A 113,134-nucleotide genomic window follows, 5' to 3' on the forward strand; every position below is an offset into this window, starting at 1 on the left:
CGCACCCTTGGTAAGGGTGAGGTCCCCAGTTCGACTCTGGGTATCAGCACCACTTTTTAGGTTAAAGTTCGGCACGTTGTAAAGAATTTGCCTGGCGACAATAGCGCGGCGGTCCCACCTGACCCCATGCCGAACTCAGAAGTGAAACGTCGTAGCGCCGATGGTAGTGTGGGGTCTCCCCATGTGAGAGTAGGGAATCGCCAGGCATCAAATAAAGCAGAAGGCCCAGTCGAAAGACTGGGCCTTCTGCTTTTGTGTTATCTGTTATCTGTTGATAAACAGTCCTGCCACCAGGGGGAAACCCGTCAAAGTCGATTTGCTCGTAATGCAGCAAGGGACAGAGAGTTTATTTGCCCGGTTGTCATGTGGATGATGCGCAGAAGAGCAGATACAGGTTCGACGCTAGCCCCAGTATCTGCTGGTCGGGGGTGAATTAGCGGGTCAGCGCGACGATCCCTAACGTGAGGCCGGCTACCGCGGCGGCTCCCCCGGCGATCGCGCCTGCCGTGTCCCAGTTGTCTTCTGTTGTGCCCTTCATACAGGTATTGGTGTGGACTAAGCGGCCTTGCGAGTCATAAACCGGCACGCAGGGAGAGTCATGGGCACAGCCTGCCAGCAGAGAGGCCAGCAGCGCCACGATTAAATACTTTTTCATGATATTACCTCTGGATAATCCGCAGGGTTGTACTGAGAGCCAGTGCAGAACGGAATGGCTTATTTTATCACCGCGGATTGTCCGGCCCGGATGCCGAAATCATCTCAATATATGAGCCACGTAAATATCGTGAAGATAAGCAGGGGAATATGCAGAAAAGATGGAGAGAAAGATCGTCTCCCCGCGCTGCCGCATGCGATAGAGGTTGTCAGATAGGGGGAAGCTGAGCGAGCTGCTAATATGCCAGGCGAAAAAAAAGCGCCCGCAGGGGGCGCCTTTAAAACCAGGCCGGGTTATTCAGCGTGCCGGGTAAAACGTCGTCTGACGACCACAAAGAAGACCGGAACAAAGAAGATCGCCAGCAGTGTCGCGGTTAGCATCCCGCCCATGACGCCGGTACCTACCGCATTCTGCGCCCCGCTGCCGGCACCATGGCTAATCACCAGCGGCATGACTCCGAGAATAAAAGCCAGAGAGGTCATCAGAATGGGTCGCAGGCGCATCCGCGATGCCTCCAGGGTTGCTTCAATGATCCCTTTCCCCTCTTTCTCCATCAGATCCTTGGCGAATTCGACGATCAGGATCGCGTTCTTCGCCGACAAACCGATCGTGGTCAGAAGGCCTACCTGGAAGTACACGTCATTATTCAGCCCACGCAGCGTGGCGGCTAACAGCGCGCCGATCACCCCCAGCGGAACCACTAACATGACTGAGAATGGAATCGACCAGCTCTCATACAGCGCCGCCAGGCACAGGAAGACGACAATCAGCGAGATGGCATAAAGCGCGGGAGCCTGGTTGCCGGAAAGGCGTTCCTGGTAAGACATCCCGGTCCAGTCGTAACCAATGCCGCCCGGCAGCTTACTGGCCAGCGCTTCCATCAGCGCCATGGCTTCCCCGGTACTTTTACCCGGCGAGGCTTCACCGAGGATTTCCATGGAGGGTAAACCGTTGTAGCGTTCCAGACGCGGCGAGCCATAAATCCAGCGCGAAGTGACGAAGGCGGAGAACGGGACCATTTCGCCATTGGCGCTACGAACATACATATTGTTAATGTCGCTCGGCAGCATACGGAAATGGGCATCAGCCTGGACGTACACTTTCTTGACGCGACCACGGTCAATAAAGTCATTGACGTAGTACCCGCCCAGCGCGGCTGATATCGTTTCATTGATATCGGAGAGCGATACGCCCAGCGCCTGCGCTTTTTCCTGGTCGACATCCAGTTTGAACTGCGGCGTATCTTCCAGCCCATTAGGCCGTACCCGCACCAGCTGATCCGGATGCTGTTTCACCATGCCCAGCAGTTGATTGCGCGCCTGCGTCAGGGCGGTATGACCTAGCCCGCCCTGGTCGATCAGCTCAAAGTCGAAGCCGGTGGCGGTACCCAGCTCAATAATGGCAGGCATGTTGAACGGGAAAACCATGGCGTCCTTGATCTGGCTGAAGGCCACGGTGGCTCGCTTGATGATGGACTCCACGCTGTTTTCATCACCGCTGCGCGCTTCCCAGGGTTTCAGGCTGACAAACGCCATGCCGGAGTTTTGTCCCTGACCGCTGAAGCTGAAGCCGTTAACGGTAAAGACGCTGTCGACGTTAGCCTTCTCGTTATGCAGATAGTAGTCGGTCACGGTATCCAGCACTTTCTGTGTCCGCTCCTGGGTGGCGCCGGAGGGCAGCTGGATCATGGTCAGGAAGACCCCCTGGTCTTCATCGGGTAGAAAGGATGTCGGGAGACGCATAAACAGCACGGCCATTCCCACGACGATCAGCAGATAGATCACCAGGTAACGGCCGGTTCCACGCAAAATACCGCTGACGCTGTTGGTGTAGTGGTTAACGCTCTGGTCAAAGCGGGCGTTAAACCAGCCGAAGAAGCCTTTTTTCTCATGGTGTTCGACCGAGGACGGCTTTAACAACGTGGCGCAGAGCGCTGGCGTCAGGACCAGGGCAACCAGCACGGAGAGCGCCATGGCGGAAACGATGGTGATCGAAAACTGGCGATAAATCGCGCCGGTGGAACCGCCGAAGAAGGCCATCGGCACGAATACCGCAGAGAGCACCATGGCGATACCCACCAGCGCCCCCTGGATCTGCGACATCGACTTTTCCGTCGCTTCTTTTGGCGAGAGTTTTTCCTCAACCATCACGCGCTCAACGTTTTCCACTACTACGATAGCGTCATCGACCAGCAGACCTATCGCCAGCACCATGCCAAACATCGTCAGGGTGTTGATGGAGTAGCCAAACATCGACAGTACGGCGAAGGTGCCCAACAGCACGACGGGCACGGCAATGGTCGGAATGAGCGTTGCGCGCATGTTCTGCAGGAACAGATACATGACAAGGAAGACGAGAATAATCGCTTCAAATAGCGTTTTGACCACTTCGTGAATAGAGATTTTAACGAAAGGGGTCGTATCGTACGGATAGACCACCTTCATTCCCTGGGGGAAGTAAGGCTGCAGTTCGGCTAGCTTCGCTTTAATCGCCGTGGCGGTATCCAGCGCGTTGGCGCCGGTCGCAAGCTTAATACCCAGACCAGAGGCGGGCTTACCGTTAATTCTGGCGACGACGTTGTAGTTCTCTCCGCCCAGCTCAATGCGGGCGACATCTTTCAGATGGACGACAGAGCCATCGGCATTGACCCGCAGCGTGACCTTGCCAAACTCCTGCGGATCTTTAAGCCGCGTCTGGGCAATGATCGACGCATTGAGCTGCTGGCCTTTTAGCGCTGGCGTACCGCCCAGCTGGCCGGCGGCGATCTGATCGTTCTGAACCTGCAGCGCATTAATGACATCCACTGGCGTCAGGTTGTATTTGTTCAGCAGGTTGCCATCCAGCCAGATGCGCATGGCGTACTGTGCGCCAAACAGCTGGACATCGCCCACACCGTTGAGGCGGCTGATGGGATCTTTAACATTAGAGGCGACATAGTCGGAAATATCGTCCTGGGTAGTGACCGGGTTATCAGAGATAAAGCCGGCCACCAGCAGGAAGCTGCTGCTGGACTTTTCTACGCTAATTCCCTGCTGCTGGACTTCCTGAGGCAGCAGCGGGGTGGCCAGCTGCAGTTTGTTTTGCACCTGCACCTGGGCGATATCCGGATCGGTGCCGGACTTAAAGGTAAGCGTGATGGTTACTGAGCCGGCGGAATCGCTGGTCGACGACATATACATCAGGTTGTCGATACCGTTCATGTTCTGCTCAATAACCTGAGTGACCGTGTCCTGCACGGTCTGGGCATCCGCACCAGGATAGGTAGCGGAGATCGCCACCGCAGGGGGCGCTATCGTCGGATACTGCGCTATCGGCAACTGCAGAATGGCCAGACCTCCGGCAATCATCATGATGATCGCCAGCACCCAGGCAAAGACTGGTCGATGGATAAAAAACTTAGACATGGCTGGGTATCCTTATTGTGCGACCGGTGCCGCACGCTCCGCTTCTGCTTTAACGGTGACGCCTGGACGGACTTTCTGTAAGCCGCTGATAATCACCTTATCGCCCGGCTTCAGCCCGCTGGTGATAAGCCACTTATCGCCCACGGCCTGGGAAGCTACCACCTGACGGGTTTCAACCTGGTTTTTGTCATTCACCAGCATGACGGAGGCATCGCCCCGCGGCGTACGGGTCACCCCCTGCTGCGGCACCAGGATGGCCTGCGGATCGGTGCCTTCATCGATGCGGGCGCGAACGAACATTCCCGGCAGCAGGACATGCTGTGGGTTAGGGAAGATAGCGCGCAGGGTAATTGAACCTGTACTTTCATCGACAGTCACGTCGGAGAACTGCAGCGAACCCTTAAGCGGATAGGCCTGACCGTTCTCCATCACCAGCTCAACGCTTTTGGTGTCGCCGCCGCGTTGCAGGCTTTCCTGCTTAAGGCGCATGAAGTCATTGCTGGATTCCGTCACGTCGACGTAGATCGGATCGAGCTGCTGGACGGTAGCCAGGGCATCCGACTGACCGTTGGTGACCAACGCTCCCTCGGTGACGCTCGATTTACCGATGCGTCCGCTAATGGGAGAGGTCACTTTGGTGTAGGCCAGGTTGATGCGGGCGCTTTCCACGGAGGCTTTGGTGGCGATGACGTCAGCGTCGGCCTGGCGGGCGGTGGCCACCGCCTGATCGTATTCCTGCTGACTGATATACTTGGTGCCCAGCAGCGGAACGTAGCGTTTCACCGTTAAATGGGCGATGGCGGCTGCGGCTTCGGCTTTAGCCTCATCGCCCTTGGCGCTGTTCCACGCCGCCTGGTAGGTTGCCGGATCAATCTGATAGAGCGACTGGCCTGCTTCGACATCGCTTCCTTCAACAAAGTTACGCTTCAGGATGATACCGCTTACCTGAGGGCGGACTTCCGCCACGCGAAAAGCTGAAGTTCGGCCTGGCAGTTCGGTGGTGACCGACAGCGGCGCGCTGTTCACGACATGGACCGTCACCTGCGGCGCCTGGGCATGGGGTTGCGGGTTGTCCGAATTATCGCAGCCGGTAAGCAATAAGGCCGAGATAATTAAACCGGATAAAAGTGTCACTCTGGCGTGAGTTGTCATGGCGGTTCCTTATAGATTACGTGCCAAATTCGGCGGCGAATCTGTGAAAGAAAGAGGGAATTAAAAAGCAGTTTGCCATCCTACAAATAAACGCCGCTGGATGTAAGGGATACTTATTTTTGAGCAATCAGCAAGGCACGCAAAAACAAAAAAGCGCGCAGGATTTTTTTGCTATTTACCTCAATTGTAAAACTTAATAAATAGACATCAATTCAGTGAATGGGTTATTTATTAATATTATTTTGGGTAATTTATTTGGCGGCAGCTTCAGAATTAACTTGTCTGCATTTTTGCTAAAAAATATTCCATGACAAATGTTAGGTTAAGCGATCTTCAGAAAATCCTGAATAACCTGTCTGACGGGAAGGGGCTTGTATGGCTAGAAAAACGAAAGAAGAGGCGCTACGCACGCGGCAGCTCCTGATTGAGTCCGCGATCCAGCAGTTCGCCCTGCGGGGGGTGACCAACACAACCCTGACGGATATTGCTGATGCGGCGGGAGTGACCCGCGGCGCCGTATACTGGCATTTTGCCAGTAAGACTGAGCTGTTTAATGAAATGTGGCAGCAGCAGCCACCGCTCAGGGATTTGATTCAGCATAGCCTCGTAACAGAGAATGAACAGGAGCCGTTAAATGCATTGCGCGAGCGGTTTATTACCGGGCTCCGCTATATTGCTGCGAATCCTCGCCAGCGCGCGCTGATGCAAATTCTTTATCAGCGCTGCGAGTTTGCCAATGATATGCTTTCGGAAAACGAAATTCGCCAGCGCATTGGTTTTAATTATTCGCTGATTGGCGGCATGCTTCAGCGCTGTGTGCGTAACAATATATTGCCAGCCGAAACAAATATTGAAGTGATATTAATTGTTTTACACAGCGCCTTTTCCGGGCTGATTAAAAACTGGCTGCTCGATCCGCAACGCTTCGATCTTTATCAGCAGGCGCCTGCGCTGGTGGATAATGTTATGGCGGTAGTCTGTGCTGCTCATGTATCGGAGGCGCCGGTACTGCGGGCGGTGAATCAGTGATGTGTCCCGCTGTCGCAGGTAATAAAAAAGGCGCTTCCCCATGCCGAAGAGCGCCTTTTATATCAAGCAAGCAACTGACTAGTATCAGTTCATGCCGTATTTTTTCAGTTTTTTACGCAGCGTACCGCGGTTGATGCCCATCATCAGGGCAGCGCGGGTCTGGTTACCACGGGTGTATTGCATCACCATGTCCAACAGGGGCTGTTCAACTTCAGCCAGTACCAGCTCATACAGGTCATTCACATCCTGACCGTTCAGTTGAGCAAAATAGTTCTTCAGTGCCTGTTTAACCGAGTCACGCAGGGGCTTTTGAGTTACCTGATCCTGAGAGTTAACGGTAGAAACGGTCAGTACGTCAGAATTTACGCGTTGTTCGAACATAGTTCTGTCAGCTCTTTATTTCTATTACGCAAAATTTTCGAAGTATGCCTCCAACGCCTCCAGCTGTTCGCTGGCATCCTCAATGGCGTTGAATGTGCGCCGAAACTGGTCATCTGGAGCATGTTCCTGAAGATACCAGGAGACGTGTTTACGCGCGATTCGGTACCCTTTTGCCTGACCATAAAAGTCATGCAATTCCCGAACGTGCGCACAAAGCAAGCGCTTGACCTCTGCCAGCGGCAGCGGGGGCAGCAGCTCTCCAGTGTCCAGATAATGCTGGATTTCCCGAAAGATCCAGGGTCTTCCCTGAGCTGCACGGCCTATCATCAGGGCATCAGCCCCTGTATAGTCGAGCACAGCTCTGGCTTTAAGCGGGTCAGTAATGTCGCCATTCGCGATAATCGGAATGGAAACTTTCTGCTTAACTGCCCGAATACTGTCGTACTCAGCGTCTCCGTTAAACAAGCAGGCGCGGGTGCGTCCGTGAATAGTCAGAGCCTGAATGCCACACTCTTCGGCCAGTTGGGCAATCTCTACGCAGTTACGGTGTTCCGGTTCCCAACCGGTGCGAATCTTGAGAGTCACAGGAACGTCCACCGCATTCACGACCGCCGTCAGGATCGACTTCACCTGGTCGGGGTACTGCAAGAGGGCTGAACCTGCAAGCTTGCGATTCACCTTTTTCGCCGGGCATCCCATATTGATATCAATAATCTGGGCGCCGCTTTCCACGTTAATCCGCGCGGCGGCAGCCATCTCTTCCGGCACGCTACCGGCGATTTGCACGGTACGAATACCGGGCTCATCAATATGCACCATCCGTAAACGGGACTTGTCGCTCTCCCACACCTGTGGGTTAGAGGACATCATCTCGGAAACGGTTAAACCCGCTCCCATCTCGTAGCACAGCGTCCGGAATGGTCTGTCAGTAATGCCAGCCATGGGCGCTGCGATCAGGCGATTTCTGAGCTGGTGGTGTCCGATGCGCATGAGTTAAGAAATGACCATACTGTGACTGCAAGGCGGCGTATATTACGCATTTTTTGCACGAGATGAAAGGCCAAACTTTGAGCAATCCTCTGTTGCAGATCAATGAATCCGGGACTAACGTAAAAGGGATGAATAAATACTTATATTAATCATTGATTTAATGGCTGATGGATAATTTGTGTCCATTTATAAAATCATAAAACTTCTCGATTTTTCTTAGACAAACTCGCTACCAGGCGATATAAAACGCTGTTTTTATAGTCAAAAAAGTGCTCTGTAGTGCGATCTGCCTCTCATTTCCTGGCATTATTTGGTGGCTACTGGAAACAAAAATGCGGCCCACAGGCCGCATTGCACTTAGTTTTTCCGGCCGGTGATCCGGCACCACTCCTCTTTCTCGACCACCGGGTCAAGGGTGAAGAGATCGGCGTAGGCTTCACAGACGCTCTCCGCCTGGCTGGCAAGGATGCCGGAAAGCCCCAGCAAACCGCCTGAAACGGGCAGGACGCTGATTAACGGCGCCAGCTCACGTAACGGGCCAGCCAGGATATTGGCGACCACGACGTCGGCTTTCATCGACTCGGGCTGGTCCTGAGGAAGATAGAGCTCCAGACGCTCAGAGACGCCGTTACGCTGTGCGTTATCGCGGCTGGCCTGAATAGCCTGCGGGTCGATATCAATGCCGATCGCTTTTGCGGCTCCCAGCTTCAGCGCGGCAATCGCCAGGATGCCGGAACCGCAGCCGAAATCAATGACCGTTTTTCCGTTGAGGTCGAGTCCATCGAGCCACTGCAGGCACAGGGATGTCGTCGGGTGCGTGCCGGTACCGAAGGCCAGACCCGGATCGAGCATCACGTTGACGGCATTTTCATCCGGAACGTCGCGCCAGCTCGGGCAGATCCACAGCCGCTCACCGAAGCGCATCGGATGGAAGTTATCCATCCATTCCCGCTCCCAGTCTTTATCTTCCAGCTGCTCGATCTTATGCGCGAATCCGGCGCCCAGCAGCGGGTGCTGCTCCAGTTGGGCAACGACCGCTTTCATATCGGTTTCGGCATCGAACAGGCCGATCACGTCGGTGTCGCCCCACAGCCGGGTTTCCCCGGGTAACGGCTCAAATACCGGCGTATCGTGCGTATCCTGGAAGGTGATCGAGACCGATCCGGCCTCCATCAGCGCATCGCTAAGATCTTCAGCGTTCGCGCCGGTGGTATTTAGTTTCAGTTGGATCCATGGCATAGCAAAACTCTTTATTTATCAGTAGTCAAAATAGGTGGCTGTGGTGCGGGACGGCCGAAACGATTCCCTGCCACAAACGCCAGTAAACTCAGCAGCAGCGCGGGAACGATCGGATGGAAGCCGAGAAACTGCACTTTCAGCGTGGCAAGTACGGCATACAGTACACCACCCACGATCATCGCGCTCAGCGCGCCAGCCGCGTTGGCACGTTCCCAATACAGGCCCAGCACCAGCGGCCACAGAAAGACGGCTTCCAGGCCGCCGAAGGCCAGCAGGTTCAGCCAGATAATCATCTCTGGCGGTCGCCAGGCCGCGAGCAGCAGCAGGACACCCAACAGGAGCGTAATGCCGGCGGACATGCGTTTTAGCCGCTTTTCGTTAGTCGCCTGATCCGGACGCCAATTCAGATACAGATCCTTGATGATCGTAGCGGAACTTTGCAGAAGTTGGGCATTGATCGTCGACATAATCGCCGCCATCGGCGCGGCCAGAAAGATCCCTGCCGCAAAGGGCGGGAGCACTTTGACCATCAGCGTCGGGATCACCAGATCCGGTACGGTGAGGTCAGGGATCACCGCCCGACCTAACGCGCCGGCCAGGTGCATGCCAAACATCAGGATCGCCACCACGATGGTGCCGATAATGATGCCGCGATGCACGGCTTTGCTGTCTTTGTAGGAGATACAGCGCACGGCGGTATGCGGGAGGCCTATCACGCCGAAGCAGACCAGCACCCAAAACGAGGCCATAAAGGTTGGTGAGAGGATATCTTCCGCCCCCTGAGGGGACACCAGCTTGACATCGATCGACTGCAGGGTCTCTACCGCATGGCCAATCCCGCCGGCGGCGTGGATCACCCCCACCAGCAGCACGATCGTGCCGATCAGCATCACCATGCCCTGCATGGTGTCGTTGAGCACGCTGGCGCGAAAGCCGCCATAAGCGGTATACAGCGCGATGCTGATGCCGAAGATCAGCAGACCGGTATCGTAGGGAATACCCGCAGCCGTCTCCAGCAGGCGGGCACCGCCGATAAACTGGACGGTCATGGCGCCAACGAAGGCTACCAGCAGACTCAGGCTGGCCAGCCAGACCAGCAGACGACTCTGGTAGCGCGCAAACAGCATGTCATTGAGGGTGACGGCGTTGTAACGGCGCGCAAGAATGGCGAATTTTTTTCCCAGTACGCCCAGCGACAGCCAGATGGCGGGAAGCTGGATCATTGCCAGCAGCACCCAGCCCAGGCCGTATTTATAGGCGGCGCCGGGTCCGCCGATAAATGAGCTGGCGCTGATATAGGTGGCGGTTAGCGTCATGGCCAGCACGAAGCCGCCCATCGAGCGGCTGCCGAGAAAGTACTCATTCAGAAAGCTTCCTGAGGCTCGTTTTCGCATGGCGTAAAGGGATAAGCCGAACACCACCACCAGATAGGCGATCAGGGGAATAATGACCTCAAACTGCATCATCGTCCTCCAGAGGAATGTCGCGAAAAACCAGTTTGACCATCGCCCAGCACAGCAGAATAAACAGCAGCGGAACCAGCAGGCAGGCCATTTCAAACCAGTGGGGCAGGCCGGTAAAACCGATAGCCACCCCCGGCAGATAGGCGGCGGCCAGCCAGGCGGCAAGATAGAGAAGGGTCAGCCACAGCGCCCAGCGCGCTTCTTTGTGGGCCTGAACAAAGCGTTTGTCCATTTTTTGTCCCTTGAGGATGAAGAAAGCGGGGATTGTACCGCATGGTATAGATGAGGAGAGAGAAAAAGAAAAAAGGCCGGAAAATCCGGCCTTTTGCTGAGAATGCAGAATTATTTTTCCTGCAAGCCGAGTTTTTTCTCCAGATAGTGGATGTTGGTGCCACCATGCTGGAAGTTCTCGTCGCTCATAATGCGCATCTGCAGATCGACGTTGGTCTTGATGCCATCGATGATCAGCTCCTGCAGCGCATTCTTCATGCGGGCAATCGCCACGTCACGGCTTTCGCCGTAGCAGATCAGTTTGCCGATCATGGAGTCATAGTACGGCGGTACGGTGTAACCGGCGTAAATATGGGACTCCCAGCGCACGCCAAAGCCGCCCGGCGCGTGGAAACGGGTAATTTTACCCGGGCTCGGCAGGAAGGTGTTCGGGTCTTCGGCGTTGATACGGCATTCCACCGCATGGCCGCGAACCACCACTTCATCCTGCTTGATGGACAGCGGCTGACCGGCTGCGATACGCAGCTGCTCTTTGATCAGGTCAACGCCGGTGATCATTTCAGTTACCGGATGCTCTACCTGGATACGGGTGTTCATTTCAATGAAGTAGAACTCGCCGTTTTCGAACAGGAACTCAAAGGTACCCGCCCCGCGGTAGCCGATATCGACACAGGCTTTCGCGCAACGCTCGCCGATGTAGCGACGCAGTTCCGGGGTGATGCCCGGCGCCGGCGCTTCTTCGACCACTTTCTGGTGACGGCGCTGCATGGAGCAATCACGTTCAGCCAGATAGATAGCGTTACCCTGACCGTCCGCCAGCACCTGAATTTCGATGTGACGCGGGTTTTCCAGGTATTTCTCCATGTAGACCATGTCGTTGTTGAAAGCCGCTTTGGCTTCCGCTTTGGTCATGGAGATGGACTGGGCCAGTTCAGCATCGCTGCGCACAACGCGCATACCGCGACCGCCGCCGCCGCCGGAGGCCTTGATGATCACCGGATAGCCGATGCGTTTGGCATGGGCGCGGTTAGCGTCCATGTCGTCGGTCAGCGGGCCGTCAGAACCGGGTACGGTCGGGACGCCGGCTTTTTTCATGGCGGTGATCGCGGACACTTTGTCGCCCATCAGGCGGATGGTGTCGGCTTTCGGGCCGATGAAGATAAAGCCGGAGCGCTCAACCTGCTCAGCAAAGTTGGCGTTCTCAGAGAGGAAGCCATACCCCGGGTGAATTGCTACCGCGCCGGTGATCTCAGCGGCGCTGATGATAGCCGGGATGTTCAGATAGCTTTTTACGGACGGAGCCGGACCGATGCAGACCGTCTCATCCGCTAACAATACGTGTTTTAGATCGCGATCCGCGGTGGAATGCACAGCAACGGTCTTGATGCCTAGTTCTTTACAGGCACGCAGGATGCGCAGTGCGATCTCGCCACGGTTAGCGATGACAATTTTATCCAGCATGTTCGCCTCGTTACTCGATAACTACCAGCGGCTCGTCGAATTCTACCGGTTGGCCGCTTTCGATCAGAATGGCTTTCACCACGCCGGCTTTGTCGGCTTCGATCTGGTTCATCATTTTCATCGCTTCGACGATGCACAGGGTGTCGCCCACGTTAACTTTCTGGCCAACTTCCACAAACGCTTTCGCGTCCGGGCTTGGCGTACGATAGAAAGTACCAACCATCGGGGAACGTACGATGTGACCACTGATTTCCGCTTTTGCCGGCGCTTCTGCTGCTGCAGCTGGCGCGGCAGCCGCGGCGGCAGGTGCCTGAGGCTGCATCATCGGCGCAGCATAAGCCTGCTGCATAACCGGATAGCTTGCGGCCGGTGCAGAGCGGCTGATGCGAACAGACTCTTCGCCTTCAGAAATTTCCAGTTCGGAGATACCTGATTCTTCAACCAGCTCGATCAGTTTTTTAATCTTACGAATATCCATGAGTGGGTTCCGTACTCTTTGTTTAGTGTGATTGTGACAGGCGTTTTACCGCCGTCTGTAAAGCGTATGAATAGCCGTCCGCCCCCAGTCCGCAGATAACGCCAGCGGCGATATCTGACAGATACGAATGCTGGCGGAAGGGTTCGCGTGCATGCACATTGCTCAGGTGAATCTCGATAAACGGGATGTTCACGGCAAGCAACGCGTCACGGATTGCTACGCTGGTATGCGTGAACGCGGCCGGATTAATCAGGATATAGTCCACGTTGTCTTTAGCCTGATGAATTCGGTCGATTAACGCATGCTCCGCGTTGGACTGCAGGTGATCCAGGCTCACATTCAGCGCCGCTGCTTCAGATGTTAAATGGTTAACAATCTCAGCCAGCGTGAGAGATCCATACTTCTCTGGCTCGCGGGTACCGAGCATGTTAATGTTTGGACCATTCAAAAGCAAAATGTGAAACTTGTCTGCCATCGTGTGGCGATCTCCTGCCATTTTCGGGTAAAAAACAACATATACCTTCAATGCGCCCTTGTCACCTTTTCAGGGTCAGAAAACCCTGTCAGGAAAGCCAAAGTCGCACATTATAACGATTTCGTAGCAATTGGCAGCTAAATACTGGTCTTATCAGGGAAGATTATCAACCGCTATCTTAAAAAGAGTCGCGGTTGATAAAGGATCTGCGGGAAACTGCACATTACCGGATTCAGCGCCACCACTGGCGAAACTTCTTGTAACGCCATGCCAGGAGCGCGACTGCCAGCAGGGCATAAATGATGGGCTGCGGTGAGAGGATCTTCACTGACCACAGGTAGTGAATCGGCGCGAGGATCGCCACCAGATAGACGAAGTTGTGTAAAAGTTGCCAACGGCGGCCCAGTTTTCGCTGCATCGCCTGCGTCGACGTCGCCGCCAGCGCCAGCAGGATCGCCCAACTGACCATGCCTAACGTCAGATAGGGGCGGTTGATAATCTCCGAGCCCAGTAGCGCCAGATTGTTAATGCCCAGCTCCAGCAGGGTATAGCTGGTCAGGTGCAGGGTCGCCCAGGCGAAACACCATAAACCTAACAGGCGGCGAACGCGAATCAATAATGGCTGTTTCGCGTAGCGCGCCAGCGGGGAGACCAGCAGCGTCGCCAGCAGAAACTTCAGCGCCATCCTGCCGGTAAAATGCTGGATATCCTTGGCCGGATCGGCGCTAAAGTAGCCCTGGTGCCCGGCCCAGAATAACCAGACCAGCGGCAAAAACCCCGCCAGATGAAGTAAAACCTTCAACCAGGCGATCTGTTTGACGGTGAAACGCACTAGAAGTTCTCCCGCAGATTCATGCCGCGATACAGCGACGCCACCTCGTCGGCATAGCCGTTAAACAGCAGCGTCGGTTGACGTTTCACATCGAGCACGCCGCCGGCACCGATAAACCGCTCGCTAGCCTGTGACCAGCGGGGGTGATCGACGTGCGGATTGACGTTGGCGAAGAAGCCGTATTCGTCCGGCGCCGCGAGGTTCCAGGTGGTCGGTGGCCGCTCGCGGGTCAGTTCAATGCTGACGATGGATTTAATGCCTTTGAAACCGTACTTCCACGGCACGGTAAGGCGGACCGGCGCGCCGTTTTGCGGCGGCAGCGCTTTGCCATACACCCCGACGGTGAGCAGCGTCAGCGGGTGCAGCGCTTCATCCAGCCGCAACCCCTCCACGTAAGGGTAAGCGAGCCCGCCGCCGATAAACCGATCTTTCTGCCCGGGCATTTGATCCGGGGCATAGAGGGTTTTGAAGGCCACATAGCGCGCGTTGCTGGTGGGCTCCACCAGCGCCAACAGCTTATGCAGCGGGAAGCCGACCCAGGGGACCACCATCGACCAGGCTTCCACGCAGCGCATACGGTAAATACGCTCTTCCAGCGGGAAGCGTTTGGTCAGATCGTCATGGTCAAGGGTCAGCGGCTTCGCCACCTCACCGCCGATGGTCAACGTCCAGGGATCGGTGCGCAGACTACCCGCGTTCGCCGCCGGATCGGCTTTATCGAGGCCGAATTCATAAAAGTTATTGTAGCCGGAGACTTTATCTTCCGGAGTAAGCGTCAGGTTAGCCTGCCATTCAGCGGGTTTAGCAAAGTCCAGGGCCTTGCCCGCCGGGGCTGGCGGACGGTCGTGGCCTTTAAACCAGTCCAGCAGGTCGGCCTGTGCGGCGGCGGGAAGCGAAAGGGCGGTCGCGCTGATGCCCAGCATTTTCAGCACCTGGCGCCGCTGGAGCATAAAAACGGATTCGGCCGTGACGTCGGCTTCCGTCAGTTTTTTTCTTTTCATGGTGTCCTCCGTCATGCGTTTCCCTAAGCATGACGGAGGCGGCGATGAATCGCGAATATGTCACGAAAAATTGCACATTAGGCGCATTCGCCACCGCCGAAGCTGGGGCGCGGTCGTCCAGGAATCATCGGAAAGTGGCGCAAGACGTTTCCTTTAACGCGCCTGACCCGGCATCTTTAGCAGGGGAAAAAAGCGGGCGGGAGGCTGGCAGGATGGAAAATTAGCAATAATGTGCGCCGCTGGCGCGGGTTTGCCATCCAGCGTCTAAAATTAAAGCGCTTCTGGCGCAGGCCGCAGGCGGGCAGCGATTGGCAAATTTTTTCTGCCGACTATACTCGCTATCGGCATACTTTCGCCGATAATACGCATTCCATTGCCAGACTCGCCATCTTTGATAGTATGCGTCGCGCTTTAAAAGGTTAATGCTAGCGTCAAGGCGCGCGCCGGCACGGGAGCCTGATGGTTCATCGGGCAGTCATTCACTCGCGGAGTTAACACAGGGATGCGATTAACGACGAAGTTCTCAGCCTTTATCACGCTGCTAACTAGCCTGACCATCTTTGTCACGCTGATTGGCGCTTCGCTGAGTTTTTACAACGGCATTGAGAACAAGGTCGAAAACCGGGTTCAGGCGGTGGCGACCATGCTGGATAACCGGCTCATCACCACCTCTTTTGATAAGCTTGAGCCGCAGCTGGATGAGCTGATGACGCCGATAGAGATCGTGCATATCGATTTCATGCTTAACGGTAAACCGCTCTACAGCCACTCCCGAACCGACAGCTACCGCCCGCTGGGCAGTCATGAGCAATTCCGTGAGATCACGGTCCCGTCGTTGAAACATCCCGGTATCACCCTGCATCTGGTCTACGTTGACCCGATGGTGAACTATTTCCGTTCGCTGTCAATCACCGCCCCGCTGTCGATCTCCATCGGCTTCATGGTGGTGATTATTTTCTTCGCCGTCCGCTGGATACGCCGCCAGCTGGCAGGTCAGGAACTGCTTGAGCTTCGTTCCACGCGCATCCTGAGCGGCGAGCGCGGGCCGCAGGTGCGCGGGTCAGTCTATGAATGGCCTGCCAGCACCAGTAGCGCGCTGGATATGCTGCTGTCGGAGCTGCAATTCGCCAGCGATCAGCGCAGCCGGATGGATACGCTGATTCGCTCCTATGCGGCACAGGATTCCAAAACCGGGCTGAACAATCGCCTGTTTTTTGACAATCAGTTGGCCACGCTGCTGGAAGATCAGGAGAAGGTGGGGGCGTACGGCATCGTGATGATGATCCGTCTGCCGGAGTTTGATCTGCTGCGGGACAACTGGGGACGAGCGGCGGCCGAAGAACATTACTTCACGCTAATCAACCTGCTCTCTACCTTTATTATGCGTTACCCTGGCGCGCTGCTGGCCCGCTATCACCGTAGCGACTTCGCCGTGCTGCTGCCGCACCGCACGTTAAAAGAGGCGGATAGCATCGCCGGACTGTTGCTGAAGGCCATGGACGCGCTGCCTCCGACGCGCATTCTCGATCGTGACGATATGATGCATATCGGCATCTGTTCTTTCCGCAGTGGACAATCGGCGGCGCAAGTGATGGAACATGCTGAAGCAGCAACGCGCAACGCGGTGCTGCAGGGCAGCAACAGCTGGTCGGTCTATGACGATACCCTTCCGGAGAAAGGCCGCGGCAACGTTCGCTGGCGGACGCTGATCGAACAGATGCTGAGCCGCGGCGGGCCGCGGTTGTATCAGAAACCCGCCGTCACTCGCGATGGCCGGGTGCATCACCGTGAACTGATGTCGCGGATGTACGACGGTAAGGAAGAGGTGATCGCCGCCGAGTATATGCCGATGGTGCTGCAGTTTGGCCTGGCGGAGGAGTATGACCGCCTGCAGGTGACGCGCCTGCTGCCATTTTTAGGCTTCTGGCCCGAGGAGAATCTGGCGCTCCAGCTGTCGGTGGAGTCGCTGATCCGTCCGCGATTCCAGCGCTGGCTGCGTGATGCTCTGATGCAGTGTGAAAAATCGCAGCGTCAGCGGATTATTTTTGAACTTGCTGAGGCAGATGTTTGTCAATATATCGGCCGTCTGCAGCCGGTTATGCGGTTGGTTAACGCGCTTGGCGTTCGGGTGGCGGTGGTTCAGGCAGGGTTAACCCTGGTGGGAACTAGCTGGATCAAGCAGCTGGATGCGGAGCTGATCAAACTGCATCCGGGGCTGGCGCGCAATATCGAAAAGCGCAGCGAGAACCAGCTGCTGGTGCAAAGCCTGGTGGAAGCCTGTAAAGGCATGCCTATGCAAGTTTTTGCGACGGGCGTACGCAGCCGCAGCGAGTGGCTGGTACTGTCCCAATGCGGTGTCACGGGCGGGCAGGGGGAATTTTTTGCCGCCTCACAGCCACTTGACACAAATGTGAAAAAATATTCGCAAAGATACTCGGTTTGATCTGCCGTTTAGCGTGATTTCACGTAGAATAACGCGCGCCATCGTGAAGGGGGTGTGCTTGTCTACCTGCCGGATCATCGCAATGTAAATGCCAGTGACCCTCCTTTGACAGGTTACAAATTCAGGCGTGGAGCGCTGCTGAAGATTTCAGCAATGAACGGAGTCGGAAAAATTTGTAACAAAGGAAATGAACTGCACTAATTTTCACCGCAGCAGGTGATTTTTGCGCCTTGTCGCTGCTGCGTGTGGTTGGTAAAGTAAGCGGATTTTGTTTTCCGCCCCAGCTTTCAGGATTATCCCTTAGTATGTTAAAAAAATTTCGTGGCATGTTTTCCAATGACCTGTCCATTGACCTGGGTACCGCGAATACCCTTATTTACGTAAAAGGACAAGGCATCGTATTGAATGAGCCTTCCGTGGTGGCCATTCGTCAGGATCGTGCCGGATCGCCGAAAAGCGTCGCCGCCGTGGGTCATGAAGCGAAGCAGATGCTCGGCCGTACCCCGGGTAATATCGCGGCGATTCGCCCGATGAAGGACGGCGTTATCGCTGACTTCTTCGTGACGGAAAAGATGCTGCAGCACTTTATCAAACAAGTGCACAGCAACAGCTTTATGCGCCCGAGCCCGCGCGTACTGGTCTGCGTGCCGGTTGGCGCCACCCAGGTTGAGCGTCGTGCTATCCGTGAATCCGCGCAGGGCGCAGGCGCTCGCGAAGTGTTCCTGATTGAAGAACCGATGGCGGCCGCGATCGGCGCTGGCCTGCCGGTTTCTGAAGCGACCGGTTCCATGGTGGTGGATATCGGCGGCGGTACCACCGAGGTGGCGGTTATCTCCCTGAACGGCGTGGTTTACTCTTCTTCCGTGCGTATCGGCGGCGACCGTTTCGACGAAGCCGTCATCAATTACGTGCGTCGTAACTACGGCTCCCTGATCGGTGAAGCGACCGCTGAGCGTATCAAACATGAAATCGGTTCGGCTTACCCGGGCGATGAAGTGCGTGAAATTGAAGTGCGCGGCCGTAACCTGGCGGAAGGCGTGCCACGCGGTTTCACCCTGAACTCAAACGAAATTCTTGAAGCGCTGCAGGAGCCGCTGACCGGCATCGTGAGCGCGGTCATGGTTGCCCTTGAGCAGTGCCCGCCGGAACTGGCGTCTGATATCTCCGAGCGCGGGATGGTTCTCACCGGCGGTGGTGCGCTGCTGCGCAACCTGGACCGTCTGTTAATGGAAGAAACCGGTATTCCAGTCGTGGTTGCTGAAGATCCGCTGACCTGCGTAGCGCGTGGCGGCGGCAAGGCGCTGGAAATGATCGACATGCACGGCGGCGACCTGTTTAGCGAAGAGTAGTCAGCCTGAAGGTCCGGGGTGGCTTACCCGCTGCCCCAGGTCTTTACTGACACGAGAATACGCATAGCCTATGAAGCCAATTTTTAGCCGTGGCCCCTCGCTACAGATTCGCCTTATTCTGGCGGTGCTGGTGGCGCTTGGCGTGATTATCGCCGACAGCCGCCTGGGTACGTTCAGTCAAATCAGAACGTACATGGATACAGCCGTCAGCCCTTTCTACTTTGTCTCTAATGGTCCCCGGGAACTGCTCGACAGCGTATCGCAGACGCTGGCTACCCGTGACCAGCTCGAACTGGAAAACCGCGCGCTGCGTCAGGAGCTGTTGTTGAAAAACAGCGATCTGCTGATGCTGGGCCAGTACAAGCAGGAGAACGCGCGCCTGCGTGAACTGCTTGGCTCGCCGCTGCGCCAGGACGAGCAAAAAATGGTGACCCAGGTCATCTCAACGGTCAACGACCCCTACAGCGATCAGGTGGTTATCGATAAGGGCAGCGTCAACGGCGTCTACGAAGGCCAGCCGGTTATCAGCGATAAAGGCGTGGTGGGGCAGGTCGTGGCGGTAGCGAAAATGACCAGCCGGGTACTGCTGATCTGTGATGCCACCCATGCGTTGCCGATCCAGGTCCTGCGTAACGACATTCGCGTCATTGCCGCCGGTAACGGCTGCACCGACGACCTCCAGCTTGAGCATCTGCCGGCCAATACCGATATTCGCGTCGGCGATGTGCTGGTGACCTCCGGTCTTGGCGGCCGTTTCCCGGAAGGGTACCCGGTTGGGGTTGTCTCTTCAGTGAAACTGGACACCCAGCGCGCCTACACGGTGATCCAGGCGCGTCCGACGGCCGGTCTGCAGCGTTTGCGCTATCTGCTGCTGCTGTGGGGCGCCGATCGCAATGGCGCTAACCCGATGACTCCGGAAGAGGTTCATCGCGTGGCTAACGAACGCCTGATGCAGATGATGCCGCAGGTGTTGCCTGCGCCGGATGCGATGGGGCCGCAGATGCCGGCGCCCGCCACCGGGCTGACGCCGTCTCAGCCGTCGCAGCCTGCAGGGGGGCAATAGTGGCAAGTTACCGTAGCCAGGGACGCTGGGTTATCTGGCTCTCGTTTCTTATCGCGCTATTGCTGCAAATTATGCCCTGGCCGGCGGACATCAGCGTTTTCCGGCCCAACTGGGTATTATTGATCCTGCTGTACTGGATCCTCGCGCTGCCGCACCGGGTGAACGTGGGGACGGGCTTCGTGATGGGGGCTATTCTTGATCTCATCAGCGGCTCGACGCTGGGCGTTCGCGCGCTGTCCTTAAGCATCGTCGCCTATCTGGTGGCGCTGAAGTATCAGCTGTTCCGTAACCTGGCGCTGTGGCAACAGGCGCTGGTGGTCATGCTGTTATCCCTCGCCGTGGATATCATTGTTTTCTGGGCAGAGTTTTTAGTGATCAACGTCTCTTTCCGTCCGGAAGTATTCTGGAGTAGTGTAGTAAACGGTATCCTCTGGCCATGGCTCTTCCTGCTGATGCGTAAAGTGCGTCAGCAATTTGCAGTGCAATAAGGTTGATATGACAACTCTGTATCTTGCTTCTGGTTCCCCGCGTCGGCAGGAACTGCTGACTCAGCTTGGTCTCGCGTTCGAGCGTCTGGTTCCTGGTATCGAGGAGCAGCGCCAGCCGCAGGAGAGCGCACAGCACTATGTCGTCCGTCTGGCGCGTGAAAAGGCGCAGGCCGGAGTGGCGCTGGCATCGCGGGATTTGCCGGTGTTGGGAGCGGATACGATTGTTATTTTGAACGGCGAAGTGCTGGAAAAACCGCGCGACGCCGAACACGCTGCAGCGATGCTGCGCCTGCTTTCCGGCCAAACCCATCAGGTCATGACCGCGGTGGCGCTGGCGGATAAGCAGCAGACGTTGGATTGTCTGGTGGTCACGGAAGTGACCTTCCGAACGCTCAGCGAGCAGGATATCGCCGATTATGTGGCCAGCGGCGAGCCTTTAGATAAAGCAGGTGCATACGGTATTCAAGGGTTGGGTGGCTGCTTCGTCAGGAAGATTAATGGCAGCTATCACGCCGTAGTCGGCTTACCGCTGGTGGAAACGTATGAGTTGCTCAGTAACTTTAACTCACTGCGTAAAGAAAAGGGATAAAGATGACGGCTGAATTATTAGTGAACGTAACGCCATCCGAAACGCGCGTTGCGTATATTGATGGCGGTATTCTGCAGGAAATCCATATTGAGCGTGAAGCGCGACGCGGAATAGTAGGCAATATCTACAAAGGTCGTGTTAGCCGAGTGCTGCCGGGAATGCAGGCGGCTTTTGTAGATATTGGTCTGGATAAGGCGGCGTTCCTCCACGCCTCCGATATCATGCCGCATACCGAATGCGTTGCCGGTGAGGAGCAAAAGCAGTTTACCGTGCGCGATATTTCGGAGCTGGTGCGTCAGGGCCAGGACCTGATGGTTCAGGTGGTTAAAGATCCGCTCGGTACCAAAGGCGCGCGTCTGACCACCGATATTACCCTGCCTTCCCGCTATCTGGTTTTTATGCCAGGCGCCTCCCACGTGGGGGTCTCTCAGCGGATTGAAAGCGAAGCCGAGCGCGAGCGGCTGAAAAAGGTCGTGGCAGAGTACTGCGACGAGCAGGGCGGGTTTATCATTCGCACCGCCGCGGAAGGGGTCCACGAGCAGGAGATGGCCGCCGATGCCGCCTATCTTAAGCGCGTATGGACCAAAGTGATGGAGCGCAAAAAGCGCAACCAGACCCGCTATCAGCTGTACGGCGAGCTGGCCCTTGCTCAGCGCGTGCTGCGGGATTTTGCCGATGCGCATCTCGATCGTATTCGCGTCGACTCGCGGCTGACCTATGAGGCGCTGCTGGAATTTACCGCCGAATATATTCCGGAAATGACCAGCAAGCTGGAACACTACAGCGGCCGTCAGCCGATATTCGATCTCTTTGACGTTGAGAACGAAATTCAGCGCGCGCTGGAGCGTAAAGTCGAGCTCAAGTCCGGGGGCTATCTGATCATCGACCAGACCGAGGCGATGACCACCATCGATATCAACACCGGAGCGTTTGTTGGGCACCGCAATCTTGACGATACTATCTTCAATACCAATATCGAAGCCACCCAGGCGATAGCCCGCCAGCTGCGTTTGCGTAACCTCGGCGGCATTATCATCATTGATTTCATCGACATGAACAATGAAGACCATCGCCGGCGGGTGTTGCACTCCCTGGAGCAGGCCCTCAGCAAAGACCGGGTGAAGACCAGCATCAACGGTTTCTCCCAGCTGGGTCTGGTGGAGATGACCCGGAAACGCACCCGCGAAAGCGTGGAGCATGTGCTGTGCAACGAATGCCCGACCTGCCACGGACGCGGAACGGTAAAGTCCGTGGAAACGGTATGCTATGAGATTATGCGTGAGATCGTTCGCGTGCATCATGCTTATGATTCCGATCGCTTCCTGGTCTATGCTTCCCCTGCGGTGGCGGAAACCCTGAAAGGGGAAGAGTCGCATGCGCTGGCGGAAGTGGAGATCTTTGTCGGCAAGCAGGTGAAGGTACAAATTGAGCCGCTCTATAATCAAGAGCAGTTCGATGTGGTTATGATGTAAGACACCGCGTCATTGTGCGGCTGACAAGGAGAGAGGCGTGAGGCGACTGCCCGGGATTTTATTGCTCACCGTGGCAACATTGATTGTTATCGTCGCGCTGCTGGTGAGTGGCTTGCGTCTCGTGTTGCCGCAGCTCGACGCCTGGCGTCCGCAGCTGCTGGAGAAAATCTCCGCCCTCACCGGCACGCCGGTGGATGCCTCGCAGATCGCCGCCAGCTGGCAAACTTTTGGCCCAACATTAGATGTCCGCGATATTCATGTTGGGCTGAAGGATGGCGGGACAATGGCGGTCAAGCGCGTGACCCTGGCGCTGGACGTCTGGCAAAGTCTGCTGCATATGCGCTGGCAGTTTCGCGATCTCACCTTCTGGCAGCTGCAGGTCCATACCAATACCCCGATTCAGACCAATGACGGCGGCGAAAGTCTGAAAACCGACCGCATCAGCGATCTCTTTTTACGTCAGTTCGACCACTTTACTCTGCGCGACAGCCATCTGAGCTTCCTGACCATTTCTGGTCAGCGGGCGGAGCTGGCGGTCCCGCAGCTGACCTGGCTTAACGGCAGGAACCGTCACCGCGCCGAGGGGCAGCTCAGCCTTTCCAGTCTCACCGGCCAGCATGGCGTCATGCAGGTGCGGATGGATCTCCGCGATGAGGATGGCCTGCTGAATAAAGGCCGGGTCTGGCTGCAGGCTGACGATATTGACGTCAAACCCTGGCTGGGCCGCTGGATGCAGGACAATATCGCGCTGAAAAGCGCCCGCTTCAGCCTCGAAGGCTGGATGACTATTGAAAAAGGCGATGTAGCCAGCGGCGACGTATGGCTGAAAAAAGGGGGCGCCAGCTGGCAAGGGGATAGCGAGGTTCATCATCTGTCAGTGGATAACCTGACGGCGCATCTCTCTCACGACAAGCAGAGCTGGGGCTTCTATATTCCCGATACGCGGATCGCGATCGACGATAAACCGTGGCCAAGCGGCGCGCTGGCGATGGCGTGGATCCCGGAGCAGGATGTCGGTGGCGACGGTCATCAGCGTAGCGATGAATTACGTATTCGCGCCAGCAATTTAGCGCTCAGTGGCCTGAGCGGATTGCAGCCGTTTGCCGATAAGCTGGCGCCTTCTTTGGGCGAACTCTGGCGCACCACGCAGCCCAGCGGCAAAATCAATCTGCTGGCTCTCGATATTCCCCTGCAGGCGACGGAGAAAACGCGCTTTCAGGCGCAGTGGAGCGATCTGGCGTGGAAGCAGTGGAAACTCCTGCCGGGAGCGGAACACTTTTCCGGCAGCCTGAATGGCAGCGTGGAGCACGGGGAACTGCGCGCCCGCATGACGAAGGCGCAGATGCCGTATGCCGGAGTTTTCCGGGCCCCGCTGGAGATCGCCGCTGGCGAAGCCACCCTCAGCTGGGTGAAAAATGACAAAGGCTTTATGCTTGATGGCCGCGATATTGACGTGCAGGCGACGGGGGTACGCGCCCGCGGCGGCTTCCGCTATCTGCAACCGCAGGGGGACGATCCGTGGCTGGGCATTCTGGCGGGGATCAGCACCAACGATGGCGGCCAGGCGTGGCGTTACTTCCCGGAAAACCTGATGGGCAAAGCGCTGGTGGACTATCTCAGCGGCGCGATTAAAGCCGGGCAGGCCCGCGATGCGACGCTGGTGTATGGTGGTAACCCACATCTGTTCCCGTATCCGCACAATGAAGGCCAGTTCCAGGTTTACGTCCCGCTGAAGAATGCCACTTTCGCTTTTCAACCGGACTGGCCGGCGCTGACCGGGCTGAATATCGACCTCAATTTTATCAACAGCGGCCTGTGGATGCGGGCGGATAAAGCGATGCTCGGCAATGTGACCGCCAGCAATCTCGATGCCGTGATCCCGGATTATGCGCAGGAAAAACTGCTGATTGATGCTGACATCAAAGGCCCGGGCAAAGAGGTGGGCCCTTATTTCAACACCACGCCATTGAAAGCCTCGCTCGGGGCAGCGCTGGATTCCCTGCAGCTGGATGGGGATGTGAGCGCTCGCTTACATCTGAATATCCCCCTCGATGGCGAGATGACCACCGCGAAAGGCGATGTACGGCTGCAGAATAATACCTTGTTTATCAAACCATTAGACACTACGTTGCAGAATCTAAGCGGTAATTTCAGCTTTGTGAATGGCGATCTCAATAGTCAAACGTTGAGCGCGACCTGGTTTAATCAGCCGCTGAACCTCAATTTTTCCACCCGCGAAGGCGAAAAAGCGTTTCTGGTGGATGTCGGGATGAATGCCACCTGGCAGCCGTCGCGTACCGGACTGCTGCCGAAAGCGGTTAATGAGACGCTGAGCGGTAGCGTTCCGTGGGAGGGCAAGGTCGCTATCGAACTGCCGTACCATGGCAATGCCAGCTATAAGGTTGATATCAATGGCGATCTGAAGAATGTGAGCAGTCACTTACCTTCACCGGTCAACAAGTCCGCTGGCGAACCCCTGCCGGTCAAAATTAACGTCGCCGGCGGTCTGAGCAGCTTCGACCTGACCGGATCCGTTGGCGCGAAGAATCATATCAACAGCCGCTGGTTGCTGAACCGTAAGCTGACGCTGGACAGAGCGATCCTCACGACGGATAGCAAAGGCCTCTCTCCGCTGCCCGACCAGCCCGGCGTTGAACTCAATCTGCCGCCGATGGATGGCGCGCAATGGCTGGCGCTGTTCCAGAAGGGCGCGGCGAATGAAGTCAGCAGCAGTGTCCTCTTTCCACCGCGCATTGTGCTGCGTACGCCGTCGCTGGCGCTGGCCGGCCAGCAATGGAACAACGTCAGCCTGATGTCGCAGCCGGTCGCCGGCGGCTCGCAGGTTGAGGCGCAGGGGCGTGAGATCAACGCCACCCTGACGATGCGCGACAATGCCCCGTGGCTGGCAAATGTGCGTTATCTCTATTTCAACCCGGCCAGCGCCAGCGGCAAGGGCGGAACGGAGAACGTGACTTCTCAGGCGGAGACGCGGCTGGATTTCCACGGCTGGCCCGATCTGCAACTGCGCTGCGCGGAATGCTGGCTGTGGGGGCAAAAATATGGCCGCATCGACGGCGATGTGACAATCAAGGGCGATACCTTAACGCTCTCCAACGGCCTGGTGGATACCGGGTTTGGCCGGCTGACGACCGACGGCGTGTGGGTTAACGCCCCTTCCGGGGTGCGCACCTCGCTGAAAGGCAGACTGCATGGCAATAAAACGGATGAATTTGCGGATTTCTTTGGCGTTTCCACACCGGTGAAGGATTCGCCGTTTGATATCGACTACGATCTCCACTGGCGCGCGCCGCCCTGGTCACCCGATGTCGCCTCGCTCAATGGAATCATTAAAAGCCACCTCGGCAAGGGGCAGTTTACCGACCTGAGTACCGGACATGCAGGCCAGCTGCTGCGTTTGCTGAGCGTCGATGCCCTACTGCGCAAACTGCGCTTCGACTTCAGCGATACCTTCAGCGAAGGTTTTTACTTTGACTCGATTAACAGTACGGCATGGATTAAGGATGGCGTACTGCATACCGATGATACGCTGGTGGATGGTCTGGAGGCGGACATTGCCATGAAAGGGTCGGTCGATCTGGTGCGTCGCCAGCTGGATCTGCAGGCGGTGGTCGCGCCGGAGATCTCCGCGACCGTCGGCGTGGCGGCGGCTTTTGCTGTCAACCCGATTGTCGGCGCGGCGGTGTTTGCCGCCAGCAAGGTGCTGGGGCCGCTGTGGAACAAAGTCTCGATACTGCGCTATCGCATCACCGGCCCGATTGACCAGCCGCAGATCAATGAAGTGCTGCGCCAGGCGCGCAGCAACAAAAAGCAATGATTTGACGATTGCCGGGAATTGCCGCAATCTCAATAGATAGCCTTCTGTATTTCCGCCTGTCAGGCGGCAACAAACGAGTAGCATAACGATGAGTCTGAACCTGGTAAGTGAACAATTACTGTCGGCAAATGGCCTGAATCATCAGGACCTGTTTGCCATTCTTGGTCAACTGACCGAGCGCCGCCTCGATTACGGCGATCTTTATTTTCAGTCGAGCTATCACGAATCCTGGGTTCTGGAAGACAGCATCATTAAAGATGGGTCGTACAATATCGACCAGGGCGTAGGCGTGCGCGCCGTCAGCGGCGAAAAAACGGGCTTTGCCTACGCTGACCAGATCAGCAAGCTGGCGCTGGAGCAGAGCGCCCAGGCGGCGCGGACCATTGTGCGCGAGACCGGCAATGGCAAAGTACAGACGCTCGGCGCCGTAGAGCACAGCGCCCTCTATACCAGCATCGACCCGCTGCAGAGTATGAGCCGGGAAGAGAAGCTGGATATTCTCCGCCGGGTCGACAAAGTCGCTCGCGCGGCGGATCAGCGTGTGCAGGAGGTTTCGGCCAGCCTGAGCGGCGTCTATGAACTGATTCTGGTGGCCGCCACCGACGGCACTCTGGCCGCGGACGTTCGTCCGCTGGTGCGCCTCTCGGTCAGCGTACTGGTGGAAGAGGACGGCAAACGCGAGCGCGGCAGCAGCGGCGGCGGCGGGCGTTTTGGCTATGACTATTTCCTCGCCTCTCAGGAGGGCGAAGTGCGGGCCGACGCCTGGGCGAAAGAAGCGGTGCGCATGGCGCTGGTTAACCTCTCGGCGGTCGCCGCCCCGGCGGGAATGCTGCCGGTGGTGCTCGGCGCCGGCTGGCCTGGCGTCCTGCTGCACGAAGCGGTCGGTCATGGCCTGGAAGGCGATTTCAACCGTCGCGGCACCTCGGTCTTCAGCGGCCATATGGGGGAATTAGTCGCGTCTGAACTGTGCACCGTCGTGGACGACGGCACCATCGTCGACCGTCGTGGCTCGGTGGCTATCGATGATGAAGGCACGCCGGGTCAATACAATGTGCTGATCGAAAATGGCATCCTGAAAGGCTACATGCAGGATAAACTCAATGCGCGTCTGATGGGCGTCGCGCCGACCGGCAACGGCCGCCGTGAATCCTATGCCCATCTGCCGATGCCGCGTATGACCAACACCTATATGCTGGCGGGCCAGTCCACGCCGCAGGAGATTATCGAGTCGGTGGACTATGGTATCTTCGCGCCTAACTTCGGCGGCGGGCAGGTGGATATCACCTCCGGTAAGTTTGTCTTCTCCACCTCCGAGGCCTATCTGATCGAAAAAGGCAAGGTCACGAAGGCGGTGAAAGGGGCTACCCTGATCGGCTCCGGGATTGAGACCATGCAGCAGATTTCGATGGTGGGTAACGATCTGCGTCTGGATAACGGCGTCGGCGTCTGTGGCAAAGAGGGCCAGAGCGTGCCGGTGGGCGTTGGCCAGCCGACCCTGAAGGTCGATAATCTTACCGTCGGCGGCACCGCCTGATCCTGACCGGGTTCCCGGCGTCGCCGGGAACCGCTTCAGCGGGCGATCCCTCTCCCGTGCATCCCCTGATAGATCTTCGCCACGTCGACAAAATATTCCGTCAGATAGTTGATACAGACCTGCACTTTCAGCGGCAGTTTATCCTTTTCGGTGTACAGGGCGTAAACCGGCCGCGGATCGGACTGGTAGCTCGGCAGCAGGATCTCAAGCTCACCACGATTGATCTCTTCGATCGCCCACATCAACGGCACATAGGCGATACCCACCCCGGCGGTCAGCCAGCGCACCAGCGTCATGGGGTCGTTGGTCACAAAGCGCCCCTGTGGGGTCAGGCGGGTTGAGATCCCTTCCGGCGCGATAATGACAAACTCATTGTCCGGCCGCACGCTATATTCCAGCCAGGCATGCCCGGTAAGATCGGCCGGTTTCTCCGGATTGCCAGCCTGCGCCAGATAGCTTTTCGCGGCGCATAATACCATCGGCATTGATCCCAGGCGGCGGGAAAAAAGGCTGGAATCCTGCAGGGCACCCACGCGGATCACCACGTCAAGACCGTCGGCGATCAGGTCCGGCGCAGGTATGCCGGTGACCAGATTGACGGAGAGCCCGGGGTATTCTTTCAGCATTTTCGCCGTTATGCGCGCCAGAACATTCTGTGCCATAGTTGAAGAGCAGCCGATACGCAGCGTCCCGATGGGGGTGTTGTTAAATGCGTATAATTGCTCATGGACATCCTGCGCTTCAAACAGCATCCTACGGCAGCCCTGATAGTAAATTTTACCCGCTTCCGTTAAGCCAAGGCTGCGGGTGCTGCGGTTGAGCAGCTTCACCTGCAGTTCATCTTCCAGTTTGGCGACGGTCTGACTGATTGAGGAAACGCTCATCTGAAGCTGGCGGGCCGCTGCGGTGAAGGAACCTAATTCGACCACTTTGGCGAAAACGGACATGCGCTTTAATCGTTCCATTATTCACTCTGGCTTAAAAGTGATTTAGATCACACATTGTAGATAATGCGGCAATCGTTACGTTAATATATTGTTAGCTACATAATAAACGCATCTGCTCACTACCTGTACGCTTCTTATTCAAGGTCATCATGAGTCTGTTTCCTGTCATCGTGATTTTCGGCTTATCGTTTCCGCCGATCTTCTTCGAGTTGCTGTTGTCGCTGGCCATCTTCTGGCTGGTGCACCGATTGCTGGTTCCGACCGGCATTTACGATTTTGTCTGGCACCCTGCACTGTTTAATACGGCGCTATATTGCTGCCTTTTTTATTTGATATCGCGCTTGTTCGTTTGAGGTTGATGTGAAAACACTAACAAGAAATATCCTCCGTACTGCTATTACCGTGATACTGGTCATTTTGGCCTTCGTAGCGATTTTCCGCGCCTGGGTTTACTACACCGCCTCGCCGTGGACGCGGGATGCGCGCTTTAGCGCCGACATTGTGGCCATTGCCCCCGACGTCTCCGGGCTGATCTCCCAGGTAAACGTCAAGGATAACCAACTGGTTAAGAAAGACCAGGTATTGTTCGTTATTGACCAGCCTCGTTACCAAAAAGCGCTGGCGCAGGCGGAAGCCGATGTCGCCTACTACCAGACGTTAGCCCAGGAAAAACGTGTCGAAGCCGGTCGGCGTAATAAGCTTGGCGTCCAGGCGATGTCGCGGGAAGAGATTGACCAGGCGAACAATGTGCTGCAGACGGTTGAGCATCAGCTGGCGAAAGCGGTGGCCAGCCGCGACCTGGCCAGACTGGACCTGGAGCGCACGGAGATTCGCGCCCCTGCGGATGGTTGGGTAACCAACCTTAACGTCTATACCGGGGAATTTATCACCCGCGGCTCCACGGCGGTGGCGCTGGTGAAAGAGAATACATTTTACGTCATGGCCTATCTGGAAGAGACCAAACTGGAAGGCGTCCGTCCTGGCTATCGGGCGGAAATTACCCCGCTTGGCAGCAGCAAAACCATTAAAGGCACGGTGGACAGTATCGCTGCGGGGGTAACCAACGCCAGCAGCAGCAGCGACTCGAAAGGGATGGCCTCGGTGGATTCCAACCTTGAATGGGTGCGTCTGGCGCAGCGTGTGCCGGTACGTATTCGCCTTGACCACCAGCAGGGGAATCTGTGGCCATCGGGCACGACGGCGACGGTGGTGATCACCGGTAAAGAAGACCGTGATACCAGCCAGGCCAACTTCTTCCAGAAACTGGCTATGCGCCTGCGCGAATTCGGTTAATCGCTATGGGGACATATACTATTGCTCCCCAGCATCTCCGCTTTGCCATTAAGCTTGCATGCGCGGTGGTGCTGGCGCTGTTCGTCGGCTTCCATTTTCAGCTCGAAACGCCGCGCTGGGCGGTGCTGACCGCGGCAATCGTCGCCGCTGGCCCGGCCTTTGCCGCCGGGGGAGAGCCGTACTCCGGCGCGATCCGCTATCGCGGCATGTTGCGTATTGCCGGGACCTTTATCGGCTGTATTGCGGCGCTGGTTATCATCATCCTGATGATCCGCGCCCCTCTGCTGATGATGCTGGTATGCTGCCTGTGGGCCGGGTTTTGTACCTGGGTTTCGTCGCTGGTCAAGGTCGAAAACTCCTATGCCTGGGGACTGGCCGGCTACACCGCGCTGATTATCATTATTACCATCCACACCGATCCGATGCTGGCGCCGCAGTTTGCCGTTGAGCGCTGCAGCGAAATTGTCATCGGGATTGTCAGCGCCATCGTCGCCGATCTGCTTTTCTCCCCGCGTTCGATTAAAAAAGAGATCGACCTTGAGCTGGATAACCTGCTGATTGCCCAGTATAAGCTGATGCAGTTATGCGTTGCGCACGGCGAAAAAGAGGAAGTGGATCAGGCCTGGGGAGCGCTGGTGCGTCGTACCACGGCGCTGGAAGGCATGCGCAGTAACCTGATTATGGAATCCTCTCGCTGGGCTAAGGCGAATCAACGCCTGAAGGCGATCAATACCCTCTCGCTAACGCTTATCACCCAGGCTTGCGAAACCTACCTGATTCAGAACTCGCGACCGGAAATGGTGACGGACGACTACCGCGAGCTGTTTGCTGAGCCGGTTGAGACAGTGCAGGATGTTCACCAGCAGCTGAAGCGTATGCGTCGCTTCCTGACCTGGAAAGGCGAGCATAATACGCCGGTCACCATCTACAGCTGGGTAGGCGCAGCCACCCGTTACCTGCTGCTTAAGCGTGGCGTGGTGGGCAATACCAAAATCAGCCGCATCGAAGACGGTGTATTGCGCGGTGAAACGGTGGTTAAAGTGGAGTCCGCCGAGCGTCACCACGCGATGGTGAACTTCTGGCGCACCTCCGTCTCCTGTATCCTCGGGACGCTGTTCTGGCTGTGGACGGGCTGGACCTCAGGCAGCGGGGCGATGGTAATGATTGCCGTGGTTACCGCGCTGGCGATGCGTCTACCTAACCCGAGAATGGTGGCGATAGACTTCCTCTACGGTACTCTGGCGGCGTTACCGCTGGGTACCCTGTACTTTCTGGTGATCATGCCGGCGACGCAGCAGAGTATGCTGCTGCTCTGTATCAGCCTGGCGGCGATGGCGTTTTTTATCGGTATCGAAGTGCAGAAAAGGCGCCTCGGATCGCTGGGAGCGCTGGCGAGCACCATCAACATTCTGGTGCTGGATAACCCGATGCAGTTCCAGTTCAGCCAGTTCCTCGATAGCGCGCTGGGGCAGATCGTCGGCTGTTTCCTCGCTCTGATGGTTATTCTCATTGTCAGGGATAACTCCCGGGCCAGAACCGGTCGGGTGCTGCTGAACCAGTTTGTCTCCGCGGCGGTCTCTTCGCTGACCACCAACTCGGCGCGTCGCAAAGAGAATCATCTGCCCGCGCTCTATCAGCAGCTGTTTTTGTTGCTCAACAAATTTCCCGGCGATGTCGCCCGTTTCCGTCTGGCGTTGACGTTAATCATTGCCCACCAGCGCCTGCGCGATGCGCCCGTGCCGGTGAACGAGGATTTGTCGGCGTTCCATCGCCAGCTGCGACGTACTGCGGATCATGTGATCTCCGCCGGGAGCGATGATAAGCGTCGGCGCTACTTTACCCGGCTGCTGGCGGAGCTTGATGTTTATCAGGAGAAGCTGCGGGTCTGGGAGGCTTCGCCGCAGGTGACCGAGCCGGTACGGCGACTGGTTGAGATGTTGCACAAGTACCAGCATGTGCTGACCAGCAGTTAACCCATAAACCGACGCCCAGGCGTCGGTTTTTTTATCGCTATACTTAACGGCGACAGGAAGAGAAGCGGGAGGGGCTGTCATGACCACCTATACGTTTGATTTTGACGAAATCGCCGAGCAACAGGATTTCTACCGGGAGTTCTCCCGGACCTTCGACCTGGCTCAGGATAAGGTCAACAACCTTGATTCGCTATGGGACGCGGTGACCGGTGGGCTGCTGCCGCTGCCGCTGGACATTGAGTTCATCCATTTAAATGACAAGCAGCGTCGGCGCTTTGGGGCATTAATTTTATTATTTGATGAAGCAGAGGAAGAGCTGGAGGGGGAGTTACGTTTTAACGCCCGGCAGGCATAAAAAAGCCCCCGGCAGGCGGGGGCAAGTCGTCGAAATAAGACGACGAGGGTTTATTTGTACAGCTCAGCGGTGGCGTGCCAGCTATCGCCGGTACGTGCTTCAATAATACGGTAGCTGCTGGCGCCTTCTTTCTCGGCTTTAGCGGCCAGTTCCTGACGCATGTCCATTGGCGCACTACCTACCTGGGAAACCGAGATGGTGCCCATGGATTGCAGATTCTGGGCTTGCTCAGCGTTCACTTGCTGAACAGCCGCGCTAGCGCCGAAAGAGAGCAGGGAAGCCAGGCCAAGGGATGCGATGATCATTGCGCGTTTCATAATCTTTACTCCAGTCTTTGTTTCGCCGCGGCGGGCGATGAATGGGGCCGGGCCGCGGTAGAGAATTTTTGTCGGTTAATCGTTGACGATCTAAAACTTATTTATACAGCTCAGCAGTGGCATGCCAGTGGTCGCCAGTGCGGGCTTCGATAATGCGGTAAGAAGAAGCTCCTTCTTCCTGCGCTTTTTTGTTCAGCATTTCATGCATATCCATCGGGGATGATGCTACCGCGCCGACGGATACTATGCCGATGGCCTCGCGGCCCTGGGCCTGCTCGCTGTTGATAACGTCAGCGGCGAAAGCGCCAAACGACATGACGGACAGGATGCTGAGAGCTGCTACAGTGGTTTTGATTTTCATGATGTTCACCTCGTCGAATCTTTTTGTTGAGGGTCTTTGTTTCGTGACCCTCATCACAAAAACAAGTATACACTAATCACCAAAAATATTAATACCATGCTAATTGTTTTGTGCGTTAATAGTTACAATGGATAGCGCTTTTTATAACCGATAAGAATTAAAAATGACAAGTCGTAGACGGAGATAAGTTTTATTTCTAATAAAATCATAAAGGTATACGATTTTGATCTTTTGTGCGTTTTAGGCGTTTGCCTTACGTAAAAGAACGTATAGACAGGCTAAATCACACAAAATGTTAAATTTTTGTTGAGTTGAAAGGGGGAAGAGAGAAGAGGAGGTAATCCACCCTCTGACGATTGCCAGAGGGGAATGCTCAGAGTTCCTGTTCGAACAGCACCAGGATAGCGTCGTGCAGATCTTTCACTGTGAAACCACGCGCTGGCGTGGTGAAGATGGTGTCATCCCCGGCGATGCTGCCAAGAATACCTTCCGCCTTGCCCAGCGAGTCGAGAAGACGGGCAATCAGCTGCGCTGCTCCGGGGCTGGTATGGATCACCACGACGGCATCGTTATAGTCGATATCCAGCACCAGATTTTTCAGTGGGCTGGAGGTGGTCGGCACGCCAAGCTCGGCAGGCAGGCAATAGACCATTTCCATTTTGGCGTTACGGGTACGAACCGCGCCAAATTTGGTGAGCATGCGGGAAACCTTCGATTGGTTGATATTCTCGAAGCCCTCTTCCTGCAGCGCCTGAACGATCTCTCCCTGCGAGCTGAATTTCTCTTCTTTAAGCAGCGCTTTAAACGCTTTAACCAGTTCTTCTTGTTTTGCCGAACTTCGCATAAGTCACCCAGATTATGGTGGTAAAATCAACATCATTATGCATAACCGTGAATTTTTATGCAAATAATCCGCGAAGGGATAGGTCAATAATGTTATGAAGGGGGCATATTTTAGCAAAAAAACCGTATAAGGAACATGTTCTCATCACAACGCTTAAAGCCATGTAAAAGTAAATGAAATGTTATTGAGTTGGTGTTGTTTTGCGCAACTGGCTGGGTGTATTGTAACCAATAGTCGATCCGGTACTTCGCTTTGCTGGATGGTCAGTCAGGAAGCATAACGTGCGCCGCTGTTCTATTGCTACGCACAATCATGCATTCTTCAGCCATAATCATTGTAATTGTTCATCTTGTGAATTAAGGTCCAGGCGACGGAATAACGAAAGACTAAATTAACCATAATAAGGAGTTTAGGATGAAAGTTGCAGTCCTTGGCGCTGCCGGTGGTATCGGCCAGGCGCTTGCCCTACTACTTAAGACCCAACTGCCTTCAGGTTCAGAGCTCTCGTTGTACGACATCGCTCCGGTTACGCCGGGCGTGGCGGTAGATCTAAGTCATATCCCCACAGATGTAAAAATTAAAGGATTTTCCGGTGAAGATGCTACCCCAGCGCTGGAAGGCGCTGATGTGGTGCTGATCTCCGCGGGCGTAGCGCGTAAGCCCGGCATGGATCGTTCAGACCTGTTTAATGTGAATGCGGGTATCGTTAAGAACCTCGTGCAGCAGATTGCCAAAACCTGCCCGCAGGCCTGCATCGGCATTATCACCAACCCGGTGAATACCACCGTGGCTATCGCCGCCGAAGTGCTGAAAAAAGCTGGCGTGTACGATAAAAACAAACTGTTCGGCGTGACTACGCTGGACATCATCCGCTCCAATACCTTTGTGGCGGAGCTGAAAGGTAAATCGGCAACCGAGGTGGAAGTCCCGGTTATTGGCGGTCACTCCGGGGTCACCATTCTGCCTTTACTGTCGCAGATCCCGGGCGTCAGCTTTAGCGATCAGGAAGTGGCCGATCTGACTAAACGCATTCAAAACGCCGGTACCGAGGTCGTGGAAGCGAAAGCGGGCGGCGGGTCGGCGACTTTGTCGATGGGTCAGGCGGCTGCGCGCTTTGGTCTCTCTCTGGTTCGCGCCATGCAGGGAGAAAAAGGTGTAGTGGAGTGTGCCTACGTGGAAGGCGACGGCGAGTATGCGCGTTTCTTCTCCCAGCCGCTGCTGCTGGGGAAAAACGGCGTGGAAGAGCGTCAATCTATCGGCAAACTCAGCGCCTTTGAGCAACAGGCGCTGGAAGGCATGCTGGACACCCTGAAGAAAGATATCGCGCTCGGTGAAGACTTCGTTAACAAGTAACCTCGCACGTGCAAAAAAGCCGGAACCGTTGTTCCGGCTTTTTATTGCCTTGCATTCATGGTGACCGGGTTTCTGGTCAGATTCCCGGCCGATCCGGTATCTAGCGAATAACGTAGCCCCCAGCCGGAGAGCCGCTTAGTTGGTGGCCGGGTATTCCTGAACGGCGATATGGAGCGTGATTTTCTTATCATCTCGCATGATGACCACCGGAATTTCCGATCCCGGACGGATCTCGGCCACCTGATCCATCGTTTCCAGTGCAGAGACCGCAGGTTTGTCATTCACGGAGATGATCACGTCGTTGGCGCGGATCCCCGCCTGTGCGGCCGGTCCGTCCGGCGCGACATCGTTAACCACGATCCCCTGGATCTGATCGATCCCGCCGCCCTGCGCGTGTAGCGGGGCGATCTCCCGGCCGCTAATGCCGATATAGCCGCGGATCACCCGGCCATCGCGGATCAGCTTATCCATAATTTTGGTCGCTAACTGGAACGGGATCGCAAAGCCAATGCCTTCCGGCGTTTCGCCGTCGTTGCTCTTATCAAAGGAGAGGGTGTTAATGCCCATCAGCTCGCCGAGGGAGTTCACCAGCGCCCCGCCGGAGTTACCGTGGTTGATCGACGCGTCAGTCTGCAGGAAATTCTGGCGCCCGGTGGGGTTGAGGCCAATGCGCCCTGTGGCGCTGATGATCCCCTGGGTGATGGTCTGTCCCAGGTTATAGGGGTTGCCAATCGCCAGCACCACATCGCCGATGTGCGGCGTGCGTTTCGGGTTGATCGGGATCACCGGCAGCCCGCCGGTGGCGTTGATCTTCAGCACCGCGAGGTCGGTCAGGGAATCGGAGCCTACCAGCAGCGCTTCGAAGACCCGGCCGTCCTGCAGCGCGACGATAATCTGGTCGGCATCGTTAATCACATGCTTGTTGGTCAGGATATAGCCGCGCTGGTCCATGATCACCCCGGAGCCAAGCGTCAGCTGATTATGGCTGGTGCTGTTCAGGGCGCGGTTATAGACGTTCACTACGGCGGGCGCCGCGCGGCGTACGGCGGCGTTATAGCTCGCAGGGGAGTCGTCTGCCGTATCGTTCTGAGTGGTCGGCGCCAGCTGCCACTGGCGCAGCGAAGGCATCAAGGCCAACAGCAGGCCCCCGACAAGCAAACCGATGAGTACTGAACGTAATAACTTTCCAGGCATGATGCAGATATCGTTAATGAATGGTCAGGCGCAGCATAGCATGAGTTGTCCGGACATCGCACATGGCGGCGATGTCCGGGGAGACAATCAGCGCAGCAGCAGATAGATGCTTTCGTTGCCGCGGATCACGTTCAGGGCGATGACCGGCGGTTTGCCTTCGAGCACTTTGCGTAGTTCGGCAATCGAATGAATACGCTCCCGGTTAAGGCCAATGATAATGTCATCCTTATGCAGGCCGACCTGGGCGGCGGCGCTGCCTTTATCGACATTATCGATCACCACCCCTTTGGTACCATCTTTCATCTGACCGTCGCTAAACGAGGCACCCTGCAGAGCCGGGATAATCAGCTCAGCGCTGGCGGTGGAGGAGGTGCTCTTATCCAACGTCACTTCGACATCGACCGGTTTTCCGTCGCGCAGCAGGCCCAGTTTGACTTTGGTCCCCGGCTCGGTAGTGGCAATGCGCGAGCGCAGCTCGGCAAAACTGTTCAGCGGTTTGCCGTTCAGGCTAACGATGACGTCGCCGGATTTGATCCCCGCTTTGGCGGAGCCGGAGTTTGGCAGCACTTCACTGACGAAGGCGCCGCGCTGAACGTTGAGGTTCATCGCCTTGGCGATATCGGCGCTCATTTCCATGCCTTTAATGCCCAGCAGGCCGCGCTTGATTTCGCCAAACTGAATGAGCTGGTCGGCGAGGGTTTTCGCCATGTTGCTCGGGATGGCGAAGCCGATGCCGATGCTGCCGCCGCCCGGCGCCAGGATCGCGGTGTTGATCCCGATAAGCTCGCCGTTGAGGTTCAACAGCGCGCCGCCGGAGTTGCCGCGGTTGATGGAGGCATCGGTCTGGATGAAATTCTCCAGCCCTTCAAGGTTCAGGCCGCTGCGGCCAAGGGCAGAGATAATGCCGGAGGTGGCGGTCTGGCCAAGGCCGAACGGGTTGCCGACGGCGACGGCGAAGTCGCCGACGCGCAGTTTATCGGAGTCAGCAATGGCGATTTGCGTCAGGTTTGACGGCTTAATCAGCTGCAGTAGCGCAATATCGCTCTGTTCATCGCTGCCGACCAGTTTGGCATCAAATTCACGGCCATCGTTCAGCTGGACGCTGATCTTCTGCGCCTGATTGATGACGTGATTATTGGTCAGCACGTAGCCTTTCGCTGCGTCGATGATGACGCCGGACCCGAGCCCTTCGAACGGCCGCGCCTGTTCTTGCGGGGCGTTATCGCCAAAATATTTCTTCAGCTCTTCCGGCATATTGAGCGTCGGCGAGGCAGTGCCTTCCACCTGCACGCTGACTACCGCCGGCAGGACCTTTTCCAGCATCGGCGCCAGGCTTGGTAACGCGCCCTGGCCGGGCACCTGAGTCGGTAAGGATGCTGCTGCCGGAGGCAGAACCGACAACGATAACCCAATGCTTAACGCTAACGCACTCAACAGCAAAGTCTGTTTCTTCATTAGATGCTGGCTCTCGTAACCTGAGGTGTATGGAAAAATGTCCTGAATAACCTGATGTTATTGAATTTTTGCGCAGGTAACAATGTGGGGACTGGTTTAAATTGTAGCCGGGAAGTGGGGGAAGGAGCGGGCGCGATGGGCGCGCCCGGAGAATATTTTAGCAGAGGCGATCGATTAATCGCGTTTTGCGCCACCGCGCAGTAAACCGGATGCGCCTTCGGAGTAGTCGCGCGGCATCTGGACCGGCGCCTGATCGTTGCTGGCTTCAGACTCTGCCAGGCGGTTGCGGAACGGGTTGGCGTCTGCCATGGAATCCGGCAGCAGGTTGTTAGAGCTTTTCGCCATATGCTGATACAGCTGACGGTAGTCGTGCGCCATGTTATCCAGCAGCTCGGCGCTGCGCGCAAAATGGCTGACCAGCTCTTCACGGTACTCTTCAAGCTCGGCTTTATTCTTTTCCAGTTCGAACTGCAGCGCCTGCTGCTGGCGCAGTTTGCGGTTGCCGAAACGCATGGCGACGGCACCAATGATGATACCGACGACTAACCCAATTAGCGCGTATTCCCAGGTCATGAACATCTCCCGTTGTATTGTGGTTCCGTAGGGTGGCTCTTAGGCTCTCCGCCTGCGCCCGATAGTGCCACTATAACCGCTAATTCCACAGAAGTGGAATCCTGGCGTATCATCGCGTAGTGTAGAACGGCCTTTTTTTCGTCAATCGTGAGCTTCGACATCACGGTTTTCAAGGAATAACAATTAGATCATGCAAAGCCTGTCTCCAACATCGCGTTACCTTTCAGCCCTGAAAGAGGGCAGCCATCAACCCGACGACGTCCAACAAGAAGCGGTGAGCCGCCTTGATACCATTTACCAGGAGCTGCAGACTCAGCCCGCGCCCGTCGCGTCAGGCGGCGGTTTGCGCGCGAAATTCGGCAAACTGCTGGGTAAGCGCGAACCAGCAGCCGAGGCGACGCCTGTCCGCGGCCTGTATATGTGGGGCGGCGTGGGGCGAGGGAAAACCTGGCTGATGGACCTGTTTTACCAGAGCCTGCCGGGCGAGCGTAAGCAGCGCCTGCATTTCCATCGCTTTATGCTGCGGGTGCATGAAGAGCTGACCACCCTGCAGGGCCATAGCGACCCGCTGGAGATTGTCGCCGACCGCTTTAAAGCGGAAACCGACGTGCTCTGTTTCGACGAGTTTTTTGTCTCCGATATTACTGACGCCATGCTGTTGGGCGGTCTGATGAAAGCCCTGTTCGCCCGCGGCATCACGCTGGTGGCGACTTCCAATATTCCGCCGGATGAGCTCTATCGCAATGGTCTGCAGCGCGCCCGTTTTCTGCCCGCTATCGACGCCATCAAGCAGCATTGCGATATTATGAACGTTGATGCCGGCATCGATTATCGCTTGCGTACCCTGACCCAAGCGCACCTGTGGTTGTCGCCGCTGAATAACGACACCCGCGAACAGATGGATAAACTGTGGCTGGCGCTGGCCGGCGCGCCGCGCGCTGCCGGGCCGACGCTGGAGATCAACCATCGCGAGCTGCCGACCCTCGGCGTGGAAAACCAGACGCTGGCGGCGTCGTTCGCCACGCTGTGCGTGGATGCCCGCAGCCAGCATGACTATATTGCGCTCTCCCGCCTGTTCCACACCGTGATGCTGTTCGACGTGCCGGTGATGACCGCGCAGCTGGAGAGCGAAGCCCGGCGCTTTATCGCCCTGGTGGATGAGTTCTATGAGCGCCACGTGAAGCTGGTGGTCAGCGCGGCGGTGCCGCTGTACGACATTTATCAGGGAGAGCGGCTGAAGTTTGAGTTCCAGCGCTGTCTGTCGCGCCTGCAGGAGATGCAGAGCGAAGAGTACCTCAAGCGCCCGCATATGCCCTGACAGGACACTTTTCCCGGCGAATTCAGGGCCGCAGGGCCGCCCCGGGAGCTGCCTGAAAAATCTCATAAAGGGGTCGATCTTTGACCCCGACTTCTCTATAATCTTGCGACCCCACGTTACGAGAAGGTTTTTTTCCCGAAACTTTCTATGTGCCGGCATAGGCTATTCGAAGGGGTAGGTTTGCTGGACAATGTCGTGTGAACCTCAACTGACTAAACGTTTGGGTGTTCACCAACGTGTAACTTATTATTTGGGTAAGCTTTTAATGAAAACTTTTACAGCTAAACCAGAAACCGTAAAACGCGACTGGTATGTTGTTGACGCGACCGGTAAAACTCTGGGCCGTCTGGCTACTGAACTGGCTCGTCGCCTGCGCGGTAAGCACAAAGCGGAATACACTCCGCACGTTGATACCGGTGATTACATCATCGTTCTGAACGCAGAAAAAGTTGCTGTTACCGGCAACAAGCGCGAAGACAAAATGTACTACCACCACACCGGCCACATCGGTGGTATCAAAGAAGCGACCTTTGAAGAGATGATTGCCCGCCGTCCTGAGCGTGTGATTGAAATCGCGGTTAAAGGCATGCTGCCAAAAGGCCCGCTGGGTCGTGCTATGTACCGTAAACTGAAAGTTTACGCGGGTAACGAGCACAACCACGCGGCACAGCAACCGCAAGTTCTTGACATCTAATCGGGATTATAGGCAATGGCTGAAAATCAATACTACGGCACTGGTCGCCGCAAAAGTTCCGCAGCTCGCGTTTTCATCAAACCGGGCAACGGCAAAATCGTTATCAACCAGCGTTCTCTGGAACAGTACTTCGGTCGTGAAACTGCCCGCATGGTAGTTCGTCAGCCGCTGGAACTGGTCGACATGGTTGAGAAACTGGATCTGTACATCACTGTTAAAGGTGGTGGTATCTCTGGTCAGGCTGGTGCGATCCGTCACGGTATCACCCGCGCTCTGATGGAGTACGACGAGTCCCTGCGTTCTGAACTGCGTAAAGCTGGCTTCGTCACTCGTGACGCTCGTCAGGTTGAACGTAAGAAAGTCGGTCTGCGTAAAGCACGTCGTCGTCCGCAGTTCTCCAAACGTTAATTGTTTTCTGCTCACGCAGAACAATTTGCGAAAAAACCCGCTTCGGCGGGTTTTTTTATGGATAAAACGACTGTTATCCACAAGCTTACCGCCGGTTCTCGCCACTTTTTCAGCATTTCCAGAATCCCCTCACCACAACGTCTTCAAAATCTGGTAAACTATCATCCAATTTTCTGCCCAAATGCTGGTGATTGTTCATTTTTTGTTTTATTCGTGAACGAAGGTGACATCGCGCTAATGGGGTTTTTACATCTGGCTGGCCATGAGTGGCTGGCAGCAGTACAAAATTCTGAATATACCTGGAGGTTTTCATGGCTGTCGCTGCCAACAAACGTTCGGTAATGACGCTGTTTTCTGGTCCTACTGACATCTATAGCCATCAGGTCCGCATTGTGCTGGCCGAGAAGGGTGTCAGTTTTGAGATAGAGCACGTGGAGAAGGACAACCCGCCTCAGGATCTGATTGACCTCAACCCGAATCAAAGCGTACCGACGCTGGTGGATCGTGAGCTCACTCTGTGGGAATCCCGCATCATTATGGAATACCTGGATGAGCGTTTCCCGCACCCGCCGTTAATGCCGGTTTATCCGGTGGCGCGTGGCGAAAGCCGTCTGTATATGCAACGTATCGAGAAGGACTGGTATTCGCTGATGAACACCATCCAGAGCGGTACCGCAGCGCAAGCTGATGCTGCGCGTAAGCAGCTGCGTGAAGAACTGCTGGCCATCGCGCCGGTCTTCACCCAGAAACCTTACTTCCTGAGCGATGAGTTCAGCCTGGTGGATTGCTACCTGGCGCCGCTGCTGTGGCGTTTGCCGGTTCTCGGTGTGGAGCTGGTTGGCGCAGGCGCGAAAGAGCTCAAAGGCTATATGACTCGCGTATTTGAGCGTGATTCCTTCCTCGCTTCTTTAACTGAAGCCGAGCGTGAAATGCGCCTCGGTCGGGGCTAAATAATGGATGTATCACAGCTGACGCCGCGTCGCCCGTATCTGCTGCGGGCGTTTTATGACTGGCTGCTGGATAACCAGCTGACGCCGCACCTGGTGGTGGATGTCACGCTGCCGGGCGTGCTCGTGCCGATGGAGTACGCGCGCGACGGGCAAATCGTTCTCAATATTGCTCCGCGTGCGGTAGGTAATCTTGAGCTGGCGAACGACGAAGTGCGCTTCAACGCGCGCTTTGGCGGCGTGCCGCGCAACGTGTCTGTCCCGCTGGCTGCGGTACTCGCCATCTATGCCCGTGAGAACGGCGCTGGCACGATGTTTGAACCGGAAGCGGCCTATGACGAAGACGTCAGCAGCCTCAACGATGATGACGTCGCGCCTGAGAGTGAAAGCGAAACGGTGATGTCGGTGATTGATGGCGATAAGCCGGACAATCACGACGACGATCCTGACGACACGCCGCCGCCGCGCGGTGGCCGCCCGGCGCTGCGCGTCGTGAAATAATCCTTACCAGGCCCTTCGGGGCCTGTTTTATGCTCTCTGCAAAATTCTTGTGTTAAGATGGAACAGCCGTCACATGCTGTCACAAATCACGCAATGGTCCCTATGAGCGCATTTGATCCACAAGCCGAAGATACCCCATCCTCCATTGGCAACAGCCTTGGCCGCCGTCCTCTGGCGCGCAAAAAACTGTCTGAAATGGTGGAAGAAGAGCTGGAGCAGATGATCCGGCGCCGGGAGTTTGCGGAGGGTGAACAGCTGCCGTCCGAACGTGAGCTGATGACCTTTTTTAACGTCGGACGTCCTTCGGTTCGTGAAGCGCTGGCGGCGCTGAAGCGTAAGGGACTGGTGCAGATCAGCAACGGCGAACGCGCTCGCGTTTCCCGGCCTTCAGCGGACACCATCATTGGCGAGCTTTCCGGCATGGCGAAAGACTTTTTGTCTCACCCTGGCGGTATCGCGCATTTTGAACAGCTGCGTCTGTTTTTTGAGTCCAGTCTGGTTCGCTATGCCGCAGAACACGCCAGCAATGAGCAGTTGGAAAAGCTGACGCAAGCGCTAAAGATCAACAGTCAATCGCTGGATGACAATGCGCTGTTTATCCGCTCTGACGTTGAATTTCACCGCGTGCTTGCGGAAATCCCCGGTAATCCAATCTTTATGGCTATCCATGTGGCCCTGCTGGACTGGCTAATCGCCGCCCGGCCAACGGTGCCCGAGCGCGAACTGCACGAACATAACAGCGTCAGCTATCAACAGCATATCGCTATTGTTGATGCTATTCGTCGTCGCGATCCTGACGAAGCCGATCGCGCCCTCCAGACCCACCTCAATAGCGTATCCGCCACCTGGCACGCCTTAGGTCAGAAAGCCTGATCTCATAGTTTACCCTCACGATCCTGAGGATCGTTTAGTGAAGTAGATCGCATTATAAGCGTTCTCTATTACTCTGCTGCTTATTTGATCTGGTATAACAGGTATAAAGGTACATAGTTAATCATCAAAAATTCACAAAGAGGTAGATATGGCGGTCAATTTACGTGGGGTTATGGCGGCGTTGCTTACGCCGTTCGATGGGCAGCAAAAACTGGATAAAGAGAGCCTGCGTCGACTGGTGCGATTTAATCTGCGTCAGGGTGTTGATGGACTCTATGTTGGAGGATCTACCGGTGAAGCCTTTGTCCAGAGCGGCACAGAGCGTCAGGAAGTGCTGGAGATCGTAGCGGAAGAGGCGAAAGGCAAAATGACTCTTATCGCCCATGTCGGCTGCGTGAGTACCCTCGAAAGCCAGCAACTGGCAAGGGCTGCGGTAGGTTATGGCTACGATGCTGTCTCCGCCGTCACGCCGTTCTATTATCCGTTTAGTTTCGAAGAACACTGCGCGCATTATCAGGCCATTATTGAGTCGGCTGATGGCTTGCCGATGGTGGTGTACAACATCCCGGCGCTAAGCGGCGTGAAGCTGACCCTCGATCAAATCAATACCCTGGTGACGCTGCCTGGCGTCGGTGCGCTAAAGCAGACTTCAGGCGATCTATTCCAGATGGAACAGATCCGACGGGCTCATCCGGATCTGGTGTTGTACAACGGTTACGATGAGATATTTGCCTCAGGCCTGTTGGCAGGAGCTGATGGCGGTATTGGGAGTACTTACAACATCATGGGCTGGCGTTACCAGGGAATGGTCGCGGCGCTGAAAGTGGGTGATGTTGCCAAAGCACAGCAGCTGCAATGTGAGTGCAACAAGGTAATCGACCTGTTGATTAAAACCGGCGTATTCCGTGGTTTGAAAACCGTATTGCACTATATGGATGTGGTCTCTGTGCCGCTGTGCCGTAAGCCGTTTGCACCGGTAGACGAAAAATTCTTGCCGGAGCTGAAAGCGCTGGCGCAGCAGCTAATGCAGGAACACGGCTGATCGGTAGCCGGGTGGCGACAGTGCTTTCCGGCCTGCGGTTGCTCTTTCCTGGCCGGGCAAGCGAAGCCCCCTGGCGCGACAACAAACATCGTCGGGAGAGTAAAATGAGTACACTGCCCCAGAACATCCCGTGGTACCGCCATCTTAGCCGTCCCCAGTGGCGGGCTTTTTCCGCCGCCTGGCTCGGGTATTTGCTTGATGGTTTTGATTTTGTATTAATCGCCCTGGTGCTCACCGAAGTGCAGGGGGATTTTGGCCTGACGACCGTTCAGGCTGCAAGTCTCATCTCAGCGGCTTTCATTTCTCGCTGGTTTGGCGGTCTGATGCTTGGCGCGATGGGCGATCGCTATGGTCGACGCCTGGCGATGGTGACCAGCATTATTCTGTTCTCTCTCGGTACTCTGGCCTGCGGTTTTGCGCCGGGTTACACAACAATGTTTATCGCGCGTCTGGTTATCGGTATGGGAATGGCTGGAGAGTACGGCTCCAGCGCCACTTACGTTATCGAAAGCTGGCCGAGGCATCTACGCAATAAGGCCAGCGGTTTTCTGATTTCCGGGTTTTCCGTTGGCGCAGTTATCGCCGCACAGGTTTATAGCCTGGTGGTACCCGTCTGGGGCTGGCGCGCGCTTTTTTTCATCGGCATTGTTCCCATCGTATTTGCCCTCTGGCTGCGGAAAAATATTCCGGAAGCCGAAGACTGGAAAGAGAATCATGAAGGCAAAGAACCGGTACAGACTATGGTCGATCTGCTTTATCGCGGCAAGCATCGGGTGATTAACATCCTGATGACCATCGTGGCGGCGACTGCCCTATGGTTCTGTTTTGCCGGTGGCTTGCAAAATGCAGGTATCGTTCTGCTGCTGGGCGTAATGTGCGCGGTGATATTTATCAGCTTTATGGTGCAGAGCAGCGGTAAACGCTGGCCTACGGGCGTGATGCTGATGGTGGTGGTACTTTTCGCCTTCCTTTATTCATGGCCAATTCAGGCGCTGCTGCCGACTTATCTGAAAACCGAGCTGGCCTATGACCCGACGACGGTGGCAAAGATTTTGTTTTTCAGCGGGTTTGGCGCGGCGGTTGGCTGCTGTGTGGGCGGATTTCTCGGGGACTGGCTGGGCACCCGCAAGGCCTATGTTTACAGCCTGCTGGCTTCACAGTTGTTGATTATTCCGGTCTTTGCAATTGGCGGCACAAACATCTGGGTTCTTGGCCTGCTTCTGTTTTTCCAGCAGATGTTAGGGCAGGGGATCTCCGGGATCTTGCCAAAACTGATTGGCGGCTATTTCGATACCGATCAGCGGGCGGCTGGACTTGGTTTTACCTACAACGTGGGGGCGCTGGGAGGCGCGATTGCGCCGGTGCTGGGTGCCTTAATTGCCCAGCGTTTGGATTTGGGTACCGCGTTGGGATCGCTCTCTTTTGGTCTGACCTTCGTTGTAATCCTGCTGATTGGGCTGGATATGCCGTCCCGCGTACAGCGCTGGATTCGGCCGGAAGCGATACGAACTCATGATGCGATCGATGGTAAACCTCTAATCGGAGCGGTGCCTTTTGGTGGTAACAAAAGCGGCTTAGTTAAGACCAGATAACAACAGCCCGGCTGCGGTGCCGGGTATTCATATTTATCAGGGAGCGAGTATGTCTTTGCTTAAAGAATTGGATTTACGCATTAGCGCTAACGGCGGTCTTATTGTTTCCTGTCAACCGGTACCCGGCAGCCCATTGGATAAGCCGGAGATCGTTGCCGCGATGGCGCTGGCGGCGGAGCAGGCCGGGGCGGTCGCGTTGCGCATTGAAGGCGTAGAGAATCTGCGCGCGGTACGCGCGCAGGTAAAGGTGCCGATTATCGGCATTATTAAACGCGATCTGGATGATTCGCCGGTAAGGATCACGCCCTATCTGGAAGATATCGATGCATTGATGCAGGCTGGCGCCGATATTATCGCCGTTGATGGCACAGAGCGAGCGCGCCCTGTTCCAGTGGCAACGCTACTGGCGCGTATCCACCAGCATAAGCTAGTGGCGATGGCCGACTGCTCCTCTCTTGAGGATGGCCTGGCCTGTCAGGCTCTTGGCGCGGAAATCATCGGCACTACGCTGTCGGGCTATACCATGGCGTATACCCCGGATGAACCAGATCTGGAGCTGGTGAAAGCGCTGGCGGAGGCCGGCTGCAGGGTGAATGCGGAAGGGCGCTACAACACACCGGCTCAGGCAGCGGAAGCCATACGCCACGGTGCGTGGGCGGTGACCGTTGGTTCTGCGATTACCCGCCTGGAACATATTTGCCAGTGGTATAACACGGCGTTAAAAGAGACGAAGTCATGACGACGCTGGCGATAGATATTGGCGGTACGAAGCTTGCTGCGGCGCTGGTAACGGATGACCTGCTGCTCTGCGATCGTCGCGAGCTACCCACTCCTGCCAGCAAAACAGCGGATGCTCTGAACACGGCGCTGGAGGCGCTTGTCAGGCCTCTGTGCATGCGGGCAAAGCGCGTCGCGATAGCCTCGACCGGGATTATTCGTGAAGGAAACCTGATTGCAATTAATCCACAGAATCTTGGCGGACTCATGCACTTCCCGCTGGTAAAAACGTTACGAGAAATAACCGGTCTGCCAACGCTGGCGATAAATGATGCTCAGGCGGCAGCCTGGGCGGAATACCAGGCGATGGCTGATAAGGTCAGCGATATGGCGTTTATTACCGTTTCTACCGGGGTTGGCGGCGGCGTGGTGAGCAACGGTACTTTACTTACCGGGGCCGGAGGCCTGGCCGGACACCTGGGGCACTCGTTAGCCGATCCTGACGGACCGCTTTGCGGCTGCGGTCGCGTCGGCTGCGTAGAGGCTATTGCTTCCGGACGGGGAATCGCCGCGGCGGCAACTGACGATCTCTGCGGACTGGATGCGAAATCTATTTTTACTTTTGCGGCGCAAGGCCACCCGCAGGCGCGTTTACTCATTCAGCACTCGGCACAAACTTTGGCGCGGATGATTGCCGATCTTAAAGCGTTGACCGATTGCCAGTGCGTGGTCGTTGGCGGCAGTATTGGCCTGGCGGATGGGTACTTACCGTTGGTGAGGGACTATCTGGCGCAAGAACCGGCTATTTACCAGGTTCCATTATGCGCAGCACACTATCGCCATGATGCTGGCCTGCTGGGAGCGGCGCTATGGGGCAAGGAGAGAAGCCATGATAATCGGTGATGTAAACAATCCATTGTTGGCTGGCGTGTCGTCGGGGCTACAAAAGGCGATATCCCTCGCCCTGGATCATGATTTATCGAGTCTTTCTCCCGGAAGCGTTGAACTTCAAGGGGATAATGTCTTTATGAATGTGATGCAGTTTATGACGGAGTTACCGGCAGATAAAAAGGCTGAACTACATACGAAGTTTATCGATATCCAGATATTACTGGCGGGCGAAGAGCAGATTTTTTTCGGCGTAGCCGGCTCCGCAATGCAGTGCGAGGAGATGCACGTTGAGGAGGATTATCAGCTGTGCAACGCGATTGATGGCGAACAGTCGGTCATTCTGACGCCAGGTATGTTCGCGATCTTTATGCCGGGTGAACCGCATAAGCCAGGATGCGTAATAACCGAGCCCGCAGAGATAAAAAAAGTGGTGATTAAAGTCAGCGCAAATTTGTTAAGCGCATAAATAAGCCCGATGGGATTAACCATCGGGCCTGAGTCCCATACCCGGATAAAACCGCTATCCGGGTATTCGCATTACACTTCCAGGTAATTCAGGATCCCGTCCGCCGCTTTACGTCCTTCGGCAATCGCGGTGACTACCAGGTCGGAACCGCGCACGATATCGCCACCGGCGAAGATTTTCGGGTTGCTGGTCTGGAAGGCGTTCTCGCTGCCTTCCGGGGCAATGATGCGGCCCTGGGAGTCCAGCTCGACGCTGTGCTTCGCCAGCCACTCCATGCTGTGGGGACGGAAGCCAAACGCCATGACGACGGCGTCTGCCGGCACCACGTGCTCAGAGCCGGGAACGATCTCCGCGCGACGGCGGCCTTTTGCATCCGGCTGGCCCATCTCGGTGCGCGCCATCTTCACGCCGCACACTTTGCCGTTGGCATTCACTTCCACACCCAGCGGCTGGACGTTGAACTGGAACTCCACGCCTTCTTCACGCGCGTTTTTCACTTCGCGTTTTGAACCCGGCATGTTCTCTTCGTCACGACGATAGGCGCAGATCACGTGAGCCGCATTCTGACGGACGGAGGTGCGTACGCAGTCCATCGCGGTGTCGCCACCGCCGAGAACCACCACGCGTTTGCCTTCCATGCTGACGTAGGGCTCATCGGCGGTTTCGCCAAAGCCCATGATCTGCTTGGTATTGGCGATCAGGAACGGCAGCGCGTCGTAGACGCCCTGGGCGTCTTCGTTGTCCAGCCCGCCGCGCATTGACTGATAGGTGCCAACGCCGAGGAACACCGCATCGTACTCTTTCAGCAGGTCGTCAAGCTGCACGTCACGGCCCACTTCGGTATTGAGTTTGAACTCAATGCCCATGCCGGTGAAGATCTCCCGGCGGCGGGTCATCACCTCTTTTTCCAGCTTGAACGCCGGGATACCGAAGGTCAGCAGGCCGCCGATTTCCGGATGGCGGTCAAACACCACCGCCTTGACGCCGTTACGGGTCAGGACGTCGGCACAGGCGAGGCCCGCCGGGCCAGCGCCGATGATAGCGACGGTTTTACCGGTCGGTTTCACGCCGGAGAGATCCGGACGCCAGCCCATCTCGAATGCTTTATCGTTGATATAGCGTTCGATGTTGCCGATGGTCACCGCGCCGAACTCATCGTTCAGCGTACAGGAGCCTTCACACAGGCGGTCCTGCGGGCAAACGCGCCCGCAGACTTCCGGCAGGGTGTTGGTCTGGTGCGACAGCTCAGCCGCCTCAAAAATACGTCCCTCGTTGGCCAGCTTCAGCCAGTTCGGGATGTAGTTATGCACCGGGCACTTCCATTCGCAGTACGGGTTGCCGCAGGACAGGCAGCGATCTGCCTGCGCCTTGGCCTGGCCTTCTGAAAACGGCTCGTAAATTTCCACAAATTCAATTTTACGGATCTTCAGCGGTTTCTTTGGCGGATCAACGCGCTGCAGGTCGATAAATTGATAAACGTTCTGACTCATCTTAACCCCTTACTGCGCCTGCACCCGCAGCTCAGCTGCGGAACGACTACGGTGACCCAACAGTGCTTTAACATCGCTGGACTTCGGTTTAACCAGCGCAAACTTCGCGGAGAAGGCCGGCCAGTTGGCGAGGATCTCTTCGCCGCGTTGCGAACCGGTAAGCTGTACGTGCTCGGTGATTAAACCGCGCAGGTGCTCTTCATGGATGGCCAGAGAGTCAACGTCCAGCACTTCCACCAACTCCGGATTCACGCGCTTGCGGAAGTCGCCATCTTCATCCAGGACATAGGCAAAGCCGCCGGTCATCCCTGCGCCAAAGTTGACGCCGGTTTTACCGAGCACGCAGACGATGCCGCCGGTCATATATTCACAGCCGTTGTCGCCGATGCCTTCCACCACGGTAATGGCGCCGGAGTTACGCACCGCGAAACGCTCACCTGCGCGGCCTGCGGCGTACAGACGACCACCGGTCGCGCCGTACAGGCAGGTGTTGCCGATAATGCTGGCTTCGTGACTGCGGAAAGCGGAGCCCACCGGAGGACGAATGGCCAGCAGACCGCCCGCCATGCCTTTGCCGACATAGTCGTTGGCGTCGCCCGTCAGATGCAGTTCCACGCCGCCGGCGTTCCACACGCCGAAGCTCTGGCCCGCGGTGCCGCTAAAGTGAGCGACGATCGGGTCGCCCGCCAGTCCCTGGTCGCCATGGGTCTGGGCGATATACCCGGACAGCGAGGCCCCCACGGAGCGGTCGGTGTTGCGGATATCGAACCAGAACGTTTTGCTCTGCTTTTCATCAACGTACGGTTTCGCCTGCTGCAGCAGCTGGGCGTTGAGCACGCCGTTATCGAACGGCGGGTTATTTTCGGTGCAGTACAGCGCTTTGCCAGGATGCGGCTCTGCGGTCTCCAGCAGTTTACCCAGATCCAGTTTCTGCTGCTTGGCGGTGAACCCATCCAGCTCTTTGAGCAGATCGGTGCGGCCAATCAGATCCACCAGTCGCTTGACGCCCAGCTGGGCCATCAGCTCGCGGGTTTCACGGGCGATAAATTCAAAGTAGTTGGTCACTTTGAACGGCAGACCGTGATAGTGGTTCTTACGCAGTTTGTCATCCTGGGTCGCCACGCCGGTCGCGCAGTTGTTCAGGTGACAAATACGCAGGTATTTACAGCCCAGCGCCACCATCGGGCCGGTGCCGAAGCCGAAGCTTTCCGCGCCAAGGATCGCCGCTTTGATGATATCGAGGCCGGTTTTCAGGCCGCCATCCACCTGCAGACGGATCTTGTGACGCAGACCGTTAGCGACCAGCGCCTGCTGGGTTTCCACCAGACCAAGCTCCCACGGACAGCCGGCATATTTCACTGAAGTGAGCGGGCTTGCCCCGGTGCCGCCGTCGTAGCCGGCGATGGTGATCAGATCGGCATAAGCCTTGGCTACGCCGGTGGCGATGGTGCCCACGCCCGGTTCCGAAACCAGCTTGACCGAGATCATCGCTTTCGGGTTAACCTGCTTGAGGTCGAAAATCAGCTGCGCCAGATCCTCGATAGAGTAGATATCGTGGTGCGGCGGCGGGGAGATCAGCGTCACGCCCGGTACCGAATAGCGTAGTTTAGCGATGTACGGGGTGACTTTATCACCCGGCAGCTGACCGCCTTCACCCGGCTTCGCGCCCTGGGCGACTTTGATCTGAATAACGTCGGCATTGACCAGATAGGCTGGGGTGACGCCGAAGCGGCCGGACGCCACCTGCTTGATGCGCGACACTTTATTGGTGCCGTAGCGCGCCGGGTCTTCACCGCCTTCACCGGAGTTGGAGAAGCCGCCGATGCTGTTCATCGCTTCCGCCAGCGACTCGTGCGCTTCCGGACTCAGGGCGCCGATCGACATCGCTGCGGTATCGAAGCGTTTGAACAGCTCCTTCGCTGGCTCCACGTCGTCGATGCTGATGGCGTCTTCGCCCGGGTTGAGCGCCAGCAGATCGCGCAGCGTCGCCGCCGGGCGTTCGTTAACCAGCTTCGCGTATTGTTGATAATCGCTGTACTCACCGCTCTGCACAGCCTGCTGCAGGGTGCGCACCACGTCCGGGTTGTAGGCGTGATATTCGCCGCCGTGAACGTACTTCAGCAGACCGCCCTGAGCCAGCGGCTTGCGCGCCAGCCAGGCGCGTTTCGACAGATTCAGCAGATCCTGCTGGAAATCGTCGAAGCCGGCGCCGCCGATGCGGCTGACCACGCCCTGGAAGCAGAGATCGGAGACATCGCGATGCAGACCGACCGCTTCGAACAGCTTCGAGCAGCGGTAGGAGGCGATGGTCGAGATCCCCATCTTGGACATGATCTTATACAGACCTTTGTTGATACCGTTGCGATAGTTCAGCATCACCGCACGGTACGGTTTATCGATGGCTTTGCTGTCGACCAGCTTCGCCAGCGTTTCATAGGCGAGGTACGGATAGATAGCTGTCGCGCCGAAGCCCAGCAGCACGGCGAAGTGGTGCGGATCGCGGGCGCTGGCGGTTTCAACGATGATGTTGGCATCGCAGCGCAGACTTTTATCGACCAGACGGGTCTGGATCGCGCCAACGGCCATCGGCGCCGGCACCGGCAGGCGGTCTTTGGCGATGTTACGGTCGGAGAGGACCAGCAGCACGGTACCATCGCGTACCATCTGCTCCGCTTTGTCGCACAGGGCCTTCACCGTCTCGCTGAGGGAAGCCTCTGCCGGGTTGAAGGTGATGTCGAGGACGTCGGCACGATAGTGCTCTTCTTCCATCGTCGTCAGCTGTTTGAAATCGGAATACAGCAGGATCGGCGATTTGAAGCTCAGACGATGCGCCTGGCCTTCCGCTTCGCAGAAGACGTTCATTTCGCGACCGATACTGGTGGCCAGCGACATGACGTGCGCTTCACGCAGCGGATCGATAGGCGGGTTCGTCACCTGGGCGAACTGCTGACGGAAGTAATCGTAGATAATGCGCGGCTGGCTGGAAAGGACGGCAAACGGCGTGTCATCGCCCATAGAGCCGACCGCCTCCTGGCCATTTTCGCCGAGCACGCGCAGAACCGAGTCCAGCTCTTCCGCGCTGTAGTTAAACTGTTTCTGGTAGCTGGCCAGCAGATCGTCGTCCAGCTGGCGGCTGCCAACCTCTTCGTCCGGCAGATCTTCAAACGGCACCAGGCGACGAACGTTTTTCTCCATCCACTCTTTATACGGATGGCGGCTCTTCAGATCGTCATCGGTTTCCGCCGAGTGCAGAATGCGTCCGGCACGGGTATCGATAACCATCAGCTCGCCCGGGCCCACGCGGCCTTTTTCAACCACTTCGTCCGGCTGGTAGTCCCAGATGCCGACTTCAGAGGCGCAGGTGATGAGCTTATCTTTGGTAATGACGTAGCGCGCCGGGCGCAGGCCATTACGGTCGAGGTTACAGGCCGCGTAGCGACCGTCGGACATGACGATGCCCGCCGGGCCGTCCCATGGCTCCATATGCATGGAGTTAAAGTCGAAGAATGAACGCAGCTCCGGATCCATATCCGGGTTGTTCTGCCAGGCTGGCGGCACCAACAGACGCATGGCGCGCACAATGTCCATCCCGCCGGCCAGCAGCAGCTCCAGCATGTTGTCCATTGAACTGGAGTCGGAGCCGGTTTCGTTAACGAACGGCGCGGCGTCGTGCAGGTCCGGGATCAGCGGGGTCTGGAACTTATAGGTACGGGCGCGAGCCCACTGGCGGTTGCCGGTGATGGTGTTGATTTCACCGTTGTGCGCCAGGTAGCGGAACGGCTGTGCCAGCGGCCAGCGTGGTACGGTGTTGGTGGAGAAGCGCTGGTGGAACAGGCAGATAGCCGACTCCAGGCGCAGGTCTGCGAGGTCCAGGTAGAAGCGCGGCAAATCCGCCGGCATACACAGACCTTTATAGATGTTGACCAGGTTGGACAAGCTACAAACGTAGAAATCTTTGTCTTCCTGCAGGCGTTTTTCAATGCGACGACGCGCAATAAACAGACGGCGCTCCATATCGCGCGGGCGCCAGCCGGCCGGGGCGTTAACAAAGATTTGCTCAATACGGGGCAGCGAGGAGAGGGCGATTTCACCGAGCACGCCTTCGTTGGTCGGCACATCGCGCCAGCCGACGATCGACAGGGTCTCAAGCTGAAGTTCTTCTTCAACGATGCGGCGCGCCGCTTTCGCCAGTTCAGGATCTTTATTCAGGAACAGCATCCCAACGGCGTAGTTTTTGGCTAAACGCCAGCCGCGCTCTTCGGCAACGATGCGGAAGAAACGATCGGGTTTTTGCAGCAGCAGACCGCAACCGTCGCCGGTTTTACCATCGGCAAGGATTGCGCCACGGTGCTGCATGCGGGCCAGTGCGTGTATCGCGGTTCGCACTACCTTGTGGCTAGGTTCGCCTTCTATGTGGGCGATCAGGCCGAAACCACAGTTATCCCTCTCAAGGGATTTGTCGTACAACATATCAGTGAACCTCCCCAGGCTCTACGGACCCCCTCCGATACCGATTGCGCACAGGCACAGAAAGAGCATGGCGACGGGGTTTGCACCTCGCATTCGCCCTCTTTAAATCCTTTTCGCATCGGTACACAAGTTTGAGGACTTGCTGTTAAGAGGGAATCTCAATTACTGCATAAATATGATGAGCAGAGTGCTCATCCAGAAAGCTTCCAGCGGATTCCCAACTTATCGGGAATCCACACTTACGTCAAATGGCAATCTTATCAATACAAAAATGTGCTATGCAGGTATTAACTTGTTGTTTTTAAAATAAATAATGCCATTTTTTATGCTTTGGATACGCCTGCAGAGGGTAAGGCTAGTGTGATCTGTCTCACTGTGCGCGCGGCTTTGCATTACCGATCTACGCTGAAATACATTTCATTATTAGCACATTTGACTGCTGTAAATGTGTGTGATGGACATTAATACTGTTTTTTACCATAAAGCAGATTAGGGCCGCGCGATGATGAAATATAAGGAAAACTCATTACCCTGCGTGTGAATGAAATTGCAGTAATCATGATTGTTTATGCAATGAGATGATTCGCCGCGCTGACGATTGATCCAGGTCATCGCCGTCGGTGACGAAAAGTGGCAGGCTTGGCCCCCTTTGTTGAGGCCGGTCTATCAGATTATGCAGTTACAGAAATTAGTCAATATGTTTGGTGGGGATCTTCTGCGCCGCTATGGCGAAAAGGTCCATAAGCTAACGCTGCACGGCGGTTTTAGCTGCCCGAACCGCGACGGCACGCTGGGCCGTGGCGGTTGCACATTCTGTAACGTGGCCTCGTTTGCGGATGAAGCGCAGCAGCATCGATCCATCGCCGAACAGCTCGCCCATCAGGCGCAGCTTGTTAACCGGGCAAAGCGTTATCTGGCCTACTTTCAGGCCTATACCAGCACCTTTGCTGAAGTGCAGGTGCTCCGCTCGATGTATCGTCAGGCCGTCAGCGAGGCGAATATCGTTGGCCTCTGCGTTGGCACCCGCCCGGACTGCGTGCCGGAGGCGGTTCTCGACCTGCTCAGTGAATACCACCAGCAGGGGTATGAGGTTTGGCTGGAGCTGGGGCTGCAGACCGCCCATGATAAGACCCTGCATCGCATTAACCGCGGGCATGATTTCGCCTGTTACCAGCGCACCGCGCGTCTGGCGCGTGAGCGCGGACTGAAGGTATGCGCGCATCTGATCGTCGGCCTGCCCGGGGAGAGCCAGGAGCATGGCCTCGAGACGGTGGAGCGGGTCGTGACCACCGGCGTGGATGGCATAAAGCTGCATCCGCTGCATATTGTGAAAGGCAGCATTATGGCAAAAGCATGGCAGGCCGGTCGTCTCGATGGCATCGAACTGGAGGCGTATACCGTCACCGCCGGGGAGATGATCCGCCATACCCCGCCGGAGGTGATCTACCATCGCATATCGGCCAGCGCCCGTCGGCCGACGCTGCTCGCGCCGCTGTGGTGCGAAAATCGCTGGACCGGAATGGTTGAACTGGATCGCTATCTGAATGAGCAGGGCGCTCAGGGTTCGGCGCTGGGCTGCAGCTGGGTCGCGCCCCAGTCGGCGAAATAGTCTAAGAGGATGCCCGGCGTGATGGCTGCGCCGGGCATGGCTTTCCTGTCAACTAAGCCTGACTGGCTTTCATCGTCACACGCGGCGTTTTGATCACGAACAGCACCAGCAGGGCGCCGAGCGCGGCGATAGTGCCGGCGAGGACAAAGGCGCTGTCGAATTTACCGGTAGACTGCACGATATAGCCGGTGACAATCGGTCCCACGATGCCGGAGACGCTGCCGATAAGGTGGATAAAGCCGCTGGTGCCGCCAACGCGGGATTTATGCACCACGTCCTGGATAATCGCCCAGTAGATCGCTCCGGTGACATAGAGGAAAAAGATGGAGACCGACATCAGCAGAACGGCAGGAACGACGCTGCTGACGGTACCGGCAAGCCCCACACAGATGGCGGCCATCAGCAGACATACCACCAGCACAATTTTGCGTGACAGCAGCAGGCGTCCGGTGAGTTTAAAAATTTTATCGGAAATATAGCCCCCCAGCGCCAGACCGACAAAGCCGACTATCCATGGGATCATGGTGGTGAGGCTCATCTGTTTAATATCGAGATGGTGCTGCTGAACCAGATAGGACGGAAACCAGCTGAGAAAGAAAAACAGAATATAGTTGTAGCAAAAGAAGGCAAAGGCCGTCACCAGTATAATAGGTTGTTTGAGATAATAACCCAGCGAGTGGGCGGTTTGATTTTCAGTTGATTCCAGCGCAGACTCCTCTTGCTTCATATTATTAATGAGCATGAGCTCTTCCCGGCTGACATGTTTATGTTTTTCCGGCGAGTTAGCGGCAATAAAAAACCACACTATCATCCACACAATGCCGATGGCGAAAATAATCATAAACGCCGGGCGCCAGCCGAATGCCAGGGCCAGATAACCGACGATGGGGCCGGCAACCGCGCCGCCCAGCGGAGAGCCGGCGCTGAGCAGCCCCACGGCGGTGGCCGCTTGCTTCTTGGGAAACCAGCCGTTGATCATCTTGTTCGCCGACGCGCAAATCGGGCCCTCAGCCATCCCGAAGAGGACTCGCAGCATCAGCATGGAATAAAAGCCGGTGGCAAAGGCAGTTAAGCCGCAAAACAGCGACCACATCCCCACCGCCAGCCCCAGGACTAGCGTTGCGCCAAACTTATCTACGGCCAGACCGCCAATAAAATTAAATACCGCATAGCCGAAGAAAAAACTGCCGAAAATAATACCAAATTGTTCAGCGTTTAGCGCCAGATCCTTTTCAATCATTGGTACCGTAATGGATAACGCCACCCGGTCCAGATAATTAATCATATATACTAAAAATAATAACAGGACGATAATCCAGCGGATATTTTTTCCCATGATGACACCATGATGATTATATTATTGAGCTCTGGCGCGACGGATATCAATATTCACGTCGCCCGTTATTTAGCATTTAACCCAGCTGCAGCAATACCTTGCAGCAAGTTTTCCGATCGTTGGCGAAAATCTCCATCGCCTCTTTTACCTGCTCCAGCGGCATGCAGTGGGTGATTAACGCCTCAGGCTGGATAAGGCCTTTCTCCATCCAGTCGATAACCAGCGGAAAACGCCCGCTGTTTAGCCGGGAGGAGAAAATGGAGATCTCTTTACTGGTGATGCTTTGCTGGGTCAGGGTGGACGGCTCGCCGGAGAAGCCGAGTATGCCGATGCGTGCGGCGGGAGAGGCGAGGAGAATGGCCTCCTGAAGGATCGCCGGATGGCAGGCGGCATCGATGATCAGCGTGGGGGCTATCTGCCGCTGCGCCAGCTGTTCCGCCAGCGGCTGGTGAGTGTTATCCAGCGTCAAATCGGCGCCGTTGTCCCGCGCCATCTGCAGACGTTCGGCAATGCGGTCCACTACGATCACCTGCTTAACGCCATACACCCCCTTCAGCGCCTGGATCGCCGTCAGACCCATCGGACCTGCGCCGTAGATCAGGGCGATATCCTGCGCCGTGGGCTGCAGCTGGGCGGTAATGTTTGCCGCAATGGTAAAAGGCTCAACCATCGTCGCCTGACGATCGCTGATGGCCTCCGGAATGCGCCAGGCGTTTTTCGCCGGCACGCAGGCGTAGTCGCTGAATCCGCCGTCGCGGTGAACCCCGATGACCTGGAGCTGCGCACAGACATTCGGCCGCCCCACCGAGCAGGGATAACAATGGCCGCAGCTGACGACAGGGTCGACCGCGACGCGCTCGCCGATGCGTGCCGAAGAGACCTGCTCGCCGACGGCATCAATGATGCCGAAGAATTCATGGCCGATAACGCGGGGATATTTCGCGAAGGGGTTATGGCCTTGATAGATATGCACATCGGACCCGCAGATCCCGGCAAAGGCGATTTTCACCCGGACTTCGTGGGCGCCCGGAGCGGGAACCGGACGGGATTCGATGTTCAGTTGGCCTGGCTCTTTGACAACGACGCTTCTCATTTCTGTTCCTTCCCTTGTCTGTTTTCTGAACAAATAGCGTTATTTTTATTACCATACAAGTATGCAATTGATCATAACTAGCTCTGGATCACATTTGGCGAAGGTCGTCAGAAAAAGCCCGGGAATGATTAATCTATTGAAATAAATTGAGAAAAATTATGAATGTCGCGAAAGCGACCTTACCGACGAGCCGGTCAGCAGGAATGTGATCGTCATCACGACAGTTAAGGCTCAATCAATTATGATTACTGGTATGGTAGTAGGGTGAAATTAAACTATGTTGAGCAGGTGATGACGATGCAGATGACAATGCGCTGGTTTGGACCAGAGGAAGATAAGGTTTCATTAGAGCATATACGCCAGGTGCCCGGCGTGGAGGGAGTGGTCGGCGCGCTCTATGACGTCGCGGTCGGCGAGGTATGGCCGGAGGATAAAATTGAGCGTCTGGTCAGCCAGGCCCATGCCGCAGGCCTGAAAATGGAGGTGATAGAGAGCGTCAACATCCATGACGACATCAAAATCGGCCTCCCTTCCCGTGACCGCTATATTGCCAACTATCAGCAGACCATTCGCCACCTTGCCCGCTTCGGCGTCAAAGTCATCTGCTATAACTTCATGCCGGTGTTTGACTGGATGAAGACGGATATGAACTACGTCCTGCCGGATGGCTCGTTGACGATGGCTTTTGAGAAGAAAGATATCGATAAGCGGCTGGAAGACGTGGTTAAGGAGGTCCTGGAGAATTCAAACGGCTTCGCGTTGCCGGGCTGGGAGCCGGAACGGCTGGCGGAAGTGCAGACCCTGTTTGCCAAATATAGCGCGGTGGATGACCACAAGCTGCGGGAGAACCTGGTCTATTTTCTCCAGGCGGTGATCCCGGTTTGTGAAGAGGTGGGCGTGAAAATGGCGATCCATCCTGACGATCCGCCGTACTCGATATTTGGCCTGCCGCGGGTGGTCAAAAACCGCGACGATCTGGACTGGATCTGCCGGGCTGTCGATTCACCCGCCAACGGCATTACCCTCTGCACCGGCTCGATTGCCGAAGATCCGGATAACGACGTATACGCTATTCTGGCTGAGTTTACCCGCCGCAAGCGGATCCATTTTGCCCACGTCCGCAATATTAAACTGATGCAGGATAAAGACTTTTACGAGTGCGCCCATCCGTCAGAATACGGCTCCCTGGATATGTACAAGGTGATGCAAGCGTTGCACGACAACGGCTTCGACGGCTATATACGCCCGGATCATGGCCGCTTTATCTGGGGAGAGACCGGACGCCCGGGCTATGGTTTATACGATCGCGCACTCGGGGTGACCTACCTCAAAGGTCTCTGGGAGGCGCTAAGCAAGCGCTAGCCTCCTCCTGACCATGCCTCTTTTTAGCGGCTGGTTCGCCTTGGCGGCCAGCCGTCATATCGGCTCCTTCCCGCATTTTTTGCACAACTTACAGCGCATTGCTCAGAATTGAGTATTATTGTGCGGAGTTGTCGTGAAGGAATCCCCTATGAAGCAAATTCGTATGCTGGCGCAGTATTATGTCGACCTGATGATGAAGCTGGGTCTGGTCCGCTTTTCAATGCTGTTGGCTCTTGCGCTGGTGGTGCTGGCCATCGTGGTACAGATGGCGGTCACCATGGTGCTGCATGGCCAGGTTGAAAGCATCGACGTTATCCGCTCTATCTTCTTCGGTCTGCTGATCACCCCTTGGGCGGTATACTTTCTCTCGGTGGTGGTGGAGCAACTCGAAGAGTCCCGCCAGCGTCTGTCGCGGCTGGTGGAGAAGCTGGAGGAGATGCGCGAGCGCGATCTGAAGCTGAATGTGCAGCTGAAAGACAATATCGCGCAGTTGAATCAGGAGATTGGCGAACGTGAAAAGGCGGAAGCCGAGCGTGAGACTACCCTTGAGCAGCTGAAGATCGAGATGAAAGAGCGTGAAGAGACGCAGATCCAGCTCGAACAGCAATCCTCCTTTCTGCGCTCTTTCCTCGACGCCTCCCCGGACCTGGTCTTTTACCGCAATGAGGATAAAGAGTTTTCCGGCTGTAACCGGGCGATGGAGCTGCTGACCGGCAAAAGCGAGAAACAGCTGATCCACCTCAAACCACAGGACGTCTATAGCGAAGAAGCAGCGGAAAAGGTGCTGGAAACCGATGAGAAGGTGTTCCGCCACAATGTATCGCTGACCTATGAGCAATGGCTGGACTATCCCGATGGCCGTAAAGCGTGCTTCGAAATCCGCAAGGTCCCGTACTACGATCGCGTCGGTAAGCGTCGCGGCCTGATGGGCTTCGGGCGCGATATCACCGAACGAAAACGCTATCAGGACGCCCTCGAACGCGCCAGCCGGGATAAAACCACCTTCATCTCCACCATCAGCCATGAGCTGCGTACCCCGCTGAACGGGATCGTCGGGCTGAGCCGAATTTTGCTGGATACCGAACTGACCAGCGAGCAGGAAAAATACCTGAAAACCATCCATGTCTCGGCGGTGACGCTGGGGAATATCTTCAATGATATTATAGACATGGATAAAATGGAGCGCCGTAAGGTACAGCTCGATAACCAGCCGGTGGACTTCACCAGCTTCCTTGCCGACCTTGAAAACCTTTCCGGTCTGCAGGCGCAGCAGAAGGGACTGCGCTTTGTGCTGGAGCCGAGCCTGCCGCTGCCGCACAAGGTGATCACCGACGGCACCCGCCTGCGGCAGATCCTGTGGAATCTTATCAGCAACGCCGTGAAATTTACCCCACAGGGCGGTGGGGTGAACGTCCGCGTGCGCTATGACGAAGGCGATATCCTGCACTTCGAAGTGGAAGACTCCGGGATTGGTATTCCTGAAGCGGAACAGGACAAAATATTCGCCATGTATTACCAGGTCAAAGACAGCCACGGCGGCAAACCAGCCACCGGCACCGGGATTGGCCTCGCCGTATCGCGCCGCCTGGCGCGCAATATGGGCGGCGATATCAGCGTCACCAGCCAGCCGGGTAAAGGAGCGACCTTTACGCTCACCGTCCATGCGCCTGCCATTGCGGAAGAAGTGGAAGATACCCTGGCGGAAGACGACATGCCATTACCGGCGCTCAACGTGCTGCTGGTAGAAGATATTGAGCTCAACGTCATCGTGGCGCGCTCGGTGCTGGAAAAGCTGGGCAACAGCGTGGATGTCGCGATGACCGGTAAAGCCGCGCTGGAGATGTTTGAGCCTGGCGAGTACGACCTGGTGCTGCTGGATATCCAGCTGCCGGATATGACGGGTCTGGATATCTCTCGTCAGCTAAAACAGAATTTTGCCGCGGATGAGCTGCCGCCGCTGGTAGCCCTGACCGCCAACGTGCTGAAGAATAAGAAAGAGTATCTTGATGCCGGCATGGACGATGTGCTGAGCAAGCCGCTATCGGTGCCGGCGCTGACGGCCATGATCAAAAAATTCTGGGATGCGCCGGAAGAGGAGGCGCAGGAAGCGCCGGCGGCCGATCTGCATAAAGCCGACGCGGTGCTGGATACCGATATGCTGGAGCAATACATCGAACTGGTGGGACCGAAGCTTATCAACGATGGTCTCGCGGTGTTTGAGAAGATGATGCCGGGCTATATGTCCGTCCTTGAGTCTAATCTCACCGCCCGCGATCAAAAAGGGATCGTCGAAGAGGGGCATAAGATCAAAGGGGCTGCGGGTTCTATTGGCCTGCGCCACATCCAGCAGCTGGGTCAGCAGATCCAGACGCCGGACCTGCCTGCCTGGTCTGATAATGTCGCTGAATGGGTTGAAGAGATGAAATCCGAGTGGCAAAACGACGTGGCGATTCTGAAGGCATGGGTGGCGAAGACCGGGAAAAAATGACCCCGGACAGACCGGGGTGCGCGAATACTGCGCCAACACCAGGGAACTGGTGGTTGAGCCAGTGTGATTTGAGTGATGTTGTTACGTGGCGCAACCTGAGAAGTGGATTGCTCGCTCATTAAGATAGCAAAGCTTAACTAATTTGTTACATGAATCAGTAAAATATGTGAAGCATAGCGAGTAAATCGACATTTTTGACTGGTTTCAGTGAGTTGCATGGAGGAGCGAAGGCGATGAAAAAAATTGGTGTGGTACTGAGCGGCTGCGGCGTGTACGACGGCAGTGAAATTCATGAGGCAGTGATTACCCTGCTGGCGATCGCGCGCAACGGCGCGCAGGCGGTCTGCTTTGCGCCCGATAAACCGCAGCGCGACGTCATCAACCATCTGACGGGTGAACCTTTGACGGAGCAGCGCAACGTGCTGGTGGAAGCGGCGCGCATCGCCCGCGGCGACATCCTGCCGCTGGCGCAGGCGCGTGAGGAGACGCTGGACGCGCTGATCGTCCCCGGCGGCTTCGGCGCGGCGAAAAACTTAAGCAGCTTCGCTGCCGAGGGCAGCAAATGCGAGGTGGACCACGATCTGCGGGCCCTGGCGCTGGCGATGCATCAGGCCGGCAAGCCGCTGGGCTTTATGTGCATCGCTCCGGCGCTGCTGCCGAAGATCTTTGCGTTTCCGCTGCGGATGACTATCGGGACCGATCTCGACACCGCCGATGTGGTGGAGGAGATGGGGGCGGAGCATGTGCCTTGCCCGGTCGACGACATCGTGGTGGATGAAGAGAATAAAGTGGTCACCACTCCGGCGTATATGCTGGCGGAGAATATTGTGCAAGCCGCCACTGGGATCGAAAAACTGGTCGCCCGCGTGCTGGCGCTGAGCGCATGAAGCTCCGCATTGCGCCCTTCGCGCTGCTCAAACGACTGGCGCTGCGTCTGCTGCTGATCGCCGCCGTCTTCTGGGGCGGGGGGATCGCGCTGTTTAGCGTGCTGCCGGTGCCCTTTTCGGCAGTCATGCTTGAGCGGCAGATAAGCGCCTGGCTGTCCGGCGATGTCCACTATCTGGCGCACTCCGACTGGGTCGCCATGGATAAGATCTCCCCGTGGATGGGGCTGGCGGTGATTGCCGCCGAAGATCAGAAGTTCCCGGAACACTGGGGGTTTGACGTCTCGGCAATCGAAAAGGCGCTGGCGCACAATGAGCGTCACGATACCCGCATCCGCGGCGCGTCAACGCTGTCGCAGCAGACGGCGAAAAACCTGTTTTTGTGGGATGGTCGTAGCTGGCTGCGCAAGGGGCTGGAGGCCGGATTGACCGTCGGCATGGAAACCGTGTGGAGTAAAAAGCGGATCCTGACCGTCTACCTGAATATTGCCGAGTTTGGCGAGGGGATTTTTGGGGTGGAAGCGGCCGCCCAGCGCTATTTTCATAAGCCCGCCAGCCAGTTGACGCCGGGGGAAGCGGCTCTGCTGGCCGCGGTGCTGCCAAACCCGATCCGCTATCGCGCCGACGCGCCTTCGGGCTATGTGCGCAACCGCCAGGCTTGGATCTTACGCCAGATGCGACAACTGGGTGGGGAAGGGTTCATGCGTGAGCATAAGCTCTATTAGCGGGTAAATCCGGCGCCGGGGCTGGTACCGTCGCCAGTCTCCGTCGCCGGGAAGCGTCACCTTTAGTCTTCGTCAAACCCGGCATTAAACAGGGCAATCACCGCGGCGAGGGCTTCCACTTCCTGCGGACCGCTGGCCTCCACCTCTATCTGCCGTCCTTTCGCCGAGTCCAGCATCAGCAGGGCAATGACGCTGTTGGCTTCCGCCTCCGTGCCTTCATCGTTGCGCAGCAACACCTCGGCATCGAAATTCTGCATCAGTTCGAACAGCTTCATCGCCGGGCGGGCGTGCATGCCCAGCTTATTGGTGATTTCAACGGTCTGCTTTACGGTCATGATTTACGTTTTTCCAGCGTCCGATGACGAGACTGCACGTTTTTACCGCGCGAGCGGAAGTAGTCAGCCAGTTGTTCAGCAATATAAACCGAACGATGTTTACCGCCGGTGCAGCCAATGGCCACCGTCAGATAGCTGCGATTGTTGGTCTCCAGCATCGGTAACCATAGCTCAAGATAGCTCCGGGTCTGGTAAATAAAGTTGTGCACTTCGGTGTGCCGATCGAGGAAGGCGGCCACCGGCTTATCCAGACCGGTCATGGGACGCAGCTTCGGATCCCAGTGCGGGTTTGGCAGAAAGCGCACGTCAAAGACGTAATCGGCATCGATCGGGATACCGTGCTTAAAGCCGAAGGATTCGAAGACCATGGTCAGTTCGCGTTCTCGTTTACCCAGCAGCCGGGTGCGTAACATTTCCGCCAGCTCGTGAACCGACATCTCCGAGGTATCGACAATCAGATCGGCCCGCGAGCGCAGGGGCTCCAGCAGATCGCTCTCTTCATCGATGGCGCTTTCCAGCGACAAATTCTTGCTCGACAGCGGATGCAGGCGACGGGTGTCGCTGTATCGACGGATCAGCGTGTTGCGATCGGCATCGAGAAACAGCAGCTGCGGCGAAAAGCACTCCGGCAGGTTTTTCATCGCCTGCTCGAAGATCTCCGGTGATTCCGGCATGTTCCGCACGTCGATGCTGACGGCCGCCGAAATATTGCGGTCAGCCAGCGACCGTGCCAGATCGGGCAGCAGCACGACCGGCAGGTTATCCACGCAGTAAAAGCCCATATCTTCCAGCGCTCGCAGAGCGACGGATTTACCCGAGCCCGAGCGGCCGCTGACGATCATCAGTACCATGTACCGTTTCTCCTCAGTACGATAAAGGATAAGGTGCGACTGCCGTTATGCGTCATCGCTGCTTCCTGCTTCGGTGATGATCTCATACAACTCTTCATCGCTCTGCGCCGCGCGCAGGCGACGACAAATCGCTTTGTCGGCCAGCCGTTTGGCCACCAGGGAGAGCGTATGCAGGTGGGTTTTTGTCTGATCGGCCGGCACCAGCAGCGCGAACAGCAGGTCGACAGGCTGATTGTCGATCGCGTCGAAGGCGATGGGGGTTTCCAGCTGGACAAAAACGCCGACAGCACGCAGCGTATCCTCTTCCAGTTTTCCGTGGGGAATGGCGATACCATTGCCAATCCCGGTACTGCCCATTTTTTCGCGGGTGAGGATCGCTTCGAACACCACCTGCGGCGGCAAACTTAACTGTTTGGCGGCCAGTTCGCTAATGATTTCCAGAGCACGCTTCTTGCTCTGGCAGTGAACCTGGCTACGGGTACATTCCTGGTTCAGGACGTTGCTCAGTTGTAGAGCCGAATCGTTGTTCATCATAATTTCACCTGAGCGCCCCCGCGCCCGTCGCCGATGTTACCTGGCGGCTGACGCAGGGGGGCCCGGACAATTAGTGTTGTTTTAGTTTATCTTTATGCTTCGTTAACTGCCTTGCCAGCTTGTCGATAAGACCATCGACAGCTGCATACATATCCTGCCCTTCCGCACTGGCATGGATTTCGCCACCGTTGACATGCAGATTCGCGTCCGCAATTTGCGTCACTTTCTCTACTTTTAACACAATATAGACCTGATTGATCCGGTCGAAAAATTGTTCCAGCTTGCTGAACTTCGCCGTGACGAAGTCGCGCATCGCGGGAGTGATCTCGACGTTGTGTCCTGTAATGTTGAGCTGCATAGTGTCTTCCTTATCGGTTGTGTCAGACCAGTTGTTTACGCTGGTTTGACGGCGGGATGGATAAAGACTCTCTGTACTTCGCGACAGTGCGGCGCGCGACCATGATACCCTGCTCGGACAGCATGGAGGTGAGCTTACTGTCGCTCAACGGCTTCGCGGGATTTTCCGCGGCGATGAGTTTCTTCACCAGCGCGCGAATCGCCGTCGACGAGGCTTCGCCGCCGCCTTCGGTATTGACATGGCTGGAGAAGAAATACTTCAGTTCAAAAATACCGCGCGGACTGTGCAGATATTTTTGCGTGGTGACACGGGAAATCGTCGATTCATGCATCTCGACGGCCTGGGCGATATCGGCCAGCACCATCGGCTTCATATACTCTTCACCCTGTTCGAAAAAAGCCTGCTGTTGTTCTACGATGCAGCGGCTCACGCGCAGCAGGGTATCGTTGCGGCTTTCCAGACTTTTAATCAGCCAGCGGGCTTCCTGCAGATTGCTGCGAATGAACTGGCCGTCGGCGTCATTGCGGGCGCTGTTGCCCATTGCCGCATACTGCTGATTAATTTTCAGTCGTGGAATGCTGTCGGCGTTGAGCTCCACTGTCCAGCGGCCGCTGACCTTGCGCACCAGCACGTCGGGAATGACATATTCCGGTTCGCTGGTTTGAATGGACTGGCCTGGACGGGGATCCAGGGACTGGATCAGGTTCACCGCCTCTTTCAGCACCTCTTCTTTTAGCCGGGTCACCCGCATCAGGGTGCGGAAATCATGGTTGGCCAGAAGATCGAGATGATCGCTGATAATCAGCCGGGCCTCTTCCAGCCACGGCGTCTCTTTGGCGAATTGCGAGAGCTGGATCAGCAGACAGTCGCGCAGATCTTTCGCCGCGACGCCAACCGGATCAAAACGCTGGATGCGCTTCAGGACGGCTTCCACTTCTTCGAGGCCGATCTCCTCATCGCCGATGCTGTCGACGATATCTTCAATCTGAACGGTGAGGTAGCCCGTATCGTCGACGGCGTCGACAATGGAGGTGGCGATGGCGCGGTCGGTATCGGTGAAGGGCGTCAGCTCGACCTGCCACATCAGGTAATCCTGCAGCGTCTGGGTGGTCTCGCCTTGATAAACGGGGAGTTCGTCGTCCTGGTAATCCACGCCGTTGCCTGACGGCGTACCGGCGGTATAGATTTCATCCCAGCTGGCATCGAGAGGAAGCTCGTCGGGCATCTCTTTTTGCTCAAGTGCGTCGACGGTATCGAGAGACTCGCGGTCCTCCACCTCTTTCGCCTCTACCTCGTCGTGAAGATCGGTTTGCTCAAGCAACGGGTTACTTTCCAGCGCTTGCTGGAGCTCTTGCTGGAGTTCTAACGTGGACAACTGCAGCAAACGAATCGCCTGCTGCAGCTGCGGCGTCATGGCAAGCTGTTGGCTAAGCCTTAATTGCAAACCTTGCTTCATGTTCAGGGTAAATATCTCCGGCTAAAACGTCTGTAACCTCTACCCTATCAGAGTCTGAAGTCTTCCCCAAGATACACGCGCTTAACCTGCTCATCTTCGAGGATCTGCTGCGGTGTACCATGAGCGATAAGGTGTCCCTGACTGACAATATACGCGCGTTCGCAGACCGCGAGAGTCTCTCTGACGTTATGGTCGGTAATCAGTACGCCGAGGCCGCTGTCGCGCAAATGCTCAATGATGCGTTTGATGTCGATAACCGAGATCGGATCCACGCCGGCAAAGGGTTCATCCAGAAGAATAAATTTCGGGTTGGCCGCCAGCGCGCGGGCGATTTCGACGCGGCGGCGTTCACCACCGGAGAGCGCCTGACCGAGGCTGTCGCGCAGGTGCTCAATATGAAACTCTTCCATCAGCTCTTTGGCGCGATCTTCCCGCTGCTCGCTGCTCAAATCGTCACGAATCTGCAGGACCGCCATCAGGTTGTCATAAACGCTCAGGCGACGGAAAATCGAGGCTTCCTGCGGCAGATAGCCGATCCCCCGGCGCGCGCGCGCGTGCAGCGGCAGCAGGCTGATGTCTTCGTCATCAATGATAATATTGCCCGCGTCGCGCGGCACAATCCCGACCACCATGTAGAAGGTGGTGGTTTTACCGGCGCCGTTGGGGCCAAGCAAGCCGACAATCTCCCCCGAGTTAACGGTGAGACTGACATCTTCCACCACGCGGCGGCCTTTATACGCTTTAGCGAGATTCTTCGCAGTTAAGGTTGCCATAACGGATTAGTTACTCTTCTTTTGCTGGTTGCCGCTTTTGTCCTGCAGCTCGGACGGCACCAGAACGGTGGTGACGCGTCGACCTTTGTCGCTGAAGGCCTGCATTTTTTGCTCTTTCACCAGATAGGTGATCTTGTCGCCCTTGATGTTGCTGTCGAGCTGTTCAAGGTACGCGTTGCCGGTCAGCACGACGTAATCGTTCTGCAGCTCATAGCGCATTTTCGACGCCCGGCCTTTTACCGGTTTGCCGTTATCCTGCATCTGGTAGAAGGTGGCCGGGTTACCGAAACCTTCGATCACCTCTTTGCCTTTTTCATTGCCCGGACGGGTGACCACCACTTTATCAGCGTTAATTTTGATCGTCCCCTGAGTCACGACCACGTTACCGGTGAAGGTGACGACATTGCCCTGCATATCCAGCGACTGCTGATCGGATTCGATATGGATCGGCTGATCGGTATCGCCCGTCTTGGCGAGGGCCGGCAGGCTGGCGGCCAGTAACGCGCCGGCGAGCGCAATCTTAAGGCTGAGTTTGTTTGTTCTGAATTTCATAAGAGGTTCTCACCTTTTCAATCAGCTCGGCATTTTTGCTGCGAAGGTTTCCACGCATTTTCAGGCCGCTGGAATTAAATGTGGTGCCGTATAACGTCACCATGTCATCAGAGGTAACGTCCTGCGTTACCAGATTTATCTGGGCGTTATCCGTCGTAATTTTGCGCAGTTGAGAGTCAGGCGCGAGCGCATTCACCTCAACGTGCCCGTAAAGATAGAGCATCCGGTCATTTGTTAGCTTCGCTTTATCTGCTCTGACTGACCAGGTCGGCACCTTATTGGTATCAAAGGTGGTCATCACCGGTTTGGTAAACCAGGAGACCTCCTGATCGGAAAAATACTCCACGTGCTCGGCAATCAGCCGATAGCTCAGGGCGCCTTCCGGACTGTACACCACGGTGTCAGTGTGTTCGCTTTTATACGTCGGGTCGTTGGGATTGACCTCCTGCTGGGCCGTGTCGTCCGTATTCGCCAAATTCAGGCCGATGAGGATCAGCGCGAGCAGCGACAGTAAAATGATAACCCAACGTCTGGTTTTACTCATATTGATTGCCCTTTGGCCTCATCCAGCTTGCCCTGCGCCAATAGTAACAAATCGCAGACTTCGCGTACCGCGCCGCGTCCGCCATTAATCCGGGTGATGTAATCGGCGCGCGGCAGCAGCAGCGGATGCGCATCCGCGACGGCGACGCTAAGCCCCACTTCGGCCATCACCGGCCAGTCAATCAGATCGTCGCCGATGTAGGCGACTTCCTCTGGCCGCACGCCCAGTTTGTCAGTGAGATCGCGGAACGCCAGCAGCTTGTCCGACTGCCCCTGATACAAATGCGTGATGCCCAGCGTCTGACAGCGATCTTCTACCAGTTTAGCTTTTCGTCCGGTAATAATCGCCACTTCAATGCCAGAGGTCAGCGCGCAGCGGATACCATAGCCATCGCGGACGTTGAACGCTTTCAGCTCCTCGCCGTGATTACCCATATAGATAAGCCCGTCGGATAATACACCGTCGACATCAAGGATCAGTAAACGGATCTTAGCCGCGCGATCGAGAAACGTCTGGCTTACCGGCCCATAGCAGGTCGCTAACGGAGCATCAGCATTATTCATTATTTTTTCCTTACTTACACTACGCCCGCGCGCAGGAGATCGTGCATATGTACCACACCCAGCAGATGGTCGCCATCGGCAACCAGCACGCAGGTGATATGACGGGATTGCATCAGGTTTAGCGCATCCACCGCCAGGGTGCCGGGACGGATACGGATCCCTCCCCGGGTCATGACGTCGGCAATGCTGGCATCGCGCATATCAATGCCGGTGTCGAAGACCCGCCGCAGGTCACCGTCGGTAAAGATACCGATGATGTTCATGTCGTCATCGCAGATAGCGGTCATACCTAAATTTTTACGGGTGATTTCCAGCAGCGCATCGCGCAGGGTGGCCTGCAGGCCGACGTGCGGGATCTCATCACCGGTATGCATAATATCATTGACGCGCAGCAACAGCTTACGACCGAGTGCGCCACCCGGATGCGAGAGAGCGAAATCCTCAGCGGTAAAGCCGCGGGCTTCCAGCAGGGCGACGGCGAGGGCATCGCCCATCACCAGCGCGGCGGTGGTGCTGGAGGTGGGCGCCAGCCCTAACGGACAGGCCTCCTTCGGCACTTTCACGCACAGATGGATATCCGCCGCGCGCGCCATGCTGCTTTCAGGCCGGCTGGTGATGCAGATAAGCTTCACCTGCTGGCGTTTCAGGACCGGGATCAGCGCGAGGATTTCGTTCGATTCGCCGGAGTTCGACAACGCAATCACCACGTCCTGCGGCGTAACCATGCCCAAATCGCCGTGCGCGGCTTCGCCTGGGTGGACAAAAAATGCCGACGTGCCGGTACTGGCGAAGGTTGCCGCCATTTTGCGGCCGATATGGCCGGATTTGCCCATCCCCATCACCACGACCTTCCCGCCGCAGCGGAAAATCGTTTCGCAGGCGCGGGTGAAATCGTCATTTATATACTGATCGAGCTGGGCCAGACCTTCACGTTCAATTTCCAGCACCTGACGGCCTGCCTGTTGAAAGTCAAAATCCGTGGGCAAATCTATTTGCGACATGATGTTATCCCGAGTCATTCAACGAAGAGCGGCGCTGTCCAGAACAGCATCGCCAACCAAACCACAAAACCGCCGACCAGCAGCGCGCCAACCAGTCGTCCCGGCTGCTGCTGGCGGCGCCAGCACAGCACGGCGAAGATCAGGCTGACCAGCAACATCACGCCATAGTCGCGGGTAAAGGCTTCCGCCGCAAAGGCTCCCGGCGCGATCAGCGCCGGCAAACCCAGCACCAGCGCAATATTGAGGATATTTGCGCCGATGATATTGCCGATGGCAATGTCATCTTCCCCTTTGCGCGCCCCGGCGATGGCGGTGGCCAGCTCCGGCAGGCTGGTGCCTATCGCCACTACCGTCAGGCCGACGGTCAGTTCACTGATGGCAAAATAGTTTGCCAGCACCGTACTGTTATCTACCACCATGCGGGTGGCCATCGGCATGACGATCATCGCCACCCCTAACCACAGCAGAGCGACCGGCAGCGACCCTTCACGCGGCAGTTCGGCCAGCTGTTCGCGGGTCAGGCTATCGCTTCCCTGGCGTTCCGCCAGACGGGCGATTTTGATGGTGAACAGCAGCCATAGCAGCGCCAGCGCCAGTAAAAACAGGCCGTCGAGACGGGACAGTTGACCATCATAGAGCACCAGCCCTGCCAGTACGCTGACCAGCAACATTAGCGGTAATTCGCGGCGCAGAATATCAGAATGCACGGTAAATGGCCTGAGTAAGGCAGCCAGACCGAGGATCAGGAGAATATTAGTAATGTTGGAGCCGAGCGCGGTGCCCACCGCCAGATCGGTCTGTCCATGCAGCGAGGCCGCGGTGGAAACCATGATCTCTGGCAGGCAAGTGCCAATACTCACCACCGTCATACCGATGATCAGCGGCGGGATCCCCAACATGCGACAGAGGATGGAGGCGGCATAGACCAGACGATCGGCACTGTAGACAACCAGCAATAAACCAATAATTAACAGAGCCGTCGCTAAGAGCATCTAAAGTCCTTTCTTCAGGTATAATCGTCGCCTCGCTGGGTTATCCCTACGCAGCGTAACGAATTCTTAATTTTGACTTTATGCGTGCCAAAAGTAAAACAAATGCCAGCTTTCGCTAACCTGTGCAGGTAAGATTCTGTAAAAATGTTGTGATTGTGGCGTAAGAAAGGGCGATGCTTGCCCATCAGGTGCTTAGTAAGGATGATTTTATGAGCCAAACTCAGGCGAATTTAGTTGAAGTGCGCGGTATCCGCTTTTCTCGCGGCGATCGCGTGATCTTCGACGACATCTCGCTGTCGGTGCCGCGCGGTAAAATTACTGCGATTATGGGACCTTCGGGGATCGGCAAGACTACCCTGTTACGCCTGATCGGCGGACAGATCCCGCCGGACAGGGGAGAGATCCTGTTCGATGGCGAGAACGTGCCGCAGATGACCCGTTCGCGTCTGTACACGGTGCGTAAGCGGATGAGCATGCTGTTCCAGTCCGGGGCGCTGTTCACCGACCTCAATGTCTTTGACAACGTCGCCTACCCGCTGCGCGAACATACGCATCTGCCGCCTGCGCTGCTGCATACGACGGTGATGATGAAGCTGGAGGCGGTAGGGCTGCGCGGTGCGGCGAAGTTAATGCCCTCTGAGCTTTCCGGCGGCATGGCGCGCCGCGCCGCCCTGGCGAGGGCCATTGCCCTGGAGCCGGATCTCATTATGTTCGACGAACCGTTCGTCGGGCAGGATCCCATCACCATGGGCGTGCTGGTGAAGCTGATTTCTGAACTCAACAGCACGCTGGGTGTCACCTGCATCGTGGTTTCGCACGATGTGCCTGAGGTGCTGAGCATTGCGGACTATGCGTATATCGTGGCGGATAAAAAGATTGTCGCCCACGGCAGCGCCCAGTCGCTACGTGAGAATGCTGACCCTCGGGTTCGTCAGTTCATTGATGGTATTGCCGACGGCCCGGTGCCGTTCCGTTATCCGGCTGGCGACTATCACCATGATTTATTAGGCATAGGGAGTTGAGCGACTGATGCTGTTTAATGCGCTGGCCGCGCTAGGCCATCGCGGTATTAAAACCACCGCGACCTTTGGACGCGCCGGATTAATGCTGTTCAACGCCGTTGTCGGCAAACCAGAGTTTCGCAAGCACGCGCCGCTGCTGGTTCGTCAGCTCTACAACGTCGGCGTTCTGTCGATGCTGATTATCATTGTATCGGGCCTGTTTATCGGTATGGTGCTCGGGCTGCAGGGGTATCTGGTCTTAACCACCTACAGCGCAGAGACCAGTCTTGGCATGCTGGTGGCGCTGTCGCTGCTGCGCGAGCTGGGGCCGGTGGTCGCCGCGCTGCTGTTTGCCGGTCGCGCCGGGTCGGCGCTGACCGCCGAGATTGGCCTGATGCGGGCCACGGAACAGCTCTCCAGTATGGAGATGATGGCGGTGGATCCGCTGCGCCGCGTCATTTCTCCCCGTTTCTGGGCCGGCGTCATTTCGCTGCCGCTGCTGACAATTATCTTCGTTGCGGTGGGGATCTGGGGTGGAGCGCTGGTGGGTGTGAGCTGGAAAGGCATTGATGGTGGTTTTTTCTGGACCGCGATGCAAAATGCCGTCGACTGGCGAATGGATCTGGTGAACTGCCTGATTAAGAGCCTGGTATTCGCCATTACGGTAACCTGGATTGCGTTATTCAATGGTTATGACGCTATCCCCACTTCCGCCGGGATTAGCCGGGCGACTACGCGCACCGTGGTGCATGCGTCGCTGGCGGTTCTGGGGCTGGATTTTGTGCTGACTGCGCTGATGTTTGGGAATTGAGTTCATGCAAACGAAAAAAAATGAAATCTGGGTAGGGGTGTTCTTACTGGTGGCGCTGCTGGCGGCGCTGTTTGTCTGCCTGAAGGCGGCGAACGTCACCTCGCTACGTACTGAGCCGACTTACCGTCTTTACGCGACCTTCGATAATATCGGCGGCCTGAAAGCACGCTCGCCGGTGCGCATCGGCGGTGTGGTTGTTGGCCGCGTGGCGGACATCACCCTCGACCCGAAAACCTATCTGCCGCGCGTGGAGCTCGATATCGATGAGCGCTACAACCATATCCCGGATACCAGTTCGCTGGCGATCCGCACCTCTGGCCTGCTGGGCGAGCAGTATCTGGCGCTGAACGTCGGTTTTGAAGACCCGGACCTCGGGACGACTATTCTTAAAGACGGCGGTACTATCCAGGACACCAAGTCCGCTATGGTGCTGGAAGATCTGATTGGTCAGTTCCTTTATAACAGTAAGGGCGGCGACAATCAGAATTCTGGCAATGATAAGGCCGAGGCAGAAGGTCATACTGACGCGACGCCGGCAGCCGGCACGACGCATTAATTTCAGGAGAAACACGATATGTTTAAACGCTTACTCATGGTCGCCATGCTGGTGATTGCCCCGCTGACCGCCGCCCAGGCGGCAGACCAGTCCAATCCGTATAAGCTGATGAATGAAGCGGCGCAGAAAACCTTCGATCGCCTGAAGAATGAACAGCCGAAGATCAAGGCCAACCCTAACTATCTGCGCGACATCGTCGACCAGGAGCTTCTGCCTTATGTGCAGGTGAAGTATGCCGGCGCGCTGGTGCTGGGCCGCTATTACAAAGAAGCTACCCCGGCGCAGCGTGAAGCTTATTTTGCCGCCTTCCGTGAATACCTGAAGCAGGCCTATGGCCAGGCGTTGGCAATGTACCATGGTCAGACCTATCAGATTGCCCCGGAACAGCCGCTGGGCAGCGCGACCATCATTCCGATCCGCGTCACTATCATCGACCCGAACGGCCGTCCGCCGGTACGTCTCGACTTCCAGTGGCGTAAAAATACCCAGACCGGCAACTGGCAGGCCTACGATATGATTGCGGAAGGGGTCAGCATGATCACCACCAAACAAAACGAGTGGAGCGACCTGCTGCGTACCAAGGGCGTTGATGGCCTGACCGCGCAGCTCAAAGCGATCTCCGCTCAGCCGATCACCCTGGAACAGAAAAAATAATGAGCGGGCAGCTGAGCTGGACTCGTGATGGCGAGACGCTGGCGCTGCACGGAGAGCTGGACCAGGATCTGCTGGTCCCGCTCTGGGAGGCACGCGCCCAGGCGACAGCCGGGACAGCGATCATCGATCTCAGTCAGACCACGCGCGTGGACACGGCGGGCCTGGCGCTGTTAGTACATTTTGTGGCGCTGATTCGCCGCCAGGGCCGGGAAGCGCAGCTGACCGGCAAGAGCGAAAATCTGCAAACGCTGGTCGGTCTTTACAACCTGCCTGTCGATATGATCCCATAATCTTTTCAGTGTCTTAGCGCTGAAGCTATTCCGAAAGCCCCGGCAATCTTTTCGCCGGGGCTTTTTGCTTGTTTAAGACCGCGCCACTTTCCTCTAAGATGTTGGGCTGTTTTCACTATCAGATAAATTTGAGCCCATGGAAAATCATGAAATTCAGACCGTGCTGATGAACGCACTCCCCCTCCAGGAAGTCCACGTCTCTGGCGATGGCAGCCACTTTCAGGTTATTGCTGTGGGTGAGATGTTCGATGGCATGAGTCGGGTTAAAAAGCAGCAGAGCGTCTACGCGCCGCTGATGGAATATATTGCTGACAACCGCATCCATGCGCTGTCGATCAAGGCCTTTACTCCGCAGGAGTGGGCGCGAGACCGCAAACTAAATGGCTTCTAAGCTGTGGGGGATCCCCTGCAGCGTATGTGAATTTTTAATAGAGAACAGAATCAATGGATAAATTCCGTGTTCAGGGGCCGACTCGCCTTCAGGGCGAAGTCACCATCTCCGGTGCAAAAAACGCCGCCCTGCCAATCCTCTTTTCCGCGCTGCTTGCCGAAGAGCCGGTAGAGATCCAGAACGTACCTAAGCTCAAAGACATCGATACCACCATGAAGCTGCTGAGTCAGCTGGGCGCGAAGGTAGAGCGCAATGGTTCGGTGTGGATTGACGCCGGCCCGGTCGATGTATTCTGTGCTCCGTACGATCTGGTGAAAACCATGCGCGCCTCTATCTGGGCGCTGGGCCCGCTGGTGGCGCGTTTCGGTCAGGGACAAGTCTCTCTGCCTGGCGGCTGCGCCATCGGCGCGCGTCCGGTCGATCTGCATATTAGCGGCCTGGAACAGCTGGGCGCCGAGATCAAACTGGAAGAAGGTTATGTAAAAGCTTCGGTCAATGGTCGTCTGAAAGGCGCGCATATCGTGATGGATAAAGTGAGCGTCGGCGCCACCGTCACTATCATGAGCGCAGCGACCCTCGCCGAGGGTACGACGATTATCGAAAACGCCGCTCGCGAGCCGGAGATCGTCGATACCGCGAACTTCCTTAACGCGCTGGGCGCAAAAATCAGCGGCCAGGGTACCGATCGCATCACCATCGAAGGCGTGCAGCGTCTGGGCGGCGGCGTTTACCGTGTGCTGCCGGACCGTATTGAAACCGGGACCTTCCTGGTGGCCGCAGCCATTTCCGGCGGCAAGATCCTCTGCCGTAACGCGCAACCAGATACCCTCGATGCCGTACTGGCAAAGCTGCGCGACGCCGGAGCGGACATCGAAACGGGCGAAGACTGGATCAGCCTTGATATGCACGGCAACCGTCCGAAAGCGGTTAATGTGCGTACCGCGCCGCATCCGGGCTTCCCGACCGATATGCAGGCCCAGTTCACGCTGCTCAACCTGGTCGCGGAAGGGACCGGCGTGATCACCGAAACGATCTTTGAAAACCGCTTTATGCACATTCCGGAACTGATCCGTATGGGTGCTCACGCGGAGATCGAGAGCAATACCGCGATCTGTCATGGCGTGAAGCAGCTTTCGGGCGCGCAGGTGATGGCGACCGATTTGCGTGCTTCGGCGAGCCTCGTGCTGGCAGGTTGTATCGCTGAGGGAACCACCATCGTCGATCGCATCTATCATATCGATCGTGGCTATGAGCGTATCGAAGATAAACTGCAGGCGCTGGGTGCCAATATTCAGCGCGTGAAAGGCGAGTAATCGCGTCCTGACAGGGCCCGGGCGTCTCTCCCGGGTCCTTGTCGCATAATCACATCACTTGTCCATCTTCTTCTGACGCATCATCTGCGTTCTGTCGATAAACTCATGTGTTACCGGATCATGGTAGCGTGACGGCCAGATGACCCATGGCTGTGTATCCAGCGCCGTGGCGATGATTAATTCGCCTTTCGGCCAGGGGCGGGTCAGGGCGTTCGCCAGCGTTGAAGAACTCAGACCGTGCCGTCGCGACTCTGCCGCCAGCGATGTTCCCCGTTTACGTAATCCAGCAACAATATCTGCGGGATGCCAGTCGATGAACTTATCCATAAATTCTCCTGGTGATAAAGATCCTGAACGGCCCATATGGGCAACGGAGACACTATACCCGCGCACCAGGTAAGGTTCTAACAAGTTCTGTTAAAGCGTCGGAATATTCAGAATGTATCAAGATATCGGGAAATTTACGGTAGGGAATGGATTTTTACTGGAACTTTCCCGCGCACTGCGCGGGAAGGGAGAGGGGATTAATGATCGCGCTGAACCGCGATATGCGCCAGCCCGATCAAGGCATCACGCCAGGGGGTGTCCGGGAGAATCTGCAGCGCGGCAATCGCTTTGTCAGCTTCTTCTTCAGCACGTTTCTGCGTCCACTCCAGCGAACCGCAGGCAGCCATCGTTTCCAGGACGGCATCCAGCAGATGGCGGCCGTTGCCCTGCTCGATAGCCCCGCGGATCATCGCCGATTGATCGGCGGTACCATGGTGCATGGCGTGCAGCAGTGGTAGCGTCGGTTTGCCTTCGTTGAGGTCGTCACCGACGTTTTTACCGAGCCGCTCTCCGTCGGAGCTGTAATCGAGTAAATCGTCGATCAGCTGGAAAGCGGTGCCGAGATAGCGGCCATAATCCTGCAACGCGCGCTCTTCTTCCGCAGTGCAGTCGGCCAGCAGTCCCGCACACTGCGAGGCTGCCTCAAACAGACGCGCCGTCTTGCTGTAGATGACGCGCATGTAGTTCTCTTCCGTGATATCCGGATCATTGACGTTCATCAGCTGCAGCACTTCGCCTTCGGCAATGACGTTCACCGCTTCCGACATGACCTCGAGGATCTTCAGCGAGCCCAGCTGGGTCATCATCTGAAAGGCGCGGGTATAGATAAAATCGCCGACCAGCACGCTGGCGGCATTGCCAAACGCCGCATTTGCCGTGGCTTTGCCGCGACGCATATCAGACTCATCGACGACGTCGTCATGCAGCAGGGTGGCGGTATGAATAAATTCAATCAGCGCAGCAATGGTGACATGCGCGCTCCCCTGATAACCCACCGCGCGCGCGGCGAGCACAGCAATCATCGGGCGAATGCGTTTGCCGCCGCCGCTGACGATGTAATAGCCTAACTGATTGATAAGCTGAACATCGGAGTTGAGTTGCTCAAGAATCGTCGCATTGACACCCGCCATATCTTGCGCGGTTAACTCATTGATTTTTTCTAAATTCATCGCAAAAGCCGGGCCAAATGTCCTGTTACCATGAATCCAGGTGGGATCACAGAAGGATTAAGACAGAATTAAAAGAAGATATGATTGTACTGAAAAATTGCCGTAGATAAACGTTGTCGTGAAAGTTGTGTTTTTTTTCTGCATTGATCGCTAATCGCTCTTGTCAAAGGCTCGCGTTTTGCGTAATATTCGCGCCCTATTGTGAATATTTATAGCGCACTCTGAATCACACGAAGAGGTGCGCGGAAGCGGAGTTTTATATGTACGCGGTTTTCCAAAGTGGTGGTAAACAACACCGAGTAAGCGAAGGTCAGACCGTTCGCCTGGAAAAGCTGGACATCGCAACTGGCGAAGCTGTTGAGTTCGCTGAAGTGCTGATGATCGCAAACGGTGAAGAAATCAAGATCGGCGTTCCTTTCGTTGAGGGCGGCGTAATCAAAGCTGAAGTTGTTGCTCACGGTCGTGGCGAGAAAGTTAAAATCGTTAAGTTTCGTCGTCGTAAACACTATCGTAAGCAGCAGGGCCATCGTCAGTGGTTCACTGATGTGAAAATCACTGGCATCAGCGCCTAAGACCTGAGGAGTAGATTTAAATGGCACATAAAAAGGCTGGCGGCTCGACTCGTAACGGTCGCGATTCAGAAGCTAAACGTCTGGGCGTAAAACGTTTCGGCGGTGAAGCAGTTCTGGCAGGTAGCATCATCGTTCGTCAACGTGGTACCAAATTCCACGCTGGCACCAACGTTGGTTGCGGCCGTGACCACACTCTGTTCGCTTTGACTGACGGTAAAGTCAAGTTCGAAGTTAAAGGCCCGAAAAACCGTAAATTCATCAGCATCGTTGTTGAATAAGTTTTTCGCGTCCCGGTAACGGATGAAAGCCCCGCAACACGTTGCGGGGCTTTTTACATTCGTCTACCGGAAAATTTTTGCAGGGAAACAGGCATGAAGCAGCAGGCTGGGATTGGCATTATTCTGGCGCTTACCACCGCGATGTGTTGGGGAGCGTTGCCGATTGCAATGAAGCAGGTTCTTGAGGTGATGGCGCCGCCAACGGTGGTGTTTTATCGCTTCCTGATGGCCAGTATTGGCCTTGGCGCGATCCTCGCGATCAAAGGCAAACTGCCGCCGCTGCGGATTTTTCGCAAGCCGCGCTGGCTGGTCTTATTAGCGATTGCCACCGGCGGTCTGTTCGGTAACTTCATTCTGTTCAGTTCTTCCCTGCAGTATCTCAGCCCCACGGCTTCTCAGGTCATCGGCCAGCTATCGCCGGTGGGCATGATGGTGGCTAGCGTCGTGATTCTGAAAGAGCGCATGCGCGGCACCCAGGTGGTGGGCGCGTTGATGCTGCTCAGCGGGCTGGTGATGTTCTTCAACACCAGCCTGATTGAAATCTTTACCCGCCTGACGGACTACACGTGGGGGGTAATTTTCGGCGTTGCTGCCGCCACGGTGTGGGTAAGCTACGGCGTCGCGCAAAAGGTGTTATTGCGCCGTCTGGCATCGCAGCAGATACTATTTTTGCTGTACACTTTATGTACGATTGCATTACTGCCGCTCGCTGAGCCTGGGGTGATATCCCGGTTAAGCAGCTGGCAACTGGCATGCCTGATTTTCTGCGGGCTAAATACCCTGGTCGGCTACGGCGCGCTGGCGGAAGCCATGGCGCGCTGGCAGGCGGCGCAGGTCAGCGCGTTAATCACCTTGACGCCACTGTTTACGCTACTGTTTTCTGATTTATTATCAATGGCCTGGCCCGATGTTTTCGCCAGACCGATGTTAAACCTGATTGGTTATCTCGGTGCGTTTGTCGTGGTTGCGGGCGCGATGTATTCCGCCATCGGTCATCGTCTTTGGGGACGTTGGCGTAAGCGAGAGGCGGTAGTACCGCTGCCCCGCTCAGGCGAATGATTTACGGAGAGTAAAATGAAGTTTGTAGATGAAGCAACGATCCTGGTCGTAGCAGGTGACGGCGGCAATGGTTGCGTAAGCTTCCGCCGCGAAAAATATATTCCGAAAGGCGGCCCGGACGGCGGCGATGGCGGTGACGGCGGCGATGTCTGGCTGGAAGCGGACGAGAACCTGAATACCCTGATCGACTACCGTTTTGAAAAATCTTTCCGCGCCGAACGCGGGCAGAATGGCCAGAGCCGCGACTGTACCGGTAAGCGTGGTAAAGACGTGACGGTAAAAGTGCCGGTCGGGACCCGGGTTATCGACCAGGGCACCGGCGAGACCATGGGCGATATGACCAAACACGGTCAGCGTCTGATGGTGGCGAAGGGCGGCTGGCACGGTCTGGGCAACACCCGTTTTAAATCATCCGTTAACCGTACCCCGCGTCAGAAGACCATGGGTACGCCGGGTGATAAGCGCGACCTGCAGCTGGAGCTGATGCTGCTGGCGGACGTCGGAATGCTGGGGATGCCGAACGCCGGTAAATCCACCTTCATCCGTGCGGTCTCCGCCGCCAAGCCAAAAGTGGCTGACTATCCGTTTACCACCCTGGTACCAAGCCTGGGCGTGGTGCGTATGGACAACGAGAAGAGCTTTGTGGTCGCCGATATCCCGGGGCTGATTGAAGGCGCAGCGGAAGGCGCAGGCCTCGGTATCCGCTTCCTCAAGCACCTTGAGCGCTGCCGCGTATTGCTGCACTTGATCGACATCGAGCCTATCGACGGTTCCGATCCGGTTGAGAACGCGCGCATCATCATCGGCGAGCTGGAGAAATACAGCGAGAAGCTGGCCTCCAAACCGCGCTGGTTAGTCTTTAACAAGATTGACCTGATGGACAAAGCGGAAGCCGAAGCTAAAGCGAAGGCGATTGCTGAAGCGCTTGGTTGGGAAGAGAAATTCTACCTGATCTCCGCCGCCAGCCAGCAGGGCGTGAAAGATCTGTGCTGGGACGTGATGACCTTCATCATCGAAAACCCCATCGTGCAGGCGGAAGAAGAGCAGAAGCCAGAGAAAGTCGAGTTTATGTGGGACGACTATCACCGTCAGCAGCTTGAAGAGGCCGAAGCCGAAGTGGAAGATGACGAAGACTGGGATGACGACTGGGACGAAGACGACGAAGAAGGCGTCGAATTCATCTACAAACGCTAATCCTGACTTCTTTGGATCAAAAAGGGCCGCCTCTGATGCGGCCCTTTTGTTTTTAGTTGTTCTGGTACAGATCCTTATAAAGCCGGCTTTCAAAGCGCACCAACGGTATGCGGCGATTACGCTGATCGGCTGGCTCCACGGCGTAGCCGGAGAGGTATTGCACGAAGGCCACCTTTTGCCCGCTGGCGGTAGTGATGAAGCCCGCAAGGTTATAAACCCCCTGCAGTGACCCAGTTTTCGCCGAGACTTTGCCATCGACGCCCGCCTGATGGAGGCCGGCGCGATACTGCAGCGAGCCGTCATGGCCCGCCAGCGGCAGCATAGAGATGAAGTTGAGCTCGGTGTCGTGCTGGGCGATATACTGCAACACCTGCATCATGGTCGCCGGGGCGATCAGGTTGTGGCGCGACAGGCCAGAGCCGTCGGCGATGATGGTGTTGCCAAGATCAACACCAGCCTGTTGACGCAGGATCTGACGTACGGCATCGGATCCTGCCCGCCAGGTCCCTGGTACGCCGAACCGGGCATGACCGATGGTACGAAAAACGGTATCCGCAATCATGTTGTCGGATTTCTTCAGCATGATCCGCAGCAGATCGTGCAGCGGCGCCGACTGGGTGGTGGCTAATACCGTACCGGGCTCATTGGCCAGTGTCTGACGCAGCAGCGTGCCGCTATAGGCGATCCCCGCCTGCTTCAGCTCCGCTTTAAGGATCGCCCCGGCATAGCTGGCACCATCCTGTATCGCAAAGGCCAGCGGCAGCGGTTCGCTACGCTGCGGCAGGCAGCCGGTGAGGGTATAGCGGTTGAGGTCGCCCGGCACCACGTCCAGTTCGCAATACTGCGCTTCCGATGAGCCGCGCGCCAGGGTGCGAACCTGACTGAACATGGTGACCGGATAATAGGAGGCGACGCGAATGAAGGCGAGATCGCCCGGCTTCTGCGCGCTATACAGCGAGACCGAGAAGCAGTTGCGGTCGACAATCGCCGCCGCAGGCGGAGCGCTGAAGCATTGCGTCATGTCGTTCCACGGCCACCCCGGCGCTTTATCATGGCTGGCGAAGACCGAGGTATCGATAAGCACATTGCCGTCGATACGCTGCACGCCAGCTTTTTTTAGCGTCGCCACCATGTTGCGAATATCCTGCCGCTTCAGCGTTGGGTCGCCGCCGAAGCGGGCGATCAGATCGCCTTTCAGCACGCCGCCGTCCAGTGAGCCTTTGGTTTCCAGCGTGGTGGTGAAGCGAAAATCGGGCCCCAGTTGCAGCAGCGCCGCCAGCGCGGTGATGACCTTTTGCGTACTGGCTGGAAGTGCCATTTGCTGGCTGTGATAGTCGATTTCCGGCGTCGACGCGCCGACCTTTTGCGCCATAAAGGCAAGGTTCGCACCGGCGGGAAGCTGGGTGATGTACTCGTCAATATTCGCCGCCTGAGCGCTAAGCGCTATACCGGCAGTCAATCCGATGATAAATCTGGGAAATCGCATAATCTCGCGCTAACAACCTGAAGCCAGGCCGTCATACTACGGTGCAACGCCCAGTAAAGTAAACGATGACCCATAATGAACTTCGGGTTAAAATACCTATCAAATGAAAAATTGCTGCTGACCTGGGGAGTGTTTCCCGGGTCGGTTTCTTTTTGCTCGTGTCCTGCCCGTGTACAGGACAGGTGGCGGAGCGGGGCTATCCGTTCCCTGAAGGAATGATAAAGAGGTATAACTAATGCAAGCGATTCCGATGACCTTACGTGGCGCTGAAAAACTGCGCGAAGAACTGGATTATCTGAAGTCTGTGCGTCGTCCTGAAATCATTGCCGCTATTGCTGAGGCCCGTGAACACGGCGATCTGAAAGAGAATGCCGAGTATCACGCTGCGCGTGAACAGCAGGGCTTCTGCGAAGGGCGTATCAAGGACATCGAAGCGAAGCTGTCCAACGCGCAGGTTATCGATATCACCAAAATGCCGAACAATGGCCGGGTGATTTTTGGTTCAACCGTCAGTGTGCTGAACCTCGATACTGACGAGGAGCAGACCTACCGTATCGTGGGCGATGACGAAGCTGATTTTAAGCAGAATCTGATCTCCGTGAACTCGCCGATTGCCCGTGGTCTGATCGGTAAAGAGCAGGATGACGTCGTGACTATCCGCACACCGGGTGGGGAAGTGGAATACGAAATTACCAAGGTTGAATACCTGTAAGGCGTATTTCCCGCTACGATGTTTATAGATTGTAAAGAAAGGAAAAAGGCCGCATAGCGGCCTTTTATCAACGTCACGAGCATGGCATTTTGCTCGCCTGGCCACAGAAATCCCTCGTTTTACACAAAGTTGTGTCGGGATTGAGGATATTCTTAGCGTGGCAGCGAGATTTTACGCTCTGGCGTTGGGCGGTACAGAACCAGCGTTTTACCGATGACCTGTACGTTACAGGCGCCGGTTTCGCGCACGATGGCTTCCACGATCAAGGCTTTAGTTTCGCGATCTTCTGAGGCGATCTTCACCTTGATGAGTTCATGGTGCCCTAACGCTTGTTCGATCTCGGCCAGTACCCCTTCGGTCAAACCATTGTTGCCAAGCATAACTACCGGCTTGAGCGGATGTGCCAGACCTTTCAGGTGCTGTTTTTGTTTAGTACTCAGATTCATCGTATTTTTTTGCTTACGTTGGGATTGAAAACGGGTCATTCTACCGCCATCTCCCATATATCGCCAAACTACCGCGTCGATTTTTACGCAGTAAAGTACGATGAACCCGAACGGGAATGTTAAATGACAGGTAAAAAGCGTTCTGCCAGCTCAAGCCGCTGGCTTCAGGAACACTTTAGCGATAAATATGTTCAACAGGCACAGAAAAAGGGGTTACGTTCCCGTGCCTGGTTTAAACTTGATGAAATACAGCAAAGTGACAAAATTTTTAAGCCGGGGATGACGGTAGTTGACCTCGGTGCTGCTCCCGGTGGCTGGTCGCAGTATGCGGTCACGCAGATCGGCAACAGCGGCCGCATCATCGCTTGCGATCTTTTACCAATGGATCCAATTGTTGGTGTGGACTTCCTTCAGGGCGATTTTCGTGATGAATTAGTCCTGAAAGCGTTACTTGAGCGAGTGGGCGACAGTAAAGTACAAGTGGTCATGTCCGATATGGCGCCGAATATGTGCGGAACACCGGCGGTGGATATTCCCCGGGCTATGTATCTGGTAGAACTGGCGCTTGAAATGTCTCGTGATGTATTAGCGCCAGGTGGTAGTTTTGTAGTGAAGGTGTTCCAGGGCGAAGGCTTCGATGAGTATCTTCGAGAAATTCGCTCCCTGTTTACGAAGGTCAAAGTTCGTAAGCCGGACTCTTCCCGCGCTCGTTCGCGTGAAGTGTATATTGTAGCGACCGGGCGTAAACCATAACCGGCAGATTTCAAACGAAAGTTTGAAAGAAACTGGATATAGAGTATCCTGACGCTGTTTTTAACACAGTTGTAATAAGAGGTTAATCCCTTGAGTGACATGGCGAAAAACCTAATACTCTGGCTGGTCATTGCCGTTGTGCTGATGTCAGTATTCCAGAGCTTTGGGCCCAGCGAGTCGAATGGCCGCAAGGTGGATTATTCTACCTTCCTGCAAGAGGTCAATCAGGACCAGGTTCGCGAAGCGCGTATCAACGGACGTGAGATCAACGTTACCAAGAAAGATAGTAACCGTTACACGACTTACATTCCGGTTAACGATCCGAAGCTGCTCGATAACCTGTTGACTAAAAACGTCAAAGTGGTTGGTGAACCACCAGAAGAGCCAAGCCTGCTGGCTTCCATCTTCATCTCCTGGTTCCCTATGCTGCTGTTGATCGGCGTCTGGATCTTTTTTATGCGGCAAATGCAGGGCGGCGGCGGGAAGGGCGCGATGTCCTTCGGCAAAAGCAAAGCCCGTATGCTGACGGAAGATCAGATCAAAACCACTTTTGCTGACGTTGCCGGGTGTGACGAAGCGAAAGAGGAAGTCGGCGAACTGGTGGAATACCTGCGTGAGCCGAGCCGCTTCCAGAAACTGGGCGGTAAGATCCCGAAAGGCGTCCTGATGGTCGGTCCTCCGGGTACCGGTAAAACGTTGCTGGCGAAAGCGATCGCTGGCGAAGCAAAAGTGCCGTTCTTTACTATTTCCGGTTCTGACTTCGTAGAAATGTTCGTCGGTGTTGGTGCATCTCGTGTGCGTGACATGTTCGAACAGGCTAAGAAAGCAGCGCCTTGCATCATCTTCATCGATGAAATCGACGCCGTCGGCCGCCAGCGTGGCGCCGGTCTTGGCGGTGGCCACGATGAACGTGAGCAGACCCTGAACCAGATGCTGGTTGAGATGGACGGCTTTGAAGGTAACGAAGGCATTATCGTTATCGCGGCGACTAACCGTCCGGACGTTCTTGACCCCGCGCTGTTGCGTCCGGGCCGTTTTGACCGCCAGGTGGTGGTTGGCCTGCCGGATGTTCGCGGTCGTGAGCAGATCCTGAAAGTGCATATGCGTCGCGTTCCGCTGGCGCCGGATATCGATGCGGCAATCATTGCTCGCGGTACCCCTGGCTTCTCCGGTGCCGACCTGGCCAACCTGGTCAACGAAGCGGCCCTGTTTGCTGCCCGCGGCAACAAACGCGTCGTCTCGATGGTTGAGTTCGAAAAAGCGAAAGACAAAATCATGATGGGTGCGGAACGCCGCTCCATGGTGATGACGGAAGCGCAGAAAGAGTCTACCGCTTACCACGAAGCGGGCCACGCGATTATCGGTCGCCTGGTGCCGGAGCACGATCCGGTACACAAAGTGACGATTATCCCGCGCGGTCGTGCGCTGGGTGTGACCTTCTTCCTGCCGGAAGGCGATGCGATCAGCGCCAGCCGTCAGAAACTGGAAAGTCAGATCTCCACCTTGTACGGCGGTCGTCTGGCGGAAGAGATTATCTACGGTCCGGAACATGTTTCTACCGGCGCGTCCAACGACATTAAAGTGGCGACGAACCTGGCGCGTAACATGGTGACCCAGTGGGGCTTTTCCGACAAACTCGGTCCGCTGCTGTATGCGGAAGAAGAGGGTGAAGTGTTCCTCGGCCGCAGCGTCGCGAAAGCGAAGCATATGTCCGATGAAACCGCGCGTATCATCGACCAGGAAGTGAAATCGCTGATTGAGCGTAACTATGGTCGTGCTCGCCAGTTGCTGAACGACAACATGGATATTCTGCACGCGATGAAAGATGCGCTCATGAAGTATGAGACCATCGATGCGCCGCAGATTGACGACCTGATGGCTCGTCGCGATGTTCGTCCGCCAGCGGGTTGGGAAGAACCAGGTTCTTCTAACAACTCTGACAACAATGGCACGCCTCGTGCGCCGCGTCCGGTTGATGAACCGCGTACGCCGAACCCGGGCAATACCATGTCAGAGCAGCTGGGCGACAAATAAGCTGCCGCTGTTGATGTCTTGTTTTAACCTTAAAACCCCGGGGCGCCCGCTCCGGGGTTTTTCTTTTTTAACCTCTTCTGTCTCAGGGATTTTGTGATGAAACTTGTAGCCCAGGGCTCAACCCTCGATCTCTCTCACCCCCACGTGATGGGTATTCTTAATGTGACGCCTGACTCCTTCTCTGATGGCGGCGCCCATAATTCGCTGATTGAGGCGGTGAAGCATGCCAATCTGATGATCAACGCCGGGGCGACCATCATTGATATCGGCGGTGAATCGACGCGGCCAGGGGCGGCTGAGGTTAGCGTGGAAGAGGAGCTTGCGCGGGTGATCCCGGTGGTGGAGGCTATCGCCCAGCGCTTTGAGGTGTGGATCTCAGTGGACACCTCCAAAGCGGAGGTTATCCGCGAATCGGCCCGAGCGGGGGCGCATATCATTAACGATATTCGTTCGCTGACCGAACCCGGCGCGCTGCAGGCTGCGGCGGAAACCGGGTTGCCGGTGTGTCTGATGCATATGCAGGGACAGCCGAAAACCATGCAGGAGGCGCCGAAGTATGAGGATGTCTTCGCCGATGTAGAGCGCTTTTTTAATGAACACATCGTGCGCTGCGAACAGGCGGGGATCGCAAAAGAAAAATTGCTGCTCGACCCGGGATTCGGTTTCGGTAAAAATCTCACCCACAATTATCAGTTGCTGGCCAGGCTGGGAGAGTTTCATCACTTTGGTCTGCCGCTGCTGGTCGGTATGTCGCGTAAGTCGATGGTAGGTCAGTTGCTGAACGTTGGGCCGTCGGAACGGCTGAACGGCAGCCTGGCGTGTGCCGTCATAGCAGCAATGCAGGGCGCGCAGATTATCCGCGTCCATGATGTCAAAGAAACGGTAGAAGCGCTGCGCGTGGTGGAAGCCACCCTCGCCGCTAAGGGAAAAAAACGTTATGAGTAACCGCAAGTATTTTGGCACCGATGGTATTCGTGGCCGCGTCGGCGATGCGCCGATCACTCCGGAATTTGTGCTTAAGCTCGGCTGGGCGGCGGGTAAAGTGTTAGCGCGCCACGGCTCGCGTAAAATTATCATCGGCAAGGATACCCGTATTTCGGGCTATATGCTGGAATCGGCGCTGGAAGCCGGGCTGGCGGCAGCGGGACTCTCTGCATCGTTCACCGGGCCAATGCCGACGCCGGCGATTGCCTACCTGACGCGCGCCTTTCGCGCCGAGGCGGGGATCGTCATCTCCGCTTCACATAACCCTTTCTACGACAACGGCATCAAGTTCTTCTCCATTGAGGGCACCAAGCTGCCTGATGATGTGGAAGAGGCGATTGAAGCCGAAATGGAGAAAGAACTCACCTGTGTGGATTCGGCTGAGCTGGGTAAAGCCAGCCGTATCGTCGATGCCGCGGGGCGCTACATTGAGTTTTGTAAAGGCACCTTTCCCAATGAACTGAGCCTCTCCACGCTGAAAGTGGTGGTGGACTGTGCGCATGGCGCAACCTACCACATCGCTCCTAATGTATTCCGCGAGCTGGGCGCCCAGGTTATCGCGATGGGCTGTGAGCCTGACGGCCTCAACATCAACGAAGAGGTCGGGGCTACCGACGTGCGGGCGCTGCAGGCGCGCGTGCTGGCGGAAAAAGCCGATCTGGGCATTGCCTACGACGGCGATGGCGATCGGGTGATCATGGTTGACCATGAAGGCAATAAAGTCGATGGTGACCAAATCCTCTACATCATCGCCCGGGAAGGGCTGCGTCAGGGACAGCTGCGCGGCGGCGCCGTCGGTACGCTGATGAGCAATATGGGCCTGGAGCTGGCGCTCAAGCAGCTAGGCATCCCGTTTGCCCGTGCGAAGGTGGGCGACCGCTATGTGCTGGAGATGCTTCAGGAAAAAGGCTGGCGCATCGGTGCGGAAAACTCCGGCCATGTGATCCTGCTGGATAAAACCACCACCGGCGATGGCATCGTCGCCAGTCTGCAGGTGGTCGCGGCGATGGTACGCAACCACATGAGCCTGCATGACCTGTGCAGCGGCATGAAGATGTTCCCTCAGCTGCTGGTGAATGTGCGCTTTACCGAGGGCAGCGGCAACCCTCTGGAGAATGAGCATGTCAAAGCGGTGACCGCAGAAGTGGAAGCGGCATTAGGTAAGCGTGGCCGCGTCCTGCTGCGTAAATCGGGTACGGAGCCGCTGATCCGCGTCATGGTGGAAGGCGAGCATGAAGATCAGGTGCACGAGTTTGCGCATCGCATCGCCGAAGCGGTAAAAAGCGTCTAAGCTTGCCGGCTAAGTGGTTAAAAAGGCGGCGCTTGCCGCCTTTTTTATGATCGAATACCGGCTTTTTGCTGTTTTTTTCTGCAGTTGATACAATGTGTCGAAATTGCCCTTGCGAAGGTCATTCGCTTTGGTTAGTATTCACACCCGCTTCAGTGGGAAACGTTAAAACGTCCCGCTTTATTGGTCGAAGCACTTGGTATGCGGCGAATCCGCAAGGAACAGGTTGATTATGTACGAAGCTCTTTTGGTTGTTTTCCTTATTGTAGCGATTGGCCTCGTAGGTCTGGTTATGCTGCAGCAAGGTAAAGGCGCTGATATGGGAGCCTCCTTCGGTGCAGGCGCTTCCGGCACACTGTTTGGGTCCAGCGGTTCTGGTAACTTCATGACCCGTATGACCGGCATCCTGGCTGCGCTGTTCTTCATCATCAGTCTGGCGCTGGGTAATATCAACAGCAACAAGACCAGTAAAGGAAGTGAGTGGGATAACCTGAGCGCGCCGAAAACAGAGCAAACTCAGCGAACTGCGCCGGCTCAGCCGACCAGCGATATCCCGCACTAAGTATTCTGTACCGAGGTGGTGGAATTGGTAGACACGCTACCTTGAGGTGGTAGTGCCCTAACGGGCTTGTGGGTTCGAGTCCCATCCTCGGTACCAATATTCCAGAAGAAAGACGCTGAAAAGCGTCTTTTTTTGTTTTTGTCCCCACCGACCATTTATTATTAAACATCTCTTCGCTGGTCCCCTCCTTTTGCTGTCGTTAAAGTCGCCTCGTCAAATTAACAGAGGTGAAGTGACACAATGAACAAGATCGGGGTGCTTATCGTCGCCGGCGTGCTCGGTTTAGCGGGATGCAGTTCAACATCCCCATCCAAAACGGTGGAGACGATTAATACGCTAACCGTACCGGTATCGCACAGTGAGCCGGGGACTGCGGCGAACAATGCCCAGGCTGTGACGCGCTATTTCCAGGACAATACGGCACTGATTGGTCGCCTTAATCATTCGTTGAAAAGCCATTATTTGCAGGATGTGGAGCGCCGCGATGTGTTCGACAGACACAGCGAGGCATATCAGGTGTATGGCGCGTTGACCCGCCTCGAGCAGATGGCATCCATGAATGACGTTTACCGTAAAGAGAATAATGTTGCTGGTCTGCAGGAGATCAACCGTGTACTGAAAAGCGTGCCACTGACCAGCTGAGATGAGACAGGGACTGCCGGAAGGCAATCCCTGTGCATGGATTAAAAGCGGAAGTTAACCCCGGCATAGGCCCCGTCGGCGAGGGTGTTGTCGCGGTTGCCATCTTTCCCCGCCATATCGATATAACGATAGCCAGCTTCGATATTTAGCGACGGGAGCACGTTAAGGCGTAGCCCGGCATTAGCCTCTACATAATCATCGACGCCGCTGGACATCGAGTCCGGCGAGTAATAACCCTCACCGAAGAGCGTGAAGTACTGGCCGAGTGGGAGTTCTGCTCCGCCACCTGCGGCGATAGCGTAACCTTCATCACCGTCTTTAGGGTTCAAATAGACCCCTTTACCGCCCAGCGTCATCAGAAAGGGCCCGAGGTTAAAGTTGTAACCCATTCCCAGTCCTACGCTGTCCCCGTCATTGTCGCTGTGGGCCCACTGGGTGTTGAACGTCATGCCAGGTTCCCCGGCACCAAAGCTGGCGGACAGATTGGTAAACTCGGCGCCGGCTTCACCATGCAGGTTAACGGATGCGCAGGCAGCGCTGCTGGCCCCTAAAGCGATCATCACGGCAACCATTTTTGGAGCAATAGACTTCATTGTTGAATTCCTTCAGATAAAAAAAAGCCCGATACGGGCGTTCGGGCAAAATTAACGGGTTCTTGGATCTCATCGTTATGGTCGCTGCAGACGGCAAACAAGAGGGGTCAACTCCCGCTGCCGCTGCTCACGCCTGGCCGATTTCCGGTGGCATATCCTGAGCTGATGCAGGCCCGGCGGTTAACGCCGTGAGTGGCAGTCTGCTGGTTGATCTCAGGGACATGTTGTCCACCGGTAAATTCAGGAACTCAGCATAAAATTTTTCTTTTTTTACCGTTAGCGTTTATTGATTTAAATTTAAACATTTTCAACAGTAAGGTGAATAACGACAAAAAGATGGTGACGGGCGCGGGTTAGAATTTTTCCGGAAGCGAGGCGATACTTTGCAAATAACCGCCGCGGGCAAAGGCAATATAACCGCCTTTCTTTAAGGCTGACAAGACATTGAGAATACTGCTGCGCGACAGATGGGTCCGGTCCTGAATATATTCCAGAATAGACACGCGCTGCCGAGTCTCTTCGGTTAAGAGCATCATTTCCAGCAGATGGTTACGGATCACCGAATAGGTTCGCTGCTGCAGGACCAGATCGTCACGATATACCATATACGAGGTATGATAAGCCAGCAGGCTGGTGACTTCTTCCCACAGGTTGTGCTGACGGAATAGCGCCGACGCCAGGTCATAATCGATACGCAGCAGTTCGGAAGAGACCTCCGCCCGCAGACTATGGCTGCGGCTGGGTTGCAGCATTTCCGCCACGCCGAACAGATGCGGCTCATAGACGGTCACCATCAATAGCTTGTCGGAATTACGAATAATCGACAGCTCGCCTTTTTTAAAAATAAAGAGTTGGGTCTTACCTTTATATTCCCACGTTAGTCTTTTTCTGGCGATCGCGTTAACGGGCGTCGCGTGTGGCTCAAGCACATCGATCAGTCGGTCAATGGCCTTTTGCGGCCTGATCGGCGGTTTAATATTCATGATGTTTATCACCAGATATGAATTAATCAATTGAGGCTATTATAGTCAACAATTTTGCCGGCCGGGTGATAAGGAAAAAATGCCTCTTTTCGATTTTTCTGCTGCTAACTGGTAACAAAAAATAAAAAGCCGGCGGAGAGCCGCCGGCAGAGAGAGTAAACATCGTCAGGCGATTATTTGCCTTTGTTTTCCAGATTTTCAACCTGCGGTAAACCCGTCGCTGAGGAGGCGCTCAGCAGGCCAGACTGCGCATAACCGAACAGCTTCTCGCGGGTATCGGTGATATCCAGATTACGCATGGTCAGCTGGCCGATACGGTCTTCAGCGGTAAACATGGAATCGCCTTTTTCCATGGTCAGGCGCTCTGCTTTATAGGTCAGGTTGTCTGATACCGTATTGAGGATCGAGTAGTCATTGCCGCGACGCAGCTCAAGAGTGACTTCGCCGGTGATCTGGCTGGCGACCCAGCGCTGCAGCGAATCACGCAGCATCAGCGCCTGGGAATCGAACCAGCGGCCCTGATACAGCAGACGGCCCAGCTGGCGACCGTGAGCATGATACTGCTCGATAGTATCTTCGTTATGAATACCGGTCAGCAGACGCTCGTAGGCGATATGCAGCAGCGCCATCCCCGGGGCTTCATAAATGCCGCGGCTTTTCGCTTCGATAATGCGGTTTTCGATCTGGTCGCTCATGCCCAGGCCGTGACGACCGCCGATGCGGTTGGCTTCCAGCATCATTTCAACGTCATCGGCGAAGGTTTTGCCATTCAGCGCCACCGGGTGGCCTTGCTCAAAGCGTACGGTGACTTCTTCCGCAGGGATCTTCACGTTTTCGTCCCAGAACTTCACGCCCATAATCGGGTTGACGATCTTGACGCTGGAATTCAGAAACTCCAGATCTTTCGCTTCGTGGGTAGCGCCGAGCATGTTGGAGTCGGTGGAATAGGCTTTCTCGACCGACATCTTGTAGTCAAAGCCGCAGGCGATCATAAATTCGGACATTTCGTGACGGCCGCCGAGTTCATTGATGAAATCGCTGTCCAGCCACGGTTTGTAGATCTGCAGTTCAGCGTTGGTCAGCAGGCCGTAGCGATAGAAACGTTCGATATCGTTGCCTTTATAGGTGCTGCCATCGCCCCAGATGTTAACGCCGTCTTCTTTCATTGCCGCTACCAGCATGGTGCCGGTGACCGCGCGGCCCAGCGGCGTGGTGTTGAAATAGGTCAACCCGCCAGTGGTGTTATGGAAAGCGCCACACTGAATCGCGGCGATCCCTTCTGCGACCAGCTGTTTGCGGCAGTCGATCAGACGGGCACCTTCGGCGCCGTACTCTTTCGCGCGGCGCGGAATAGCATCGTAGTCGTCTTCGTCCGGTTGACCCAGGTTAGCGGTATATGCATAAGGCACGGCGCCTTTTTTGCGCATCCATAACAGCGCGGCGCTGGTATCCAGTCCACCAGAGAAAGCGATACCAATACGTTGACCAACCGGGAGATGCTTGAGAATCGTCGTCATAAAATAAAACCCTGCTCGATAGACTGTGGTGAGTTCGACCCAACAACCTTAACTGCATTTTTATGCATTAATTGTGAGTATTCATTTAACCATCTTTTACTGGCGACAGGAAGGGCTTCATCATCTTTTTGCTAAAAAAGCCTGAAATACCAGCACAAACGGCAATCGGGGGCGCTAAAATGCATGTTGACAAAATATACTAGTTGCCGTTACAATTCATCCCGATTTTATGTCCCGTCTTCGGTACCAAATCCCAGCAGTATTTGCGTCTTTTGCTCAAAAAGAGTAAAATATGCCACGTTTCAGGCGCGGGGTGGAGCAGCCTGGTAGCTCGTCGGGCTCATAACCCGAAGGTCGTCGGTTCAAATCCGGCCCCCGCAACCACTTTCCCATTAAGTACTTTTTCAAATATACTGTGAGGACTAGGTGTCCTTCGTAGCCGAATTTGAAAGAATTCTTGCGGAAGGTGTTCCAGATCGCCATGGCGATCTCAGGGTTCAGTTATCTAAAGCCCCGATTTATCGGGGTTTTTTGTTATCTGACTTCAGAATAACTGGGCTATACGCCCTTTTTTTATGTCTTGGGGGTGGGTTTGTCCACATTAGAGCAAAAATTGACAGAGATGCTCACTGCGCCGGTTGAAGCGCTTGGCTTTGAGCTGGTCGGCATCGAATTTATTCGCGGTCGCACATCCACACTGCGCATCTATATTGATAGTGAAGATGGCATCAACGTTGATGATTGTGCTGATGTGAGCCACCAGGTAAGCGCCGTCATGGATGTCGAAGACCCGATCACTGTCGCTTACAACCTGGAAGTCTCTTCGCCTGGTCTCGACCGTCCGATGTTCACCGCCGAACACTATCAACGTTTCACTGGCGAAGAAGTTGCGCTGGTGCTGCGCATGGCGGTTCAGAACCGTCGCAAATGGCAGGGCATTATCAAAGCGGTAGACGGTGAAATGATCACGGTAACCGTCGAAGGCAAAGATGAAGTGTTCGCGCTGAGTAACATCCAGAAGGCGAACCTGGTTCCCCACTTTTAACAGTCTGGATTGAGGTGAAAGGCCCCGATGAACAAAGAAATTTTGGCTGTTGTTGAAGCCGTTTCCAACGAAAAAGCGCTGCCGCGTGAGAAAATTTTCGAAGCGCTGGAAAGCGCGCTGGCAACGGCCACCAAGAAAAAATACGAACAAGAGATCGACGTTCGCGTTGAAATCGACCGTAAGAGCGGCGATTTCGACACTTTCCGTCGCTGGCTGGTTGTAGAAGAAGTGACCCAGCCGACGCGCGAGATCACGCTGGAAGCCGCGCGTTTCGAAGATGAAAGCATGAACGTCGGTGACTACGTCGAAGATCAGATTGAGTCTGTCACTTTCGACCGCATCACCACCCAGACCGCTAAACAGGTTATTGTGCAGAAAGTTCGCGAAGCCGAGCGCGCAATGGTGGTCGATCAGTTCCGCGAGCACGAAGGTGAGATCATCACCGGCGTGGTGAAAAAAGTGAACCGCGACAACATCACTCTGGATCTGGGCAACAATGCTGAAGCCGTGATCCTGCGTGAAGATATGCTGCCGCGTGAGAACTTCCGCCCGGGCGACCGCATTCGCGGCGTACTGTACGCAGTCCGTCCGGAAGCGCGTGGCGCCCAGCTGTTCGTGACCCGTTCCAAACCTGAGATGCTGATCGAACTGTTCCGCATCGAAGTGCCGGAAATCGGTGAAGAAGTGCTGGAAATCAAAGCGGCGGCTCGCGATCCGGGATCTCGTGCCAAAATCGCGGTGAAAACCAACGACAAGCGTATCGACCCGGTTGGCGCTTGCGTCGGTATGCGCGGCGCGCGCGTGCAGGCGGTTTCCACTGAGCTGGGCGGCGAGCGTATCGATATCGTCCTCTGGGATGATAACCCGGCGCAGTTCGTGATTAACGCTATGGCGCCGGCAGACGTCGCGTCCATCGTGGTGGATGAAGATAAACACACCATGGATATCGCGGTAGAAGCGGGCAACCTGGCGCAGGCGATTGGCCGTAACGGTCAGAACGTCCGCCTGGCCTCGCAGCTTAGCGGCTGGGAACTCAACGTGATGACCGTTGACGATCTGCAGGCTAAGCACCAGGCGGAAGCGCATGCCGCTATCGATACCTTCACCAAATATCTCGATATTGATGAAGATTTCGCGACAGTGCTGGTTGAAGAAGGCTTCTCCTCGCTGGAAGAGCTGGCCTATGTGCCGATGAAAGAACTGCTGGAAATCGACGGTCTGGATGAAGCCACCGTTGAAGCACTTCGTGAGCGTGCGAAAAACGCACTGACTACGCTGGCGCTGGCTCAGGAAGAAAGCCTGGGAGATAACAAACCTGCCGATGATCTGTTGAATCTCGAAGGTCTGGATCGTGCCCTGGCATTCAAACTGGCTGCCCGTGGTGTTTGTACGCTGGAAGATCTCGCCGAGCAGGGCGTTGATGACCTGGCTGATATCGAAGGGATGACCGACGAGAAAGCTGGCGAGCTCATCATGGCCGCTCGCAACATTTGTTGGTTCGGCGACGAAGCGTAATAAACTGTAGCAGGAAGGAACAGCATGACAGATGTGACTATTAAAGCGCTGGCCTCAGAGATTCAGACCTCTGTGGATCGCCTGATACAGCAATTTGCTGACGCAGGCATCCGCAAAACGGCTGATGATTCTGTGACCTCGCAAGAGAAACAAACTTTGTTGACGCACCTGAACCGTGAGCATGGTTCGGCGCCAGACAAGCTGACGTTACAGCGTAAGACGCGCAGTACGTTGAATATTCCAGGTACCGGTGGAAAGAGTAAATCGGTACAAATCGAAGTCCGCAAGAAACGCACCTTTGTGAAACGCGATCCGCAAGAGGCTGAACGCCTGGCCGCGGAAGAGCAGGCGCAGCGTGAAGCGGAAGAGCAGGCCCGTCGTGAAGCTGAAGAAGCAGCGAAACGCGAGGCGCAATTAAAAGCTGAACGTGAGGCCGCAGAACAAGCTAAACGTGAAGTCGCTGATAAAGCGAAACGTGAAGCTGCGGAAAAAGACAAAGTGAGCAATCAACATACCGACGAAATGACCAAAACCGCCCAGGCTGAAAAGATCCGTCGCGAGAACGAAGCCGCGGAACTGAAGCGCAAATCGGAAGAAGAAGCACGCCGCAAACTTGAAGAAGAAGCGCGCCGTGTAGCGGAAGAAGCACGCCGTATGGCAGAAGAAAACGAAAAAAATTGGTCTGAAACTTCAGACAGCCCGGAAGACACCAGCGACTATCACGTCACCACGTCACAGCATGCTCGTCAGGCTGAAGATGATAACGATCGTGAAGTCGAAGGCGGTCGCGGCCGCAGCCGCAGCAGCAAAGCGGCGCGTCCGGCGAAGAAAGGCAACAAACACGCTGAATCGAAAGCCGATCGTGAAGAAGCCCGTGCGGCCGTTCGCGGCGGTAAAGGCGGTAAGCACCGTAAAGGTTCTGCTCTGCAGCAGGGCTTCCAGAAGCCGGCGCAGGCCGTTAACCGTGACGTGGTGATCGGCGAAACCATCACCGTTGGCGAACTGGCTAACAAGATGGCGGTGAAAGGTTCTCAGGTCATCAAAGCGATGATGAAGCTGGGCGCCATGGCGACCATCAACCAGGTCATCGACCAGGAAACCGCACAGCTGGTTGCCGAAGAGATGGGCCACAAAGTTATCCTGCGTCGTGAAAACGAGCTGGAAGAAGCGGTAATGAGCGACCGTGACACCGGCGCGGCGGCTGAACCGCGCGCACCGGTTGTGACCATCATGGGTCACGTTGACCACGGTAAAACCTCGCTGCTGGACTACATTCGTTCTACTAAGGTTGCCTCCGGCGAAGCGGGTGGTATTACCCAGCACATCGGTGCTTACCATGTAGAAACCGACAACGGCATGATCACCTTCCTGGATACCCCGGGCCACGCCGCGTTTACCTCCATGCGTGCTCGTGGTGCGCAGGCGACGGATATCGTGGTTCTGGTGGTGGCGGCAGACGACGGCGTGATGCCGCAGACTATCGAAGCTATCCAGCACGCCAAAGCGGCGCAGGTGCCGGTGGTAGTTGCGGTGAACAAGATCGATAAGCCTGAAGCCGATCCGGACCGCGTGAAGAATGAACTGTCCCAGTACGGCATCCTGCCGGAAGAGTGGGGCGGCGAGAGCCAGTTCGTCCACGTCTCCGCGAAAGCCGGTACCGGTATCGACGACCTGCTGGACGCGATCCTGCTGCAGGCTGAAGTCCTCGAGCTGAAAGCGGTCCGTAACGGGATGGCGAGCGGCGCAGTGATCGAATCCTTCCTTGATAAAGGTCGTGGTCCGGTTGCTACCGTTCTGGTTCGCGAAGGTACTCTGCACAAGGGTGATATCGTTCTGTGCGGCTTCGAATACGGCCGTGTGCGTGCGATGCGTGACGAACTGGGTCGCGAAGTGCTGGAAGCGGGTCCGTCCATTCCGGTGGAAATCCTCGGCCTGTCCGGTGTGCCGGCTGCCGGTGACGAAGTGACCGTGGTTCGTGACGAGAAAAAAGCGCGTGAAGTGGCGCTGTATCGTCAGGGCAAATTCCGTGAAGTTAAGCTGGCGCGTCAGCAGAAATCTAAACTGGAAAACATGTTCGCTAACATGACCGAAGGCGAAGTTCACGAAGTGAACATCGTGCTGAAAGCGGACGTACAGGGTTCTGTCGAAGCGATTTCCGATTCCTTACTGAAACTGTCTACCGACGAAGTGAAAGTGAAGATCATCGGTTCCGGCGTAGGTGGTATCACCGAAACCGACGCCACCCTGGCTGCAGCATCCAACGCGATTCTGGTTGGCTTCAACGTTCGTGCCGATGCCTCTGCGCGTAAAGTTATCGAAGCGGAAAGCCTGGATCTGCGCTACTACTCCGTCATCTATAACCTGATCGACGAAGTGAAAGCGGCGATGAGCGGTATGCTGTCTCCGGAACTGAAACAGCAGATCATCGGTCTGGCTGAAGTACGCGATGTCTTTAAATCGCCGAAATTCGGCGCCATCGCGGGCTGTATGGTTACCGAAGGGACCATCAAACGTCACAACCCAATCCGCGTGCTGCGTGACAACGTGGTTATCTATGAAGGCGAGCTGGAATCCCTGCGCCGCTTCAAAGATGACGTTAACGAAGTCCGTAACGGCATGGAATGTGGTATCGGTGTGAAGAACTACAACGACGTTCGCGTTGGCGATATGATCGAAGTGTTCGAAATCATCGAAATCCAGCGTAGCATCGATTAATCATCGGATGGCTAAGCCGCCGGGGAAGCGAAGCGCCACCCGGCAATCATTTTAAAAAGGGGCTTTAGGCCCCTTTTTTGTCTTTATTCTGGAGAATTTATTATGGCGAAAGAATTTGGTCGCCCGCAGCGCGTGGCCCAGGAGATGCAAAAAGAGATTGCGATTATCCTGCAGCGTGAAATCAAAGACCCGCGTCTGGGCATGATGACCACCGTTTCCGGTGTGGAAATGTCCCGTGACCTGGCCTATGCCAAGGTGTATGTCACCTTCCTCAACGACAAAGATGAAGCCGCGGTAAAAGCGGGCATCAAAGCGCTGCAGGAAGCCTCTGGCTTTATCCGCTCTCTGTTGGGGAAAGCGATGCGCCTGCGCATCGTGCCGGAGCTGACCTTCTTCTACGACAACTCACTGGTAGAAGGGATGCGCATGTCCAACCTGGTCACCAGCGTGGTGAAACACGACGATGAGCGTCGTGTGAACCCGGACGACAGCAAGGAGGACTGATGAGTCGTCCTCGTCGTCGCGGCCGCGACGTGCACGGCGTATTGCTGCTGGATAAGCCTCAGGGCGCCTCCAGCAACGATGTGCTGCAGAAAGTAAAGCGTATATATAACGCCAACCGCGCCGGACACACCGGCGCGCTGGATCCGCTGGCGACCGGCATGCTGCCGATCTGCCTTGGCGAAGCGACCAAGTTTTCCCAATACCTGCTGGATTCCGATAAGCGCTACCGCGTGATCGCCAAACTTGGCCAGCGCACCGATACCTCCGATGCCGACGGTCAGGTGGTGGAAGAGCGCCCGCTGACCTTTAGCGACGAACAGCTGGCGGCGTCGCTGGACAGCTTCCGCGGCGAGACGCAGCAGGTGCCGTCGATGTACTCGGCGCTGAAATATCAGGGCAAGAAGCTGTACGAGTATGCCCGTCAGGGGATTGACGTTCCGCGGGAATCCCGGCCGATTACCGTCTATGAGCTGCTGTTTATCCGCCACGAAGGCGATGAGCTGGAGCTGGAGATCCACTGCTCGAAAGGCACCTACATCCGGACGATTATCGATGATTTAGGTGAGAAGCTCGGCTGCGGCGCGCACGTGATTTTCCTGCGTCGCCTGGCGGTGAGCAAATACCCGGTTGAGCGGATGGTAACCCTCGAGCAGCTGCAGGCGCTGGTCGATCAGGCGGCGGCGCAGGATATTCCTGCCGCGCAGCTGCTCGATCCGCTGCTGATGCCGATGGACAGCCCGGCCTCGGACTATCCGCTGGTGACCATCCCGGAGACCTCCGCGGTCTACTTTAAAAACGGCAACCCGGTACGTCAGTCAGGCGCGCCGCTTAACGGGCTGGTACGGGTGATGGAAAGCGAATCCGGCAAGTTTCTCGGCATGGGCGAAATTGACGATGAAGGCCGCGTGGCGCCGCGTCGTCTGGTGGTGGAATACCCGGCGTAAGCGCTTTTCTTGCGATAAAAGCCTGCTACGAGTAGAATATCGCCGCTTAACGTCCGCTAAAGTGTTTTAACATTTTCGGGCGTTGCATCAGGGGTCGCTGAATTAGAGATCGGCACCCTTTCTTTCTTTTAATTTCTGGAGTTCTAAAATGTCTCTAAGCGTTGAAGCTAAAGCAAAAATCGTTTCTGAGTTTGGTCGTGGCGAAAACGACAGCGGTTCTACCGAAGTTCAGGTTGCACTGCTGACAGCACAGATCAACCACCTGCAGGGCCACTTTGCAGAGCACAAAAAAGATCACCACAGCCGTCGTGGTCTGCTGCGCATGGTTTCTCAGCGTCGTAAACTGCTCGACTACCTGAAACGTAAAGATGTTGCACGTTACTCCGCGCTGATCGAGCGTCTGGGTCTGCGTCGCTAATTCTGCGAGTTTCAGAAAAAGGGGCCTGACGGCCCCTTTTTTCGACCGGGCGGCAGCAATTCATTCAAAACTCATGTATTGTTGCTAGTAATGATCTTCATGCAGAGGTTCGCGCGGCTAATGAGAGGCTTCATCCGCAGGGGCGGGTAAAGGTTGTCATTAGTCGCGAGGATGCAGAGGATCGGGTCAATAGACGCTATGTCGTGGATATGGCGTGATTTATAGATAAAAAGGATAGAATTTTGCTTAATCCGATCGTTCGTAAATTCCAGTACGGCCAGCATACCCTGACCCTGGAAACCGGCATGATGGCGCGCCAGGCAACGGCCGCTGTGATGGTTAGCATGGATGACACTGCGGTATTCGTGACCGTTGTGGGCCAGAAAAAAGCGAAGCCAGGCCAGGACTTTTTCCCGCTGACGGTTAACTACCAGGAGCGCACCTACGCTGCCGGTAAAATCCCGGGTGGTTTCTTCCGTCGTGAAGGCCGCCCAAGCGAAGGCGAAACCCTGATCGCGCGTCTGATTGACCGCCCGGTTCGCCCGCTGTTCCCGGAAGGCTTTGTTAACGAAGTACAGGTTATCGCCACTGTTGTTTCCGTTAACCCGCAGGTTAACCCGGATATCGTCGCGATGATCGGCGCTTCCGCAGCGCTGTCCCTGTCTGGTATTCCGTTCAATGGCCCAATCGGCGCCGCGCGCGTGGGTTACATCAACGACCAGTACGTACTGAACCCGACCCAGGAAGAGCTGAAGTCCAGCAAACTGGATCTGGTGGTGGCCGGTACCGAAGCGGCCGTACTGATGGTGGAATCCGAAGCGGAACTGCTGAGCGAAGACCAGATGCTGGGCGCGGTGGTCTTTGGCCACGAGCAGCAGCAGATTGTTATCCAGAACATCAACGACCTGGTGAAAGAAGCCGGTAAACCACGTTGGGACTGGCAGCCGGAAGCCGTCAACGAAGCGCTGAACGCGCGCGTTGCTGCGCTGGCTGAATCCCGCCTGAGCGATGCTTACCGTATCACCGACAAACAAGAGCGTTACGCTCAGGTTGATGTGATCAAATCTGAAACCATCGCTACGCTGGTTGCAGAAGATGAAACCCTGGACGCTAACGAACTGGGTGAAATCCTGCACGCTATCGAGAAAAACGTGGTTCGTAGCCGCGTGCTGGCCGGTGAGCCGCGTATCGATGGTCGCGAAAAAGATATGATCCGTGGTCTGGACGTTCGTACCGGCGTTCTGCCGCGTACTCACGGTTCCGCACTGTTCACCCGTGGCGAAACGCAGGCGCTGGTTACCGCGACGCTGGGTACCGCACGCGATGCGCAGAATATCGATGAACTGATGGGCGAGCGTACCGACTCCTTCCTGTTCCACTACAACTTCCCTCCGTACTCCGTAGGTGAAACTGGCATGGTGGGGTCTCCGAAGCGTCGTGAAATCGGTCACGGTCGTCTGGCTAAGCGCGGCGTTCTGGCCGTGATGCCGACTATCGAAGAATTCCCGTACACCGTACGGGTGGTGTCTGAAATCACCGAATCTAACGGCTCTTCTTCCATGGCTTCCGTCTGCGGTGCCTCTCTGGCGCTGATGGACGCTGGTGTGCCGGTGAAAGCCGCCGTGGCGGGTATTGCCATGGGTCTGGTGAAAGAAGGCGACAACTTCGTCGTGCTGTCTGACATCCTCGGTGACGAAGACCACCTTGGCGATATGGACTTCAAAGTAGCGGGTTCCCGCGACGGTATCTCTGCGCTGCAGATGGATATCAAAATTGAAGGTATCACCAAAGAAATCATGCAGGTTGCATTGAACCAGGCTAAAGGTGCGCGTCTGCACATCCTGGGCGTGATGGAGCAGGCGATTAACGCGCCGCGCGGCGATATCTCTGAATTCGCACCGCGTATCCATACCATCAAGATCAACCCGGACAAGATCAAAGACGTTATCGGTAAAGGCGGTTCTGTTATCCGTGCCCTGACCGAAGAGACCGGTACCACCATCGAAATCGAAGATGACGGTACCGTGAAGATCGCAGCGACTGACGGCGACAAAGCACAGCATGCTATCCGTCGTATCGAAGAGATCACCGCTGAGATCGAAGTTGGCCGTATCTACAATGGTAAAGTGACCCGTATCGTTGACTTTGGCGCGTTCGTTGCCATCGGCGGCGGTAAAGAAGGTCTGGTTCACATCTCGCAGATCGCTGACAAGCGCGTTGAGAAAGTGACTGACTACCTGCAGATGGGTCAGGAAGTGCCGGTTAAGGTTCTGGAAGTTGACCGCCAGGGCCGTGTCCGTCTGAGCATCAAAGAAGCAACTGAACAGACTCCGTCTGCCGCAGCGCCGGAAGTTCCGGCTGCCGAGCAGGGCGAGTAAGGTTGCCGTTAGCCCTCCGCTTTTGCGGAGGGCGTTTTACGGGCAGGACGCCTCGTTTGCAGCCGGGGAACAGGACGTTCATCCAATCGTTGTCTTCGGGAGTGGGAAATGAAGCCTTTTTTGCGCTGGTGTTTCGTGGCGACAGCTCTCACGCTGGCAGGATGCAGTAGCACCGCCTGGCGTAAGGACGCCGTCCTCGCAGTACCATTGCAACCGACTTTACAGCAAGAAGTGATTCTGGCACGTATGGAACAAATTCTTGCCAGTCGGGCTTTATCCGATGACGAACGCGCACAGCTTTTATATGAGCGCGGAGTGTTGTATGATAGTCTCGGTCTGAGGGCATTAGCGCGAAATGATTTTTCACAAGCGCTGGCAATCCGACCCGATATGCCTGAAGTATTCAATTACTTAGGTATTTACTTAACGCAGGCAGGCAATTTTGATGCTGCCTATGAAGCGTTTGATTCTGTACTTGAGCTTGATCCAACTTACAACTACGCGCACTTGAACCGCGGTATCGCCCTGTATTACGGCGGCCGGGCTAAGTTAGCGCAAGATGATCTGCTGGCGTTTTATCAAGACGATCCCAATGATCCTTTCCGTAGCCTGTGGCTTTATATCGCCGAGCGTAAACTCGACGAGAAGCGGGCGCTTGAAGCACTCAGAGAGCGCTTAGACAAGTCGGACAAAGAGCAATGGGGATGGAACATTGTCGAGTTCTACCTTGGCGACATTAGCGAAAAAGAGCTGATGACTCGTCTGAAGGCAGACGCAACGGATAACACCTCGCTCGCTGAGCATCTCAGTGAAACCAACTTCTATTTAGGTAAGTACTACCTAAGTCTGGGGGACAAGGACAGCGCTACGGCACTGTTCAAACTGGCGGTCGCCAACAACGTACATAACTACGTTGAGCACCGATACGCATTGTTGGAATTATCGCTCTTGGGCCAGGAGCAAGATGACCTGGCAGAATCGGACCAGCAATAGCTGACGAACACATCAGCCCATAGTTTTTTGCTTGCCATCACCTTCGCGGGTGAGGGCGTTGTTGTTCGTTAATACACCTACTTTGAGCCGGTTCACACTTTTCAATGAAAATTACCGTAAATTTTCACGATGAGTTATGTAGACTGGCCGCCATTAATTTTGAGGCACACGTACTACATGGCTGAATTCGAAACCACTTTTGCAGATCTGGGCCTGAAGGCTCCTATCCTTGAAGCGCTTAACGATCTGGGTTACGAAAAACCATCTCCGATCCAGGCTGAGTGCATTCCGCATCTGCTGGACGGCCGCGACGTTCTGGGTATGGCCCAGACCGGTAGCGGTAAAACCGCAGCGTTCTCTTTACCGCTGCTGAACAACATCGATCCTGAGCTGAGAGCACCACAGATCCTGGTGCTGGCGCCGACCCGCGAGCTGGCGGTACAGGTTGCTGAAGCAATGACGGAATTCTCTAAACATATGCGCGGCGTAAACGTGGTTGCCCTGTACGGCGGCCAGCGTTATGACGTGCAGCTGCGCGCCCTGCGTCAGGGTCCGCAGATCGTTGTCGGTACCCCGGGTCGTCTGCTGGACCACCTGAAGCGCGGCACCCTGGACCTCTCTAAACTGAGCGGTCTGGTACTGGATGAAGCAGATGAAATGCTGCGCATGGGCTTTATCGAAGACGTAGAAACCATTATGGCGCAGATCCCGGAAGGGCATCAGACCGCACTGTTCTCCGCCACCATGCCGGAAGCGATCCGTCGCATTACCCGCCGCTTTATGAAAGAGCCGCAGGAAGTGCGTATTCAGTCCAGCGTGACCACTCGTCCGGACATCAGCCAGAGCTACTGGACTGCCTACGGTATGCGTAAAAACGAAGCGCTGGTGCGTTTCCTGGAAGCGGAAGATTTTGATGCGGCGATTATCTTCGTCCGTACCAAAAACGCGACCCTGGAAGTGGCTGAAGCGCTGGAGCGTAACGGCTACAACAGCGCGGCGCTGAACGGCGACATGAACCAGGCGCTGCGTGAGCAGACCCTGGAGCGTCTGAAAGACGGTCGTCTGGATATCCTGATTGCGACTGACGTGGCAGCCCGTGGTCTGGACGTTGAACGTATCAGCCTGGTGGTGAACTACGACATCCCGATGGATTCTGAATCCTACGTTCACCGTATCGGTCGTACCGGTCGTGCGGGCCGCGCGGGCCGCGCGTTGCTGTTCGTTGAGAACCGTGAACGTCGTCTGCTGCGCAACATCGAACGTACGATGAAGCTGACCATCCCGGAAGTGGAGCTGCCGAACGCAGAGCTGCTGAGCAAACGTCGTCTGGAAAAATTCGCCGCGAAAGTCCAGCAGCAGCTGGAAAGCAGCGATCTGGACCAGTACCGTGCGCTGCTGGCGAAAATCCAGCCGACGGCGGAAGGCGAAGAGCTGGACGTGGAAACGCTGGCTGCCGCGCTGCTGAAAATGGCCCAGGGCGAACGCTCGCTGATCGTGCCGCCGGATGCGCCGATGCGTCCGCGTCGTGAGTTCCGTGACCGTGACGATCGCTTCGAGCGTCGTGGCGACCGCAACGATCGCGCTCCGCGTGGCGATCGCGAAGATCGTCCGAAGCGTGAGCGTCGTGACGTAGGCGATATGGAACTGTATCGCATTGAAGTGGGTCGCGATGACGGTGTTGAAGTGCGTCATATCGTTGGCGCGATCGCTAATGAAGGCGATATCAGCAGCCGCTACATCGGTAACATCAAGCTGTTCGCTTCTCACTCCACCATCGAACTGCCGAAAGGGATGCCGGGCGAAGTGCTGCAGCACTTTACTCGTACCCGCATCCTGAACAAGCCGATGAATATGCAGCTGCTGGGCGATGCGCAGCCGCGCACCGAACGTCGTGGCGGTGGTGAACGTCGTGAAGGTGGTCGTAGCTTCGGCGGTGAGCGTCGTGAAGGCGGTCGTGGCTTCGGTGGCGAGCGTCGTGAAGGTGGTCGTGGTGATGGTCGTCGTTTCAGCGGCGAACGTCGTGAAGGCCGTGCGCCGCGTCGTGACGATGCATCCGCGCCGCGCCGCGATGACTCTGCCGGTCGCCGTCGCTTCGGTGGCGATGCATAATTAACGCAGCCCGCTAGCGTAAACTAAATAATACAGCCCCGATCGTCATGATTGGGGCTTTTTTTATTTCTTTTGTACTCGTGTACTGGTACAGTGCGTCACACCCATCGTGGGAAAGTATTTTTGACTGGAGATTTCGGTAAATGGCGACACTAACCACTACGGCAACCCGTCCGTCCCTGTTTGGCGGCGTGGTGATCATCGGCGGCACGATTATCGGCGCGGGTATGTTCTCGCTGCCGGTGGTGATGTCCGGCGCGTGGTTTTTCTGGTCGCTGGCGGCGCTGGTTTTCACCTGGTTCTGCATGCTGCACTCCGGTCTGATGATCCTCGAGGCCAACCTTAACTACCGGATCGGCTCCAGCTTCGACACCATTACCAAAGACCTGCTCGGCAAGGGCTGGAACCTGGTCAACGGCGTGTCGATCGCCTTTGTGCTGTATATCCTGACCTACGCCTATATTTCAGCCAGCGGCTCGATACTGCATCATACGTTTAGCGAGATGTCGCTGAACGTGCCGGCGCGGGCGGCGGGTTTTGGCTTTGCGCTGCTGGTGGCATTTATCGTCTGGATGAGCACCAGGGCGGTGAGCCGCATGACGGCTGTTGTGCTCGGCGCCAAGGTGATCACTTTCTTCCTGACCTTTGGCAGTCTGCTGGGGCACGTCGAGCCGACGACGCTGTTTAACGTTGCGGAAAAGAACGCCTCCTATGCGCCATATCTGCTAATGACGCTGCCGTTCTGCCTGGCCTCGTTTGGCTACCACGGCAATGTGCCGAGCCTGATGAAATACTACGGCAAAGATCCACGTACCATCATCCGCTGCTTAACCTACGGTACGCTGCTGGCGCTGGGTCTGTACGTGGTCTGGCTGCTGGTGACGATGGGCAATATCCCGCGTCCGCAGTTTATCGACATCGCGCAGAAGGGCGGCAACATTGATGTGCTGGTGCAGGCCCTGAGCGGGGTGCTGAACAGCCGGAGCCTGGATCTGCTGCTGGTGGTGTTCTCTAACTTTGCCGTCGCCAGCTCGTTCCTTGGCGTCACGCTGGGGCTGTTCGACTACCTGGCGGATCTGTTTGGCTTTGACGACAGCGCGCTGGGGCGCTTTAAAACTGCGCTGCTGACCTTTATTCCGCCGATGATGGGCGGGCTGGTGAAACCCGATGGCTTCCTCTACGCCATCGGCTATGCCGGCCTGGCGGCGACGATCTGGGCGGCGATTGTACCGGCGCTGCTGGCTCGCGCCTCGCGTAAACGCTTCGGCAGCCCACAGTTCCGCGTATGGGGCGGAACACCGATGATTGTGCTGATCCTACTGTTTGGCCTTGGCAATGCGGTTGTACACATTCTGTCGAGCGTTAATCTGCTGCCTGTTTACCAGTAATTTTAATCTACCTGAGCCAGAATTACCGATCTGGCTCAATATATATTCCCCAGCATTCTCTTATTATCAGGTAAGGTCATTTTAAATAAGGGGATGTTTATATGCCTGAGCAAGACATCACTTTGCGTAAACTGGAAATTTTCCTTGGATATATGGAAACCATGAATATTTCTAAGGCAGCAGAGAATATGAAAATATCTCCGGTCAGTGTACACCGCGCCATTCATTCTCTGGAAGATAATCTACGCTGTGCTCTGTTTACGCATAATGGCCGAAATTTACAACCATGTCCCGCGGCCTGGGTGATGCAAAAGCATGCCAAAGAAGTGATGGATGCCATGGAACGCTGTGTTTACATGACGCGAGAAGCTTCAGGATATCACTCTCCGGCATTACGCTTAGGTCTGCTCTATTCACTGGTGCTGAAAACGGCGCCGCAGATTGTTCAGGGGTTGAAAAATCGTCGCCCGGAACTTTCTATAGAATTTATTATGAATTCTAATAAAGTTTTATTAGAAGCTTTAAATGCAGGAAGTATTGATGCAGCATTAATTTCAACGCCCGATGAATATAATTCTCATTTATTTGAAACCTGGACGATATTTTCTGATTCCATTTATTTAGCGGTTCCCGTACAGGATGCGGATACTCTATCAGTACCCGTTGACCTCTCCCTGCTACAGAGTAAAAAGTTTATCGCCCTGAGTGAGGGGTTCGCCACCTGGAGAGGTTTCCAGCAAGCGTTTCGTATCGCTGGATTTGAACCTGACATTGCGCTGCGGGTGCATGATATTTTTTCGTTAATGAGCATGGTGAATGCCGGAGTGGGTTACACGCTTATTCCCGGGCGCATGCGTGGGCTTTTTCGTAGCGGTATACGCCTGTTGCCTTTGCAGGAGGCCTTTCGTATGGAGCAGGAGATATCGCTTGTTTTTCCCCGTAGCCAGGAAAATCATCCAGGACTGCTATCTCTTCTCGCAGAATGCCGTATGTATGCCAGGCAGCTTATGCTGGAGAATAACGATGTAGAGAAAGCCCCATGATTTCCTGGGTAATCCGCTGATAAACCTGGGCTTCGCCGTACATGGCGACGGCGAGCCACCGGGGGGTGCTGACTAAGGCAATTTTCATGCGGATATGATCATCGCTGATAGTATTCGTTAACGCGTGGGTCAGCGCCTGGCGGCTGAGTGAGCATAAGGTGAAAATGGCCGATTCCTGCCTGGTGATGATTTGATTCTTCAACGCACAGCCGATGACGGAGCGCTGAAGTTTGTTTCGCAGTTCGTCAGGAGTGCCGCTGATAAACGCAAAGCCGATTCGGTGTTCGGGTTTATCGGCCAGTAACTTTTGCCGAAAAATCTCCTCTTCCTCCTGCGTGCACAGTGAGGCCTGCATCGCAATTTGCCCGGGCTTCATACGTTGAAATGAATCCATAAGTCTCCCTGGCGCCTGTTGCATAAAACAACAGGCGCATGCGGTTAAAAGAACGGGGATAAAGAGAGATAGAGCGCAGAGGGTGCCAGCAGACAGCCCAGGCCGGTATAGAAGGTGGCTGTCATTGCGCCATAAGGGACAAGTTTCGGGTCAGTCGCCGCCAGCCCTGCCGCCACGCCGCTGGTGGAACCCATTAGCCCGCCGTAGACAATGGCTGCAGCGGGAGAGTTCAGTCCGGCGGGTTTGGCCACCAGCGGCGTAACAATCATGATGGCGATAGATTTAATCACTCCGGCAGCGATACTGAGCGCGATAACATCCGAGCTTGCGCCAAGCGCCGCGCCGGTAACCGGGCCGACAATAAAGGTCACTGCGCCGCCGCCGATAGTCGCCATGCTGACCGCATCGGTATAGCCGAAGGCCCAGGCAACAATCGCTCCCAGGTAGAAGGAGAGCACGGTAGAGACGACCAGCGCCAGCGCGCCCGCGAGGCCCGCTTTTTTCAGCTCCTCAAGCTTCACGCCAAAGGCGGTGGCGATAATGGCAAAATCACGGAACATGCCGCCACCCATCAGCGCAATACCGCTAAAAAGCGTGATGTCGGAAAGCCCTTTTTTGCCGCCGGTGAGTTCGCCGCCTAGCCAGGCCAGCAGCAGACCCGCGGCAATGGCGATCGCCGAACTGTGAATTTTACCGCGAAAGACGTGGGTTGAAAGCCAGGCCGCAACCCAGCAGACAATACCAACCACCACAAAAGCGGTGACCAGGGCATTGCTGGTGAAGTTACTGGTAAGAATCTTTGTGAATTGTTCCATTCTTTATACTCTCCACCGGTTAGTCTGCTGAACGTGCCATCGTGCTTTTGTTGCCGATTTTGCTCAGTGGTTTAATCAGCAGAAAACCAATCACCACTGCGCCAAGGCCAGCAATAAGCGCCACCGGGCCTCCTTTGAGCGCGGCCACAACGTTCTGGTTCGCGGACATGGCGACAACAATAGGGATATACATCGCGTTCCAGAATCCAACCCCCTGTTCGGCAGGTTTAGACAACAGCCCCTTATCCGTCAGCTTCTGGGAAATAACGACTAAAAACAGCATGGCAAAGCTGACGCCGCCGATATTGGCGGAAATTCCAAGCAGCAAGCCCAAAAGATCGCCGACAATTAACCCGGCGAACATGCATAATCCCATTAACATCAATCCGTAAATAATCATGATGTTTCTCTTTCTATAACCACACTAAAAGCATAAGAGGCTACCCGAACCGGGAAATGACAATAAAGTAAGACAAGGGCTTTTAGCACAGTCTGTTTTTATGATGCGGACAGTCAACAGTCAATTTATACGTACACACCCTGCCTGTCATATCAGCGAAATGTTTATCGCTGATATGATTCAGGCATAATGGTTATATCACAAAGGAATGCCGCACTATTTATTTATTATTAAAAACGTGACGGTCTACTCAGCGGCAATTTCAAATAAGACCATGCCTGGGTTTACGCGATCGCCTGCGTTCACCGCCAGTGACTTTAATACGCCAGCCTCCGGCGAGGCGACAGGCATTTTCATTTTCATGGCTTCCAGGATCACAACCGGCTGGCCCTTTTCAATTTTGTCGCCCACTGCAGCTTTAACTTCATCGACCACACCCGGTACTTTTGATTTAACTTCAGACATATTAATTTCCTTTAATATATTTCATTGAAAGATGTTTTATTAACCCGGCGACATCATGTCGCGTCATTAATTCGACATCGGTCTCACCTTTAGCCAGCAGGGTCAGACTCCCGCTAAACCATTCCTGGATATTGATAGAAAAACCGTTGGGTAAGTTAATTTCCCCATCAATACGCACTGAATATTGCTGAGCAATATCAGTCAGAAATGAGTAACAATCGCTTAACGCCATTTCGTGCCAGGGCGTAATGCGAATATCTAAATCGGAGCGACTGTCCGTCCATAGCCAGGGCGTTGCCATCTCCAGCGCCACCGACCCCCACACGCCGAGCCCGGTTTCCGGCCCGCGCCATGCCTGACGCAGGGCGTTAAAGGCACGTGTCGCGCTGGTACGGCTGACGGCAGGCAGGGTGGCCGTTTGCTCCGGCGTTGACACGCGCGTGACGGCCTGTAATGAAGCCACCGTCGCCAGCCGCAAACGCTGCCCTTGCCAGCGCTGCGGAAAGCAAAATCCCAGGGAAATACTCACTTCATCACGAATGCCTCTGCGCACAATGCCGGGGAGATATCCGGAGAGCAGATAGTCCCGCGCCTCTTCCCGCCATGAGGCGGGGAGGGCGCTAAACGCGCCGTTCAACTGCCTCGCAATCAGCCGCAGCTCAGCGCTGTCCAGCCAGCACAGAGTATGGCGTTGCAAGGCACTCATCGCTGCTTGCTCCATGCCGGATCGTTTTTCGCCTGTTGCTGTAGATCTCGCTGCGCCGCCAGCAGGGCGTCAAACTGCGCGGTGGCCTGCGGACCGATAACATCGACCGGCGCGGTTTTTGCCGCTTCCTCCCCTGGAACCGTAACGGGGTAGAGGCGGATATGGGTGGCGCTGGCCTGGGTTTGTAACTGCGCGCTGACCCGGCAAACACGCCCCTTGATACGTAAAATCGTCCGTGCCGTCCGCTCGATAATTTCCCGGTGATGGGCGGTAGTCGCCATCACCACCATGTCATATTCCGGCGTGGTGCGCTGACGCTTCCAGGTCTGGATTTTGCCCTGCGCATTACACAGATGGCCGTTGGTCGCCACGGGAAAGCTGTCGCCGGTCGGCAGGCCGCCAACGATAACTTCCCGCCAGTCACCGCCCTGCGGCGCGGCGACCAGCGAAATATCTTCCCGCAGCGGAAGGCCGTCCAGGATCAGCCAGCCGAATTCCTGGCAACCGTAGACATCATGCAGTCCATAACCCAGCGAAGCGCACAGCGGAACCAGCGCTTCATCAAGGGGCGTGCCTGCGGTAATCAGCATCAGCGTTTTGGGTAAATACGCCTGCAGATTCATCTTTAGCGCCTGTTCGAGCGTGGCGCGTAAAAATGAGGACTCTCCCACCACCACATCCGGTTGCTGGCGACACAGGGCAATCAGCAGCGCGTCCCGGCAGGAGCGGGATAAAAAAGACCAGTGCAGACCGCTCTCGTCCAGCGCCTGACGCGTGAACACATTCACCAGCGGCGCGTAGGTCACCACCATATGCTGCCCTGCGGTTACGCCGCATTCCGCCAGCACACGCTTACCCGCCACGATACGCAACGGCAGTTCGTTCTGCGTTACGCCGACAATGTTTTGAAATGCGCTGCTGCCGGTGGTAAAGGTAACCAGAGCCAGATTCAACGGCGTGTGGATCTCCTCGATAACGTGAGCCGCTGTGGGGCCAGCGATGCCTTTATCGCTCAGCGTGCGGCGCGGCATCTCCGTCAGCGTGGGGATACCCTGCTGGGCGTCAACCAGCCATTCGAGTGTGGCGATGGGATCGTTCATAGCGCGAACTCCAGAATCAGGCCGGTTGATACCGCGCCGCGACCGCCCGATACTCCTCGCGCATCTGCGCCAGAATCACGTTGCGCATTTTTCTGCCGCCGCGCGCTTCGCCTGCGATCCCACGCCCCTGCGGACCTGTCGCCGTCACGCCAGCCGCCTGTTTCTGCTGGCGCACTTCTGCGATATGGCGAACGATCGTCCCTTTCATCTCCGGGATCGCCTTGATCAGCGCTTCCACCCCGCCCAACTGCCAGAAAAACTCCGGCCCGGCCGCGAAGACCGGATTGGTGCGGGAAAGTTCGCTCAGACGCTCCACGTCCTGACGGGTAATACGCGCGATACTGCTCAGCGGCATGACGTGGATCATGGTGCCAAATTCCGACGTCAGGCTCAGGATATGGTCGGCCTGTAAACCGTGGCAGAGAAACGCGCCGCTAATGGCGCGACCGATGACCATCGCGATAATCGGGTGTCCGGCATGGCGCGCCTCAGCCAGCGCCAGCTGATAGGCACCGGTGGCTTTATTCATGCCGATGATCTCTTCCAGCTTGCCCGGCCCGTTGCCGGGAGTGTCGACGATCAGCACCAGCGGACGTTTCTCGCCGACGGGCTTGTCTTTATCCATCGCCAGCGTGCGATAGACCGCCAGCGCCATTTTGTAGCCCTCTTCCAGCCCGATAACCCCGGCGTAGACCACCGGAAAACGCGGGTTAAAGGTCATGGCGTCGTTAGCAATAACGGTGCAGACTTCACCGCTAATGCGGGCGCTGCCGATGACGGCCCCTGGTCCGTAATCCTCATAAGGCAGCTCGAGATCCGCCAGCGCGTTTTCTTCGAAGCTGTTTTCGTCAACAATCAAATCGATAGCGGCGCGGCCCTGGCCGAGTAAATTTTCCATTATGCTTCCTCCACCGGCAGGCGTTTAACGTTGCTCAGGAACGTGTCGAGATCCATATCCACCAGAGACTGGGGCGCGGTATTGCCCGCCATCGCCCAGACATCCCGCGCATCTGATGGCTCTGACTCGCTGATTTTTTGCGTGAGCGCCATCTGGGCGCGTACTTTTGCTTCGCTGCCGATGCGGCGCATGGCTTCAATCTGCGGCCAGGGCAGGTCGGCAATCAGCGCGGCCTGCTGGTGGAAGGCTGCCAGCGAGTCGGCAATCAGATAGTTGCAGTCGCCGACGATATACTTGTGCTTACCGCCGGTGGTGCGGAACACCAGCGCGCGGTCAGAAGCGTCGAACTCGCTGCGGCCCATCTCCTGTTCGATGACCTCAGGCCCGGTCAGCCCCAGGCGGCCCGATTCGCTCATCACGATGACGTCGGTAGCGGCAGCGACAAACCCCATCCCGCCAAAGCAGCCGATCTTGCTGCCAATCATCGCCACCACCGGTACGCGACCGCGCAGTGTTTGCAGCATGTTCATGCACTCGGCGTGGGCCAGCAGTCCGGCGTTAGCCTCATGCAGACGCACGCCGCCGGTTTCAAAGG

The 113,134-nt window shown here is 56.0% G+C and carries 111 protein-coding genes, 2 tRNA genes, 1 rRNA gene and 1 pseudogene (1 of these 115 cut by a window edge); 65 read left to right on the forward strand and 50 right to left on the reverse strand.

Annotation, left to right across the window (positions count from 1 at the left end):
* Window positions 1–90: 90 nt before the first annotated feature.
* Window positions 91–206, forward strand: a 5S ribosomal RNA gene (rrf, locus tag ABLU73_RS00005).
* A gap of 227 nt (window positions 207–433) precedes the next feature.
* Here the strand turns inward: rrf and ABLU73_RS00010 are convergent.
* The 3 genes from ABLU73_RS00010 to ABLU73_RS00020 all read right to left on the reverse strand — a co-directional run bounded on the left by ABLU73_RS00010 (window position 434) and on the right by ABLU73_RS00020 (window position 5,211).
* Complete coding sequence (locus ABLU73_RS00010) at window positions 434–655, reverse strand: membrane protein (RefSeq protein WP_004206262.1); 222 nt, start codon at window positions 653–655, stop codon at window positions 434–436.
* Between the two features lie 293 nt (window positions 656–948).
* Window positions 949–4,059 (reverse strand): efflux RND transporter permease subunit, encoded by a 3,111-nt coding sequence (locus tag ABLU73_RS00015; protein ID WP_264923562.1) that lies wholly within the window; start codon window positions 4,057–4,059, stop codon window positions 949–951.
* Window positions 4,060–4,071: 12 nt separating this feature from the next.
* Window positions 4,072–5,211 (reverse strand): efflux RND transporter periplasmic adaptor subunit, encoded by a 1,140-nt coding sequence (locus ABLU73_RS00020; protein ID WP_017899939.1) that lies wholly within the window; start codon window positions 5,209–5,211, stop codon window positions 4,072–4,074.
* Window positions 5,212–5,586: 375 nt separating this feature from the next.
* On the opposite strand from ABLU73_RS00020, the gene envR reads away from it, so the two are divergent.
* Complete coding sequence (gene envR, locus ABLU73_RS00025; protein ID WP_004206257.1) at window positions 5,587–6,240, forward strand: acrEF/envCD operon transcriptional regulator; 654 nt, start codon at window positions 5,587–5,589, stop codon at window positions 6,238–6,240.
* An 84-nt stretch (window positions 6,241–6,324) separates the two neighbouring features.
* On the opposite strand, the gene fis is transcribed toward envR, so the two are convergent.
* The 10 genes and pseudogenes from fis to msrP form a co-directional block, all read right to left on the reverse strand.
* A complete protein-coding gene (fis, locus tag ABLU73_RS00030) occupies window positions 6,325–6,621 on the reverse strand; it encodes a DNA-binding transcriptional regulator Fis (RefSeq protein ID WP_000462905.1) in 297 nt (98 codons plus the stop codon).
* Window positions 6,603–7,611: pseudogene (gene dusB, locus ABLU73_RS00035) on the reverse strand (tRNA dihydrouridine synthase DusB). Before dusB ends, fis begins: the two are co-directional and overlap by 19 nt.
* 357 nt (window positions 7,612–7,968) lie before the next feature.
* Window positions 7,969–8,850: a 50S ribosomal protein L11 methyltransferase gene (prmA, locus tag ABLU73_RS00040; RefSeq protein WP_004144971.1), complete on the reverse strand. Its 882-nt coding sequence runs from the start codon at window positions 8,848–8,850 to the stop codon at window positions 7,969–7,971.
* A gap of 11 nt (window positions 8,851–8,861) precedes the next feature.
* The gene (gene panF / locus ABLU73_RS00045) at window positions 8,862–10,313 is read right to left on the reverse strand and encodes a sodium/pantothenate symporter (protein ID WP_004206255.1); all 1,452 of its coding nucleotides are present in this window, start codon (window positions 10,311–10,313) and stop codon (window positions 8,862–8,864) included.
* Window positions 10,303–10,545, reverse strand: a complete 243-nt coding sequence (locus tag ABLU73_RS00050; protein WP_004206253.1) for a DUF997 family protein — start codon at window positions 10,543–10,545, stop codon at window positions 10,303–10,305. Before ABLU73_RS00050 ends, panF begins: the two co-directional genes overlap by 11 nt.
* A gap of 110 nt (window positions 10,546–10,655) precedes the next feature.
* Entirely contained in the window at window positions 10,656–12,005 is a 1,350-nt protein-coding gene (gene accC, locus ABLU73_RS00055) for an acetyl-CoA carboxylase biotin carboxylase subunit (RefSeq protein WP_004174096.1), read from the reverse strand.
* A gap of 10 nt (window positions 12,006–12,015) precedes the next feature.
* Window positions 12,016–12,483, reverse strand: coding sequence for an acetyl-CoA carboxylase biotin carboxyl carrier protein (gene accB / locus ABLU73_RS00060; protein ID WP_004206250.1), 468 nt, complete (start codon window positions 12,481–12,483; stop codon window positions 12,016–12,018).
* A 22-nt stretch (window positions 12,484–12,505) separates the two neighbouring features.
* A complete protein-coding gene (gene aroQ / locus ABLU73_RS00065) occupies window positions 12,506–12,958 on the reverse strand; it encodes a type II 3-dehydroquinate dehydratase (protein WP_004206246.1) in 453 nt (150 codons plus the stop codon).
* Window positions 12,959–13,190: 232 nt separating this feature from the next.
* A complete protein-coding gene (gene msrQ / locus ABLU73_RS00070; protein ID WP_004206245.1) occupies window positions 13,191–13,790 on the reverse strand; it encodes a protein-methionine-sulfoxide reductase heme-binding subunit MsrQ in 600 nt (199 codons plus the stop codon).
* Window positions 13,790–14,791: a protein-methionine-sulfoxide reductase catalytic subunit MsrP gene (gene msrP / locus ABLU73_RS00075; protein WP_017899937.1), complete on the reverse strand. Its 1,002-nt coding sequence runs from the start codon at window positions 14,789–14,791 to the stop codon at window positions 13,790–13,792. The genes msrQ and msrP overlap by 1 nt, the downstream gene beginning before the upstream one ends.
* 231 nt (window positions 14,792–15,022) lie before the next feature.
* Here msrP and ABLU73_RS00080 point away from each other — a divergent pair, with 231 nt between their 5' ends.
* The 9 genes from ABLU73_RS00080 to tldD all read left to right on the forward strand — a co-directional run bounded on the left by ABLU73_RS00080 (window position 15,023) and on the right by tldD (window position 27,564).
* The gene (locus ABLU73_RS00080; RefSeq protein WP_049093703.1) at window positions 15,023–15,214 is read left to right on the forward strand and encodes a hypothetical protein; all 192 of its coding nucleotides are present in this window, start codon (window positions 15,023–15,025) and stop codon (window positions 15,212–15,214) included.
* Between the two features lie 79 nt (window positions 15,215–15,293).
* Complete coding sequence (gene csrD, locus ABLU73_RS00085) at window positions 15,294–17,234, forward strand: RNase E specificity factor CsrD (protein WP_004206243.1); 1,941 nt, start codon at window positions 15,294–15,296, stop codon at window positions 17,232–17,234.
* Between the two features lie 305 nt (window positions 17,235–17,539).
* Complete coding sequence (mreB, locus tag ABLU73_RS00090; RefSeq protein ID WP_002918653.1) at window positions 17,540–18,583, forward strand: rod shape-determining protein MreB; 1,044 nt, start codon at window positions 17,540–17,542, stop codon at window positions 18,581–18,583.
* A 70-nt stretch (window positions 18,584–18,653) separates the two neighbouring features.
* Window positions 18,654–19,646 (forward strand): rod shape-determining protein MreC, encoded by a 993-nt coding sequence (gene mreC / locus ABLU73_RS00095; RefSeq protein ID WP_004206242.1) that lies wholly within the window; start codon window positions 18,654–18,656, stop codon window positions 19,644–19,646.
* Window positions 19,646–20,134 carry a rod shape-determining protein MreD gene (mreD, locus tag ABLU73_RS00100; protein ID WP_002918648.1) on the forward strand — a complete coding sequence of 163 codons (489 nt, stop codon included), beginning with the start codon at window positions 19,646–19,648 and terminating at the stop codon, window positions 20,132–20,134. Before mreC ends, mreD begins: the two co-directional genes overlap by 1 nt.
* A gap of 7 nt (window positions 20,135–20,141) precedes the next feature.
* The gene (locus ABLU73_RS00105; RefSeq protein ID WP_004206240.1) at window positions 20,142–20,723 is read left to right on the forward strand and encodes a nucleoside triphosphate pyrophosphatase; all 582 of its coding nucleotides are present in this window, start codon (window positions 20,142–20,144) and stop codon (window positions 20,721–20,723) included.
* Window positions 20,724–20,725: 2 nt separating this feature from the next.
* Entirely contained in the window at window positions 20,726–22,195 is a 1,470-nt protein-coding gene (gene rng / locus ABLU73_RS00110) for a ribonuclease G (RefSeq protein ID WP_004206239.1), read from the forward strand.
* 37 nt (window positions 22,196–22,232) lie between these two features.
* Window positions 22,233–26,030 carry an AsmA2 domain-containing protein YhdP gene (gene yhdP, locus ABLU73_RS00115; protein WP_065878044.1) on the forward strand — a complete coding sequence of 1,266 codons (3,798 nt, stop codon included), beginning with the start codon at window positions 22,233–22,235 and terminating at the stop codon, window positions 26,028–26,030.
* 88 nt (window positions 26,031–26,118) lie between these two features.
* Window positions 26,119–27,564: a metalloprotease TldD gene (gene tldD, locus ABLU73_RS00120; RefSeq protein WP_004206236.1), complete on the forward strand. Its 1,446-nt coding sequence runs from the start codon at window positions 26,119–26,121 to the stop codon at window positions 27,562–27,564.
* A 35-nt stretch (window positions 27,565–27,599) separates the two neighbouring features.
* Here the strand turns inward: tldD and aaeR are convergent, their stop codons facing one another.
* Complete coding sequence (aaeR, locus tag ABLU73_RS00125) at window positions 27,600–28,529, reverse strand: HTH-type transcriptional activator AaeR (RefSeq protein ID WP_004206235.1); 930 nt, start codon at window positions 28,527–28,529, stop codon at window positions 27,600–27,602.
* Between the two features lie 131 nt (window positions 28,530–28,660).
* Between aaeR and aaeX the strand changes: the two genes are divergently transcribed.
* The 4 genes from aaeX (at window position 28,661) to ABLU73_RS00145 (ending at window position 32,132) form a co-directional block, all read left to right on the forward strand.
* Complete coding sequence (gene aaeX / locus ABLU73_RS00130; protein WP_002918640.1) at window positions 28,661–28,864, forward strand: p-hydroxybenzoic acid efflux pump operon protein AaeX; 204 nt, start codon at window positions 28,661–28,663, stop codon at window positions 28,862–28,864.
* Window positions 28,865–28,871: 7 nt separating this feature from the next.
* Window positions 28,872–29,804, forward strand: a complete 933-nt coding sequence (gene aaeA, locus ABLU73_RS00135; protein WP_004206234.1) for a p-hydroxybenzoic acid efflux pump subunit AaeA — start codon at window positions 28,872–28,874, stop codon at window positions 29,802–29,804.
* A 5-nt stretch (window positions 29,805–29,809) separates the two neighbouring features.
* Window positions 29,810–31,777, forward strand: coding sequence for a p-hydroxybenzoic acid efflux pump subunit AaeB (gene aaeB / locus ABLU73_RS00140; protein WP_004206233.1), 1,968 nt, complete (start codon window positions 29,810–29,812; stop codon window positions 31,775–31,777).
* A gap of 79 nt (window positions 31,778–31,856) precedes the next feature.
* Window positions 31,857–32,132: a barstar family protein gene (locus ABLU73_RS00145; RefSeq protein ID WP_004206232.1), complete on the forward strand. Its 276-nt coding sequence runs from the start codon at window positions 31,857–31,859 to the stop codon at window positions 32,130–32,132.
* A gap of 50 nt (window positions 32,133–32,182) precedes the next feature.
* Here the strand turns inward: ABLU73_RS00145 and yhcN-B are convergent, their stop codons facing one another.
* From yhcN-B to argR, 3 genes are all read right to left on the reverse strand, one after another.
* Window positions 32,183–32,449 carry a DUF1471 family stress response protein YhcN-B gene (yhcN-B, locus tag ABLU73_RS00150; RefSeq protein WP_002918627.1) on the reverse strand — a complete coding sequence of 89 codons (267 nt, stop codon included), beginning with the start codon at window positions 32,447–32,449 and terminating at the stop codon, window positions 32,183–32,185.
* 97 nt (window positions 32,450–32,546) lie between these two features.
* Window positions 32,547–32,810, reverse strand: a complete 264-nt coding sequence (yhcN, locus tag ABLU73_RS00155) for a peroxide/acid stress response protein YhcN (RefSeq protein WP_264923563.1) — start codon at window positions 32,808–32,810, stop codon at window positions 32,547–32,549.
* Between the two features lie 373 nt (window positions 32,811–33,183).
* Window positions 33,184–33,654 (reverse strand): transcriptional regulator ArgR, encoded by a 471-nt coding sequence (gene argR / locus ABLU73_RS00160; protein ID WP_002918625.1) that lies wholly within the window; start codon window positions 33,652–33,654, stop codon window positions 33,184–33,186.
* Between the two features lie 414 nt (window positions 33,655–34,068).
* Between argR and mdh the strand changes: the two genes are divergently transcribed.
* On the forward strand, window positions 34,069–35,007 hold the full coding sequence (gene mdh / locus ABLU73_RS00165; protein ID WP_004206230.1) for a malate dehydrogenase: 939 nt from the start codon (window positions 34,069–34,071) through the stop codon (window positions 35,005–35,007).
* A gap of 135 nt (window positions 35,008–35,142) precedes the next feature.
* On the opposite strand, the gene degS is transcribed toward mdh, so the two are convergent.
* The 3 genes from degS to zapG all read right to left on the reverse strand — a co-directional run bounded on the left by degS (window position 35,143) and on the right by zapG (window position 38,229).
* Complete coding sequence (gene degS, locus ABLU73_RS00170) at window positions 35,143–36,201, reverse strand: outer membrane-stress sensor serine endopeptidase DegS (RefSeq protein WP_002918568.1); 1,059 nt, start codon at window positions 36,199–36,201, stop codon at window positions 35,143–35,145.
* An 87-nt stretch (window positions 36,202–36,288) separates the two neighbouring features.
* Window positions 36,289–37,656: a serine endoprotease DegQ gene (gene degQ, locus ABLU73_RS00175; protein WP_264923564.1), complete on the reverse strand. Its 1,368-nt coding sequence runs from the start codon at window positions 37,654–37,656 to the stop codon at window positions 36,289–36,291.
* Between the two features lie 174 nt (window positions 37,657–37,830).
* Window positions 37,831–38,229, reverse strand: a complete 399-nt coding sequence (gene zapG / locus ABLU73_RS00180; RefSeq protein WP_004206227.1) for a Z-ring associated protein ZapG — start codon at window positions 38,227–38,229, stop codon at window positions 37,831–37,833.
* Between the two features lie 190 nt (window positions 38,230–38,419).
* Between zapG and zapE the strand changes: the two genes are divergently transcribed.
* The 12 genes from zapE (at window position 38,420) to nanQ (ending at window position 47,678) form a co-directional block, all read left to right on the forward strand.
* The gene (zapE, locus tag ABLU73_RS00185; protein WP_004206226.1) at window positions 38,420–39,547 is read left to right on the forward strand and encodes a cell division protein ZapE; all 1,128 of its coding nucleotides are present in this window, start codon (window positions 38,420–38,422) and stop codon (window positions 39,545–39,547) included.
* A gap of 265 nt (window positions 39,548–39,812) precedes the next feature.
* Window positions 39,813–40,241: a 50S ribosomal protein L13 gene (gene rplM / locus ABLU73_RS00190; protein ID WP_002918559.1), complete on the forward strand. Its 429-nt coding sequence runs from the start codon at window positions 39,813–39,815 to the stop codon at window positions 40,239–40,241.
* 15 nt (window positions 40,242–40,256) lie between these two features.
* A complete protein-coding gene (gene rpsI / locus ABLU73_RS00195) occupies window positions 40,257–40,649 on the forward strand; it encodes a 30S ribosomal protein S9 (protein ID WP_000829818.1) in 393 nt (130 codons plus the stop codon).
* A gap of 57 nt (window positions 40,650–40,706) precedes the next feature.
* Entirely contained in the window at window positions 40,707–40,991 is a 285-nt protein-coding gene (locus tag ABLU73_RS00200; protein WP_136023330.1) for a hypothetical protein, read from the forward strand.
* Window positions 40,961–41,599 carry a stringent starvation protein SspA gene (gene sspA / locus ABLU73_RS00205; protein WP_002918467.1) on the forward strand — a complete coding sequence of 213 codons (639 nt, stop codon included), beginning with the start codon at window positions 40,961–40,963 and terminating at the stop codon, window positions 41,597–41,599. Before ABLU73_RS00200 ends, sspA begins: the two co-directional genes overlap by 31 nt.
* Before the next feature lie 3 nt (window positions 41,600–41,602).
* On the forward strand, window positions 41,603–42,097 hold the full coding sequence (gene sspB / locus ABLU73_RS00210) for a ClpXP protease specificity-enhancing factor (RefSeq protein ID WP_002918465.1): 495 nt from the start codon (window positions 41,603–41,605) through the stop codon (window positions 42,095–42,097).
* A 93-nt stretch (window positions 42,098–42,190) separates the two neighbouring features.
* The gene (gene nanR, locus ABLU73_RS00215; RefSeq protein ID WP_004206225.1) at window positions 42,191–42,970 is read left to right on the forward strand and encodes a transcriptional regulator NanR; all 780 of its coding nucleotides are present in this window, start codon (window positions 42,191–42,193) and stop codon (window positions 42,968–42,970) included.
* A 148-nt stretch (window positions 42,971–43,118) separates the two neighbouring features.
* Entirely contained in the window at window positions 43,119–44,012 is an 894-nt protein-coding gene (nanA, locus tag ABLU73_RS00220) for an N-acetylneuraminate lyase (protein WP_004206223.1), read from the forward strand.
* Window positions 44,013–44,116: 104 nt separating this feature from the next.
* Entirely contained in the window at window positions 44,117–45,604 is a 1,488-nt protein-coding gene (locus tag ABLU73_RS00225) for an MFS transporter (protein ID WP_004206222.1), read from the forward strand.
* A gap of 49 nt (window positions 45,605–45,653) precedes the next feature.
* A complete protein-coding gene (locus tag ABLU73_RS00230) occupies window positions 45,654–46,343 on the forward strand; it encodes an N-acetylmannosamine-6-phosphate 2-epimerase (protein ID WP_004206221.1) in 690 nt (229 codons plus the stop codon).
* A complete protein-coding gene (locus ABLU73_RS00235; RefSeq protein ID WP_004206220.1) occupies window positions 46,340–47,224 on the forward strand; it encodes an N-acetylmannosamine kinase in 885 nt (294 codons plus the stop codon). The genes ABLU73_RS00230 and ABLU73_RS00235 overlap by 4 nt, the downstream gene beginning before the upstream one ends.
* Window positions 47,211–47,678: an N-acetylneuraminate anomerase gene (gene nanQ, locus ABLU73_RS00240; protein ID WP_049093510.1), complete on the forward strand. Its 468-nt coding sequence runs from the start codon at window positions 47,211–47,213 to the stop codon at window positions 47,676–47,678. Before ABLU73_RS00235 ends, nanQ begins: the two co-directional genes overlap by 14 nt.
* A gap of 71 nt (window positions 47,679–47,749) precedes the next feature.
* Here the strand turns inward: nanQ and gltD are convergent, their stop codons facing one another.
* On the reverse strand, window positions 47,750–49,168 hold the full coding sequence (gene gltD, locus ABLU73_RS00245) for a glutamate synthase subunit GltD (RefSeq protein ID WP_004206218.1): 1,419 nt from the start codon (window positions 49,166–49,168) through the stop codon (window positions 47,750–47,752).
* Window positions 49,169–49,177: 9 nt separating this feature from the next.
* A complete protein-coding gene (gene gltB / locus ABLU73_RS00250; protein ID WP_017899925.1) occupies window positions 49,178–53,638 on the reverse strand; it encodes a glutamate synthase large subunit in 4,461 nt (1,486 codons plus the stop codon).
* A 673-nt stretch (window positions 53,639–54,311) separates the two neighbouring features.
* Here gltB and ABLU73_RS00255 point away from each other — a divergent pair.
* Window positions 54,312–55,247 (forward strand): TIGR01212 family radical SAM protein, encoded by a 936-nt coding sequence (locus tag ABLU73_RS00255; protein WP_264923567.1) that lies wholly within the window; start codon window positions 54,312–54,314, stop codon window positions 55,245–55,247.
* A 52-nt stretch (window positions 55,248–55,299) separates the two neighbouring features.
* On the opposite strand, the gene ABLU73_RS00260 is transcribed toward ABLU73_RS00255, so the two are convergent.
* Window positions 55,300–56,583 (reverse strand): MFS transporter, encoded by a 1,284-nt coding sequence (locus tag ABLU73_RS00260; RefSeq protein WP_004206215.1) that lies wholly within the window; start codon window positions 56,581–56,583, stop codon window positions 55,300–55,302.
* Between the two features lie 76 nt (window positions 56,584–56,659).
* The gene (locus ABLU73_RS00265) at window positions 56,660–57,676 is read right to left on the reverse strand and encodes a Zn-dependent oxidoreductase (RefSeq protein WP_004206214.1); all 1,017 of its coding nucleotides are present in this window, start codon (window positions 57,674–57,676) and stop codon (window positions 56,660–56,662) included.
* 297 nt (window positions 57,677–57,973) lie between these two features.
* Between ABLU73_RS00265 and uxuA the strand changes: the two genes are divergently transcribed.
* From uxuA to mtgA, 4 genes are all read left to right on the forward strand, one after another.
* Window positions 57,974–59,038: a mannonate dehydratase gene (gene uxuA, locus ABLU73_RS00270; RefSeq protein ID WP_025999212.1), complete on the forward strand. Its 1,065-nt coding sequence runs from the start codon at window positions 57,974–57,976 to the stop codon at window positions 59,036–59,038.
* Window positions 59,039–59,186: 148 nt separating this feature from the next.
* The gene (arcB, locus tag ABLU73_RS00275) at window positions 59,187–61,526 is read left to right on the forward strand and encodes an aerobic respiration two-component sensor histidine kinase ArcB (RefSeq protein WP_017899921.1); all 2,340 of its coding nucleotides are present in this window, start codon (window positions 59,187–59,189) and stop codon (window positions 61,524–61,526) included.
* Between the two features lie 233 nt (window positions 61,527–61,759).
* The gene (gene elbB, locus ABLU73_RS00280; RefSeq protein ID WP_004206211.1) at window positions 61,760–62,413 is read left to right on the forward strand and encodes an isoprenoid biosynthesis glyoxalase ElbB; all 654 of its coding nucleotides are present in this window, start codon (window positions 61,760–61,762) and stop codon (window positions 62,411–62,413) included.
* Window positions 62,410–63,135: a monofunctional biosynthetic peptidoglycan transglycosylase gene (gene mtgA, locus ABLU73_RS00285; protein WP_017899919.1), complete on the forward strand. Its 726-nt coding sequence runs from the start codon at window positions 62,410–62,412 to the stop codon at window positions 63,133–63,135. The genes elbB and mtgA overlap by 4 nt, the downstream gene beginning before the upstream one ends.
* 62 nt (window positions 63,136–63,197) lie before the next feature.
* Here the strand turns inward: mtgA and npr are convergent, their stop codons facing one another.
* The 11 genes from npr to ABLU73_RS00340 all read right to left on the reverse strand — a co-directional run bounded on the left by npr (window position 63,198) and on the right by ABLU73_RS00340 (window position 71,094).
* Complete coding sequence (gene npr, locus ABLU73_RS00290; protein ID WP_002918431.1) at window positions 63,198–63,470, reverse strand: PTS phosphocarrier protein NPr; 273 nt, start codon at window positions 63,468–63,470, stop codon at window positions 63,198–63,200.
* The gene (gene rapZ / locus ABLU73_RS00295) at window positions 63,467–64,321 is read right to left on the reverse strand and encodes an RNase adapter RapZ (RefSeq protein WP_004206208.1); all 855 of its coding nucleotides are present in this window, start codon (window positions 64,319–64,321) and stop codon (window positions 63,467–63,469) included. Before rapZ ends, npr begins: the two co-directional genes overlap by 4 nt.
* A gap of 45 nt (window positions 64,322–64,366) precedes the next feature.
* A complete protein-coding gene (gene ptsN / locus ABLU73_RS00300) occupies window positions 64,367–64,855 on the reverse strand; it encodes a PTS IIA-like nitrogen regulatory protein PtsN (protein ID WP_004144926.1) in 489 nt (162 codons plus the stop codon).
* Between the two features lie 70 nt (window positions 64,856–64,925).
* Window positions 64,926–65,213: a ribosome hibernation promoting factor gene (gene hpf, locus ABLU73_RS00305; RefSeq protein WP_004206206.1), complete on the reverse strand. Its 288-nt coding sequence runs from the start codon at window positions 65,211–65,213 to the stop codon at window positions 64,926–64,928.
* A 22-nt stretch (window positions 65,214–65,235) separates the two neighbouring features.
* The gene (gene rpoN / locus ABLU73_RS00310; RefSeq protein WP_004206204.1) at window positions 65,236–66,669 is read right to left on the reverse strand and encodes an RNA polymerase factor sigma-54; all 1,434 of its coding nucleotides are present in this window, start codon (window positions 66,667–66,669) and stop codon (window positions 65,236–65,238) included.
* A gap of 47 nt (window positions 66,670–66,716) precedes the next feature.
* Entirely contained in the window at window positions 66,717–67,442 is a 726-nt protein-coding gene (gene lptB, locus ABLU73_RS00315) for an LPS export ABC transporter ATP-binding protein (protein ID WP_004206203.1), read from the reverse strand.
* Window positions 67,443–67,448: 6 nt separating this feature from the next.
* Window positions 67,449–67,994 (reverse strand): lipopolysaccharide ABC transporter substrate-binding protein LptA, encoded by a 546-nt coding sequence (gene lptA, locus ABLU73_RS00320; RefSeq protein ID WP_002918415.1) that lies wholly within the window; start codon window positions 67,992–67,994, stop codon window positions 67,449–67,451.
* Complete coding sequence (gene lptC / locus ABLU73_RS00325) at window positions 67,963–68,538, reverse strand: LPS export ABC transporter periplasmic protein LptC (RefSeq protein WP_004206202.1); 576 nt, start codon at window positions 68,536–68,538, stop codon at window positions 67,963–67,965. The genes lptA and lptC overlap by 32 nt, the downstream gene beginning before the upstream one ends.
* Window positions 68,535–69,101 (reverse strand): 3-deoxy-manno-octulosonate-8-phosphatase KdsC, encoded by a 567-nt coding sequence (kdsC, locus tag ABLU73_RS00330; protein WP_017899917.1) that lies wholly within the window; start codon window positions 69,099–69,101, stop codon window positions 68,535–68,537. Before kdsC ends, lptC begins: the two co-directional genes overlap by 4 nt.
* A 14-nt stretch (window positions 69,102–69,115) precedes the next feature.
* Window positions 69,116–70,102, reverse strand: coding sequence for an arabinose-5-phosphate isomerase KdsD (gene kdsD / locus ABLU73_RS00335; RefSeq protein WP_017899916.1), 987 nt, complete (start codon window positions 70,100–70,102; stop codon window positions 69,116–69,118).
* A 14-nt stretch (window positions 70,103–70,116) separates the two neighbouring features.
* On the reverse strand, window positions 70,117–71,094 hold the full coding sequence (locus ABLU73_RS00340) for a calcium/sodium antiporter (RefSeq protein ID WP_004206198.1): 978 nt from the start codon (window positions 71,092–71,094) through the stop codon (window positions 70,117–70,119).
* Between the two features lie 209 nt (window positions 71,095–71,303).
* Between ABLU73_RS00340 and mlaF the strand changes: the two genes are divergently transcribed.
* From mlaF to murA, 7 genes are all read left to right on the forward strand, one after another.
* Entirely contained in the window at window positions 71,304–72,116 is an 813-nt protein-coding gene (gene mlaF, locus ABLU73_RS00345; RefSeq protein ID WP_004206196.1) for a phospholipid ABC transporter ATP-binding protein MlaF, read from the forward strand.
* A gap of 7 nt (window positions 72,117–72,123) precedes the next feature.
* Window positions 72,124–72,906, forward strand: coding sequence for a lipid asymmetry maintenance ABC transporter permease subunit MlaE (gene mlaE / locus ABLU73_RS00350; RefSeq protein ID WP_004150949.1), 783 nt, complete (start codon window positions 72,124–72,126; stop codon window positions 72,904–72,906).
* A 4-nt stretch (window positions 72,907–72,910) separates the two neighbouring features.
* The gene (gene mlaD / locus ABLU73_RS00355; protein WP_004206195.1) at window positions 72,911–73,462 is read left to right on the forward strand and encodes an outer membrane lipid asymmetry maintenance protein MlaD; all 552 of its coding nucleotides are present in this window, start codon (window positions 72,911–72,913) and stop codon (window positions 73,460–73,462) included.
* Window positions 73,463–73,480: 18 nt separating this feature from the next.
* The gene (gene mlaC / locus ABLU73_RS00360; RefSeq protein ID WP_004206194.1) at window positions 73,481–74,116 is read left to right on the forward strand and encodes a phospholipid-binding protein MlaC; all 636 of its coding nucleotides are present in this window, start codon (window positions 73,481–73,483) and stop codon (window positions 74,114–74,116) included.
* Complete coding sequence (gene mlaB / locus ABLU73_RS00365; RefSeq protein ID WP_264923568.1) at window positions 74,116–74,406, forward strand: lipid asymmetry maintenance protein MlaB; 291 nt, start codon at window positions 74,116–74,118, stop codon at window positions 74,404–74,406. The genes mlaC and mlaB overlap by 1 nt, the downstream gene beginning before the upstream one ends.
* 136 nt (window positions 74,407–74,542) lie before the next feature.
* Window positions 74,543–74,797: a BolA family iron metabolism protein IbaG gene (gene ibaG, locus ABLU73_RS00370; protein ID WP_004144910.1), complete on the forward strand. Its 255-nt coding sequence runs from the start codon at window positions 74,543–74,545 to the stop codon at window positions 74,795–74,797.
* 53 nt (window positions 74,798–74,850) lie between these two features.
* Entirely contained in the window at window positions 74,851–76,110 is a 1,260-nt protein-coding gene (gene murA / locus ABLU73_RS00375) for a UDP-N-acetylglucosamine 1-carboxyvinyltransferase (RefSeq protein ID WP_004206190.1), read from the forward strand.
* Window positions 76,111–76,164: 54 nt separating this feature from the next.
* Here murA and sfsB read toward each other — a convergent pair whose 3' ends face one another.
* Window positions 76,165–76,437, reverse strand: coding sequence for a DNA-binding transcriptional regulator SfsB (sfsB, locus tag ABLU73_RS00380; RefSeq protein WP_004206189.1), 273 nt, complete (start codon window positions 76,435–76,437; stop codon window positions 76,165–76,167).
* Between the two features lie 197 nt (window positions 76,438–76,634).
* Window positions 76,635–77,606 (reverse strand): octaprenyl diphosphate synthase, encoded by a 972-nt coding sequence (ispB, locus tag ABLU73_RS00385; RefSeq protein ID WP_200927742.1) that lies wholly within the window; start codon window positions 77,604–77,606, stop codon window positions 76,635–76,637.
* A gap of 260 nt (window positions 77,607–77,866) precedes the next feature.
* On the opposite strand from ispB, the gene rplU reads away from it, so the two are divergent.
* The 4 genes from rplU (at window position 77,867) to cgtA (ending at window position 80,709) form a co-directional block, all read left to right on the forward strand.
* Complete coding sequence (rplU, locus tag ABLU73_RS00390) at window positions 77,867–78,178, forward strand: 50S ribosomal protein L21 (protein WP_002918379.1); 312 nt, start codon at window positions 77,867–77,869, stop codon at window positions 78,176–78,178.
* Between the two features lie 20 nt (window positions 78,179–78,198).
* A complete protein-coding gene (gene rpmA / locus ABLU73_RS00395; RefSeq protein WP_348850006.1) occupies window positions 78,199–78,456 on the forward strand; it encodes a 50S ribosomal protein L27 in 258 nt (85 codons plus the stop codon).
* A gap of 93 nt (window positions 78,457–78,549) precedes the next feature.
* Window positions 78,550–79,515, forward strand: a complete 966-nt coding sequence (locus ABLU73_RS00400; RefSeq protein ID WP_004206187.1) for a DMT family transporter — start codon at window positions 78,550–78,552, stop codon at window positions 79,513–79,515.
* 15 nt (window positions 79,516–79,530) lie between these two features.
* Window positions 79,531–80,709: an Obg family GTPase CgtA gene (gene cgtA / locus ABLU73_RS00405; protein ID WP_004206186.1), complete on the forward strand. Its 1,179-nt coding sequence runs from the start codon at window positions 79,531–79,533 to the stop codon at window positions 80,707–80,709.
* A gap of 52 nt (window positions 80,710–80,761) precedes the next feature.
* On the opposite strand, the gene dacB is transcribed toward cgtA, so the two are convergent.
* Window positions 80,762–82,195 (reverse strand): serine-type D-Ala-D-Ala carboxypeptidase, encoded by a 1,434-nt coding sequence (dacB, locus tag ABLU73_RS00410; protein WP_004206185.1) that lies wholly within the window; start codon window positions 82,193–82,195, stop codon window positions 80,762–80,764.
* A gap of 235 nt (window positions 82,196–82,430) precedes the next feature.
* Between dacB and greA the strand changes: the two genes are divergently transcribed.
* Window positions 82,431–82,907 (forward strand): transcription elongation factor GreA, encoded by a 477-nt coding sequence (gene greA / locus ABLU73_RS00415; protein WP_002918375.1) that lies wholly within the window; start codon window positions 82,431–82,433, stop codon window positions 82,905–82,907.
* Between the two features lie 152 nt (window positions 82,908–83,059).
* Here greA and yhbY read toward each other — a convergent pair whose 3' ends face one another.
* On the reverse strand, window positions 83,060–83,353 hold the full coding sequence (gene yhbY / locus ABLU73_RS00420; RefSeq protein WP_002918374.1) for a ribosome assembly RNA-binding protein YhbY: 294 nt from the start codon (window positions 83,351–83,353) through the stop codon (window positions 83,060–83,062).
* A gap of 123 nt (window positions 83,354–83,476) precedes the next feature.
* Between yhbY and rlmE the strand changes: the two genes are divergently transcribed.
* From rlmE to ABLU73_RS00455, 7 genes are all read left to right on the forward strand, one after another.
* Window positions 83,477–84,106 (forward strand): 23S rRNA (uridine(2552)-2'-O)-methyltransferase RlmE, encoded by a 630-nt coding sequence (gene rlmE / locus ABLU73_RS00425; RefSeq protein WP_002918373.1) that lies wholly within the window; start codon window positions 83,477–83,479, stop codon window positions 84,104–84,106.
* 99 nt (window positions 84,107–84,205) lie between these two features.
* Window positions 84,206–86,140: an ATP-dependent zinc metalloprotease FtsH gene (gene ftsH / locus ABLU73_RS00430; RefSeq protein WP_004206183.1), complete on the forward strand. Its 1,935-nt coding sequence runs from the start codon at window positions 84,206–84,208 to the stop codon at window positions 86,138–86,140.
* A 96-nt stretch (window positions 86,141–86,236) separates the two neighbouring features.
* Complete coding sequence (gene folP, locus ABLU73_RS00435) at window positions 86,237–87,085, forward strand: dihydropteroate synthase (RefSeq protein WP_004206182.1); 849 nt, start codon at window positions 86,237–86,239, stop codon at window positions 87,083–87,085.
* Window positions 87,078–88,415, forward strand: coding sequence for a phosphoglucosamine mutase (glmM, locus tag ABLU73_RS00440; RefSeq protein ID WP_004206179.1), 1,338 nt, complete (start codon window positions 87,078–87,080; stop codon window positions 88,413–88,415). The genes folP and glmM overlap by 8 nt, the downstream gene beginning before the upstream one ends.
* Before the next feature lie 229 nt (window positions 88,416–88,644).
* A complete protein-coding gene (gene secG / locus ABLU73_RS00445) occupies window positions 88,645–88,974 on the forward strand; it encodes a preprotein translocase subunit SecG (RefSeq protein ID WP_264923569.1) in 330 nt (109 codons plus the stop codon).
* Between the two features lie 9 nt (window positions 88,975–88,983).
* Window positions 88,984–89,070 (forward strand) — tRNA-Leu (locus tag ABLU73_RS00450).
* Window positions 89,071–89,367: 297 nt separating this feature from the next.
* Window positions 89,368–89,616 carry a hypothetical protein gene (locus tag ABLU73_RS00455; protein WP_072206933.1) on the forward strand — a complete coding sequence of 83 codons (249 nt, stop codon included), beginning with the start codon at window positions 89,368–89,370 and terminating at the stop codon, window positions 89,614–89,616.
* Window positions 89,617–89,657: 41 nt separating this feature from the next.
* Here the strand turns inward: ABLU73_RS00455 and ABLU73_RS00460 are convergent, their stop codons facing one another.
* From ABLU73_RS00460 to argG, 3 genes are all read right to left on the reverse strand, one after another.
* The gene (locus ABLU73_RS00460; protein WP_032456656.1) at window positions 89,658–90,209 is read right to left on the reverse strand and encodes a YfaZ family outer membrane protein; all 552 of its coding nucleotides are present in this window, start codon (window positions 90,207–90,209) and stop codon (window positions 89,658–89,660) included.
* A 353-nt stretch (window positions 90,210–90,562) separates the two neighbouring features.
* A complete protein-coding gene (locus tag ABLU73_RS00465; RefSeq protein ID WP_004206175.1) occupies window positions 90,563–91,192 on the reverse strand; it encodes a winged helix-turn-helix transcriptional regulator in 630 nt (209 codons plus the stop codon).
* 173 nt (window positions 91,193–91,365) lie between these two features.
* Window positions 91,366–92,709: an argininosuccinate synthase gene (argG, locus tag ABLU73_RS00470; protein ID WP_004144895.1), complete on the reverse strand. Its 1,344-nt coding sequence runs from the start codon at window positions 92,707–92,709 to the stop codon at window positions 91,366–91,368.
* Between the two features lie 307 nt (window positions 92,710–93,016).
* Here argG and ABLU73_RS00475 point away from each other — a divergent pair.
* From ABLU73_RS00475 to ABLU73_RS00535, 13 genes are all read left to right on the forward strand, one after another.
* A tRNA-Met gene (locus ABLU73_RS00475) sits at window positions 93,017–93,093 on the forward strand.
* Window positions 93,094–93,301: 208 nt separating this feature from the next.
* A complete protein-coding gene (rimP, locus tag ABLU73_RS00480) occupies window positions 93,302–93,754 on the forward strand; it encodes a ribosome maturation factor RimP (protein WP_002918364.1) in 453 nt (150 codons plus the stop codon).
* A gap of 27 nt (window positions 93,755–93,781) precedes the next feature.
* Window positions 93,782–95,269 (forward strand): transcription termination factor NusA, encoded by a 1,488-nt coding sequence (gene nusA, locus ABLU73_RS00485; RefSeq protein ID WP_002918252.1) that lies wholly within the window; start codon window positions 93,782–93,784, stop codon window positions 95,267–95,269.
* Between the two features lie 24 nt (window positions 95,270–95,293).
* Window positions 95,294–97,984: a translation initiation factor IF-2 gene (infB, locus tag ABLU73_RS00490; RefSeq protein WP_004206173.1), complete on the forward strand. Its 2,691-nt coding sequence runs from the start codon at window positions 95,294–95,296 to the stop codon at window positions 97,982–97,984.
* Window positions 97,985–98,086: 102 nt separating this feature from the next.
* Window positions 98,087–98,488, forward strand: coding sequence for a 30S ribosome-binding factor RbfA (gene rbfA / locus ABLU73_RS00495; protein ID WP_002918248.1), 402 nt, complete (start codon window positions 98,087–98,089; stop codon window positions 98,486–98,488).
* Window positions 98,488–99,432, forward strand: coding sequence for a tRNA pseudouridine(55) synthase TruB (truB, locus tag ABLU73_RS00500; RefSeq protein WP_136023337.1), 945 nt, complete (start codon window positions 98,488–98,490; stop codon window positions 99,430–99,432). Before rbfA ends, truB begins: the two co-directional genes overlap by 1 nt.
* 148 nt (window positions 99,433–99,580) lie before the next feature.
* Window positions 99,581–99,850: a 30S ribosomal protein S15 gene (gene rpsO / locus ABLU73_RS00505; protein ID WP_002918244.1), complete on the forward strand. Its 270-nt coding sequence runs from the start codon at window positions 99,581–99,583 to the stop codon at window positions 99,848–99,850.
* A gap of 242 nt (window positions 99,851–100,092) precedes the next feature.
* Window positions 100,093–102,228, forward strand: coding sequence for a polyribonucleotide nucleotidyltransferase (gene pnp, locus ABLU73_RS00510; RefSeq protein WP_264923570.1), 2,136 nt, complete (start codon window positions 100,093–100,095; stop codon window positions 102,226–102,228).
* 108 nt (window positions 102,229–102,336) lie between these two features.
* Entirely contained in the window at window positions 102,337–103,221 is an 885-nt protein-coding gene (gene nlpI, locus ABLU73_RS00515) for a lipoprotein NlpI (protein WP_004206169.1), read from the forward strand.
* A gap of 104 nt (window positions 103,222–103,325) precedes the next feature.
* Entirely contained in the window at window positions 103,326–103,406 is an 81-nt protein-coding gene (gene yrbN / locus ABLU73_RS00520) for a protein YrbN (RefSeq protein WP_085903200.1), read from the forward strand.
* Window positions 103,399–105,330: an ATP-dependent RNA helicase DeaD gene (deaD, locus tag ABLU73_RS00525; protein ID WP_004206168.1), complete on the forward strand. Its 1,932-nt coding sequence runs from the start codon at window positions 103,399–103,401 to the stop codon at window positions 105,328–105,330. Before yrbN ends, deaD begins: the two co-directional genes overlap by 8 nt.
* A 143-nt stretch (window positions 105,331–105,473) precedes the next feature.
* Window positions 105,474–106,718: a tryptophan permease gene (gene mtr / locus ABLU73_RS00530; RefSeq protein WP_065802878.1), complete on the forward strand. Its 1,245-nt coding sequence runs from the start codon at window positions 105,474–105,476 to the stop codon at window positions 106,716–106,718.
* Between the two features lie 101 nt (window positions 106,719–106,819).
* On the forward strand, window positions 106,820–107,761 hold the full coding sequence (locus tag ABLU73_RS00535; protein ID WP_017899911.1) for a LysR family transcriptional regulator: 942 nt from the start codon (window positions 106,820–106,822) through the stop codon (window positions 107,759–107,761).
* Here ABLU73_RS00535 and ABLU73_RS00540 read toward each other — a convergent pair.
* From ABLU73_RS00540 to ABLU73_RS00575, 8 genes are all read right to left on the reverse strand, one after another.
* The gene (locus ABLU73_RS00540; protein ID WP_043520982.1) at window positions 107,724–108,155 is read right to left on the reverse strand and encodes a HutP family protein; all 432 of its coding nucleotides are present in this window, start codon (window positions 108,153–108,155) and stop codon (window positions 107,724–107,726) included. The genes ABLU73_RS00535 and ABLU73_RS00540 overlap by 38 nt on opposite strands.
* A gap of 44 nt (window positions 108,156–108,199) precedes the next feature.
* Complete coding sequence (madM, locus tag ABLU73_RS00545; RefSeq protein WP_017899909.1) at window positions 108,200–108,970, reverse strand: malonate transporter subunit MadM; 771 nt, start codon at window positions 108,968–108,970, stop codon at window positions 108,200–108,202.
* Window positions 108,971–108,989: 19 nt separating this feature from the next.
* Window positions 108,990–109,370, reverse strand: coding sequence for a malonate transporter subunit MadL (madL, locus tag ABLU73_RS00550; protein WP_348850008.1), 381 nt, complete (start codon window positions 109,368–109,370; stop codon window positions 108,990–108,992).
* A gap of 246 nt (window positions 109,371–109,616) precedes the next feature.
* Window positions 109,617–109,835, reverse strand: coding sequence for an acetyl-CoA carboxylase biotin carboxyl carrier protein subunit (locus tag ABLU73_RS00555; protein ID WP_017899907.1), 219 nt, complete (start codon window positions 109,833–109,835; stop codon window positions 109,617–109,619).
* Between the two features lies 1 nt (window position 109,836).
* Complete coding sequence (mdcG, locus tag ABLU73_RS00560) at window positions 109,837–110,541, reverse strand: malonate decarboxylase holo-[acyl-carrier-protein] synthase (RefSeq protein WP_048325840.1); 705 nt, start codon at window positions 110,539–110,541, stop codon at window positions 109,837–109,839.
* The gene (locus tag ABLU73_RS00565) at window positions 110,538–111,641 is read right to left on the reverse strand and encodes an acyl carrier protein (protein ID WP_080838310.1); all 1,104 of its coding nucleotides are present in this window, start codon (window positions 111,639–111,641) and stop codon (window positions 110,538–110,540) included. The genes mdcG and ABLU73_RS00565 overlap by 4 nt, the downstream gene beginning before the upstream one ends.
* A gap of 16 nt (window positions 111,642–111,657) precedes the next feature.
* On the reverse strand, window positions 111,658–112,539 hold the full coding sequence (gene mdcE / locus ABLU73_RS00570) for a biotin-independent malonate decarboxylase subunit gamma (protein ID WP_069603430.1): 882 nt from the start codon (window positions 112,537–112,539) through the stop codon (window positions 111,658–111,660).
* On the reverse strand, window positions 112,539–113,134 hold the 3' portion of the coding sequence (locus tag ABLU73_RS00575; protein WP_264923571.1) for a biotin-independent malonate decarboxylase subunit beta. 334 nt of this gene lie beyond the right edge of the window; 596 of the gene's 930 nt are visible here — the last part of the coding sequence; its start codon lies beyond the right edge, outside the window — the gene reads right to left on this strand; its stop codon occupies window positions 112,539–112,541. The genes mdcE and ABLU73_RS00575 overlap by 1 nt, the downstream gene beginning before the upstream one ends.

The sequence above is a fragment of the Klebsiella sp. GG_Kp175 genome (genome assembly GCF_040062325.1).
Lineage (GTDB): Bacteria > Pseudomonadota > Gammaproteobacteria > Enterobacterales > Enterobacteriaceae > Klebsiella > Klebsiella quasipneumoniae.

Excerpts from the sequence above, each read along its gene's own strand:
- ABLU73_RS00010 (WP_004206262.1), bottom strand. The coding sequence starts at position 655 with ATGAAAAAGTATTTAATCGTGGCGCTGCTGGCCTCTCTGCTGGCAGGC.
- ABLU73_RS00015 (WP_264923562.1), bottom strand. The coding sequence starts at position 4,059 with ATGTCTAAGTTTTTTATCCATCGACCAGTCTTTGCCTGGGTGCTGGCG.
- ABLU73_RS00020 (WP_017899939.1), bottom strand. The coding sequence starts at position 5,211 with ATGACAACTCACGCCAGAGTGACACTTTTATCCGGTTTAATTATCTCG.
- envR (WP_004206257.1), top strand. The coding sequence starts at position 5,587 with ATGGCTAGAAAAACGAAAGAAGAGGCGCTACGCACGCGGCAGCTCCTG.
- fis (WP_000462905.1), bottom strand. The coding sequence starts at position 6,621 with ATGTTCGAACAACGCGTAAATTCTGACGTACTGACCGTTTCTACCGTT.
- prmA (WP_004144971.1), bottom strand. The coding sequence starts at position 8,850 with ATGCCATGGATCCAACTGAAACTAAATACCACCGGCGCGAACGCTGAA.
- panF (WP_004206255.1), bottom strand. The coding sequence starts at position 10,313 with ATGCAGTTTGAGGTCATTATTCCCCTGATCGCCTATCTGGTGGTGGTG.
- ABLU73_RS00050 (WP_004206253.1), bottom strand. The coding sequence starts at position 10,545 with ATGGACAAACGCTTTGTTCAGGCCCACAAAGAAGCGCGCTGGGCGCTG.
- accC (WP_004174096.1), bottom strand. The coding sequence starts at position 12,005 with ATGCTGGATAAAATTGTCATCGCTAACCGTGGCGAGATCGCACTGCGC.
- accB (WP_004206250.1), bottom strand. The coding sequence starts at position 12,483 with ATGGATATTCGTAAGATTAAAAAACTGATCGAGCTGGTTGAAGAATCA.
- aroQ (WP_004206246.1), bottom strand. The coding sequence starts at position 12,958 with ATGGCAGACAAGTTTCACATTTTGCTTTTGAATGGTCCAAACATTAAC.
- msrP (WP_017899937.1), bottom strand. The coding sequence starts at position 14,791 with ATGAAAAGAAAAAAACTGACGGAAGCCGACGTCACGGCCGAATCCGTT.
- csrD (WP_004206243.1), top strand. The coding sequence starts at position 15,294 with ATGCGATTAACGACGAAGTTCTCAGCCTTTATCACGCTGCTAACTAGC.
- mreB (WP_002918653.1), top strand. The coding sequence starts at position 17,540 with ATGTTAAAAAAATTTCGTGGCATGTTTTCCAATGACCTGTCCATTGAC.
- mreC (WP_004206242.1), top strand. The coding sequence starts at position 18,654 with ATGAAGCCAATTTTTAGCCGTGGCCCCTCGCTACAGATTCGCCTTATT.
- ABLU73_RS00105 (WP_004206240.1), top strand. The coding sequence starts at position 20,142 with ATGACAACTCTGTATCTTGCTTCTGGTTCCCCGCGTCGGCAGGAACTG.
- rng (WP_004206239.1), top strand. The coding sequence starts at position 20,726 with ATGACGGCTGAATTATTAGTGAACGTAACGCCATCCGAAACGCGCGTT.
- tldD (WP_004206236.1), top strand. The coding sequence starts at position 26,119 with ATGAGTCTGAACCTGGTAAGTGAACAATTACTGTCGGCAAATGGCCTG.
- aaeR (WP_004206235.1), bottom strand. The coding sequence starts at position 28,529 with ATGGAACGATTAAAGCGCATGTCCGTTTTCGCCAAAGTGGTCGAATTA.
- aaeX (WP_002918640.1), top strand. The coding sequence starts at position 28,661 with ATGAGTCTGTTTCCTGTCATCGTGATTTTCGGCTTATCGTTTCCGCCG.
- aaeB (WP_004206233.1), top strand. The coding sequence starts at position 29,810 with ATGGGGACATATACTATTGCTCCCCAGCATCTCCGCTTTGCCATTAAG.
- ABLU73_RS00145 (WP_004206232.1), top strand. The coding sequence starts at position 31,857 with ATGACCACCTATACGTTTGATTTTGACGAAATCGCCGAGCAACAGGAT.
- yhcN-B (WP_002918627.1), bottom strand. The coding sequence starts at position 32,449 with ATGAAACGCGCAATGATCATCGCATCCCTTGGCCTGGCTTCCCTGCTC.
- yhcN (WP_264923563.1), bottom strand. The coding sequence starts at position 32,810 with ATGAAAATCAAAACCACTGTAGCAGCTCTCAGCATCCTGTCCGTCATG.
- argR (WP_002918625.1), bottom strand. The coding sequence starts at position 33,654 with ATGCGAAGTTCGGCAAAACAAGAAGAACTGGTTAAAGCGTTTAAAGCG.
- mdh (WP_004206230.1), top strand. The coding sequence starts at position 34,069 with ATGAAAGTTGCAGTCCTTGGCGCTGCCGGTGGTATCGGCCAGGCGCTT.
- degS (WP_002918568.1), bottom strand. The coding sequence starts at position 36,201 with ATGCCTGGAAAGTTATTACGTTCAGTACTCATCGGTTTGCTTGTCGGG.
- degQ (WP_264923564.1), bottom strand. The coding sequence starts at position 37,656 with ATGAAGAAACAGACTTTGCTGTTGAGTGCGTTAGCGTTAAGCATTGGG.
- zapG (WP_004206227.1), bottom strand. The coding sequence starts at position 38,229 with ATGACCTGGGAATACGCGCTAATTGGGTTAGTCGTCGGTATCATCATT.
- zapE (WP_004206226.1), top strand. The coding sequence starts at position 38,420 with ATGCAAAGCCTGTCTCCAACATCGCGTTACCTTTCAGCCCTGAAAGAG.
- rplM (WP_002918559.1), top strand. The coding sequence starts at position 39,813 with ATGAAAACTTTTACAGCTAAACCAGAAACCGTAAAACGCGACTGGTAT.
- rpsI (WP_000829818.1), top strand. The coding sequence starts at position 40,257 with ATGGCTGAAAATCAATACTACGGCACTGGTCGCCGCAAAAGTTCCGCA.
- ABLU73_RS00200 (WP_136023330.1), top strand. The coding sequence starts at position 40,707 with ATGGATAAAACGACTGTTATCCACAAGCTTACCGCCGGTTCTCGCCAC.
- sspA (WP_002918467.1), top strand. The coding sequence starts at position 40,961 with ATGGCTGTCGCTGCCAACAAACGTTCGGTAATGACGCTGTTTTCTGGT.
- sspB (WP_002918465.1), top strand. The coding sequence starts at position 41,603 with ATGGATGTATCACAGCTGACGCCGCGTCGCCCGTATCTGCTGCGGGCG.
- nanR (WP_004206225.1), top strand. The coding sequence starts at position 42,191 with ATGGTCCCTATGAGCGCATTTGATCCACAAGCCGAAGATACCCCATCC.
- nanA (WP_004206223.1), top strand. The coding sequence starts at position 43,119 with ATGGCGGTCAATTTACGTGGGGTTATGGCGGCGTTGCTTACGCCGTTC.
- ABLU73_RS00225 (WP_004206222.1), top strand. The coding sequence starts at position 44,117 with ATGAGTACACTGCCCCAGAACATCCCGTGGTACCGCCATCTTAGCCGT.
- ABLU73_RS00230 (WP_004206221.1), top strand. The coding sequence starts at position 45,654 with ATGTCTTTGCTTAAAGAATTGGATTTACGCATTAGCGCTAACGGCGGT.
- ABLU73_RS00235 (WP_004206220.1), top strand. The coding sequence starts at position 46,340 with ATGACGACGCTGGCGATAGATATTGGCGGTACGAAGCTTGCTGCGGCG.
- nanQ (WP_049093510.1), top strand. The coding sequence starts at position 47,211 with ATGATAATCGGTGATGTAAACAATCCATTGTTGGCTGGCGTGTCGTCG.
- gltD (WP_004206218.1), bottom strand. The coding sequence starts at position 49,168 with ATGAGTCAGAACGTTTATCAATTTATCGACCTGCAGCGCGTTGATCCG.
- gltB (WP_017899925.1), bottom strand. The coding sequence starts at position 53,638 with ATGTTGTACGACAAATCCCTTGAGAGGGATAACTGTGGTTTCGGCCTG.
- ABLU73_RS00255 (WP_264923567.1), top strand. The coding sequence starts at position 54,312 with ATGCAGTTACAGAAATTAGTCAATATGTTTGGTGGGGATCTTCTGCGC.
- ABLU73_RS00260 (WP_004206215.1), bottom strand. The coding sequence starts at position 56,583 with ATGGGAAAAAATATCCGCTGGATTATCGTCCTGTTATTATTTTTAGTA.
- ABLU73_RS00265 (WP_004206214.1), bottom strand. The coding sequence starts at position 57,676 with ATGAGAAGCGTCGTTGTCAAAGAGCCAGGCCAACTGAACATCGAATCC.
- uxuA (WP_025999212.1), top strand. The coding sequence starts at position 57,974 with ATGCAGATGACAATGCGCTGGTTTGGACCAGAGGAAGATAAGGTTTCA.
- arcB (WP_017899921.1), top strand. The coding sequence starts at position 59,187 with ATGAAGCAAATTCGTATGCTGGCGCAGTATTATGTCGACCTGATGATG.
- elbB (WP_004206211.1), top strand. The coding sequence starts at position 61,760 with ATGAAAAAAATTGGTGTGGTACTGAGCGGCTGCGGCGTGTACGACGGC.
- mtgA (WP_017899919.1), top strand. The coding sequence starts at position 62,410 with ATGAAGCTCCGCATTGCGCCCTTCGCGCTGCTCAAACGACTGGCGCTG.
- npr (WP_002918431.1), bottom strand. The coding sequence starts at position 63,470 with ATGACCGTAAAGCAGACCGTTGAAATCACCAATAAGCTGGGCATGCAC.
- rapZ (WP_004206208.1), bottom strand. The coding sequence starts at position 64,321 with ATGGTACTGATGATCGTCAGCGGCCGCTCGGGCTCGGGTAAATCCGTC.
- ptsN (WP_004144926.1), bottom strand. The coding sequence starts at position 64,855 with ATGATGAACAACGATTCGGCTCTACAACTGAGCAACGTCCTGAACCAG.
- hpf (WP_004206206.1), bottom strand. The coding sequence starts at position 65,213 with ATGCAGCTCAACATTACAGGACACAACGTCGAGATCACTCCCGCGATG.
- rpoN (WP_004206204.1), bottom strand. The coding sequence starts at position 66,669 with ATGAAGCAAGGTTTGCAATTAAGGCTTAGCCAACAGCTTGCCATGACG.
- lptB (WP_004206203.1), bottom strand. The coding sequence starts at position 67,442 with ATGGCAACCTTAACTGCGAAGAATCTCGCTAAAGCGTATAAAGGCCGC.
- lptA (WP_002918415.1), bottom strand. The coding sequence starts at position 67,994 with ATGAAATTCAGAACAAACAAACTCAGCCTTAAGATTGCGCTCGCCGGC.
- lptC (WP_004206202.1), bottom strand. The coding sequence starts at position 68,538 with ATGAGTAAAACCAGACGTTGGGTTATCATTTTACTGTCGCTGCTCGCG.
- kdsC (WP_017899917.1), bottom strand. The coding sequence starts at position 69,101 with ATGAATAATGCTGATGCTCCGTTAGCGACCTGCTATGGGCCGGTAAGC.
- kdsD (WP_017899916.1), bottom strand. The coding sequence starts at position 70,102 with ATGTCGCAAATAGATTTGCCCACGGATTTTGACTTTCAACAGGCAGGC.
- ABLU73_RS00340 (WP_004206198.1), bottom strand. The coding sequence starts at position 71,094 with ATGCTCTTAGCGACGGCTCTGTTAATTATTGGTTTATTGCTGGTTGTC.
- mlaF (WP_004206196.1), top strand. The coding sequence starts at position 71,304 with ATGAGCCAAACTCAGGCGAATTTAGTTGAAGTGCGCGGTATCCGCTTT.
- mlaE (WP_004150949.1), top strand. The coding sequence starts at position 72,124 with ATGCTGTTTAATGCGCTGGCCGCGCTAGGCCATCGCGGTATTAAAACC.
- mlaD (WP_004206195.1), top strand. The coding sequence starts at position 72,911 with ATGCAAACGAAAAAAAATGAAATCTGGGTAGGGGTGTTCTTACTGGTG.
- mlaC (WP_004206194.1), top strand. The coding sequence starts at position 73,481 with ATGTTTAAACGCTTACTCATGGTCGCCATGCTGGTGATTGCCCCGCTG.
- mlaB (WP_264923568.1), top strand. The coding sequence starts at position 74,116 with ATGAGCGGGCAGCTGAGCTGGACTCGTGATGGCGAGACGCTGGCGCTG.
- ibaG (WP_004144910.1), top strand. The coding sequence starts at position 74,543 with ATGGAAAATCATGAAATTCAGACCGTGCTGATGAACGCACTCCCCCTC.
- murA (WP_004206190.1), top strand. The coding sequence starts at position 74,851 with ATGGATAAATTCCGTGTTCAGGGGCCGACTCGCCTTCAGGGCGAAGTC.
- sfsB (WP_004206189.1), bottom strand. The coding sequence starts at position 76,437 with ATGGATAAGTTCATCGACTGGCATCCCGCAGATATTGTTGCTGGATTA.
- ispB (WP_200927742.1), bottom strand. The coding sequence starts at position 77,606 with ATGAATTTAGAAAAAATCAATGAGTTAACCGCGCAAGATATGGCGGGT.
- rplU (WP_002918379.1), top strand. The coding sequence starts at position 77,867 with ATGTACGCGGTTTTCCAAAGTGGTGGTAAACAACACCGAGTAAGCGAA.
- rpmA (WP_348850006.1), top strand. The coding sequence starts at position 78,199 with ATGGCACATAAAAAGGCTGGCGGCTCGACTCGTAACGGTCGCGATTCA.
- ABLU73_RS00400 (WP_004206187.1), top strand. The coding sequence starts at position 78,550 with ATGAAGCAGCAGGCTGGGATTGGCATTATTCTGGCGCTTACCACCGCG.
- cgtA (WP_004206186.1), top strand. The coding sequence starts at position 79,531 with ATGAAGTTTGTAGATGAAGCAACGATCCTGGTCGTAGCAGGTGACGGC.
- dacB (WP_004206185.1), bottom strand. The coding sequence starts at position 82,195 with ATGCGATTTCCCAGATTTATCATCGGATTGACTGCCGGTATAGCGCTT.
- greA (WP_002918375.1), top strand. The coding sequence starts at position 82,431 with ATGCAAGCGATTCCGATGACCTTACGTGGCGCTGAAAAACTGCGCGAA.
- yhbY (WP_002918374.1), bottom strand. The coding sequence starts at position 83,353 with ATGAATCTGAGTACTAAACAAAAACAGCACCTGAAAGGTCTGGCACAT.
- rlmE (WP_002918373.1), top strand. The coding sequence starts at position 83,477 with ATGACAGGTAAAAAGCGTTCTGCCAGCTCAAGCCGCTGGCTTCAGGAA.
- ftsH (WP_004206183.1), top strand. The coding sequence starts at position 84,206 with ATGGCGAAAAACCTAATACTCTGGCTGGTCATTGCCGTTGTGCTGATG.
- folP (WP_004206182.1), top strand. The coding sequence starts at position 86,237 with ATGAAACTTGTAGCCCAGGGCTCAACCCTCGATCTCTCTCACCCCCAC.
- glmM (WP_004206179.1), top strand. The coding sequence starts at position 87,078 with ATGAGTAACCGCAAGTATTTTGGCACCGATGGTATTCGTGGCCGCGTC.
- secG (WP_264923569.1), top strand. The coding sequence starts at position 88,645 with ATGTACGAAGCTCTTTTGGTTGTTTTCCTTATTGTAGCGATTGGCCTC.
- ABLU73_RS00460 (WP_032456656.1), bottom strand. The coding sequence starts at position 90,209 with ATGAAGTCTATTGCTCCAAAAATGGTTGCCGTGATGATCGCTTTAGGG.
- ABLU73_RS00465 (WP_004206175.1), bottom strand. The coding sequence starts at position 91,192 with ATGAATATTAAACCGCCGATCAGGCCGCAAAAGGCCATTGACCGACTG.
- argG (WP_004144895.1), bottom strand. The coding sequence starts at position 92,709 with ATGACGACGATTCTCAAGCATCTCCCGGTTGGTCAACGTATTGGTATC.
- nusA (WP_002918252.1), top strand. The coding sequence starts at position 93,782 with ATGAACAAAGAAATTTTGGCTGTTGTTGAAGCCGTTTCCAACGAAAAA.
- infB (WP_004206173.1), top strand. The coding sequence starts at position 95,294 with ATGACAGATGTGACTATTAAAGCGCTGGCCTCAGAGATTCAGACCTCT.
- rbfA (WP_002918248.1), top strand. The coding sequence starts at position 98,087 with ATGGCGAAAGAATTTGGTCGCCCGCAGCGCGTGGCCCAGGAGATGCAA.
- truB (WP_136023337.1), top strand. The coding sequence starts at position 98,488 with ATGAGTCGTCCTCGTCGTCGCGGCCGCGACGTGCACGGCGTATTGCTG.
- rpsO (WP_002918244.1), top strand. The coding sequence starts at position 99,581 with ATGTCTCTAAGCGTTGAAGCTAAAGCAAAAATCGTTTCTGAGTTTGGT.
- nlpI (WP_004206169.1), top strand. The coding sequence starts at position 102,337 with ATGAAGCCTTTTTTGCGCTGGTGTTTCGTGGCGACAGCTCTCACGCTG.
- yrbN (WP_085903200.1), top strand. The coding sequence starts at position 103,326 with ATGAAAATTACCGTAAATTTTCACGATGAGTTATGTAGACTGGCCGCC.
- deaD (WP_004206168.1), top strand. The coding sequence starts at position 103,399 with ATGGCTGAATTCGAAACCACTTTTGCAGATCTGGGCCTGAAGGCTCCT.
- mtr (WP_065802878.1), top strand. The coding sequence starts at position 105,474 with ATGGCGACACTAACCACTACGGCAACCCGTCCGTCCCTGTTTGGCGGC.
- ABLU73_RS00535 (WP_017899911.1), top strand. The coding sequence starts at position 106,820 with ATGCCTGAGCAAGACATCACTTTGCGTAAACTGGAAATTTTCCTTGGA.
- ABLU73_RS00540 (WP_043520982.1), bottom strand. The coding sequence starts at position 108,155 with ATGGATTCATTTCAACGTATGAAGCCCGGGCAAATTGCGATGCAGGCC.
- madM (WP_017899909.1), bottom strand. The coding sequence starts at position 108,970 with ATGGAACAATTCACAAAGATTCTTACCAGTAACTTCACCAGCAATGCC.
- madL (WP_348850008.1), bottom strand. The coding sequence starts at position 109,370 with ATGATTATTTACGGATTGATGTTAATGGGATTATGCATGTTCGCCGGG.
- ABLU73_RS00555 (WP_017899907.1), bottom strand. The coding sequence starts at position 109,835 with ATGTCTGAAGTTAAATCAAAAGTACCGGGTGTGGTCGATGAAGTTAAA.
- mdcG (WP_048325840.1), bottom strand. The coding sequence starts at position 110,541 with ATGAGTGCCTTGCAACGCCATACTCTGTGCTGGCTGGACAGCGCTGAG.
- ABLU73_RS00565 (WP_080838310.1), bottom strand. The coding sequence starts at position 111,641 with ATGAACGATCCCATCGCCACACTCGAATGGCTGGTTGACGCCCAGCAG.
- mdcE (WP_069603430.1), bottom strand. The coding sequence starts at position 112,539 with ATGGAAAATTTACTCGGCCAGGGCCGCGCCGCTATCGATTTGATTGTT.